Annotated in this window: 98 protein-coding genes and 1 riboswitch (1 of these 99 cut by a window edge); of the genes, 65 read left to right on the forward strand and 33 right to left on the reverse strand. The window is 71.7% G+C overall.

Annotation, left to right across the window (positions count from 1 at the left end; genetic code table 11):
* Positions 1-487 precede the first annotated feature (487 nt).
* The 5 genes from ACWDVB_RS08445 to ACWDVB_RS08465 all read left to right on the forward strand — a co-directional run bounded on the left by ACWDVB_RS08445 (position 488) and on the right by ACWDVB_RS08465 (position 5,274).
* Positions 488-1,924: an NAD(P)H-hydrate dehydratase gene (locus ACWDVB_RS08445; RefSeq protein ID WP_451518096.1), complete on the forward strand. Its 1,437-nt coding sequence runs from the start codon at positions 488-490 to the stop codon at positions 1,922-1,924.
* A 35-nt stretch (positions 1,925-1,959) separates the two neighbouring features.
* Positions 1,960-3,120: an alanine racemase gene (gene alr / locus ACWDVB_RS08450; protein WP_451518097.1), complete on the forward strand. Its 1,161-nt coding sequence runs from the start codon at positions 1,960-1,962 to the stop codon at positions 3,118-3,120.
* Positions 3,121-3,152: 32 nt separating this feature from the next.
* The gene (locus ACWDVB_RS08455) at positions 3,153-4,418 is read left to right on the forward strand and encodes an alpha/beta fold hydrolase (protein ID WP_451518098.1); all 1,266 of its coding nucleotides are present in this window, start codon (positions 3,153-3,155) and stop codon (positions 4,416-4,418) included.
* 10 nt (positions 4,419-4,428) lie between these two features.
* A complete protein-coding gene (gene tsaE, locus ACWDVB_RS08460) occupies positions 4,429-4,941 on the forward strand; it encodes a tRNA (adenosine(37)-N6)-threonylcarbamoyltransferase complex ATPase subunit type 1 TsaE (RefSeq protein WP_451518099.1) in 513 nt (170 codons plus the stop codon).
* Between the two features lie 147 nt (positions 4,942-5,088).
* Positions 5,089-5,274 (forward strand): hypothetical protein, encoded by a 186-nt coding sequence (locus tag ACWDVB_RS08465; protein ID WP_451518100.1) that lies wholly within the window; start codon positions 5,089-5,091, stop codon positions 5,272-5,274.
* A gap of 67 nt (positions 5,275-5,341) precedes the next feature.
* Here the strand turns inward: ACWDVB_RS08465 and ACWDVB_RS08470 are convergent, their stop codons facing one another.
* Positions 5,342-5,893 carry a hypothetical protein gene (locus ACWDVB_RS08470; RefSeq protein WP_451518101.1) on the reverse strand — a complete coding sequence of 184 codons (552 nt, stop codon included), beginning with the start codon at positions 5,891-5,893 and terminating at the stop codon, positions 5,342-5,344.
* Between the two features lie 112 nt (positions 5,894-6,005).
* Between ACWDVB_RS08470 and tsaB the strand changes: the two genes are divergently transcribed.
* Genes tsaB through ACWDVB_RS08490 form a run of 4 tightly spaced genes read left to right on the forward strand, consistent with a single transcriptional unit; the run spans position 6,006 to position 8,563 of the window.
* Positions 6,006-6,662, forward strand: coding sequence for a tRNA (adenosine(37)-N6)-threonylcarbamoyltransferase complex dimerization subunit type 1 TsaB (tsaB, locus tag ACWDVB_RS08475; RefSeq protein ID WP_451518102.1), 657 nt, complete (start codon positions 6,006-6,008; stop codon positions 6,660-6,662).
* 59 nt (positions 6,663-6,721) lie between these two features.
* Complete coding sequence (gene rimI, locus ACWDVB_RS08480) at positions 6,722-7,204, forward strand: ribosomal protein S18-alanine N-acetyltransferase (RefSeq protein WP_451518142.1); 483 nt, start codon at positions 6,722-6,724, stop codon at positions 7,202-7,204.
* The gene (tsaD, locus tag ACWDVB_RS08485) at positions 7,197-8,309 is read left to right on the forward strand and encodes a tRNA (adenosine(37)-N6)-threonylcarbamoyltransferase complex transferase subunit TsaD (protein ID WP_451518103.1); all 1,113 of its coding nucleotides are present in this window, start codon (positions 7,197-7,199) and stop codon (positions 8,307-8,309) included. The genes rimI and tsaD overlap by 8 nt, the downstream gene beginning before the upstream one ends.
* Positions 8,306-8,563: a hypothetical protein gene (locus ACWDVB_RS08490; RefSeq protein ID WP_451518104.1), complete on the forward strand. Its 258-nt coding sequence runs from the start codon at positions 8,306-8,308 to the stop codon at positions 8,561-8,563. Before tsaD ends, ACWDVB_RS08490 begins: the two co-directional genes overlap by 4 nt.
* 3 nt (positions 8,564-8,566) lie before the next feature.
* On the opposite strand, the gene ACWDVB_RS08495 is transcribed toward ACWDVB_RS08490, so the two are convergent.
* A complete protein-coding gene (locus tag ACWDVB_RS08495) occupies positions 8,567-9,154 on the reverse strand; it encodes a class I SAM-dependent methyltransferase (protein WP_451518105.1) in 588 nt (195 codons plus the stop codon).
* A 149-nt stretch (positions 9,155-9,303) separates the two neighbouring features.
* On the opposite strand from ACWDVB_RS08495, the gene ACWDVB_RS08500 reads away from it, so the two are divergent.
* Both ACWDVB_RS08500 and ACWDVB_RS08505 read left to right on the forward strand, forming a co-directional pair.
* Entirely contained in the window at positions 9,304-9,660 is a 357-nt protein-coding gene (locus ACWDVB_RS08500; RefSeq protein ID WP_451518106.1) for a YciI family protein, read from the forward strand.
* A gap of 162 nt (positions 9,661-9,822) precedes the next feature.
* The gene (locus tag ACWDVB_RS08505; RefSeq protein WP_451518143.1) at positions 9,823-11,034 is read left to right on the forward strand and encodes an RNA polymerase sigma factor; all 1,212 of its coding nucleotides are present in this window, start codon (positions 9,823-9,825) and stop codon (positions 11,032-11,034) included.
* A 114-nt stretch (positions 11,035-11,148) separates the two neighbouring features.
* Here the strand turns inward: ACWDVB_RS08505 and ACWDVB_RS08510 are convergent, their stop codons facing one another.
* Positions 11,149-12,402, reverse strand: a complete 1,254-nt coding sequence (locus tag ACWDVB_RS08510; RefSeq protein WP_451518107.1) for a class I SAM-dependent methyltransferase — start codon at positions 12,400-12,402, stop codon at positions 11,149-11,151.
* Positions 12,403-12,484: 82 nt separating this feature from the next.
* Here ACWDVB_RS08510 and ACWDVB_RS08515 point away from each other — a divergent pair, with 82 nt between their 5' ends.
* From ACWDVB_RS08515 to groL, 3 genes are all read left to right on the forward strand, one after another.
* Positions 12,485-13,435 (forward strand): polysaccharide deacetylase family protein, encoded by a 951-nt coding sequence (locus tag ACWDVB_RS08515; RefSeq protein WP_451518108.1) that lies wholly within the window; start codon positions 12,485-12,487, stop codon positions 13,433-13,435.
* 506 nt (positions 13,436-13,941) lie between these two features.
* A complete protein-coding gene (gene groES / locus ACWDVB_RS08520; RefSeq protein ID WP_017239619.1) occupies positions 13,942-14,250 on the forward strand; it encodes a co-chaperone GroES in 309 nt (102 codons plus the stop codon).
* A 113-nt stretch (positions 14,251-14,363) separates the two neighbouring features.
* Positions 14,364-15,992, forward strand: a complete 1,629-nt coding sequence (groL, locus tag ACWDVB_RS08525) for a chaperonin GroEL (RefSeq protein WP_451518109.1) — start codon at positions 14,364-14,366, stop codon at positions 15,990-15,992.
* A gap of 191 nt (positions 15,993-16,183) precedes the next feature.
* Here groL and ACWDVB_RS08530 read toward each other — a convergent pair whose 3' ends face one another.
* Both ACWDVB_RS08530 and ACWDVB_RS08535 read right to left on the reverse strand, forming a co-directional pair.
* Positions 16,184-16,957, reverse strand: coding sequence for an SDR family NAD(P)-dependent oxidoreductase (locus tag ACWDVB_RS08530; RefSeq protein ID WP_451518110.1), 774 nt, complete (start codon positions 16,955-16,957; stop codon positions 16,184-16,186).
* Between the two features lie 92 nt (positions 16,958-17,049).
* A complete protein-coding gene (locus tag ACWDVB_RS08535) occupies positions 17,050-17,727 on the reverse strand; it encodes an MOSC domain-containing protein (RefSeq protein WP_451518111.1) in 678 nt (225 codons plus the stop codon).
* A gap of 82 nt (positions 17,728-17,809) precedes the next feature.
* Here ACWDVB_RS08535 and ACWDVB_RS08540 point away from each other — a divergent pair, with 82 nt between their 5' ends.
* Positions 17,810-18,706: a LysR family transcriptional regulator gene (locus tag ACWDVB_RS08540; RefSeq protein WP_451518112.1), complete on the forward strand. Its 897-nt coding sequence runs from the start codon at positions 17,810-17,812 to the stop codon at positions 18,704-18,706.
* 29 nt (positions 18,707-18,735) lie between these two features.
* Here the strand turns inward: ACWDVB_RS08540 and ACWDVB_RS08545 are convergent, their stop codons facing one another.
* The gene (locus ACWDVB_RS08545) at positions 18,736-19,065 is read right to left on the reverse strand and encodes a WhiB family transcriptional regulator (protein ID WP_451518113.1); all 330 of its coding nucleotides are present in this window, start codon (positions 19,063-19,065) and stop codon (positions 18,736-18,738) included.
* 398 nt (positions 19,066-19,463) lie between these two features.
* On the opposite strand from ACWDVB_RS08545, the gene ACWDVB_RS08550 reads away from it, so the two are divergent.
* From ACWDVB_RS08550 to ACWDVB_RS08565, 4 genes are all read left to right on the forward strand, one after another.
* Positions 19,464-20,075: a response regulator transcription factor gene (locus ACWDVB_RS08550; RefSeq protein ID WP_003948568.1), complete on the forward strand. Its 612-nt coding sequence runs from the start codon at positions 19,464-19,466 to the stop codon at positions 20,073-20,075.
* A gap of 266 nt (positions 20,076-20,341) precedes the next feature.
* Positions 20,342-20,917, forward strand: a complete 576-nt coding sequence (locus tag ACWDVB_RS08555; protein ID WP_451518114.1) for a sigma-70 family RNA polymerase sigma factor — start codon at positions 20,342-20,344, stop codon at positions 20,915-20,917.
* Positions 20,918-21,026: 109 nt separating this feature from the next.
* On the forward strand, positions 21,027-22,544 hold the full coding sequence (gene guaB, locus ACWDVB_RS08560; RefSeq protein WP_451518115.1) for an IMP dehydrogenase: 1,518 nt from the start codon (positions 21,027-21,029) through the stop codon (positions 22,542-22,544).
* Positions 22,545-22,655: 111 nt separating this feature from the next.
* Positions 22,656-23,780 (forward strand): GuaB3 family IMP dehydrogenase-related protein, encoded by a 1,125-nt coding sequence (locus tag ACWDVB_RS08565; protein WP_451518116.1) that lies wholly within the window; start codon positions 22,656-22,658, stop codon positions 23,778-23,780.
* Positions 23,781-23,836: 56 nt separating this feature from the next.
* Here ACWDVB_RS08565 and ACWDVB_RS08570 read toward each other — a convergent pair whose 3' ends face one another.
* Entirely contained in the window at positions 23,837-25,090 is a 1,254-nt protein-coding gene (locus ACWDVB_RS08570; protein ID WP_451518117.1) for a nucleotide sugar dehydrogenase, read from the reverse strand.
* Positions 25,091-25,318: 228 nt separating this feature from the next.
* On the opposite strand from ACWDVB_RS08570, the gene ACWDVB_RS08575 reads away from it, so the two are divergent.
* The 8 genes from ACWDVB_RS08575 (at position 25,319) to ACWDVB_RS08610 (ending at position 41,532) form a co-directional block, all read left to right on the forward strand.
* Positions 25,319-27,028 (forward strand): glycerol-3-phosphate dehydrogenase/oxidase, encoded by a 1,710-nt coding sequence (locus ACWDVB_RS08575; protein WP_451518118.1) that lies wholly within the window; start codon positions 25,319-25,321, stop codon positions 27,026-27,028.
* A gap of 550 nt (positions 27,029-27,578) precedes the next feature.
* Positions 27,579-29,654: a protein kinase domain-containing protein gene (locus ACWDVB_RS08580; protein WP_451518119.1), complete on the forward strand. Its 2,076-nt coding sequence runs from the start codon at positions 27,579-27,581 to the stop codon at positions 29,652-29,654.
* Positions 29,655-29,841: 187 nt separating this feature from the next.
* A complete protein-coding gene (locus ACWDVB_RS08585) occupies positions 29,842-32,541 on the forward strand; it encodes a protein kinase (protein WP_451518120.1) in 2,700 nt (899 codons plus the stop codon).
* 159 nt (positions 32,542-32,700) lie between these two features.
* Positions 32,701-34,344 (forward strand): serine/threonine-protein kinase, encoded by a 1,644-nt coding sequence (locus ACWDVB_RS08590; protein WP_451518144.1) that lies wholly within the window; start codon positions 32,701-32,703, stop codon positions 34,342-34,344.
* A 123-nt stretch (positions 34,345-34,467) separates the two neighbouring features.
* Positions 34,468-36,078, forward strand: coding sequence for a protein kinase domain-containing protein (locus ACWDVB_RS08595; RefSeq protein ID WP_451518121.1), 1,611 nt, complete (start codon positions 34,468-34,470; stop codon positions 36,076-36,078).
* Between the two features lie 159 nt (positions 36,079-36,237).
* Entirely contained in the window at positions 36,238-37,926 is a 1,689-nt protein-coding gene (locus ACWDVB_RS08600) for a serine/threonine-protein kinase (protein ID WP_451518122.1), read from the forward strand.
* A 114-nt stretch (positions 37,927-38,040) separates the two neighbouring features.
* A complete protein-coding gene (locus tag ACWDVB_RS08605; RefSeq protein WP_451518123.1) occupies positions 38,041-39,657 on the forward strand; it encodes a succinic semialdehyde dehydrogenase in 1,617 nt (538 codons plus the stop codon).
* Between the two features lie 42 nt (positions 39,658-39,699).
* A complete protein-coding gene (locus tag ACWDVB_RS08610) occupies positions 39,700-41,532 on the forward strand; it encodes a GMC oxidoreductase (RefSeq protein ID WP_451518124.1) in 1,833 nt (610 codons plus the stop codon).
* An 85-nt stretch (positions 41,533-41,617) separates the two neighbouring features.
* On the opposite strand, the gene ACWDVB_RS08615 is transcribed toward ACWDVB_RS08610, so the two are convergent.
* A complete protein-coding gene (locus ACWDVB_RS08615) occupies positions 41,618-42,685 on the reverse strand; it encodes an LAETG motif-containing sortase-dependent surface protein (protein WP_451518125.1) in 1,068 nt (355 codons plus the stop codon).
* Between the two features lie 244 nt (positions 42,686-42,929).
* On the opposite strand from ACWDVB_RS08615, the gene ACWDVB_RS08620 reads away from it, so the two are divergent.
* From ACWDVB_RS08620 to ACWDVB_RS08630, 3 genes are all read left to right on the forward strand, one after another.
* Complete coding sequence (locus ACWDVB_RS08620; protein WP_451518126.1) at positions 42,930-43,295, forward strand: hypothetical protein; 366 nt, start codon at positions 42,930-42,932, stop codon at positions 43,293-43,295.
* A gap of 160 nt (positions 43,296-43,455) precedes the next feature.
* Entirely contained in the window at positions 43,456-44,340 is an 885-nt protein-coding gene (locus ACWDVB_RS08625) for a hypothetical protein (protein WP_451518127.1), read from the forward strand.
* A 138-nt stretch (positions 44,341-44,478) separates the two neighbouring features.
* On the forward strand, positions 44,479-45,234 hold the full coding sequence (locus ACWDVB_RS08630) for a hypothetical protein (RefSeq protein WP_451518128.1): 756 nt from the start codon (positions 44,479-44,481) through the stop codon (positions 45,232-45,234).
* A 605-nt stretch (positions 45,235-45,839) separates the two neighbouring features.
* Here ACWDVB_RS08630 and ACWDVB_RS08635 read toward each other — a convergent pair.
* Positions 45,840-46,157 carry a chorismate mutase gene (locus ACWDVB_RS08635; protein ID WP_451518129.1) on the reverse strand — a complete coding sequence of 106 codons (318 nt, stop codon included), beginning with the start codon at positions 46,155-46,157 and terminating at the stop codon, positions 45,840-45,842.
* Between the two features lie 427 nt (positions 46,158-46,584).
* Between ACWDVB_RS08635 and guaA the strand changes: the two genes are divergently transcribed.
* Positions 46,585-48,171, forward strand: a complete 1,587-nt coding sequence (guaA, locus tag ACWDVB_RS08640; RefSeq protein WP_451518130.1) for a glutamine-hydrolyzing GMP synthase — start codon at positions 46,585-46,587, stop codon at positions 48,169-48,171.
* Positions 48,172-48,260: 89 nt separating this feature from the next.
* On the opposite strand, the gene ACWDVB_RS08645 is transcribed toward guaA, so the two are convergent.
* Positions 48,261-48,740, reverse strand: a complete 480-nt coding sequence (locus tag ACWDVB_RS08645) for a pyridoxamine 5'-phosphate oxidase family protein (RefSeq protein ID WP_451518131.1) — start codon at positions 48,738-48,740, stop codon at positions 48,261-48,263.
* A gap of 139 nt (positions 48,741-48,879) precedes the next feature.
* On the opposite strand from ACWDVB_RS08645, the gene ACWDVB_RS08650 reads away from it, so the two are divergent.
* The 3 genes from ACWDVB_RS08650 (at position 48,880) to ACWDVB_RS08660 (ending at position 51,828) form a co-directional block, all read left to right on the forward strand.
* A complete protein-coding gene (locus tag ACWDVB_RS08650; protein ID WP_451518132.1) occupies positions 48,880-49,665 on the forward strand; it encodes a class II aldolase/adducin family protein in 786 nt (261 codons plus the stop codon).
* Positions 49,666-49,861: 196 nt separating this feature from the next.
* Positions 49,862-51,127 (forward strand): hypothetical protein, encoded by a 1,266-nt coding sequence (locus tag ACWDVB_RS08655; RefSeq protein WP_451518133.1) that lies wholly within the window; start codon positions 49,862-49,864, stop codon positions 51,125-51,127.
* A 167-nt stretch (positions 51,128-51,294) separates the two neighbouring features.
* On the forward strand, positions 51,295-51,828 hold the full coding sequence (locus ACWDVB_RS08660) for a DoxX family protein (RefSeq protein ID WP_451518134.1): 534 nt from the start codon (positions 51,295-51,297) through the stop codon (positions 51,826-51,828).
* Between the two features lie 53 nt (positions 51,829-51,881).
* Here ACWDVB_RS08660 and ACWDVB_RS08665 read toward each other — a convergent pair whose 3' ends face one another.
* On the reverse strand, positions 51,882-52,121 hold the full coding sequence (locus ACWDVB_RS08665) for a hypothetical protein (protein ID WP_451518135.1): 240 nt from the start codon (positions 52,119-52,121) through the stop codon (positions 51,882-51,884).
* Entirely contained in the window at positions 52,108-53,481 is a 1,374-nt protein-coding gene (locus ACWDVB_RS08670) for a PspC domain-containing protein (RefSeq protein WP_451518136.1), read from the reverse strand. Before ACWDVB_RS08670 ends, ACWDVB_RS08665 begins: the two co-directional genes overlap by 14 nt.
* 182 nt (positions 53,482-53,663) lie before the next feature.
* On the opposite strand from ACWDVB_RS08670, the gene ACWDVB_RS08675 reads away from it, so the two are divergent.
* Together ACWDVB_RS08675 and ACWDVB_RS08680 are read left to right on the forward strand one after the other, a co-directional pair.
* Entirely contained in the window at positions 53,664-54,953 is a 1,290-nt protein-coding gene (locus ACWDVB_RS08675) for a PspC domain-containing protein (protein ID WP_451518137.1), read from the forward strand.
* Positions 54,950-55,678 (forward strand): LuxR C-terminal-related transcriptional regulator, encoded by a 729-nt coding sequence (locus ACWDVB_RS08680; RefSeq protein WP_451518138.1) that lies wholly within the window; start codon positions 54,950-54,952, stop codon positions 55,676-55,678. The genes ACWDVB_RS08675 and ACWDVB_RS08680 overlap by 4 nt, the downstream gene beginning before the upstream one ends.
* 44 nt (positions 55,679-55,722) lie before the next feature.
* Here ACWDVB_RS08680 and ACWDVB_RS08685 read toward each other — a convergent pair whose 3' ends face one another.
* Both ACWDVB_RS08685 and ACWDVB_RS08690 read right to left on the reverse strand, forming a co-directional pair.
* Positions 55,723-56,382 carry a hypothetical protein gene (locus ACWDVB_RS08685; protein WP_451518139.1) on the reverse strand — a complete coding sequence of 220 codons (660 nt, stop codon included), beginning with the start codon at positions 56,380-56,382 and terminating at the stop codon, positions 55,723-55,725.
* A 32-nt stretch (positions 56,383-56,414) separates the two neighbouring features.
* Positions 56,415-57,479: an NlpC/P60 family protein gene (locus tag ACWDVB_RS08690; protein ID WP_451518140.1), complete on the reverse strand. Its 1,065-nt coding sequence runs from the start codon at positions 57,477-57,479 to the stop codon at positions 56,415-56,417.
* Positions 57,480-57,823: 344 nt separating this feature from the next.
* On the opposite strand from ACWDVB_RS08690, the gene ACWDVB_RS08695 reads away from it, so the two are divergent.
* A complete protein-coding gene (locus ACWDVB_RS08695) occupies positions 57,824-58,177 on the forward strand; it encodes a hypothetical protein (RefSeq protein ID WP_451518141.1) in 354 nt (117 codons plus the stop codon).
* An 89-nt stretch (positions 58,178-58,266) separates the two neighbouring features.
* Here ACWDVB_RS08695 and ACWDVB_RS08700 read toward each other — a convergent pair whose 3' ends face one another.
* Positions 58,267-59,529 carry an NlpC/P60 family protein gene (locus ACWDVB_RS08700; RefSeq protein ID WP_451514843.1) on the reverse strand — a complete coding sequence of 421 codons (1,263 nt, stop codon included), beginning with the start codon at positions 59,527-59,529 and terminating at the stop codon, positions 58,267-58,269.
* A gap of 8 nt (positions 59,530-59,537) precedes the next feature.
* A riboswitch (cyclic di-AMP (ydaO/yuaA leader) is annotated at positions 59,538-59,693 on the reverse strand.
* 229 nt (positions 59,694-59,922) lie between these two features.
* On the opposite strand from ACWDVB_RS08700, the gene pcrA reads away from it, so the two are divergent.
* Positions 59,923-62,490: a DNA helicase PcrA gene (gene pcrA, locus ACWDVB_RS08705; protein WP_451514844.1), complete on the forward strand. Its 2,568-nt coding sequence runs from the start codon at positions 59,923-59,925 to the stop codon at positions 62,488-62,490.
* A 22-nt stretch (positions 62,491-62,512) separates the two neighbouring features.
* Here pcrA and ACWDVB_RS08710 read toward each other — a convergent pair whose 3' ends face one another.
* Both ACWDVB_RS08710 and ACWDVB_RS08715 read right to left on the reverse strand, forming a co-directional pair.
* Entirely contained in the window at positions 62,513-63,964 is a 1,452-nt protein-coding gene (locus tag ACWDVB_RS08710; RefSeq protein ID WP_451514845.1) for a M23 family metallopeptidase, read from the reverse strand.
* Positions 63,965-64,180: 216 nt separating this feature from the next.
* Positions 64,181-64,981 carry a lipase family alpha/beta hydrolase gene (locus ACWDVB_RS08715; RefSeq protein WP_451515023.1) on the reverse strand — a complete coding sequence of 267 codons (801 nt, stop codon included), beginning with the start codon at positions 64,979-64,981 and terminating at the stop codon, positions 64,181-64,183.
* Between the two features lie 618 nt (positions 64,982-65,599).
* On the opposite strand from ACWDVB_RS08715, the gene ACWDVB_RS08720 reads away from it, so the two are divergent.
* Positions 65,600-66,016, forward strand: coding sequence for a cobalamin B12-binding domain-containing protein (locus ACWDVB_RS08720; RefSeq protein WP_451514846.1), 417 nt, complete (start codon positions 65,600-65,602; stop codon positions 66,014-66,016).
* A 109-nt stretch (positions 66,017-66,125) separates the two neighbouring features.
* On the opposite strand, the gene ACWDVB_RS08725 is transcribed toward ACWDVB_RS08720, so the two are convergent.
* Both ACWDVB_RS08725 and ACWDVB_RS08730 read right to left on the reverse strand, forming a co-directional pair.
* Entirely contained in the window at positions 66,126-67,769 is a 1,644-nt protein-coding gene (locus tag ACWDVB_RS08725) for a DUF5691 domain-containing protein (protein ID WP_451515024.1), read from the reverse strand.
* An 83-nt stretch (positions 67,770-67,852) separates the two neighbouring features.
* Positions 67,853-69,202 carry an SWIM zinc finger family protein gene (locus ACWDVB_RS08730; RefSeq protein ID WP_451514847.1) on the reverse strand — a complete coding sequence of 450 codons (1,350 nt, stop codon included), beginning with the start codon at positions 69,200-69,202 and terminating at the stop codon, positions 67,853-67,855.
* Between the two features lie 153 nt (positions 69,203-69,355).
* On the opposite strand from ACWDVB_RS08730, the gene ACWDVB_RS08735 reads away from it, so the two are divergent.
* The 5 genes from ACWDVB_RS08735 (at position 69,356) to sucD (ending at position 76,603) form a co-directional block, all read left to right on the forward strand.
* Positions 69,356-70,504 (forward strand): ATP-binding protein, encoded by a 1,149-nt coding sequence (locus ACWDVB_RS08735; protein ID WP_451514848.1) that lies wholly within the window; start codon positions 69,356-69,358, stop codon positions 70,502-70,504.
* Positions 70,501-72,981 (forward strand): DUF5682 family protein, encoded by a 2,481-nt coding sequence (locus ACWDVB_RS08740; RefSeq protein ID WP_451514849.1) that lies wholly within the window; start codon positions 70,501-70,503, stop codon positions 72,979-72,981. Before ACWDVB_RS08735 ends, ACWDVB_RS08740 begins: the two co-directional genes overlap by 4 nt.
* Positions 72,982-72,986: 5 nt before the next feature.
* Positions 72,987-74,138 carry a VWA domain-containing protein gene (locus ACWDVB_RS08745; protein WP_451515025.1) on the forward strand — a complete coding sequence of 384 codons (1,152 nt, stop codon included), beginning with the start codon at positions 72,987-72,989 and terminating at the stop codon, positions 74,136-74,138.
* Positions 74,139-74,518: 380 nt separating this feature from the next.
* The gene (gene sucC, locus ACWDVB_RS08750; protein WP_451514850.1) at positions 74,519-75,697 is read left to right on the forward strand and encodes an ADP-forming succinate--CoA ligase subunit beta; all 1,179 of its coding nucleotides are present in this window, start codon (positions 74,519-74,521) and stop codon (positions 75,695-75,697) included.
* A gap of 21 nt (positions 75,698-75,718) precedes the next feature.
* On the forward strand, positions 75,719-76,603 hold the full coding sequence (gene sucD, locus ACWDVB_RS08755; protein WP_451514851.1) for a succinate--CoA ligase subunit alpha: 885 nt from the start codon (positions 75,719-75,721) through the stop codon (positions 76,601-76,603).
* A 78-nt stretch (positions 76,604-76,681) separates the two neighbouring features.
* On the opposite strand, the gene ACWDVB_RS08760 is transcribed toward sucD, so the two are convergent.
* Complete coding sequence (locus tag ACWDVB_RS08760) at positions 76,682-78,085, reverse strand: helix-turn-helix domain-containing protein (RefSeq protein WP_451514852.1); 1,404 nt, start codon at positions 78,083-78,085, stop codon at positions 76,682-76,684.
* A 151-nt stretch (positions 78,086-78,236) separates the two neighbouring features.
* On the opposite strand from ACWDVB_RS08760, the gene ACWDVB_RS08765 reads away from it, so the two are divergent.
* Positions 78,237-79,991 (forward strand): cell division protein PerM, encoded by a 1,755-nt coding sequence (locus ACWDVB_RS08765; protein ID WP_451514853.1) that lies wholly within the window; start codon positions 78,237-78,239, stop codon positions 79,989-79,991.
* Here ACWDVB_RS08765 and ACWDVB_RS08770 read toward each other — a convergent pair.
* On the reverse strand, positions 79,988-80,788 hold the full coding sequence (locus tag ACWDVB_RS08770; RefSeq protein WP_451514854.1) for a hypothetical protein: 801 nt from the start codon (positions 80,786-80,788) through the stop codon (positions 79,988-79,990). The genes ACWDVB_RS08765 and ACWDVB_RS08770 overlap by 4 nt on opposite strands.
* A gap of 250 nt (positions 80,789-81,038) precedes the next feature.
* On the opposite strand from ACWDVB_RS08770, the gene purN reads away from it, so the two are divergent.
* The gene (gene purN / locus ACWDVB_RS08775; protein ID WP_451514855.1) at positions 81,039-81,677 is read left to right on the forward strand and encodes a phosphoribosylglycinamide formyltransferase; all 639 of its coding nucleotides are present in this window, start codon (positions 81,039-81,041) and stop codon (positions 81,675-81,677) included.
* 71 nt (positions 81,678-81,748) lie between these two features.
* A complete protein-coding gene (gene purH, locus ACWDVB_RS08780; protein ID WP_451514856.1) occupies positions 81,749-83,311 on the forward strand; it encodes a bifunctional phosphoribosylaminoimidazolecarboxamide formyltransferase/IMP cyclohydrolase in 1,563 nt (520 codons plus the stop codon).
* A gap of 104 nt (positions 83,312-83,415) precedes the next feature.
* On the opposite strand, the gene ACWDVB_RS08785 is transcribed toward purH, so the two are convergent.
* Positions 83,416-84,042: a hypothetical protein gene (locus ACWDVB_RS08785; RefSeq protein ID WP_451514857.1), complete on the reverse strand. Its 627-nt coding sequence runs from the start codon at positions 84,040-84,042 to the stop codon at positions 83,416-83,418.
* A 255-nt stretch (positions 84,043-84,297) separates the two neighbouring features.
* On the opposite strand from ACWDVB_RS08785, the gene ACWDVB_RS08790 reads away from it, so the two are divergent.
* Both ACWDVB_RS08790 and ACWDVB_RS08795 read left to right on the forward strand, forming a co-directional pair.
* Complete coding sequence (locus ACWDVB_RS08790; RefSeq protein ID WP_451514858.1) at positions 84,298-85,158, forward strand: bifunctional methylenetetrahydrofolate dehydrogenase/methenyltetrahydrofolate cyclohydrolase; 861 nt, start codon at positions 84,298-84,300, stop codon at positions 85,156-85,158.
* A gap of 20 nt (positions 85,159-85,178) precedes the next feature.
* A complete protein-coding gene (locus ACWDVB_RS08795) occupies positions 85,179-85,727 on the forward strand; it encodes a DUF3017 domain-containing protein (protein WP_451514859.1) in 549 nt (182 codons plus the stop codon).
* Between the two features lie 115 nt (positions 85,728-85,842).
* Here the strand turns inward: ACWDVB_RS08795 and ACWDVB_RS08800 are convergent, their stop codons facing one another.
* Positions 85,843-86,220 (reverse strand): peptidoglycan-binding domain-containing protein, encoded by a 378-nt coding sequence (locus tag ACWDVB_RS08800; RefSeq protein ID WP_451514860.1) that lies wholly within the window; start codon positions 86,218-86,220, stop codon positions 85,843-85,845.
* A gap of 259 nt (positions 86,221-86,479) precedes the next feature.
* On the opposite strand from ACWDVB_RS08800, the gene ACWDVB_RS08805 reads away from it, so the two are divergent.
* Both ACWDVB_RS08805 and ACWDVB_RS08810 read left to right on the forward strand, forming a co-directional pair.
* On the forward strand, positions 86,480-87,646 hold the full coding sequence (locus tag ACWDVB_RS08805; RefSeq protein ID WP_451514861.1) for a sensor histidine kinase: 1,167 nt from the start codon (positions 86,480-86,482) through the stop codon (positions 87,644-87,646).
* 4 nt (positions 87,647-87,650) lie between these two features.
* Positions 87,651-88,352, forward strand: coding sequence for a response regulator (locus ACWDVB_RS08810; protein WP_451514862.1), 702 nt, complete (start codon positions 87,651-87,653; stop codon positions 88,350-88,352).
* Between the two features lie 18 nt (positions 88,353-88,370).
* Here the strand turns inward: ACWDVB_RS08810 and ACWDVB_RS08815 are convergent, their stop codons facing one another.
* The gene (locus tag ACWDVB_RS08815; RefSeq protein ID WP_451514863.1) at positions 88,371-88,700 is read right to left on the reverse strand and encodes a hypothetical protein; all 330 of its coding nucleotides are present in this window, start codon (positions 88,698-88,700) and stop codon (positions 88,371-88,373) included.
* Positions 88,701-89,265: 565 nt separating this feature from the next.
* Here ACWDVB_RS08815 and ACWDVB_RS08820 point away from each other — a divergent pair.
* Together ACWDVB_RS08820 and ACWDVB_RS08825 are read left to right on the forward strand one after the other, a co-directional pair.
* On the forward strand, positions 89,266-90,468 hold the full coding sequence (locus tag ACWDVB_RS08820) for an XRE family transcriptional regulator (RefSeq protein ID WP_451514864.1): 1,203 nt from the start codon (positions 89,266-89,268) through the stop codon (positions 90,466-90,468).
* Between the two features lie 487 nt (positions 90,469-90,955).
* A complete protein-coding gene (locus ACWDVB_RS08825) occupies positions 90,956-91,945 on the forward strand; it encodes a malate dehydrogenase (protein ID WP_451514865.1) in 990 nt (329 codons plus the stop codon).
* Positions 91,946-91,986: 41 nt separating this feature from the next.
* Here ACWDVB_RS08825 and ACWDVB_RS08830 read toward each other — a convergent pair whose 3' ends face one another.
* Complete coding sequence (locus tag ACWDVB_RS08830) at positions 91,987-93,399, reverse strand: MFS transporter (RefSeq protein ID WP_451514866.1); 1,413 nt, start codon at positions 93,397-93,399, stop codon at positions 91,987-91,989.
* A gap of 92 nt (positions 93,400-93,491) precedes the next feature.
* Here ACWDVB_RS08830 and ACWDVB_RS08835 point away from each other — a divergent pair, with 92 nt between their 5' ends.
* Positions 93,492-94,508 carry a LysR family transcriptional regulator gene (locus ACWDVB_RS08835; RefSeq protein ID WP_451514867.1) on the forward strand — a complete coding sequence of 339 codons (1,017 nt, stop codon included), beginning with the start codon at positions 93,492-93,494 and terminating at the stop codon, positions 94,506-94,508.
* Here ACWDVB_RS08835 and ACWDVB_RS08840 read toward each other — a convergent pair.
* The 3 genes from ACWDVB_RS08840 to ACWDVB_RS08850 form a co-directional block, all read right to left on the reverse strand.
* A complete protein-coding gene (locus ACWDVB_RS08840; RefSeq protein ID WP_451514868.1) occupies positions 94,491-94,649 on the reverse strand; it encodes a hypothetical protein in 159 nt (52 codons plus the stop codon). The two genes, ACWDVB_RS08835 and ACWDVB_RS08840, sit on opposite strands and share 18 nt — an antisense overlap.
* A gap of 138 nt (positions 94,650-94,787) precedes the next feature.
* Positions 94,788-95,612 carry a helix-turn-helix domain-containing protein gene (locus tag ACWDVB_RS08845; RefSeq protein ID WP_451514869.1) on the reverse strand — a complete coding sequence of 275 codons (825 nt, stop codon included), beginning with the start codon at positions 95,610-95,612 and terminating at the stop codon, positions 94,788-94,790.
* 287 nt (positions 95,613-95,899) lie between these two features.
* Complete coding sequence (locus ACWDVB_RS08850; protein ID WP_451514870.1) at positions 95,900-96,406, reverse strand: NUDIX domain-containing protein; 507 nt, start codon at positions 96,404-96,406, stop codon at positions 95,900-95,902.
* A gap of 102 nt (positions 96,407-96,508) precedes the next feature.
* Between ACWDVB_RS08850 and ACWDVB_RS08855 the strand changes: the two genes are divergently transcribed.
* From ACWDVB_RS08855 to ACWDVB_RS08885, 7 genes are all read left to right on the forward strand, one after another.
* Positions 96,509-96,754, forward strand: a complete 246-nt coding sequence (locus tag ACWDVB_RS08855) for a helix-turn-helix transcriptional regulator (RefSeq protein WP_451514871.1) — start codon at positions 96,509-96,511, stop codon at positions 96,752-96,754.
* The gene (locus ACWDVB_RS08860) at positions 96,754-97,296 is read left to right on the forward strand and encodes a hypothetical protein (protein ID WP_451514872.1); all 543 of its coding nucleotides are present in this window, start codon (positions 96,754-96,756) and stop codon (positions 97,294-97,296) included. Before ACWDVB_RS08855 ends, ACWDVB_RS08860 begins: the two co-directional genes overlap by 1 nt.
* 87 nt (positions 97,297-97,383) lie before the next feature.
* Positions 97,384-98,913, forward strand: coding sequence for an aldehyde dehydrogenase family protein (locus tag ACWDVB_RS08865; protein WP_451514873.1), 1,530 nt, complete (start codon positions 97,384-97,386; stop codon positions 98,911-98,913).
* A gap of 56 nt (positions 98,914-98,969) precedes the next feature.
* Positions 98,970-100,505, forward strand: a complete 1,536-nt coding sequence (locus ACWDVB_RS08870; protein ID WP_451515026.1) for a GMC family oxidoreductase — start codon at positions 98,970-98,972, stop codon at positions 100,503-100,505.
* Positions 100,502-101,620 carry a quaternary amine ABC transporter ATP-binding protein gene (locus tag ACWDVB_RS08875; protein WP_451514874.1) on the forward strand — a complete coding sequence of 373 codons (1,119 nt, stop codon included), beginning with the start codon at positions 100,502-100,504 and terminating at the stop codon, positions 101,618-101,620. The genes ACWDVB_RS08870 and ACWDVB_RS08875 overlap by 4 nt, the downstream gene beginning before the upstream one ends.
* Positions 101,620-103,596 carry an ABC transporter permease gene (locus ACWDVB_RS08880; protein WP_451514875.1) on the forward strand — a complete coding sequence of 659 codons (1,977 nt, stop codon included), beginning with the start codon at positions 101,620-101,622 and terminating at the stop codon, positions 103,594-103,596. The genes ACWDVB_RS08875 and ACWDVB_RS08880 overlap by 1 nt, the downstream gene beginning before the upstream one ends.
* Before the next feature lies 1 nt (position 103,597).
* Positions 103,598-104,563: a glycine betaine ABC transporter substrate-binding protein gene (locus ACWDVB_RS08885; protein ID WP_451514876.1), complete on the forward strand. Its 966-nt coding sequence runs from the start codon at positions 103,598-103,600 to the stop codon at positions 104,561-104,563.
* 70 nt (positions 104,564-104,633) lie between these two features.
* Here the strand turns inward: ACWDVB_RS08885 and ACWDVB_RS08890 are convergent, their stop codons facing one another.
* From ACWDVB_RS08890 to ACWDVB_RS08900, 3 genes are read right to left on the reverse strand one after another with little or no spacing between them, the layout of a single operon-like run.
* Positions 104,634-105,362, reverse strand: a complete 729-nt coding sequence (locus tag ACWDVB_RS08890; protein WP_451514877.1) for an isocitrate lyase/PEP mutase family protein — start codon at positions 105,360-105,362, stop codon at positions 104,634-104,636.
* The gene (locus ACWDVB_RS08895; RefSeq protein WP_451514878.1) at positions 105,359-105,805 is read right to left on the reverse strand and encodes a carboxymuconolactone decarboxylase family protein; all 447 of its coding nucleotides are present in this window, start codon (positions 105,803-105,805) and stop codon (positions 105,359-105,361) included. Before ACWDVB_RS08895 ends, ACWDVB_RS08890 begins: the two co-directional genes overlap by 4 nt.
* Positions 105,802-106,302, reverse strand: a complete 501-nt coding sequence (locus ACWDVB_RS08900; RefSeq protein WP_451514879.1) for a carboxymuconolactone decarboxylase family protein — start codon at positions 106,300-106,302, stop codon at positions 105,802-105,804. The genes ACWDVB_RS08895 and ACWDVB_RS08900 overlap by 4 nt, the downstream gene beginning before the upstream one ends.
* Before the next feature lie 47 nt (positions 106,303-106,349).
* Between ACWDVB_RS08900 and pdxR the strand changes: the two genes are divergently transcribed.
* Entirely contained in the window at positions 106,350-107,864 is a 1,515-nt protein-coding gene (gene pdxR / locus ACWDVB_RS08905; RefSeq protein ID WP_451514880.1) for a MocR-like pyridoxine biosynthesis transcription factor PdxR, read from the forward strand.
* 425 nt (positions 107,865-108,289) lie between these two features.
* Here the strand turns inward: pdxR and ACWDVB_RS08910 are convergent, their stop codons facing one another.
* Positions 108,290-109,156 (reverse strand): hypothetical protein, encoded by an 867-nt coding sequence (locus tag ACWDVB_RS08910; RefSeq protein ID WP_451515027.1) that lies wholly within the window; start codon positions 109,154-109,156, stop codon positions 108,290-108,292.
* Between the two features lie 141 nt (positions 109,157-109,297).
* Between ACWDVB_RS08910 and ACWDVB_RS08915 the strand changes: the two genes are divergently transcribed.
* Entirely contained in the window at positions 109,298-109,702 is a 405-nt protein-coding gene (locus ACWDVB_RS08915) for a hypothetical protein (RefSeq protein ID WP_451514881.1), read from the forward strand.
* Positions 109,703-109,749: 47 nt separating this feature from the next.
* Positions 109,750-110,937, forward strand: a complete 1,188-nt coding sequence (locus ACWDVB_RS08920; protein ID WP_451514882.1) for a glutathionylspermidine synthase family protein — start codon at positions 109,750-109,752, stop codon at positions 110,935-110,937.
* A 108-nt stretch (positions 110,938-111,045) separates the two neighbouring features.
* Here the strand turns inward: ACWDVB_RS08920 and ACWDVB_RS08925 are convergent, their stop codons facing one another.
* The gene (locus ACWDVB_RS08925; RefSeq protein WP_451514883.1) at positions 111,046-112,050 is read right to left on the reverse strand and encodes an NADP-dependent oxidoreductase; all 1,005 of its coding nucleotides are present in this window, start codon (positions 112,048-112,050) and stop codon (positions 111,046-111,048) included.
* Positions 112,051-112,273: 223 nt separating this feature from the next.
* On the opposite strand from ACWDVB_RS08925, the gene ACWDVB_RS08930 reads away from it, so the two are divergent.
* A protein-coding gene (locus ACWDVB_RS08930; protein WP_451514884.1) for a BTAD domain-containing putative transcriptional regulator crosses the window boundary here: on the forward strand, positions 112,274-113,426 show its beginning. The gene runs 2,552 nt beyond the window's last position; 1,153 of the gene's 3,705 nt are visible here — the first part of the coding sequence; it begins with the start codon at positions 112,274-112,276; its stop codon lies off the right edge, out of view.

The following is a 113,426-nucleotide window of genomic DNA, read 5'->3' on the forward strand; positions in this document are numbered from 1 at the left end:
GGGGTTTTCCCGCTCTCGCCGTTGTGTGATCTCAGGTCCACCTCAGCAGCGCGGGAGTTCCCCGGCTGTCCTGTGTTCCCGTGCCTGTCCTTGCAGGGCGGGGGTTTTCCCGCTCTCGCCGTTGTGTGATCTCAGGTCCACCTCAGCAGCGCGGGAGTTCCCCGGCCGTCTTGTGTTCCTGTGCCTGTCCTTGCAGCACGGGAGCTTCCCACCCCCCGCCCTGTGTTCCCGCGCCCACCCTTGCAGCGCGGGGGTTTCCCACCCCCCCCGCCCTGTGATCCCACGCCCACCTCAACAGCGCGGGGGAGTTCCCCACCCTCCGCCCGTGTCCCTACGCCCACCCCGCAGCGCGGGGCAAACGGGTGGGTGGGTGGGAGGTATCCGCCGCGGAGCGGCGGGACAGGGGCGCCGCCCCCCGGGCGGGGAAGGCGGGGTCGCGGTAGTGCGGGTTCTGCGTTGGGGGTGCGGTGCGGGGGAGACTGGGGGGATGCGGACTGCGTATGGCGTGGAGAGTGTCAGGGGCGCGGAGCGGGAGGCCATGGGGCTGGGGCCCGAGGGAGCGCTGATGCGGAGGGCGGCGGCCGGCCTGGCCGCCGAGTGCGCGCGGCTGCTCGGCAAGGTGTACGGCGCGCGGGTCACGCTGCTGGTGGGCAGCGGGGACAACGGCGGCGACGCCCTGTACGCCGGGGCGAGGCTGGCCCGGCGCGGGGCGGGAGTCAGCGCGGTGCTGCTCGCCCCCGACCGAGCCCACCCCGGCGGGCTCGCCGCGCTGCGGGCCGCCGGGGGCGTGGTCGTGGACGGGGACGAGGCCAGGGCGGAGGGCGTGGTCGCCGGGTCCCGGCTGGTCGTGGACGGAATCGTGGGCATCGGGGGGCGCGGCGGACTCCGCGAGCGCGCCGCTCAGCTTGCCGCCGCCGCGCGGAACGCCCTGGTCGTCGCCGTGGACCTGCCGAGCGGCGTCGACGCGGACACGGGCGAGGTGCGCGGCGAGGCGGTGCGCGCCGATGTGACGGTGACTTTCGGGGCGTACAAGCCGGGGCTGTTGATCGATCCGGGACACGAGTACGCCGGTGTGGTGCGGCTCGTCGACATCGGGATCGGACTGCCCGCGGAGGAGCGGGTTCTGGAGGCCCTTCAGTACGTCGATGTGGCGGGGCTGCTGCCCGAGCCGAGCGTCGAGAGCGACAAGTACCGGCGCGGCGTCGTCGGGATCGTCGCCGGCTCCGCGCGGTACCCGGGCGCCGCCGTGCTCTGCGTGGCGGGCGCGCTGCGTGGCGGCGCGGGCGCGGTCCGGTACGTGGGGCCTGCCGCGGACGCCGTCATCGCGAGGTTCCCCGAGGCCCTGGTGTCGGCGGGGCCGCCGTCGAAGGCGGGGCGGGTGCAGGCCTGGGTCGTGGGGCCCGGGCTCGGGGACGACGAGGAGCGGCTGCGGGATGTGGTCGACGCCGATGTGCCCGTACTGATCGACGCGGACGGCCTGCGGCTCGCGGGGGAGCGGGAGGTGCGGGCGCGGCGCGCGCCGACGTTGCTCACGCCGCATGCCGGGGAGGCCGCCGCCCTTCTCGGTGTCGCCCGCGAGGAGGTGGAGGCGGGCCGGCTCTCCGCCGCGCGGGAGCTGGCGGAGAGGTTCGGCGCGACCGTCCTGCTGAAGGGCTCCACGACGCTGGTCGCCCCGAGGGAGGGCGCCGTACGCGTCAACCCCACCGGAACCCCCTGGCTCGCCACCGCGGGCAGCGGCGACGTGCTCTCCGGCCTTGCGGGCTCCCTGCTCGCGGCGGGCCTCGGCGCGCGGGACGCGGGTTCGGTCGGCGCGTACCTGCACGGCCTCGCCGCGCGCCGCGCCGCGGACGGGGCACCGGTGGCGGCACAGGACGTGGCCGATGCGATTCCGGGTGCGTGGAGGGACGTACGGCGGCCGGACTGATCCGGCCTGTGGCGGCTCTGAGAGACTTGGGCGCGATGAACGAGACAGCCCCTTTCCGTGTCCGCGCCGAGATCGACCTCGGCGCCCTCCGCGCCAACGTGCGCTCGCTGCGCGCCCACGCGCCGGACGCCGCGTTCATGGCCGTGGTGAAGGCCGACGCGTACGGCCACGGGATGGTGCCCTGCGCCAGGGCCGCCGTCCAGGCGGGTGCCGCCTGGATCGGTACCGCGACGCCGGAGGAGGCCCTGGCCCTGCGTGCCGCGGGTCTGCCGGGGCGGATCATGTGCTGGCTGTGGACACCGGGCGGGCCGTGGCGCGAGGGCGTCGAGGCCGGTCTGGACATGTCGGTGAGCGCGCTGTGGGCGCTGCGTGAGGTGACGGCGGCCGCCCGCGAGGCGGGCCGCACCGCGCGCGTCCAGCTCAAGGCCGACACGGGTCTCGGGCGCAACGGCTGCTTGCCGGCCGACTGGCCCGAGCTGGTCGCCGAGTCGCTGCGCGCCGAGGCCGAGGGGCTCGTCGCCGTCACCGGCCTCTGGTCGCACTTCGCGTGCGCCGACGAGCCGGGGCACCCGTCGATCGCCGCCCAGCTCTCCGTCTTCCGCGAGATGGTGGCGTACGCCGAGGAGCAGGGGATACGCCCCGAGGTGCGGCACATCGCCAACTCTCCGGCCACGCTCACGCTCCCGGACGCCCACTTCGATCTCGTACGGCCCGGCATCGCGATGTACGGCGTCTCGCCGAGCCCCGAGGTGGGCACCCCCGAGGAGTTCGGGCTGCGGCCCGTGATGAGGCTCACCGCCTCGCTCGCCCATGTGAAGCACGCTCCGGGGGGTCACGGCGTCAGTTACGGGCATCAGTACGTCACCCCGGGCGACACGACCCTCGGTCTCGTCCCCGCGGGGTACGGCGACGGCATTCCGCGCCACGCCTCCGGTACGGCCCCGGTGCTTGTCGACGGCAAGTGGCGGACGGTCGCGGGCCGCGTGGCGATGGACCAGTTCGTGGTCGACCTAGGCGGGGACGAGCCCGAAGTGGGCGCGGAGGCGGTGCTGTTCGGGGCCGGCGACCGCGGGGAGCCGACCGCCGAGGACTGGGCGCAGGCCGCGGGCACCATCGCGTACGAGATCGTCACCCGCATCGGATCGCGTGTCCCGCGCGTCTATGTGAATGAGCGGCTCGGCATCGGAGAGATGTGAAGAGCGGTCCGACCACTGACTAGGAGCGGCACGTGAGCGAGAGCACCACGGGGGCCGCCGCGGCGGAAGCGGTGACGGAAGCCGTGACAGAGGCGGTGACGGAGGTCGCCGCCGCGGCCGGGAACTGGCGCCGGGCCGGGGTGGCAGGCGCCGCGCTCGGCGTCATCGCCGCCGGTGCGGCCGCGGGGGTCGCCATCGAGCGGCTCACGGTGGGCCGCGGCATGCGCAAGAAGGCCCGCCTCGCGCTCGACGCCGCGGGGCCGTACGGCTCGCTGCGCGGCATGCCGGGCACGGCGTACGCGGACGACGGCACGGAGCTTTCGTACGAAGTCGAAGAGGGCGAAGAGGGTGGAGGGGCCGAGCCGGGCAGTGGGCGGGGTGCGCGCGGGCGGAGGTTCTTCGGGCGCCGTGACCCCGCGCCCGTCACCGTCGTCTTCAGCCACGGCTACTGCCTGAGCCAGGACTCCTGGCACTTCCAGCGGGCCGCCCTGCGCGGTGTGGTCCGCGCCGTCTACTGGGACCAGCGCAGCCACGCCCGCTCCGGGCGCGGCGTCGACCAGGTGGAGCGGGGGGTGCCGGTCTCCATCGACCAGTTGGGGAGCGATCTGAAGGCCGTCATCGACGCGGCCGCGCCCGAGGGGCCGCTCGTCCTCGTCGGGCACTCCATGGGCGGCATGACGACCATGGCCCTGGCCGACCAGTTCCCGGAGCTGATCCGTGAGCGCGTCGTGGGCGTCGCCCTCGTCGGTACGTCGTCGGGGCAGCTCGGTCAGGTGAACTTCGGGCTCCCGGCGGCCGGGGTGAACGCGGTCCGGCGGGTGCTGCCCGGCGTCCTGCGGGCGCTCGGCTCGCAGGCCGAGCTGGTGGAGCGGGGGCGGCGGGCCACCGCCGACCTCTTCGCCGGCGTCATCAAGCGCTACTCGTTCTCGCGCAAGGACGTGGACCCGGCGATCGCGCGGTTCGCCGAGCGGATGATCGAGTCGACGCCGATCGACGTGGTCGCGGAGTTCTACCCGGCGTTCAACGAGCACGACAAGGCGGCGGCGCTCCGGCACTTCACCGAGCTGCCGGTGCTGGTGCTGGCCGGGGCGAAGGACCTGGTCACGCCGAGCGAGCACAGCGAGGCGATCGCCGCCCTGCTGCCGGACGCCGAGCTGGTCCTGGTCCCGGACGCCGGGCACCTGGTCATGCTGGAGCACCCCGAGGTGGTCACGGACCGGCTGGCGGAGCTGCTGGCCAGGGCGGGCGTCGAGCGGGCGGCGGCAGATGCGGCCGATGCGGGGTCGACCAGCGGCTAACGTGGACGGTATGGAAGCACCGCACCACCAGGCCCCCGCCAACGTACTCGGCATCACCGTCAACTCCCCCGAACAGATGGGCGAGTTGGGCCGCCGCCTGGCGAAACTCCTGCACCCCGGCGACCTCGTCATGCTCACCGGCGAGCTGGGCGCCGGCAAGACGACGCTGACCCGCGGCCTCGGCGAGGGCCTCGGCGTGCGCGGCGCCGTCACCTCGCCGACCTTCGTCATCGCCCGCGTCCACCCGCCGCTCGGCGCGGGTCCCGCGCTGGTGCACGTCGACGCGTACCGCCTGGGCGGCGGGCTCGACGAGATGGAGGACCTGGACCTCGACGTCTCGCTGCCCGAATCGGTGATCGTCGTGGAGTGGGGCGACGGCAAGGTCGAGGAGCTCTCGGACGACCGGCTGCACGTCGTCATCGACCGGGCCGTGGGCGACACGACGGACGAGGTGCGCGAGGTGACGCTGACCGGGCTCGGTGAGCGGTGGTCGGGCGCGGATCTGGCGTCGCTGGCGGCCTAGGCCGCGCGGATCCGGTGCGTTCACCCGAAGGTTCCGACAAGTCGTCGGCAAGATGTTGCGTCGCGTACGCCGCGCGTGGTCACATGGGTACCGGTACTGGTTAGGTCTACCTAACCACGTCTGCCCCCGGGAGCCCAGGAGGCATCCATGTCGGCTTCAGAACGTGACGCGAAGGCACCACCGCGGCCGCCGCGCGGCCTGCCGGGATCTCTGGCCGTCGCGGGATTCCCGCCCCCGTCGATGAGCGAACTGCTGGCGTCCTGCGCCGCCGCGACCGCGGTCTCCACGCCGCCGCGCGATCCGGCGCCCGCCGACGGCGCCTCTACGGAGTAAGGCCGTCCGTCCCGCTGACCGGGAACGACGGCTCCAGGCAGGGGACGACGGCTCAGGGAACGGCGACTCAGGGAACGACGACGACCTTCTTGCCGTGCAGCGCGAACTCCCACATCGCGTTGCCGTGCGCCCGCGACTCGCGGATGCCGCCCGTCTTCTTCGACGGGTCCGGCTTCGGCGTCGAGCCGTCGACCGCCGCGCTGAAGCCGATCGTGATCCCGTCGACGCTCGTGAAGCGCACGACGTGCTCGATCGGCACGCCGTCCGTACCGGTGACGGAGCCCGAGCGGGAGCCGACGCGGTAGGTGCCCGGCGCCGGGTCGACCGAGCCCGGCGTCACCTGGAACGTGATCCGCACCTTCCCGGAGGGCTCGACCAGCCAGACGCGGTCGTCGCGCAGGGAGTACACGACCCGTTCGCCCGCGCCGGAGTCCGCGGGCACCGCCGTCGGCCTCGCCTTGTCCTTGGGGGCGCGCGGGGCGGAGGCGGCGGGGGACTTCTCGGGGCGCTTGGAGAGGCTGTCCGGCACGTTGGCCGAGGCCTGATAGGCCAGGAAGCCGACCGCGGCGAGCGCGACGGCGGTGAGCCCGGCCACAAATCCCGAGCTGCTCCTTGACACCTTGCGCCACCCACCTTTTCGTACTGCGTACGGCTACGGAGTGACGGTAGCAGCAGGCACCGCACATCCCGGGGCGGCCGTGCGCCGGGCGCCGGAGCCGTAGGCTGTTCGCGTGCTCTTGCTCGCTCTTGATACCGCAACGCCCGCCGTCACCGTGGCCCTGCACGACGGTTCCGCCGTCGTGGCCCAGGCGAGCCAGGTGGACGCCCGCCGTCACGGGGAACTGCTGCTCCCGGCCGTCGACCGTGTGCTCGCCGACGCCGGCCTGAGACTCGACGCCGTCACCGGCATCGTCGTCGGTGTGGGCCCCGGCCCCTACACAGGGCTGCGCGTCGGCCTGATGACCGCCGACACGTTCGGCCTCGCGCTCGGCGTACCCGTGCACGGCGTGTGCACGCTGGACGGCCTCGCGTACGCCAGTGGGATCGAGGACGGCCCCTTCGTGGTGGCCACCGACGCCCGCCGCAAAGAGGTCTACTGGGCGCGCTACGACAACGTACGTACGAGGGTGAGCGAGCCCGCCGTCGACCGGCCCGCGGACATCGCCGCCGAGGCCGAGGGGCTGCCCGTGGTCGGCGCGGGCGCGCTGCTCTACCCCGACACCTTCCCGGACGCCCGCGCCCCCGAGCACGTCTCGGCGGCGGCGCTCGCCTCCCTGGCCGCCGAGAAGCTCGCCGCGGGCGAGGCGCTCCTTGAGCCCCGGCCGCTCTATCTGCGCCGACCCGACGCGCAGGTGCCGAAGAACTACAAGGTGGTCACCCCCAAGTGACCGAGGCGACCGATGCGACCGATGCCACCGAGGTGACCGAGCCCGCCGTGCTGCGCGAGATGCGCTGGTGGGACATCGACGCGGTGTTCGCCCTGGAGAAGGAGCTCTTCCCGGACGACGCCTGGTCGCGCGGCATGTTCTGGTCCGAGCTGGCCCACGCGCGCGGGCCGCTCGCCACCCGCCGCTACGTGGTGGCCATGGACGGCGACCGCCTCGTCGGGTACGCGGGACTCGCCGCCGCGGGCGACCTCGCCGACGTCCAGACCATCGCCGTCGCCCGCGACCACTGGGGCACCGGGCTCGGCGCCCGGCTCCTCACCGACCTGCTCCAGGCCGCGACCGCCTTCGAGTGCGCCGAGGTCATGCTCGAAGTGCGGGTCGACAACACCCGGGCGCAGAAGCTGTACGAACGCTTCGGCTTCGAGCCCATCGGCTTCCGGCGCGGCTACTACCAGCCGGGCAATGTAGATGCCCTGGTCATGCGCCGCACCGATCCCTCCACCCCCGTATCCGGCGTACAAGGAACCGAGATTCATGGCTGACTCGCGCGACGAACCCCTCGTCCTCGGCATCGAGACCTCCTGCGACGAGACGGGCGTCGGCATCGTCCGCGGCACCACGCTGCTCGCCGACGCCGTCGCCTCCAGCGTCGACGAGCACGCCCGGTTCGGCGGTGTCGTGCCCGAGGTCGCCTCCCGCGCGCACCTCGAAGCGATGGTGCCGACCATCGAACGCGCCCTGAAGGAAGCGGGGGTGAGCGCGAAGGACCTCGACGGCATCGCGGTGACCGCCGGTCCCGGGCTCGCGGGCGCGCTGCTCGTCGGGGTGTCGGCGGCCAAGGCGTACGCGTACGCCCTCGGCAAGCCGCTGTACGGCGTCAACCACCTCGCCTCGCACATCTGTGTGGACCAGCTGGAGCACGGGCCGCTGCCCGAGCCGACCATGGCGCTCCTGGTCTCCGGCGGCCACTCCTCCCTGCTGCTCTCCGCCGACATCACCTCCGACGTACGGCCCCTCGGCTCGACCATCGACGACGCGGCGGGCGAGGCCTTCGACAAGATCGCGCGGGTGCTGAACCTCGGCTTCCCCGGCGGCCCCGTCATCGACCGGTACGCGCGCGAGGGCGACCCGACCGCCATCGCCTTCCCGCGCGGTCTGACCGGGCCCCGCGACCCCGCGTACGACTTCTCCTTCTCCGGGCTCAAGACGTCCGTCGCCCGCTGGATCGAGGCGAAGCGGGCCGCGGGCGAGGAGGTGCCGGTGCGGGACGTGTCGGCGTCCTTCCAGGAGGCGGTCGTCGACGTGCTGACCCGCAAGGCCGTGCGGGCCTGCAAGGACGAGGGCGTGGACCACCTGATGATCGGCGGTGGCGTGGCCGCCAACTCGCGGCTGCGGGCGCTCGCGCAGGAGCGGTGCGAGAAGGCCGGGATCCGGCTTCGCGTGCCGCGCCCGAAGCTGTGCACGGACAACGGCGCGATGGTCGCCGCCCTCGGCGCGGAGATGGTGGCGCGCAACCGTTCGGCGTCCTCCTGGGACCTGTCGGCGGACTCCTCGCTGCCGGTGACGGAACCGCACGTCCCGGGACACGCGCATACGCACACCCACGATCACGTGCACGAGGTCAGCAAGGAGAACCTCTACCCGTGACCGTCGCGCTGATGTGGGAGGCCCGCGCCGTCGAAGGGCGCGGCGAGGAACTGCTCGCGTGGGCGCGGGCGCAGCGGCTGGCCGGTGAGCCGGTCCGGCGGGAGCACTTCCGGGCGCCGCGGGACCGGGTCCTCGTCGTCACCTGGTGGGACGCCGCGTACGACGCCGAGCTGCCGGAACTGCCGGAGCCGACGGCGGAGTTGGTGACACGGGCGGTGCACCGCTGGCGGTTCGAGTCGGTCGACGCGGGCTGACGTTCAGCGGTTCCGGTACGTCAGCAGGTACCGCCAGAAGAGCAGGTGCCGCACGCTGCCGCCGGGCAGGAGGCGGGCCGCCTCCGCGCGGACCTGGGGGAGCGTCATGTCCGGCTGTCGTACGGGCGCCTTGAGCGGCGGCTTCGGTTCGCCGCGCAGCCGCTCGCCCGCGTACACCGCCATCCGTGCCACGGCGTTCACCGGGGACGCCACGGGGTCCCACCACGTCGGCCCGGAGTAGCAGCCGAGGACGAGCAGGGTGCCGCCGGGGGCGAGCGCGGCGCGCAGGCGCGTGACCGTGGCGAACGGCACGTGGTGCAGGCTCGCCAGGCAGGTGATGACGTCGTAGCGGCCCTCGGGCAGCTCCTCCTCGGTCACGTCCGCCTGCCGGTAGCGGGGGCCGCCGCCGGCCTCCTCGGCCGCGGCGATGACCTCGGCGGACGGGTCGATCGCGTCGACCTCGTAGCCGCGCGCCGCGAGACGGCGGGCGAAGCGGCCGGTGCCGCAGCCGACGTCGAGGGCGGTGCGGCCGCCCGGCGGCAGCCGGCGCAGGAGCAGTGGGTGGTAGTGGTCGTTGTGGTCGAAGGGCATGCGGGGAGCCTGGCACAGGGCGCCCCGCGCACGGTCCGGAAAGAAACTTCGAAGAATCTCGGCGGCGATGTCGAAACGGGCGTATCCCGTTCGACGCAGGGGTGAGAGGCGAGGGGAAAGCCCCCGCCACCACCCGATGGGAGACCACCATGCCGCGCTTTCTGACGATGATCCGCATCGACGAGAACAACGCGCCCGAGGGCGGCCCGAGCCCTGAACTCCAGGAGCGCATGGGCGTGCTGCTCGACGAGATCACCAAGGCCGGGGTGATGCTCGACAACGCGGGCCTCGCGCCGACCGCGCAGGGCACCCGCGTGACCTGGGACAAGGGTGAACTCTCCGTCACCGACGGGCCGTTCACCGAGACCAAGGAGGTCATCGGCGGCTACCTGATCACGCAGGCCAAGGACAAGGCCGAGGCGATCGAGTGGACGAGGCGGTTCCTCAAGACCCACGAGGACTACTGGACGGTCACCGCGGAGGTGCGGGAGATCATAGGCGGCTGACCGGGGCCTGTCCGGGGCCTGTCCGGGGCCTGACCGGGGCCCGGCAGTCCTGAGCCGAGTCTTTGCGGAGGCGGCGCCGGGGTGCTCTGATGGGTGGCCGTGAGCCACCGTCCGGAGCACCCCCGCCCCGCCACGCAGGATCCCGTGGAGACCGTCTTCCGCATGGAGGCGCCGCGCATCATCGCCGGCGTCGCGCGGATCGTACGAGACGTCGGCATCGCCGAGGAGCTGGCGCAGGACGCCCTGGTGGCGGCCCTTGAACAGTGGCCCGAGCGGGGGGTCCCCGACAACCCCGGCGCCTGGCTCATGGCCACCGCCAAGCACCGCGCCATCGACCTGGTGCGCCGACGGGAGCGCTACGCGCGCAAGCTGGCCGAGGTCGGCCGCGACCTGGAGAGCGCGCCGCCGCACCTCGACGAGCCCGCCGACCCCGACGCCATCGACGACGACCTGCTCCGCCTCGTCTTCACCGCCTGCCACCCCGTGCTCTCCGCCGAGGCCCGCGTGGCGCTCACCCTGCGCCTGCTCGGCGGCCTGACGACCGCGGAGATCGCCCGCGCGGTGCTCGCCCCGGAGGCGACGGTCTCCCAGCGCGTCGTGCGGGCCAAGCGCACGCTCGCCGCCAAGGCCGTCGCCTTCGAGGTCCCCTACGGCCCCGACCGCGACGCCCGCCTCGGCTCGGTCCTCGAAGTCATCTACCTCATCTTCAACGAGGGGTACGCGGCGACGGCCGGCGACGACTGGCTGCGCCCCGCGCTGTGCGAGGACGCCCTGCGGCTGGCCAGGGTCCTCGCCGGGCTCATGCCCAAGGAGTCCGAGGTGCACGGCCTGGCCGCCCTGCTGGAGCTCCAGGCGTCCCACGCGGCGGCGCGCACCGGCCCGTCCGGCGAGCCGGTGCTCCTCAGGGACCAGAGCCGGGCCCGCTGGAACCAGATGCTGATCCGGCGCGGCTTCACCGCCCTGGCCCGGGCGCGGGCGACGGCGGCCTCGGGGGCTCTCGGGCCGTACGCGCTGCAGGCCGCGATCGCCGCGTGTCACGCCCACGCGCATACGTACGAGGAGACCGACTGGCGGCAGATCGCCGCCCTGTACGGCCTGCTCGCCGCCCGCGCCCCGTCCCCGGTGGTCGAACTGAACCGCGCCGTCGCGGTCTCCATGGCGGAAGGGCCGGGGGCGGGCCTCGCCCTGGTCGACGCGCTCACCGCGGAACCGGCCCTGCGCCGCTATCACTTGCTGCCCAGCGTGCGGGGGGACCTCCTCGAACGGCTCGGGCGGTCCGCGGAGGCGCGGGCGGAGTTCGAGCGGGCGGCGGCGTTCGCTCGCAATGAGCGGGAGCGGCAGTTGTTGCTGGGGCGGGCGAAGGAGTGCGGGTAGGGCTCCGCCCGGGGTTCCTGGCCAGGCGCCGCCCCTGTGGCGTGCCGTCTCGGGGCTCCGCCCCGGACCCCGCTCCTCAAGCGCCGGAGGGGCTGAAACTGACCGGCTGTCCGATCAGCAAACGCCGGAGGGGTTGAAACTCACCGGCTGTCCGATCAGCATCGTCGGCGCCCCCGCCACCCGCGTCAGGAACACCGTCGCCGCGTTCTTGCCCTGTGGCTTCACCTTGCGGCGCAGTTCCTCCGGTTCCACCGCCGAGCCTCGCTTCTTCACCGTCAGGATCCCGACGCCCCGCTCCCGCAGCAGCGCTTTCAGCTTCTTCACGCCGAAGGGGAGCTGGTCGGTGATCTCGTACGCCACCGCGTAGGGCGTCGCCCGCAGCACGTCGGAGGTGACGTACGCGATGGTCTCGTCGATCAGTCCGCCGTCGACCCGGGCCGCGACCTCGGCGACCAGGTGCGCGCGGATGACGGCGCCGTCCGGCTCGTACAGGTACCGCCCCACAGGCCGCACCCGGGGGTCGGGCAGCATCGCGTCGAGCGAGCTCCACAGGGAGACGTTCCGGGGCAGGAGCGTCGCGCGGTGCGAGGCGGGGGAGCCCGTGCCGAACCACAGCACGGCCTCCTTCACGTCGCCGCCGTCCGAGATCCACTCGGCCTCGGCCTCGGCGGGGACCGCCTCGTGCGGGATGCCGGGGGCGATCTTCAGCGCGGCGCGCGGGGCCTTGAGGGCCGCCTCGACCGCCCAGGACAGGGGCGGGGAGTAGGACTCGGGGTCGAAGATGCGGCCGCGCTTGGAGGAGCGCCGCGCCGGGTCCACGAAGACGGCGTCGTACGCCGATGTGTCGACGTCCGTGACATCGGCCTCCCGGACCTCGATCAGGTCGGCGAGGCCGAGCGCCTGGGCGTTGGCGCGGGCGACCGCGCAGGTCAGCGGAGACCGGTCGACGGCGAGCACGGAGATCCCGGCCCGCGCGAGGGCGATCGCGTCGCCGCCGATGCCGCAGCAGAGGTCGGCGAGGGAGCGCACTCCCAGCGCCTTGAAGCGCTCGGCGCGGTGCGTGGCGACGGAGGCGCGGGTGGACTGCTCGACCCCGTTCGGCGTGAAGAACATCCGGGCCGCGTCCTCGGCGCCGAACTTCGCCGCGGCCCGGCGGCGCAGATGCGCCTGGGCGAGGGCGGCCGAGACCAGCGGCGCCGGGTGGTCGCGGCGCAGCCGGGTGGCGGCGGCGAGCTCCTGCGCGGGTTCGACGTCCCGCACCTCGTCGAGCAGGGCCCGGCCCTCGGTGGTGAGCAGGGCGGAGAAGGCGGCGAGGGCGTCGGGGGTGTCCGGGGCGCTGGGCGTGTTCGGGTCGTTCACCTGCCCCATTGTGGGCCAGTCGGTGGATGGTGCGCGGCCGGTGGCGGTGTCGGCCCCTGGGCAGGGGCGTGAGCTGGGAGGATCCGGCGCCATGCAACTAGTACGACAAAACGAGGAATCCACCGTAGGACGGAAGAATCGGACACGTTTCGTGGCGGCGGCGCTGACCGTCACGGCGATCGCCCCGGGCTGCGCATACGAGGGCGTCCCCGGGGGTGGTCCCGGGGGCGGCCCCGACGCCGTGAAGCCGGTCCATGGCCAGCAGCGCCTCCAGGACCCGCCCGCCCGCGCCCTCGACTCCTACGCCCAGCAGCTCGCCGCCGCCCGGGCCGCACGCGTCACGGCCGCCAAGCGCTGGGGCCTCGCCAGGACGCCGCTGGCCGCGCCCGCCCCGCCCGCGACCAAGCCGAAGATCAAGACTCGCAAGGGCTTCCAGGTCAAGGGCCATGCCAAGCTGCCGCCGGTCTTCACGACGATCCCGACCAAGCGGAAGGTCGTCTTCCTGACCATCGACGACGGCGCCGAGAAGGACCCGGCGCTGCTGAGAATGATGAGCGATCTGAAGATCCCGTACACGGCCTTCCTCAGCAACTACCTGGTCAAGGAGGACTACCGCTACTTCAGGAAGATGCGGGACCGCGGTGTCTCCCTGAACAACCACACCCTCAACCACCGCTACATGCCCGGACTCTCGTACGGGCGTCAGCTCCGCGAGATCTGCGGCATGCAGGACGTCATCGAGAAGCGCTACGGCAAGCGGCCCGAACTCTTCCGGCCGCCGTACGGCAACTACAACAAGAACACGCTGCGCGCCGCCAAGGCCTGCGGCATCAAGGCGGTGCCGCTGTGGGCCTCGGAGGCATTCCCCGACCGCATGGAGTGGCGCGAGTGGGACCGCGACCTGCACCCCGGCGACATCATCCTCACCCACTTCCGGGGCCGCGAGGACTGGAAGGGCACCATGCCCGACATGGTCCGCCGCGTCATGAAGACGGTCACGGACAAGGGTTACGCGGTGGCCAGGCTGGAGGACTACCTGTGACCCGGCGGGCGCGAGCGCGCCGCCGCCTCCTCGCGGGGGCACTCCTGTGCGGAGTACTCGCGCCCGCGCTGCTGACGTCTTGCGCGGAATCGGTCGACCCGATCGAACGGCTGGGCCGCAAAGCGGCGGAGAAGCTGCCTCGCAAGGAAGAACCCGCCTGTGGGCAGGTGTTCCGCGTGGCGGACGCGGGGCAACGGGAAACGAGGTGGCCACGCGCTGCCGAGACGTCTCCGAAGGAACCTCTGCCCAGGAAAAGTCGTTGCCCAGGCAAGGCCAGTGCCCCGCCCGCCCCGCCGAGGGGCACCCCAATTCCGTAAAGCCCGACGCAGCCGATTGGCACTCCGCTTGACCGAGTGCTAATCGCCGTCCTAGTCTCGCTTCTGGCACTCCCCGTTGGAGAGTGCCAACAGCGACGGGCAGGTCCGGCACCCGCGACGACGGATCCACCTGGTCGCCACTCCTAAGACTGTTAACCCCGTGAGATCTCCGAAGGGGGAGACCGGAACGTGACGACCACCAGCTCCAAGGTTGCCATCAAGCCGCTCGAGGACCGCATTGTGGTCCAGCCGCTCGACGCCGAGCAGACCACGGCCTCCGGCCTGGTCATTCCGGACACCGCCAAGGAGAAGCCCCAGGAGGGCGTCGTCCTGGCCGTGGGCCCGGGCCGCTTCGAGAACGGCGAGCGCCTGCCGCTCGACGTGAAGACCGGCGACATCGTGCTGTACAGCAAGTACGGCGGCACCGAGGTGAAGTACAACGGCGAGGAGTACCTCGTCCTCTCGGCTCGCGACGTGCTCGCGATCGTCGAGAAGTAACCACTTCACCAGCAGAATTGCTTTGAGCTGCGCCCCTGGTCACCCCGCTGATTGCCGGGCGGCGAGGGGCGTGGTTCGTTCACCCGAGTTTTCGAGAGGGCTGAATCGCTCCCATGGCGAAGATCCTGAAGTTCGACGAGGACGCCCGTCGCGCCCTTGAGCGCGGCGTCAACAAGCTTGCCGACACGGTCAAGGTGACGATCGGCCCCCGCGGCCGCAACGTCGTCATCGACAAGAAGTTCGGCGCCCCCACCATCACCAACGACGGTGTCACCATCGCCCGTGAGGTCGAGGTCGAGGACCCGTACGAGAACCTCGGCGCCCAGCTGGTGAAGGAGGTGGCGACCAAGACCAACGACATCGCTGGTGACGGCACCACCACCGCCACCGTGCTCGCCCAGGCCCTGGTCAAGGAAGGCCTGCGCAACGTAGCCGCCGGCGCCTCCCCGGCCGCCCTGAAGAAGGGCATCGACGCCGCCGTCGCGGCCGTCTCCGAGGAGCTCCTCGCCACCGCCCGTCCGATTGACGACAAGGCCGACATCGCGGCCGTCGCCGGTCTGTCCGCCCAGGACCCGCAGGTCGGCGAGCTCATCGCCGAGGCGATGGACAAGGTCGGCAAGGACGGTGTCATCACCGTCGAGGAGTCCAACACCTTCGGCCTCGAGCTCGACTTCACCGAGGGCATGGCCTTCGACAAGGGCTACCTGTCGCCGTACATGGTCTCCGACCAGGAGCGTATGGAGGCCGTCCTCGACGACCCGTACATCCTGATCCACCAGGGCAAGATCTCCTCCATCCAGGACCTCCTGCCGCTGCTCGAGAAGGTCATCCAGGCCAACTCCTCGAAGCCGCTCCTGATCATCGCCGAGGACGTCGAGGGCGAGGCCCTGTCGACCCTGGTCGTGAACAAGATCCGCGGCACCTTCAACGCCGTCGCGGTGAAGGCCCCCGGCTTCGGCGACCGCCGCAAGGCGATGCTCGGCGACATGGCCACCCTCACCGGTGCGACCGTCATCGCCGAGGAGGTCGGCCTCAAGATCGACCAGGTCGGTCTCGACGTGCTCGGCACCGCCCGCCGCGTCACCATCACCAAGGACGACACCACGATCGTCGACGGCGGCGGCAACAAGGCCGACGTCGAGGGCCGCGTCAACCAGATCAAGGCCGAGATCGACGCCACGGACTCCGACTGGGACCGCGAGAAGCTCCAGGAGCGCCTCGCGAAGCTGGCCGGCGGCGTGTGCGTGATCAAGGTCGGCGCCGCCACCGAGGTGGAGCTGAAGGAGAAGAAGCACCGTCTGGAGGACGCCATCTCCGCGACCCGCGCCGCGGTCGAGGAGGGCATCGTCTCCGGTGGTGGCTCCGCGCTCGTCCACGCCGTGAAGGTCCTGGAGGGCAACCTCGGCAAGACCGGCGACGAGGCCACCGGTGTGGCCGTCGTCCGCCGCGCCGCCGTCGAGCCGCTGCGCTGGATCGCCGAGAACGCCGGCCTGGAGGGTTACGTCATCACCTCCAAGGTCGCCGAGCTCGACAAGAACTTCGGCTTCAACGCCGCGACCGGCGAGTACGGCGACCTGGTCAAGGCCGGCGTCATCGACCCGGTCAAGGTCACGCGCTCCGCGCTGGAGAACGCCGCGTCGATCGCTTCCCTGCTGCTGACGACCGAGACGCTGGTCGTCGAGAAGCCGGCGGACGACGAGGCCGACGCCGGGCACGGCCACGGCCACGGTCACTCGCACTGACCGCTGCGCTCGGCTTGAACGGTGACTGAGGCCCGGCTCTCCTTTCGGGGAGCCGGGCCTCAGTGCTTTCCGGCTTCGCGGCTGCCGGGCCCCGTCAGGGGCGCGGGGAGCTGCGCGACCAGCCGAGAACCGGCCCGCACCCGGCAACGACAGAGCAACCCGGCAGACGCGACCCGCCCCCCGCTCAAGCCTTATTGCGGGCCGTACTTGCGGCCCGTGCGGGACGTGACGCCACCCAGCAGCGCCCTCGGCGTCACCTTCACCATGCCCATCAGCGCCTTGTACCGCGGATCCGGCACCGACACGGTCTTGCCCCGCGCCAAGTCGACCAGCGCCGTCGCGACCAGCTTGTCCGCGTCGAGCCACAGCCAGTTGGGGATGTTCGACGTTCCCATCCCGGCGCGCTCGTGGAACTCCGTACGGACGAAGCCGGGGCAGAGCGCCATCAGCCGCACCCCGCTGCCCGCCAGGTCCTTCGCCGCGCCCTGGGTGAACTGCACGACCCACGCCTTCGACGCGCCGTACGTCCCGCGCGGCACGAACGCGGCCACCGAGGCGACGTTCACCACCCCGCCCCGGCCGCGCTCCCGCATGGACTCCGTCGCCGCCGACGTCAGCCGGAGCACCGCCTCGCAGTGCACCTTGAGCATGGTCAGCTCATCGCGCAGCGAGACCTCCAGGTACCGGCCCTTGTTGCCGAACCCGGCGTTGTTGATCAGCAGGTCGACGGGGTCCCTGCGGTTCGAGAGCCGCTTCTCGACGGCTTCGATGCCGTCGTCCGTCGAGAGGTCCGCCGTGAGCACCTCCGCCTCGATGCCGTGCCGGTCGTGCAGCTCGGTCGCCTGCTCGCGCAGCCGCTTGGTGTCGCGCGCCACGAGGACGAGGTTGTGGCCGCCACCGGCGAGGCGTCGCGCGAAGGCGGCGCCGATGCCGGCGGTTGATCCCGTAATCAGAGCCGTAGTCATGGCCCAAGGCTAGTGAGATCCGGCCACGGCCGTAATCGCGCGTATGCCGCGCCCCTGGGTCACGAGGCTCCCGCGCACGCCACGCCCCCGGGTCACGAGGCTCGCGCGCCGTACTGCGCCACGTACGTGCGCGCCCGCTCGGCCGTCTCGGGATGCAGCGCCTCGCCCGCGGCGAGCAGCCGCGGCAGCAGCTCCTGCTCCGTCGTGATGGCCCGGAACTGGAAGCCGACGGTGACCTCGTGCTCAGGTCGGTGCACGATCTCGATGGCGTCCCCGGCCCGGATCTCACCGGGCTCGATCACCCGCAGATAGGCCCCCGGAGCGCCTTCCCGAGTGAACCGCTTCACCCACCCCTTCTCGCCGAGGTGCCCCTGGAACGTACGGCAGGGGATGCGCCCGCTCGTCACTTCGAGCACCAGATCGGGGCCGATTTGCCAGCGCTCGCCTATCTTCGCGCCGTTCACGTCCAGCCCGGACGTCGTGAGGTTCTCGCCGAAGGAGCCGTCCGCCAGGGACCGTCCGAGCATGCGCTCCCACGCGTCGAGGTCCTCGCGGGCGAAGGCGTACACCGCCTGGTCGTCACCGCCGTGATGGCGCATGTCGCAGACCTCGTCACCGGCGAGCCCGCTGCCGCCGACGCCCTTCGCGCCCGGCGCGGCCACCCGGACCGGCCCCGGCGCCGGGCGCTTGTCGATGGCGGTGCCGCCGGAGGGGGCGTCGGTGTAGTCGACGGCGCGGTAGCGGCCCAGATTCACAGAGAGAAGCTTCATGACCCGGCAGGGTATGCGGGCGCCACTCAAAGGCGCCATACGATATTTCGCACCACGTCCAAGGCTCGCTTATGCTCGAAGGATGATCGAGGCCCGTCATCTCCGTGTCCTGCGCGCCGTGGCCGCCACCGGCTCCTTCTCGGCCGCGGCCCGCGAGCTCGGCTGTACCCAGCCCGCCGTCAGCCAGCAGATGAAGGCCCTCGAATCCTCCACGGGCACGCCGCTGCTGATCCGCACCGGCCGCGAGATGCGCCTGACGCAGGCGGGCGAGGCCCTGGTCCGGCACGCCGCGGGCATCCTCGCCGGGCTCACCGCCGCGGAGGAGGAGGTCGCCGCGATCGCGGGGCTGCGCGCGGGCCGGGTCCGGCTCGTCTCCTTCCCGAGCGGCAGCTCGACTCTGGTCCCCGGCGCCCTCGCGGCGCTGCGCGCGGCCCACCCCGGCACGCGCGTCTCGCTCGTGGAGGCCGAGCCGCCGCGCTCGGTGGAGATGCTGCGGGAGGGCGACTGCGACGTGGCGCTGGCGTTCCGGTACGAGGGGCGGCGCGAGGCCGAGGAGTGGGACGACCTCGTCGTACGCCCGTTGCTCGCGGACCGGCTCGTCGGCCTCGTGCCCGAGGGGCACCGGCTTGCCGGGGCGGACGCGGTCACCATCGGGGAGTTCGCCGACGAGCCGTGGATCGCGGGCTGCCCGCGCTGCCGCAGGCAGTTGGTGGAGGTCTGCGAGGTCGCGGGCTTCGTGCCCCGGATCGACTTCGCCACCGACGACTATCCGGCGGTGATCGGCCTGGTGGGCGCCGGCCTGGGAGTGGCGGTGCTGCCCGAACTGGCGATCGAGTCAGTGCGCCCGAGGGGTGCACGCACAGTGACGGTGGAGCCGGTGGTGCGGCGGGAGATCGTCGCGCTCACGCTGCCGGACCTGGCGCAGGTGCCGGCCGTCGCCGCCACGCTGGACCACCTCGCGCGGGCCGCGGCCCGCTGACGGGCAGACGTTCCTGAAGAAACGTTCCTTCAGTGGTGTGGCGCGGTCCCGCCCGCCGACGCGGACGCCGTGACCAGGCGGTTGCGCGCCCGCCCCATGAGTTCCTCGCGCTCGTCCTCGGTCAGCCCGCCCCACACGCCGTACGGCTCGCGCACCGCGAGCGCGTGAGCGGCGCACTCCGCGCGTACCGGGCACCGCATGCAGACCTCCTTGGCGGAGTTCTCTCGCGCGCTGCGCGCCGCGCCCCGCTCACCCTCCGGATGGAAGAAGAGTGAGCTGTCGACCCCGCGGCAGGCCGCGAGGAGCTGCCAGTCCCACAGGTCCGCGTTCGGTCCGGGAAGGCGGGAGAAGTCTGCCATTACTGGTCCCCTTGAAGCCGTTCTGAGGCGGATACGGTGCCCATGACCGTCATCACGGTACATCTACTGTCTAAGGAGATGAAAATATGACTCATTGCGAATCTAGCCATAGACACCGTGAAATGGGAAGAAAAGCCGCTAAATGGGGCATGGCTTGTGATGAAACGTTGAGGGTGTACCGCGCGCACTGCACTGTGTCCGCGCCCTCACGTAGAGTGCCGAAGATGGCTGACTGCCCCGTAACTCTTTCGGGTGACCGTCGTTGAGAGTGCGAGGCGGTTGAGAGAAAAAGCGCTCGGGCAGGTGTCCGAGAGCGTCAACCGCACAGGTGACGAATATGTACCAGCCTGGAGGCTCAAGGTGACGCGCAGCAGCTGTGAGAGCCGCGGAGGACAGTCATGACATCCGTCCTCGTCTGCGACGACTCCCCGCTTGCCCGAGAGGCGCTCCGCCGAGCGGTCGCGACCGTACCCGGCGTCGAGCGTGTGACGACGGCGGCCAACGGCGAGGAAGTCCTCCGCCGCTGGGGCGCCGACCGCTCGGACCTGATTCTGATGGACGTACGCATGCCCGGTCTGGGCGGCGTGGAGACCGTCCGGCGGCTGCTGTCCGCCGACCCCGGTGCGCGCATCATCATGCTCACCGTCGCCGAGGACCTCGACGGGGTCGCGCTCGCGGTCGCCGCCGGTGCCCGCGGCTATCTGCACAAGGACGCCTCGCGCGCCGAGCTGCGCGCGACGGTCACGCAGGCGCTCGCCGACCCGACGTGGCGGCTCGCCCCGCGCAGACTGCGCTCGGCCGAGATGGGCGCCGCGCCCACGCTCACCGCGCGGGAGATCCAGGTCCTCGAAGGCATGAGCCACGGCCGTTCGAACGCGGAGATCGGGCGCGAGCTCTTCCTCTCCGAGGACACGGTGAAGACGCACGCCAGGCGGCTCTTCAAGAAGCTCGGCGCCTCGGACCGGGCGCACGCGGTGGCGCTCGGATTCCGCTGGGGCCTGGTCCGCTGAGTGTGCCGCAGCGGGGGCACGGCGCTCCCCGCCCGCCGTGCGGTGGGCGGGGCGACGGGCACCCGCCGCACCCCTCCTCGGGAGCGGTTGCCGTCGCTTCGCGGCCGATGCCGCATCCTTGAGGTGTGGAGTTCCTCGGGGACGAGTCGATCGAGCGGGAGGGGAGGGCGCAGGAGATGAGTTCCGGCGCACCTGCTCATAACGCTTCAGTGCACAACTACGGACGCGGTGCGACGAATCAGTCGCCGCCAAGGCACCATGGACCGATGCGTGATGACAGGACGACGGTGATCGGTGCCCTCGTCCTCCGCGCCGTAGAGGGCGACGATCAGGCCACGCACGACCTTCTCGCACACGTGCACCCTCTTGCGCTGCGTTACTGCCGCACCCGGCTGTCCCGGCTGCCGGGTGACGCTCGCCACTTCGTGGAGGATCTGGCGCAGGAGGTCTGCGTCGCCGTCCTGCTCGCCCTGCCGCGCTACAAGGACACGGGCCGCCCCTTCGAGGCGTTCGTCTTCGCGATCGCCGCGCACAAGGTGGCCGATCTGCAGCGCGCGGCGATGCGCCGTCCCGGTTCCACCGCCGTGCCCTCCGACGAGATGCCCGAGCGGCCCGACGACTCGCTGGGCCCGGAGGAGCGCGCGCTGCTCAGCAGCGACGCGGAGTGGGCCAAGAAGCTCCTCGCCAACCTTCCGGAGAACCAGCGCGAGCTGCTCCTGCTCAGGATCGCCGTCGGCCTCACGGCCGAGGAGACCGGGCAGATGCTGGGAATGTCCCCGGGGGCGGTGCGGGTGGCCCAGCACCGGGCGCTGAGCCGCCTGCGGGCGCTCGCCGAACAGTAGACGTACGAACGTACAAAGCTTGCCGATGATCTTGATCGTGGAATGGGACACCCTCCGTTCCCGTTAGCATGGACATCCGCACCGATCAAGGCCATTTGGGGAAGGTGTCATGACTGCAAACGGCGGTTCTTCGACTGGGGTGCCCGAGAAATTCGCGACGCTCGGGCTGACCTACGACGACGTGCTGCTGCTGCCGGGCGCGTCGGACATGGCGCCCGACCAGATCGACACTTCCTCGCTCATCTCGAAGAACGTGCGGGTGAACGTCCCGCTGCTCTCCGCGGCGATGGACAAGGTCACCGAGGCCCGCATGGCGATCGCCATGGCGCGCCAGGGTGGCGTCGGCGTGCTGCACCGCAACCTCTCCATCGCCGACCAGGCCAACCAGGTCGACCTGGTCAAGCGCTCCGAGTCCGGCATGGTCACCGACCCGATCACGGTGCACCCGGACGCGACGCTCGCCGAGGCCGACGCGATCTGTGCGAAGTTCCGCATCAGCGGCGTCCCGGTGACCGACGCGGCGGGCAAGCTGCTCGGCATCGTCACCAACCGCGACATGGCCTTCGAGTCGGACCGCTCGCGCCAGGTGCGCGAGGTCATGACGCCGATGCCGCTGGTCACCGGCAAGGTCGGCATCTCCGGCGTGGACGCCATGGAGCTGCTGCGCCGCCACAAGATCGAGAAGCTTCCGCTGGTCGACGACGCGGGCGTCCTCAAGGGCCTCATCACGGTCAAGGACTTCGTGAAGGCAGAGAAGTACCCGAACGCCGCGAAGGACCAGGAGGGCCGCCTCCTCGTCGGTGCCGCCGTCGGTGTCGCGGGTGACGCCTTCGAGCGCGCCCAGGCCCTGGTCGCGGCGGGCGTCGACTTCATCGTCGTCGACACCGCGCACGGCCACTCCCGCCTGGTCGGCGACATGGTCGCCAAGATCAAGTCGGACGCCCCGGGAGTCGACGTCATCGGCGGCAACATCGCCACGCGCGAGGGCGCCCAGGCGCTCATCGACGCCGGTGTCGACGGCATCAAGGTCGGCGTCGGACCCGGCTCCATCTGTACGACCCGTGTCGTCGCCGGCATCGGCGTGCCGCAGGTGACGGCCATCTACGAAGCGTCGATCGCCGCCAAGGCGGCCGGTGTCCCGGTCATCGGCGACGGCGGCCTGCAGTACTCCGGAGACATCGCCAAGGCGCTCGTCGCCGGCGCGGACACGGTCATGCTGGGCTCGCTCCTCGCAGGCTGCGAGGAGTCCCCGGGTGAGCTGATGTTCATCAACGGCAAGCAGTTCAAGTCGTACCGCGGCATGGGCTCGCTCGGCGCGATGCAGACCCGCGGCGAGCGCAAGTCCTTCTCCAAGGACCGCTACTTCCAGGAGGGCGTAGCCTCCGACGAGAAGCTGGTGCCCGAGGGCATCGAGGGCCAGGTGCCCTACCGCGGTCCGCTCTCGGCCGTCGTCCACCAGCTGGTGGGCGGTCTGCGCCAGTCGATGTTCTACGTGGGCGGGCGCACCGTCCCCGACCTGCAGGCCAACGGCCGTTTCGTCCGCATCACGTCCGCGGGTCTCAAGGAGAGCCACCCGCACGACATCCAGATGACGGTCGAGGCGCCGAACTACAGCCGCAGTAAGTAGTCTTCCGGCTCCACGCACGCGTGGAGGGGCGGCCCCGGCTCACCGGGGCCGCCCCTTCCGTGTGTGTCGGGGATACTGGACAGGCAGACCAAGAGGGAAAGGCCCCACAACGTGACTGAGATCGAGATCGGGCGCGGCAAGCGCGGCCGCCGCGCGTACGCCTTCGACGACATCGCCGTCGTACCGAGCCGGCGCACCCGCGACCCGAAGGAGGTCTCGATCGCGTGGCAGATCGACGCCTACCGCTTTGAGCTGCCGTTCCTGGCCGCTCCCATGGACTCGGTGGTCTCGCCGCAGACCGCCATCCGCATCGGCGAGCTGGGCGGCCTCGGCGTCCTGAACCTCGAGGGCCTCTGGACGCGGTACGAGGACCCGCAGCCGCTGCTCGACGAGATCGCCGAGCTGGACTCGGAGACCGCTACCCGGCGCCTCCAGGAGATCTACGCGGCCCCGATCAAGGCCGACCTGATCGGGCAGCGCATCAAGGAGGTGCGCGACGCGGGCGTCGTCACGGCCGCCGCGCTCTCCCCGCAGCGCACCGCCGAGTTCTCCAAGGCCGTCGTGGACGCCGGTGTGGACATCTTCGTGATCCGCGGCACCACCGTCTCCGCCGAGCACGTCTCCGGCGCCGCCGAGCCGCTCAACCTGAAGCAGTTCATCTACGAGCTGGACGTCCCGGTCATCGTGGGCGGCTGTGCCACCTACACCGCCGCCCTGCACCTGATGCGCACGGGCGCCGCGGGTGTCCTGGTCGGCTTCGGCGGCGGCGCCGCGCACACCACGCGCAATGTCCTGGGCATCCAGGTGCCGATGGCCACCGCGGTCGCCGACGTCGCGGCCGCCCGCCGTGACTACATGGACGAGTCCGGCGGCCGTTACGTGCACGTCATCGCCGACGGCGGCGTGGGCTGGTCCGGCGACCTGTCCAAGGCCATCGCGTGCGGCGCCGACTCCGTGATGGTGGGCTCCCCGCTGGCCCGCGCCACGGACGCGCCCGGCAAGGGCTACCACTGGGGCATGGAGGCCGTCCACGAGGACGTGCCGCGCGGCAAGAAGGTGCACCTGGGCACCGTCGGGACGATCGAGGAGGTCCTCACCGGTCCCTCGCACATCCCGGACGGCTCGATGAACTTCTTCGGAGCGCTGCGCCGCGCCATGGCGACGACGGGCTACAGCGAGCTCAAGGAGTTCCAGCGCGTCGAGGTGACGGTCGCGGACTCGCAGCACAAGCGGTGACGAGCCGTACGTCGTAGAGGGGGCCCCGGTACTTCGTACCGGGGCCCTTTCTCGCGTCACAGGCGGTGGGCCGCGCCCGCCGGGGTCGCACCCCTGGTGTCGAGGAGCAGCTGCGCTTTCACGGCGAGCCCTTGCAGGTCGTACGTGCGGTGGTGCTGGAGCAGGATCGTGAGGTCGGCGTCGGCCGCCGCCTCGTAGAGGGTGTCCGCGCGCGGGACGGGGCGGCCGAGGATGCTCCAGTTGGGGACGTAGGGGTCGTGGTAGCTGACGGCAGCGCCCAGCTCCATCAGGCGGGTCGCCACCTCCTGGGCGGGGGCGCCCTGCTGGTCGGCCAGGTCGGGCTTGTAGGTGACGCCGAGGAGCAGGACGCGGGCGCCGCGGACGGACTTGCCGTGTTCGTTGAGGAGCGTGGCCGAGCGCTGGATGACGTACTGGGGCATGCGGTCGTTCACCTGCTGGGCCAGTTCGACCATGCGCAGGGGGCGGGCGCCGCGGGACGGGTTCGGGATGTCCAGGGGGACGCCGTGGCCGCCGACGCCGGGCCCGGGGCGGAAGGCCTGGAAGCCGAAGGGCTTGGTCTCCGCGCAGCGGATGACGTCCCACAGGTCGATGCCGAGGTCGTGGCAGAGCACCGCCATCTCGTTGACCAGGGCCATGTTCACGTGCCGGTAGTTGGTCTCCAGGAGGTGCACGGTCTCGGCCTCGCGGGGGCCTCGGGCGCGGACGACCTTGTCGGTGAGGCGGCCGTAGAAGGTGGCCGCCGACTCGGTGCAGGCCGGGGTGAGGCCGCCGATGACCTTGGGGGTACCGGCGTAGCCGTGCGAGCGGTTGCCGGGGTCGAGGCGGCCCGGCGAGTAGGCGAGGTGGAAGTCGCGGCCCGCGCGCAGGCCCGAGCCCGATTCGAGGATCGGACGGAGGAATTCCTCGGTGGTGCCCGGGTACGCGGGTGACTCCAGGATCACGGTGGTGTGCGGGCGCAGACGCGCTGCCAGGGCCTGGGCGGCCTCGGCGACCTGGCTCAGGTCGAGCGAGCGGTCGGCTGCGGGCGGCGTGGGGGCGCAGATGACGGCGGTGCGGACCCGGCCGAGTTCGGCCGGGTCGGTGGTCGGCCGGAAGCCCCCCGAGAGCATCCGGCGGACGTCGGCGGCGGTGAGGGTCCCCTCGGCGCCGTCGCCGGGCAGGCGGCCGCCTGCCAGGTCGGTGGCGCGGGCGGGGTCGTAGCCGATGGTGGCGATGCCGCGCGCGACGGCGGCCTGGGCGAGGGGCAGGCCGAGGTGGCCGATACCGATGACGGCGAGATCTGCGGGCATGGCGGTGGGCCGTCCTCCCAATAGCCGGAGCGGGACGAGCGCGCAAGCCCTGTGGACAAGGGGGACCAGCGCAATGTCAGACTAGGAGTAAATATGACCGTTTTGTGGCATTGCACTGCCATGCCGACTCGGAGTGTTGTCCACAGGCTGAGGGCGGGGTCGGCGAGCGCGGACGAAATCTGGGCATGATGTGAGTCCGACCACACCCGATCGATGCGGGAGGCAGCGGTGAGGACAGCGACACTGGGGCCGGCGGAGCGTGCCGAGTCACTTGCGGGAATGGCCGACAGGGAGCTGGACATCCTGGTCGTGGGCGCGGGGGTGGTCGGTGCGGGGACGGCTCTCGACGCGGTCACGCGCGGCCTGTCCACCGGCCTGGTCGAGGCCCGGGACTGGGCGTCGGGCACGTCGAGCCGGTCGAGCAAGCTGATCCACGGCGGGCTCCGCTATCTGGAGATGCTCGACTTCGCGCTCGTGCGAGAGGCGCTGAAGGAGCGCGGCCTGCTCCTCGAACGCCTCGCCCCGCACCTCGTGAAGCCGGTGCCGTTCCTCTACCCCTTGCAGCACAAGGGCTGGGAGAGGTTGTACGCCGGATCGGGCGTCGCGCTCTACGACGCCATGTCGATGTCGCGCGGGCACGGCCGCGGCCTGCCCATGCACCGCCATCTGACGCGCCGCCACGCCCTGCGCGTCGCCCCCTGCCTGAAGAAGGACGCGCTGGTCGGCGCGATGCAGTACTACGACGCGCAGATGGACGACGCCCGCTATGTGGCCACACTGGTGCGCACGGCGTCGGCGTACGGCGCGAAGGTCGCCAACCGCGCCAAGGTCACCGGCTTCCTGCGCGAGGGCGAGCGCGTGGTCGGCGCCCGCGTGCAGGACGTCGAGGGCGGCGGGGAGTACGAGATCCGCGCCAAGCAGGTGGTGAACGCGACCGGTGTGTGGACGGACGACACCCAGGCGATGGTCGGCGAGCGCGGGCAGTTCCACGTCAGGGCGTCCAAGGGCATCCACTTGGTGGTGCCCAAGGACCGGATCAACTCCACGACGGGGCTGATCCTGCGGACCGAGAAGAGCGTCCTCTTCGTCATCCCGTGGGGGCGGCACTGGATCGTGGGCACGACCGACACGGACTGGGATCTCGACAAGGCGCACCCGGCCGCCTCCAGCGCCGACATCGACTACCTCCTTGAGCATGTGAACTCGGTGCTCGCGGTGCCGCTCTCACGGGACGACGTCCAAGGGGTCTACGCCGGCCTCAGGCCGCTGCTCGCCGGCGAGTCGGACGCCACGAGCAAGCTGTCCAGGGAGCACACGGTCGCGCACCCGGCGCCCGGCCTGGTCGTCATCGCGGGCGGCAAGTACACGACGTACCGAGTGATGGCCAAGGATGCCGTCGACGAGGCCGTGCACGCCCTTGACCAGCGGGTCGCCGACTGCGTCACCGAGGACATCCCCCTGGTCGGTGCCGAGGGGTACAAGGCGCTGTGGAACGCCCGAGCGAGGATCGCCGCCCGGACGGGTCTTCATGTCGTACGCGTGGAGCACCTGTTGAACCGGTACGGAGCGCTGGCCGAGGAAGTGCTCGAACTCATCACCGCCGACCCGACGCTGGGCGAGCCACTCCAGGCGGCCGACGACTATCTGCGGGCCGAGATCGTCTACGCCGCTTCGCACGAGGGCGCCCGGCACCTCGACGACGTGCTGACGCGGCGCACGCGCATCTCGATCGAGACGTTCGACCGGGGCACGCGCAGCGCCCGGCAGTGCGCCGAGCTGATGGCGCCGGTCCTCGGCTGGGACAAGGACCAGATCGAGCGGGAGGTGCAGCACTACGAGAAGCGGGTGGAGGCCGAGCGGGAGTCGCAGCGGCAGCCGGACGATCTGACGGCGGACGCGGCGCGGCTGGGGGCGCCGGACATCGTGCCGCTCGGCTAGCTTCCGTGGGCACACGCCCATGCCGTAGTGGCCTTGAGCGGTGCGGGTGTTGAGCATCGCGCGCGGCGTGGGGGAAGTGGACGTTGGGCCTTCGGTGTGGTTTCGGCGTGCTCGTCCGGGCCCGTGGTGGTTTGGGGCCGCGGCGTGGCGGATACCGGCGAGGTCGGGCGTGCGGGCCTTGTTCCGAGGGGCTGTTGTGCCTCGGCGAGGGGTCGCCGGACGAGTGGGACGGGGGTGCTCGGAAGCGGCCCGGCCTGCTCGTGGGGCAGGAGGGCGGCGGCCGGGGCCTTGCCTCGGCCGATGAGCAGCGGAAGAGTGGCGTCCGTGGCCGGCACGGTGGGTTGTGCCGTCCTGCCATCACGTTGTCGAGGGTCGCGACGGCGACAACGGCCGTCAGGGAACGCGGTGTCGGCATGGCGGCGCCTCCTTGTGCGCGGCCCATCATGCGGGACGGTGGACCCTGGGCGTCGGCCGGTCCCCGAGTAAGGGACAATGAAGGCTCTGTCAGGGCGGGTTGCGCGGGTAGCAGCGGTAGCAGCAGAGGGGACGCATGTCGGACGCGGAGCAGACGGGTGAGGCCCGTCGGGACAAGAGCGAACGTCTCCTCGCCGGCCGATACCGGCTGGGAGAGGTGCTCGGCCGCGGCGGCATGGGCACCGTGTGGCGCGCCAAGGACGAGACACTGGGCCGTACGGTCGCGGTGAAGGAGCTGCGGTTCCCGTCGAGCATCGACGAGGAGGAGAAGCGGCGGCTCATCACGCGGACGCTGCGCGAGGCCAAGGCGATCGCGCGGATCCGCAACACCAGCGCGGTGACGGTCTACGACGTGGTCGACGAGGACGACCGGCCGTGGATCGTGATGGAGCTGGTCGAGGGCAAGTCCCTCGCGGAGGCGATCCGCGAGGACGGCGTGCTCACGCCGAGGCGGGCGGCCGAGGTCGGCCTCGCCGTGCTCGACGTGCTGCGGTCCGCGCACCGCGAGGGGATTCTGCACCGCGACGTGAAGCCGTCGAACGTGCTGATCGCCGAGGACGGCCGGGTCGTGCTCACGGACTTCGGTATCGCGCAGGTCGAGGGCGACCCGTCGATCACGTCGACGGGCATGCTCGTCGGCGCGCCCTCGTACATCTCCCCGGAGCGGGCGCGCGGCCACAAGCCGGGCCCCGCGGCCGACATGTGGTCGCTGGGCGGCCTGCTGTACGCGGCCGTGGAAGGCGTGCCTCCGTACGACAAGGGGTCGGCCATCGCGACCCTCACCGCGGTGATGACCGAGGACGTCGAGACGCCGACGAACGCCGGACCGTTGGAGAAGGTCATCTACGGCCTGCTCGCCAAGGACCCCCAGCAGCGGCTCGACGACGTCGGGGCGCGGGCGCTGCTGATGGACGTGATCCACACGCCGGAGCCCAAGGCGGAGCCGGAACCGGTCGAGGCGACCAAGGTCGTGCCGCTGCCTCCGGTTCCTCCGGCGCCGAAGAAGGCGGCCAAGGCGGTCAAGGCCGCCAGGCCGAGCACTCCGGCCAGGTTGCTCAAGAAGACGGGTGCGGCTGCCGGTGCCGCCGGTGCGCCCGCTGCTTCCGGAGCCGTCGCGGGGCGCAAGGGTGAAGAGGCCACCGATCGGCTGAAGGGGGCGCTGCGGTCGGTCCGTAAGGCGGCCACGGGCGCCGGTCCGGGTACGGCGGCGGGCGCGGGGTCGGGTTCCGGCTCCGGGGCCGGTGTCACCTCCGGGAGCAGAACCGTTCCCGGGAGCGGGGCGGCCGTGCCGCCTGCGCCGAGCGCGCCGCCGAGCGCGCCGCCGCGGGTGGCGCCAAGGGTGCCGCGGCGAGTGCCGCCCAAGGCGTCGCTCACCGACGTGGTGCCGCGCCGGACGCTGGTGATCGTGACCGTGGTCGCCGTGCTCGCGGTGCTCGGTACGGTGCTCGCCTTCGCGCTCTCGGGCGGGGATGACGGCGCCTCCGGCAAGGACAGCAAGGGCGGCGACAAGGCCGCGTCCAGCGGGGCGACGGCCGGTGACGGCGACCAGGACAAGGGCGGCAAGGACACCGGCAAGGACGCGGACAAGGGTGCCGGCTCCGCGGACGACAAGGAGCAGGGCCAGGGGCAGGGTCAGGGCCAGGACCCGGGCAAGGACTCCGACTCGGACGAGGGCGAGGGGCACGACCCGAGCCAGGACGACGGCAAGAAGCCGGAGGACGGCGCCGAGTCGACGTACGAGCACGATCAGGGCTTCAAGATCGGGCTGCCGAAGGGGTGGAAGTACCAGACCACGGGCAGCGCGGGCGCCCGCTTCAGTGGGCCGAACGGTCAGAAGCTGCTGATCGGTTGGACGTCCACGCCCAAGGACAACCCGGTGAGCGACTGGAAGAACCAGGAGAACTACATGGTCCGGTCGCAGTACGACCGGATACGGATCGAGAAGGTCGATTTCCGCGGGTGGAACACCGCTGACTGGGAGTTCACCTACGTGGACGGCGGGACCAAGTACCGCTCCGTCGACCGCGGCTTCGTCGTCAACGGCGGGCTCGGCTACGGAATGATGTACACGGCCAAGGCCGACGACTGGAAGAGCGATCAGCGGCGGGACACGTGGCGGACCTTCACGAGGACGTTCCAGCCGAAGTCGTGACTTCGGACGGACGGACGGTCGCGGGTGAGGTGTGCGGGGTCTTGGCCTGAGATTCGGGCGCTGAGATCTCGTATCCCCTCATTGCGGTTCGCCCACGGCACGTATCGTGAGTGCTTGCGGACCGTACGCAGCCGCAACGAGCCACAAGACGAACGGAATTGACCACCGGGCGGACGGGGAAGGCATCGTGGACGACTACGCGGGACGGGTGCTCGCCGACCGCTACCGCCTGCCGTTGCCGCCCTCGGACGAGTACGAACTCGCCGAATCCCGGGCCTTCGATACGTACAGCGGACAGGAAGTCCTGGTCAGGCAGGTCCCTTTACCGGAGATCGTCGAGGCGGAGGTCCTTGAGGACGACGACCTGCCCGAGGGGTTCCAGTCCCGGGCGGGAGCGGGTGGCGCCGGGGTGCGACGGGCCGCGGCGCGGACGACGCGCAGGCCGACGGATCCGGCGGTGCGGCGCGCGATGGAGGCGGCGCAGACCGCCGCGCAGATACCGGACCATCCGCGGCTCGACCAGGTCTTCGACGTGTTCGCGGAGGGCGGCTCCCTCTGGATCGTCAGCGAGCTGGTCGCGGCGCGGCCGCTGGCGGCTCTCCTCGCGGACCGGCCGCTGAGTCCCTACCGGGCGGCGGAGGTCGCGGCGGACGTCCTGGCGGCGCTGCGCGTGCTGCACGCGCATGGCTGGGTGCATCGGAACATCACCGCGCGCACGGTCCTGATCTGCGACGACGGCCGCGTGATGCTGACGGGGCTAGCGGCCGGGGCGGCCGAGGAGGCGCTGTGCGGGTACGACCCCCGGCCCGTGGAGGCGGGGGAGGCGGCCGGTTCGGCGGGATCGGTCGGCAATGTGGCCGCGTACGAGGCCGGGGATGTGCCGCTTGAGCCTGCCCCCGAGCCGTATGAGTCGTACGAGTCGTACGAGTCGTACGGAGAGAGCGATGCGGCCGGGGGGTTCGCGAAGGCTGCCCGGGGCGGGTCCGTCGCGGCCTATCGGGCGGGGGCGGCGCGGGCCGCCGCTCGGGTCGACGAGCAGCCTTCCGGGGTGCCGGGGCCTCGGGGGAGCGAGGGCGGCACGCACGGCGACAGGGAGCCCGGGACGACGGGGCGGATCTCGGACCCGTACGGAGTCGGCGGCACGAAGCCCTGGCATGGGGCGGTACCGCGAGGCGGCGGCGGCGCGGACAGCGGCAGCCGGGGTCCGAACGCGTCCCGCGCTGAGGTCGCCTCCCGCGCTGACTCCGTGCCCCGCGCCCGGAGCGCCCCCCAAGCCGATGTCCAAGCCGCCCCCCAAGCCGATCCCCAAGGGCAGCGCCCCGACGCAGACGCGCACGCTGAGCACCGGGAACACGGGGAGTACCAGGAACACCGGGAGTGGGGCGCCCCCGATGGGGAATCGGGGACCCCACGTGGCCCCGCCACCGCTCTGGCCGCCGAGCGGGCCCGGCACGCGCGCATGGTGGTCGTGGGGGCCGTCACCGAGCGGTGGGCGCCCGAGCAGGCCGGGCCCGTGCACGAGAACTGGCAGCTCGCCGCGCCGATCGGCCCCGCCACCGACCTGTGGGCCCTGGGAGCGCTGCTCTTCCGGGCCGTCCAGGGGCACGCGCCCTACCCCGAGGACAGCACCGCCGAGCTGGTGCAGCTGGTGTGTGCCGAGCCGCCCGCCTTCGCCGAGGAGTGCGGCCCCTTGCGGCCCGTGGTCGAGTCCTTGCTGCGCCAGGACCCCACCGACCGGCTCGACTTCGAGGAGCTGAGCGGCTGGCTGCGCTCCTTGGTGCGGTCCGCGCCGGAGCCGGAGGCAGGGGCGCACGTCGTGCCGCTGCCGCCGTACGACGCCGGACGACTGCCCGTCGTACGCCGTCGCGGCGAGATCGTGCGCAAGCGCCGAGCGGCCGCGCCCGCCACCACGGGCGGCCATGGCCACGGTCGGCACAAGCGGGGGAGGGGCAAGGACGTGCCGAGCACCGGGCCCGCGCGCGTCCCCCGTGAGCCGCATCGTCTCGGCGAGGCCCCGCCACCACGCGAGGCCGCGTCCCTCGGCGGGCCCGCACGGCTGAGCGAGCCCGCATCGCTCCGCGAGGCCGGTTCGAGCCGTGTGCCGCAGGAGCGGGGCCCGGCGCGCCCCCGGTCGCTCGGGCGGCTGCTGCTCCTTGCGATCCTCGTCGGGCTCGTCGCGGCGGTCGCGTACGCCATGTTCTTCATGCCCAAGTCCGATGACGGGGCGTCGGGTGACCGTGCCGGCACCGCGGGCGAGGCGAGCGCGGGGCCCACCCACGAGCAGAACCCCGGCGACGCGAACGACAAGGACGGACCGGAGAACGACAAGTCAGGCAAGGACAAGTCGGGCAAGGGCAAGCCGGGCAGGGACGACAACGGCAGGTCCACCACGGGCCCCAGTTCGCAGGAGCCCCAGACCACCGTGCCCGAGCTGCCGCAAGGCTTCGTCCTGCGCAAGGACGCGGAGGGGTTCCGCGTCGCCGTCGCGAGGGGCTGGGACCGGCAGCCCAAGAACGGGCGGGGCCAGGTCCGTTACACCCACGGCGGCTTCGAACTGCTCGTGGTGCCGGGCCGCGACACCACGGACAGCTACGGCAGAGACCCCATGAAGTACCAGCGCGAGCACGAGCGCGAACTGCAGCCGTTCCGCGACTCGTCCTGGGCGACGTCCAGCGGCATGCGGCGCATCGACGTCGGCGGGCGGGCCATGGCCGAGGGGCAGTTCACCTGGCAGGACGCGCAGGGCCGCGAGGTCTACGTACGCAATCTCGTGATGGTCGTGGGCGGCAAGTACCACGTGGTGCAGGTGCGGGGCCCGGAGGCCGAGCGGGACGAGGTCTCGCGGCTCTACGAGCAGGCGTCGAAGACGTACCAGGCCGTCGGCTAGCGTCACATTGGGGTCTCCATGGCCCCCCTGTGGTTCCCCGTGCGCTCCCCCCTCCCTAACCTGACCCTGTCAAGACCATTGCGGGGGAACGTGAATCAGAGCCAGGGCCTGCTCCTCGCGGGCCGCTACCGACTCGGGGAGTCCATCGGCCGCGGCGGCATGGGACGCGTGTGGCGCGCCCAGGACGAGGTGCTGCACCGTGCCGTCGCAGTCAAGGAACTGACGGCCGCGCAGTTCGTCCAGGAGGCCGACCGCGCGGTCCTCTTCGCGCGTACGCAGACGGAGGCGCGGGCCGCCGCCCGCATCAACCACCCCGCCGTCGTCACCGTCCATGACGTCCTGCAGTACGACGACCGGCCCTGGATCGTGATGGAGCTGGTCGAGGGCTGTTCGCTGGCGGACGCCGTCAAGGAGCGGGGCCGAGTCGAGTCCGTCGAGGCCGCCCGCATCGGCCTGTGGACCCTCAAGGCCCTGCGCGCCGCGCACGCCGCCGGGGTGCTGCACCGTGACGTCAAGCCCGGCAACGTACTCCTGTCGGACGACCGGCGGATTCTGCTCACCGACTTCGGGATCGCGGCGATCGAGGGTGACTCGACGATCACGCGGACCGGGGAAGTCGTCGGGTCCGTCGACTACTTGGCGCCCGAGCGGGTCAGCGGCTCCAACCCCGGCCCGGCCTCCGACCTGTGGGCGCTCGGCGCCACGCTGTACACGGCGGTCGAGGGGTACTCCCCGTTCCGGCGCACGTCGCCGATCGGCACGATGCAGGCCGTGGTCACCGAGGAGCCCGCGCCGCCCGCGCACGCGGGCGCTCTCGCGCCCGTCATCAGCGCCCTCCTGCGCAAGGACCCGGCGGCCAGGCCCACCGCCGAGGAGGCCGAGCTGATGCTCGCCGAGGCCGCGGAGGGGCGGCGGCCGAGCGGGGCGCAGGCGTACGTGCCGACCCAGGCGCACGCCACGGGGCAGCGGACCGCCACCGGTTCCGCCACGGTGGTCGAGGGAATGTCCGGCGCTGGGGCGTCGTCCGGCGTTGGTGTGTCCGGCGGTCCCGGCGCGGGCTCCTCCGCCACGGCCGTCCACGGCTCCGCGTCCGCACCGCCGCCTCAGTCCCGCTCCTCCCGCTCCTCCCGCTCCTCCCGCTCCTCCCGCTCCTCCACGTCCTCCCCCTCCTCCCCGTCGGGGCTGCGGCGCCGCTGGCCCGCTGTCGCCGCCCTCGCCGTCGTGGCCGCGCTGCTCGGTGGCGGTGGCGTCTTCGGCTTCCTGCACTTCACGGGCGGCGAACAGGGCGACAGCGAGAGCCAGGCGCAGGCCCCCGGCGCCGACAGCGGCCCCGGCAGGACCGCGGGCGGCATCCCCGAGGACTGGCGGCGCGTGCACGACCCGGACGGCTTCAGCCTCAGGCTGCCCAAGGGCTGGAAGCGCGAGGTGGACGGCAACCAGGTCGACTACACGCCCGACGGCGGACGCCGCTTCCTGCGCATAGGCGTCGACAAGAACCCGCAGTACGAGACGGCGTACGCGCATCAGCTTTCCCTGGAGAAGACCCTGCGGCCCAAGCTCCCCGGCTATCGGCGGCTGCACCTCAACTCCAACACGTTCCGCGACCAGCAGGGCGCCCTGTGGGAGTTCGGCTGGACGGCGGGGGCGAACGACACCACGGCGGGCCCGCGCCGGGCCATCGAACAGACGTATCTCAGCCGCGACGGCGTCGAGTACTCCATCTACATGTCGGCCCCCGCCGGCAACTGGGCCACCACGCGGGAGCAGTTCGACGCGATGCTCCGGGGGTGGCGGGAGGGCTGAGCGCTCACGTCCGCCCGTGGGACGGCTGGTGCGCCCCCGGTGCGCACGAGGGCGGCGGCCGGAACCCGCCCGCCGCTCGGTGAGAGCCATTCCGTTCGCACACGTGTGGGGCATGATGGCCGCATGGGGAGCCTGGGAGACCACGCAGGTGGGAGCAGCGCCCGTGTGATCGCGGGACGTTACCGCCTGGAGGCGCGGCTCGGCCGGGGCGGTATGGGGGTCGTGTGGCGGGCCACCGACCTGCTTCTCGGGCGCGGGGTCGCCGTCAAGGAGCTGGAGCGGGACGAGACGCTCTCCGACACCGAGGCCACGCAGGCGCGCGAGCGGACCCTGCGCGAGGCGCGGGCGGTGGCGCAGCTGAGGCATCCGCACATCGTCGTCGTCCATGACGTCGTCGTGGAGAACGAACAGCCGTACATCGTCATGGAGCTGATCGAGGGCGGCTCGCTGGCGGGGCGGATCGCGCGGCAGGGGCCGCTCGACGCGGACGCCGTCGCGCGTATGGGCATCGACCTGCTCGGCGCCCTGAGCACCGCCCACGAGGCCGGTATCCTGCACCGTGACCTCAAGCCCGCCAACGTACTCGTGGAGCGGGCCACCGGCCGCGTCGTCCTCACCGACTTCGGGATCGCGCAGGTCACCGGGGCGACGACGCTCACGGAGGTGGGGTCGTTCGTGGGCTCGCCCGAGTACACGGCGCCCGAGCGGATCGCGGGGGAGCGGACCGGGCCGGAGTCCGACCTGTGGTCGCTCGGCGCGCTGCTCGTCACCGCGCTGGCCGGCGAGTCGCCCTTCCGCAGGGATTCCATCGGCGGCGTCCTGCACGCCGTCGTCTACGAGGAGATACGCCCGCCGGACAGCGCGGCGCCGCTCCTCCCGGTCGTCCTCGGCCTCCTGGAGCGTGACCCGGGGTGGCGCCTGGACGCGGCCGGGGCGCAGCGGCTGCTCCAGGCGTACGTCGACACGGGGCGCATGCCCCCGCTGCCGGGAAAACCGGGGAACGGCAGGCCGGGCCCCGGCGCCGCCGAGCCCGCCGGGCCGCGCGGCCGCCACGGCCGGGTCGTGCTGATAGCCGCGGCGCTCGCGGCGGCCGTGGCGGGGGCGGGGGTCTCGGCCACCGCGCTGCTGCTGGGCCGGGACGGGGACGGCGGTACGCCGACGAACTCGGCCACGCCCTCCACCACCGTCACCAGCCCCACGCCGACGGTGACGGTCACTCAGGGCACCCGTACGCCCAAACCGACCAAGCCGTCCACACCCGAACCCAGTACGCCCAAGCCGTCCACGCCCCAACCGCCCGACGGCTACCGCCTGGCCAAGGACCCCGAGGGCTTCACGGTCGCCGTACCCAAGAGCTTCGAACGGACGACCGAAGGGCCCCGCATCTTCTACGTCTCGCCGAGCGGCACCTACCGCATCGGCATCAAGAAGGCGGACCCGGAGCCGGGCGGCCCGCTCGCCGCACAGCGCCGAGCCCACGCCGAGGGGCCGCGGAGCAACCCCGGTTACCGCAACGGCGAGGTCAGCGAGACCACGCGCAACGGCCGGCCCGCCGCCTTATGGGAGTTCACCTGGGACGGCCCGGGCAAGCCGCGGGGCGAGCGGCACACGTACGACCTGTGCTGGGAGGAGGGCGGCAAAATGTACGACCTGTGGGTCTCGGGGCCCGCCGAGGAGGCGGAGGAGACGCGGAAGTACTTCGACACGGCGGTCGACACGTTCGTACGCCGTTGAGCGCGCGCTCCCCCTGGTCCCCCTCGGTGGCGCGGGCTTCCCGTTGGCGTGGGCTCCTCGTTCCCGTACGCCGGTCATGTCCCGCCGCGTGCATCACCCCGGTCACAAGTGGGGGGCCTGGCTGGAAACCGGGGTGCCCCGCAAGGTAGTCATGGGGGCATGAGTAATGACGGGGGCACCTCATACGGCCCGTACGAGCCCACCAGCTACGGCCTGCAACCGCCGCAACAGCCCGGCGTCCCCGGCCGGTCCGGGCCCAACGGCGGGGCGCACCCCGGCAACCCGTACGCGCAACCCGCCCACATCGTCCCGAACCAGCCGTCCGAGGCCGCGGCCGCAGCGGAGCCCGGCGCCGGCCGGCTGATCGCGGGCCGCTACCGGCTGCTGGCCAAGCTCGGCCACGGCGGCATGGGCACGGTGTGGCGCGCCAAGGACGAGACGGTGGACCGCGAGGTCGCCGTGAAGGAGCCGCGCCTCCCCGACCACCTGCCCGAGCGCGAGCGCGCCAACGCCTTCGAGCGGATGCGCCGCGAGGCGCGCGCCGCGGCCCGCCTCGACCACCCCGCCGTGGTCAACGTCCATGACGTGGCGGTCGAGGACGGGCAGCCGTGGATCATCATGGAGCTGGTCCAGGGCCGCTCGCTCGGAGCCGCGCTCCAGGAGGGCACGCTGGGCGCCCGGGAAGCCGCCCGCATCGGCCTCGACGTCCTGAACGCCCTGGACGCCGCGCACCAGGCGGGCATCCTGCACCGTGACGTGAAGCCCGACAACGTCATGCTCGGCAGGCACGACCGGGTCATCCTCACCGACTTCGGCATCGCCCAGATCGAGGGCGAGACCAACCTGACCGACACCGGCGGCTTCGTCGGCTCGCCCGAATTCATCGCACCGGAGCGGGTGTTGGGCCAGCGCCCCGGCCCCGCGTCCGACCTCTGGTCGCTGGGCGTCGTGCTGTACGCCGCGACGGAGGGCGTCTCGCCGTTCCGCCGCAACAACACCCCGGCGACGCTCCAGTCCGTCCTCAACGCCGCGCCCGCCGCGCCGGCCTCCGCCTCCGGCCCGCTCGCCGAGGCCATCAACGGCCTGTTGGCCAAGGACCCGGCGCAGCGCCCGAACGCCGCGCGGGTCCGCGCCCTCCTGGAGGAGGCGGCCAGGCCTCCGCAGCCCGCGCCGACGCAGGTGGTCACGGTCGCGGGCGGTGGCAGCGGCGGTCGCGACGGCAAGGGTGTCTTCCTGAGCCGCAAGGCCCTCGCGGTCATCGCGGGGGTGGTCGCGGCGGCCGTGGTGGCGGGCGTGCTGGTGGCCGTGAACCCCTTCGGAGGTTCGTCGGACACGGAGAGCTGGAAGAGGCACAAGGCGGCAGCGGTCGCCGCCACCGTCTCCGCGCCGGAGCAGTACGTGGAGAGCAAGCCGCAGAACACCGACACGGACAAGAGCTGGATCAGGTACACCGACCCCAGTGGCGCCATCTTCATCACGCTCGACCTCGCCGAGAAGAAGGACACCTCCCAGGACATCGCGGGGACCTCGGCGGCCCAGGCGTACGCCGACATGGAGAAGTTCAAGGAGAGCGGCGAGACGTCGTTCAGCGACATGGGCAGCGAGCCCGCCCCCGACGGGAAGACGAAGGAGACCAAGTACCAGGAGCGGGCCGCCGCCGAGAACACGGTCACGTACACCGACTCGCAGACCGAGCTGCCGCACGAAGCCAGGATCTTCTACTACCGGACCAAGTCCGGGGACATGTACCGGCTGTGGATCGACTACCCGGGCAAGGGCGACTTCACTGAGCGGGGCCGCGAGGTCGCCGGGGCCGCCATCGCCGAGCTGGAACTCGACAAGCTCTGAAAGGCCCTGATCAGCGGCTTTGTAGCCAGCAATCACTGGCGCGGTGTGAGTGGCCCGTGAAGGCGGATTACCGATGGGTACCCAAAACCCTGACGTGGGCCTACGCTCACGAGCATGACGGACTCGCAGGCCACCGCAGCGCCCCTCGGAACGAACCCGACCGCCCCGGCCCCCGAAGGCGCGCGCACCGCCGCCGACGTGGTCACGCCCGAGCTGATAGCCCAGCTCACGCGTGACGTCATAGGTTCCGGGCGCACGGCCAACCACACGCCGCTCACCGGCGAGAAGCTGGCCGACCTGCCCGAGTCCACCCCCGAGGACGTGGTCACCGCCTTCCAGCGGGCCCGCACCGCGCAGATCGCCTGGGCGAGGACCCCGGTGAAGCAGCGTGCCGCCGTGCTGCTCCGCTTCCACGACCTGGTGCTCCAGCGCCAGGCCGAGGTGCTCGACCTGATCCAGCTGGAGACCGGCAAGGCCCGCCTCCACGCGCACGAGGAAATCCAGGCCGTCGCGGTCGCCGCCCGGCACTACGGCCGCAAGGCCCCCTCGTATCTGAGCCCCAAGCGGCACACCGGCGTCGTCCCGACCCTCACCAAGGTCACCGAGAACCGCCAGCCGCGCGGGGTCGTCGGGCAGATCGCCCCGTGGAACTACCCCCTCGAACTCTCCATCGGCGACGCGCTCCCCGCCCTCGTCGCGGGCAACGCGCTCGTGATGAAGCCCGACACGGAGACCTGCCTCACCGCCCTGTGGGCCCGTGACCTGATCATCGAGGCGGGTCTGCCGTCCGAGGTCTTCCAGGTCGTCCTCGGCGAAGGTCCGGTCATCGGCCCCGAGATCGTCAAGCACGCCGACTACGTCTCCTTCACCGGCTCCACGCGCACGGGCCGCGAGGTCGCGCAGGGCGCCGCGGCCCGCCTGGTCGGCGTCTCGCTCGAACTCGGCGGCAAGAACGCCATGCTGGTCCTGCACGACGCCGACGTCGACAAGGCCGCGGCCGGCGCGGTGCGCGCCTGCTTCTCCTCCGCGGGCCAGCTGTGCATCGCCATCGAGCGTCTGTACGTCCATGAGTCGATCGCCGACCGGTTCGTGGAGCGCTTCGCCGAGCGGACGAGGGCGATCCGGCTCGGCACGTCCCTGGCGTACGGCGCCGACATGGGCTCGCTCGTCGGCGAGCGGCAGCTGGAGACCGTGACACGGCACGTCGAGGAGGCCGTCGCCAAGGGCGCCACGCTCGTCGCGGGCGGCGTCGCGCGCCCGGACATCGGCCCCTACTTCTACGAGCCGACCATCCTGGACGGCGTCGAGGCCCCGATGGCCGTCTGCACGGAGGAGACCTTCGGCCCGGTCGTCTCCCTCTACCGCTTCACGGACGAGAACGAGGCGATCGAGCTCGCCAACTCCACGTCGTACGGCTTGAACTCCTCCGTCTGGACGAAGGACGGCAGCCGAGGCCGCAAGGTCGCCGCCCGCCTGCGCACCGGCACCGTCAACGTCAACGAGGGCTACGGGCCCGCCTACGGCAGCGTCCAGTCCCCGATGGGCGGCATGAAGGACTCGGGCCTCGGCCGCCGACACGGCTCCGAGGGCATCCTCAAGTACACCGAGGCGCAGACCGTCGCCCAGCAGCGGCTCATGCCGCTGGCGCCCTCCTTCGGCCTGAACGACGAGCAGTACGCGGCGTTCATGAGCACGAGCCTGAAGGTCATGAAGGCGCTTCGCCTGCGCTAGCCGAAGCCTGACGCCCGCGTCAGTTCCCAACGAGGAGAGTCGATGTCACAGGAGAGCTCTGTCCGGAACCAGAACGCCGAGGACACCGAGGACGCCGAGGACGCGTACGACTATGACGTCATCGTCGTAGGCAGTGGCTTCGGCGGCGCGGTGTCCGCGCTGCGTCTGACGGAGAAGGGGTACCGCGTCGGCGTACTCGAAGCCGGGCGCCGCTTCACGCGCGCGACGCTGCCCAAGAACTCCTGGGACCTGAAGAACTACCTCTGGGCCCCGGCTCTCGGCCTCTTCGGCATCCAGCGCATCCATCTGCTGGGCAATGTGATGGTCCTCGCGGGCGCCGGAGTCGGCGGCGGCTCCCTGAACTACGCCAACACGCTCTACGTACCGCCCGCCCCGTTCTTCGAGGACCCGCAGTGGAAGGACATCACGGACTGGCAGGACGAGCTGAGCCCCTACTACGAGCAGGCCAAGCGCATGCTCGGTGTGCGGCTCAATCCGACGACGACGCCCTCGGACGTCCATCTGAAGGCCACCGCCCAGGCGATGGGGGTCGGGGACAGCTTCCACATGGCGCCCGTCGGCGTCTTCTTCGGCGACGAGAAGGACGCGGACGGTTGTTCAACGTCCCGTCCCGGCGCGGAAGTTCCCGACCCCTACTTCGGCGGCGCGGGCCCGTCCCGCAGGGCCTGCACCGAGTGCGGCGAGTGCATGACCGGCTGCCGGCACGGCGCGAAGAACACCCTCAACGAGAACTACCTGTATCTGGCGGAGAAGGCCGGTGCGGTCATCCACCCGATGACGTCGGTCGTCGCCGTCACCGAGGACTCGCGGGGCGGCTACGCCGTGGCCACGCTGCCCACCGATGACAAGCGCAAGGGCAAGGGACGTACGTTCAAGGCGCACAGAGTCGTCGTCGCCGCCGGCACGTACGGCACCCAGACGCTCCTGCACCGCATGAGGGACAACGGTCTGCTCCCGCGCATCTCCCCGCGCCTCGGCACGCTCACCCGCACCAACTCCGAGGCGCTGGTGGGCGCCCAGACCACCGACCGCCGCTACCGCAAGCGGCACGGCGCGGAGCGGGTCGACTTCACCAAGGGCGTCGCCATCACCTCGTCGATCCACCCGAACGGGAACACGCACATCGAGCCCGTCCGCTACGGCAAGAAGTCCAACGCCATGGGCAGCCTGACCGTGCTCCAGGTCCCGTACAGCGTGAAGGGCGGCAAGGCGCGGATCGCCGGCTGGCTCGGCAGCGTCGCCCGCCACCCCTCGCTCCTGGTCCGTTCGCTCTCCAACCGGCGCTGGTCGGAGCGGACCATCATCGGCCTGGTCATGCAGTCGCTCGACAACTCCCTGACCACGCACCGCAAGGAGAAGGGCCTCGGAAAGGGCCTCCTCACCGCACGGCAGGGCCACGGCGCGCCCAACCCCGACCAGATACCGGAGGCCACGCGTGCGGCGACCCTCCTCGCCCAGGAGATCAACGGCTTCCCGGGCTCGAACATCGGCGAGTTGATGGGCACCCCGCTGACCGCCCACTTCCTCGGCGGCTGCCCCATCGGCGACTCGCCCGACACCGGCGTCATCGACCCCTACCACCGGCTCTACGGCCACCCGGGCATCTCCGTGGTCGACGGGGCCGCGGTCTCCGCGAACCTCGGCGTGAACCCGTCCCTGACGATCACCGCGCAGGCCGAGCGGGCGATGTCGTTCTGGCCCAACAAGGGCGGCGAGGACCCGCGCCCGGCGCAGGGTGGGCGATATGTGCGGATCGCGGCCGTGGCGCCGAAGGCCCCGGCGGTCCCGGCGGACGCCTTCGGCGCGCTGAAGCTGCCGTTCCTGGGGATGCCGGCGGTGCCGCCCAAGAAGTAGTCCAGGGCAGGGGCCGGGACTTGATACACGTAAGGACCTGCGCCCCCCTCCGAGCGCAGGTCCTTCCGCGTGCTTGGGTGCCGCGTTACGCGGCGGAGTCGGCCTTGCGGCGACGTACGACGAAGACCGCGCCCGCACCGACGACCACGGCGGCACCTCCGACGAGGCCGATGGCCGGCAGCGCCGAGCTGGAGCCGGTCTCGGCGAGGCTGTCGGTCGGGAGATCGTCGGCGGTGCCCTGCGGCGCCGGGGCGGCGGTCGGCGTCGCGGTGGGCGTCGCGGTGGGCTTCGCGGTCGCCGTCAGGGTCGGTTTCGGCTTCGGAGTGCCCGGGTGCTCGCCCTGGTTGCCGGGCTTGCCGATCGTCAGCGGGTGCTCCATGAACGAGGTGTGTGTGCAGTCCAGTTCGGAGTCGACGTACTCGCCGACGCCGGTCGCGTAGCCCTTACCGAGCGGGGCCTTGGCACCGATGTTGAGCCGCAGCTTGATGTCGGCCGTCTCCTCGGCGCCGAGGTCGATGACGTCGAAGGCGAGGCCACCGGTCTCGTCGTCGTTGATCGACTCCCAGGTCTCGGTCTCGGGGTCGAGGTACTGGAGGTTGGCGAAGTTGCTCAGCCGGTTCTTGTCGTCGTCGCCCTTGGAGTCGCTGTCCACGGCCGCGATCCATCTGACCTCGCCGAGCGCCTCGTCGGTGGGGTTGGTGGCCGTCAGCTCGAACTGGTGCCAGCCGCTGCCCGGGGTGATCTTGCCGGGCAGGCCGGACAGCTCGATCTCCAGTACGGAGTCGCGGTCCACGCCGCTGTCGTCGACCGCGCAGTCGGCCGGCTTCTTCCCGTCCTCGTCCTCCGCGGACGCCCCGTCAGACCCTTCCGTCTCTTCCGGCTTCGTCGGCTTCGTCGGCTTATCGGCCGAGGGCTTCGGTATGGCGGGTGTCCGGCCCGGCGTGAACTTCGGGTCCGGCGTCGACTTCGGCTTCGGCTTGGACGTCTCGCTGGCCGAGTCGGCGGGCGAGTCGGTGGGCGTGGGGGCCGCGGTCGGTGCGGCCGGCGCCGGGGCGGCGCCCTCGGTCGCGAACGCGGCAGGCGCCGACAGGAGCGCCATCGGGACTATCGCGGCCGTAGCCGCCGCTGCTGCCATGGCACGGCGAAGCTTCATGAAGACCTCATAAAGTCCGGCGCGCCGCCCGGTCGGCAGCGCGGAAAGGGAAGCCCTCCGCGGGGGAGCCGCGGCTGTGGCCGTTGTTACTGCATGCATGACCTGCGACCCCTGCGAATGGTTGCGTTCGCTTTCACGGAATTCTTATGTGGCGTGACTCACACCGCTTGTGCCGCCATGACGGGGTGACATAGAACTGCCCCCGCCCGAGGGGGTGATGGGGACACAGGGGGAGGAGAGAGCGTTGGCCATACCCGATGAGGTGTGGGAGAGATTCGAGAAGGACAGCGAGCGGGACATCCGCTCGTCGGCGCCGAAGGAGCCGTCCGCGCGGGCCCGCATGGTGGCCGAAAGACTGCGGCGCCTCGACGAGGAGGCGGCGCGCCAACAGGCGCGGCGGGACGGGCGGTTGCGCCGCAGGCGCCGCAAGCGCGATGGCGAGCCCGTGCGGTGGCGGCCCGACGACTGGCGCACGGCGCCCACGGGTTCGCGCCGTGACGAACGTTTGGAGCGTCGCCGCCGGGTGTGGAGCGTGGTGATCGTGTTCGGCTGCATGGCCCTGGCGATCGCCGTGCTCAGTCCGTTGCGGTTCTGGATCTGGGGCTGGTGAGCGCGGGGGCCGCCGCGGCCTGCTGCAGTCCGTCGCAGCCCGCCACAGCCCGCCGCGGTGGAACCGTAAGTGATCTTCTGCCGTCGTAGAAGTGGTGCGAGTGGCTCCGTGGCTGCGCACCGCGAGACGCAAGTGAGTGCAACAGGTGGGGGCAGAGATCGTGAAGTCAGCCGTGTCGCGGGCCGTGGTGGCCGTTTCGGTCGTGGCCGCCCTCGGGGCGACCGCGGCCTGTGGCGGAAGCGGTGGGAGTGGCGGAAGCGGTGGGAGCGGCGGCGACGGCAAGAATTCGGCCAAGCCGAGTGCGGGGCCCTCGAAGGGCGGCGGCTCCGGCGTGGCCGCCAGGCTGGAGAAGGCGGCCCTCACCACGGGTGACGTCAAGGGCTACAAGGTCGAGAAGCCGGAGGACCTGGATGCCGCGGGGGCCACGGCGCCCCTCCCCGCCGCTGAGAGGACGTCGCCCGCCGAGTGCGTCCCGCTCGCCGCTCTGCTCGGAACCGGCACCGGCGCTGGCACCGGCACCGGCACCGGCACCGGCGCTGGCACCGGCACCGGCGCTGGCACCGGCACCGACGCTGGCGCCTCGTCAAAGCCGAAGGCCCGCGTCAGCCGATTCCTGACCGGCTCCGGCGACAAGAACCTCACGATGACCGGCGTCGACCTGTCCGCCTACGCCGAGGCCGACGCCGAGCGCGTCATGGCTGACCTGCGCGCTGCGTCGAAGTCGAAGAAGTGCGCCACCTTCCGCGTCGACGACCGGCGCTACCTCGGCGTCAGCTCGCTGCCCGCGCCGGACAAGGGCGACGAGGCGATCTCGTACAAACTGGCCCACCGCAAGGGCGGGTACGTGACGCGGGAGCAGATCACGGTCGTACGCGAGGGCGGCACGCTCATGGTCTTCGACGCGTCGAACATGTACGACCCCAAGGGCGTCCAGGACGACCGGGAGGCCGAGCGGGACGGCATGGGAAGCATGGGAACGCCCAAGGCGGACGACGACCCGAAGGTGGCGCCCGCGATCGTCGACGCACAACTCGGCAAGTTCTAATTCACAGACGCCCCGTACAACCTTTTCGGCGGTTTCCGATCGTTACGTAAATCGCTGGCAAAGTTGGCGAGTTTGCCGCTTTCATTTCGCCTCGGCGCGGGCCTGTCGCCCGCACCGTGCGAACTGAAGGTAGGAAACGTGAAGTCATCTGTGTCTCGGGCCGTCGTGGCCGCGTCCGTCACGGTCGCGCTGGGCCTGACCGCAGCGTGCGGCAGCGACGACGACGGCAAGAAGCCGTCGGAACCGGCCAAGTCCACGCAGGGTGCCGGGGACTCGAAGGACCCGAAGGACCCGAAGGGATCCAAGGACTCGAAGCCCACCGACGACAAGTCGAGCGCGCTGTCCTCCACCGACCTGGAGAAGGCGGTGCTCGCCAAGGGCGACCTCAAGGGCTACAAGATCGAGAAGCTGTCCGCCGCGGACATGCCCGCGCAGACCGTGCCCGCCGACCCGGCCGAGTGCCAGCCGCTCGCGAACATGTTCATGTTCGCCACCGACCCGGCCTCGAAGACCCGTACCGGCCGCACGATGACCGGCCCCGACGAGCTGGACGCCACGGTCATCACACTCGCGCTGCTCGCCCACGAGCAGGCCGACGCGGAGAAGGTCATGGACGGCCTCCGCACGGCCACGGAGAAGTGCGAGGCGTATGAGCACGCCGGCTCCAAGTACCGCGACGTCGCGGCCCTGACCGCCCCGAAGGTGGGTGACGAGGCCGTCTCGTACAAGGTCGTGGGCCTCATCGAGGGCCAGAAGACGCCGATGAGCTTCACGGTCGTGCGCAGCGGTTCGACGCTCGCGGCCTTCTACTCGATCAATCTGCTCCAGCCGAAGAAGTTCGGCGTGCCGGCCAAGGTCGTCGACGCGCAGGTCACCAAGCTCGAAAAGCTCTAGGTCCAGAGGCCAGAAGGCCAAAAAGGGCCAGAAGGGCCAGAAGGGCCAGAAGGCCGGAGCGAAGGGCCCCGCGGGACGGATCCGCGGGGCCCTTGGCCGTCGGCACCGACGTCAGGGCAGCGTTGGTGCCTGGGGCGACGCCCGGGGGAGTGCGCCGCTTGGTTCGGGGCGCCGGTGGCCGACCCGGCGCACGGGGGGCGCTCACGTGGTATCGACCAATGGCAGTGCGGTGGCGGACAGGGGACCGGGGGTCCGCCCTCCTAGGCATCGTGCTCGATGGGTTGTCGGGGGCGCAACCGTTTCGACCACATCTATACGGGAAAGCGGCGGGGGACCGGGACGGAGGCGACCGGGACGGAGGCCGGCCGGCCCCGGGCGTCCCCGGAGCCGACCGTTCTCTTGGGTGACCGGGCTGCTGTCCCCTGCCGTCCGGTCACATCGCTGAAGCGAGGTCCCACGGCGTACGACACGTTCCGTACGCCTCATCGCTCCAACGGAGCCACGCGTGGTTCTAACGGGCCCGCCCCTGGCTGGCACGGACATCGGGACCAACGAAGCCCGCCCGGAACCGGTCACGCGCCGTACGGGTGAGAAGCGGTCCGAACTCAGATCCGGCCCCGGCACAGCTCCAGGAGCGTCATCGCGAGCGTCGTACCGGGCTTGCCGAGCGCGTCCCTGTAGTGGCCGAGGACCTCCATCTCGCGGGAGAGATTCACGCGGCGCCCGCCCGACGTGATGCGCGCTTCCTGGATCACGGCCGAGACGGCCATCCGTTCCTGGACGAGACCGATGATGCGGTCGTCGAGCGTGTCGATCCGCTCGCGGGCGTTCTCGATCACGCCGGCGGCCTCGGAAGTGCGAGCGCCGGTCTTCTCGGTGGTGGTGACCGTGGTGGCGGTGGCGGTGGCGGTGGTGGCGGTCATGAGGGGCTCCTTGATCTCTGCCCCGAACGACACGGCCCGGAAATGACAGAACGCCCCGGGCCTTGTCGGCCCGGGGCGCCTGGGAAGTCGCTTGTCAGTGGATCAAGCAGCTCGACCATGGCAGCCGGCGGGCCGGTTGCCATAGGTAAAGAGGAAGCTGAGGTGCTTGGTCACGGGGCCAGTATGCCCCCACGCGCGCGTGCCGGGTCAATCACGTCCGGCGGACGGCCCGGATGCTGAGACGCCCGTCCGGTCCGCACCCCTCGGCGCAAGTCCGTCGGCGCAAGTCCGTCGGCGCGGGTCCGCGGCGCGGGTCCGTCGGATGTGACGAGGGAGGCACCGCCGGGCCCGGTAGAATCGACAAAACAGACCCCCTGCACACGCACTGAGCCTCTCGCTCAACGCTCAACGCCGGAAGGCCGCCGCCGTGCCATCAGCGCCCCACGCTGCCGCCGCTCCCGACACCGTTCTGGTCGTCGACTTCGGAGCGCAGTACGCCCAGCTCATCGCCCGTCGCGTCCGTGAGGCCCGGGTCTACAGCGAGATCGTGCCGAGCACGATGCCCGTCTCCGAGATGCTCGCCAAGAAGCCCGCCGCGATAATCCTTTCCGGCGGCCCCTCGTCGGTGTACGCGGAGCAGGCCCCCACCGTCGACCGCGAGCTCTTCGAGGCCGGCGTCCCCGTCTTCGGCATGTGCTACGGCTTCCAGCTGATGGCGACGACCCTCGGCGGCACGGTCGACAACACCGGCGCGCGTGAGTACGGACGTACGCCGCTGGCCGTCTCCAAGGTCGGCTCCACCCTCTTCGAGGGCACCCCCGCCGAGCAGTCCGTGTGGATGTCGCACGGCGACGCGTGCAGCGCGGCGCCCGAGGGCTTCACGGTCACCGCGTCCACGGACGTCGTGCCGGTCGCCGCCTTCGAGGACGACGAGAAGAAGCTGTACGGCGTGCAGTACCACCCCGAGGTGATGCACTCCACGCACGGCCAGCAGGTCCTGGAGCACTTCCTCTACCGCGGCGCCGGCCTCAAGCCGGACTGGACGACCGGCAACGTCATCGACGAGCAGGTCGCCGCGATCCGCGAGCAGGTCGGCACCAAGCGCGCCATCTGCGGTCTCTCCGGCGGCGTGGACTCCGCCGTCGCCGCCGCCCTCGTCCAGAAGGCCATCGGCTCGCAGCTGACCTGCGTCTACGTCGACCACGGCCTGATGCGCAAGGACGAGACGGAGCAGGTCGAGAAGGACTTCGTCGCCGCGACCGGCGTGCAGCTGAAGGTCGTCGACGCCCAGGAGCGGTTCCTGGCCGCGCTCGCCGGGGTCTCCGACCCCGAGGAGAAGCGGAAGATCATCGGCCGCGAGTTCATCCGGGTCTTCGAGCAGGCCCAGGCGGAGATCGTGGCCGAGGCCCCCGGCGACCAGCCGGTCGAGTTCCTCGTCCAGGGCACGCTCTACCCCGACGTGGTCGAGTCCGGCGGCGGCGCCGGCACGGCCAACATCAAGTCCCACCACAATGTGGGCGGCCTCCCCGAGGACCTCGAGTTCAAGCTCATCGAGCCGCTGCGCAAGCTGTTCAAGGACGAGGTCCGGATGGTCGGCGCCGAGCTCGGCCTGCCGGACGAGATCGTCCAGCGCCAGCCGTTCCCGGGCCCCGGCCTGGGCATCCGCATCGTCGGCGAGGTCACCAAGGACCGCCTCGACCTGCTGCGCGAGGCCGACGCCATCGCCCGCGAGGAGCTGACGGCGGCCGGTCTCGACCGGGACATCTGGCAGTGCCCGGTCGTGCTGCTCGCGGACGTCCGCAGCGTCGGCGTCCAGGGTGACGGCCGCACCTACGGCCACCCGATCGTGCTGCGCCCCGTCTCGTCCGAGGACGCCATGACGGCCGACTGGACCCGCATGCCGTACGACGTCCTCGCGAAGATCTCGACGCGCATCACGAACGAGGTCGCCGACGTGAACCGCGTGGTGCTCGACGTGACGTCGAAGCCGCCGGGGACCATCGAGTGGGAGTGACCTCCCGCGAGCCCTGACGGCGCCGTCGGCCTCCTGCGAGGTGGGCGGCGCCGTCGCATGCGCGGGCGGCCCGGGGCGCGGCGGCCCGGTCACGTCCGCCTGGTGGTGCGCACCGCCGCGCCCGGCTTCCACACCTGCACCGCCAGGTACTTCTCGTCCTCGATGGACGTGCGGACCACTTCCGTCAGCTCGGTGCGGAAGAGATGGAACGCGTCCGGATCCGGCGGATTCACCATGTCGGCATAGCGCGCGACGGCCTGCGGGTCCCGCACCTCGATCGCGCGACCCGCGATGCGGACGTCGCCGCCCGCCATCTCCGTGCCGGATCCCGGGTTCGCCTGCAGCGCGAAGCGCGGATCGCGGCGCAGGTCCAGCGCCTTGAGAGACCCCGGCATCATGCCGAACCACAACTCCCCGTGCAGAAAACGGACTTCGAGCCCGGTCGTGCGCGGCGACCCGTCCTTGCGGAGCGTGGCGAGGACATGGTGGGTGAACGCCCTGAAACGGTCCTCTACGGTGTGTGCGAGAGCGGGTTCCGCGGTGGTGAAGGCTGCCCAGTTCGACGTCATGCGCCGAGCATCGCGCCGATACCCGACATCTCTTGTCGTATATCGATTCCCCTCTGCGCTCTCTCTTCACCGGACGCCTCTGTCCTCCTGTGCGAACCGCCGGTAACTTCCGCTCCGTACAGCCGAGGATGGAGGACACATGCAGGCGCCCACACCGATACCCGTCGAGCGGTTGCAGTTCGCGATGCCGCCCGTGCACGACTCGCTGGAGGACGAACGGCGGTATCGGAAGGAACGGCTCGCCGCGGCGCTGCGCATCTTCGGACGGCTCGGGTACGAGGACGGAGTCTCCGGACACATCACCGCGCGGGACCCCGAGCACACGGACTGTTTCTGGGTGAACCCGTTCGGGGTGCCCTTCAAGCACGTCACCGTCGGCGAACTCGTCCTGGCCAACACCGACGGGCAGGTGGTCGAGGGGCGCCATCACGTCAACCAGGCCGCCTTCACCGTGCACGCCCAGGCGCATCTGGCGCGGCCCGATGTCGTCGCCGTCGCGCACTGCCATTCGCTGTACGGCCGCGCGCTCTCCACGCTCGGCGAACTCCTCGACCCGATCACCCAGGAGGCCTGCGCCTTCTACGAGAGCCACGCGCTGTACGACGGCTACACGGGCGTCGTCGTGGACACCGAGGAGGGCCGCAGGATCGCGACCGCGCTCGGCGGCCACAAGGCGGTGATCCTGCGCAACCACGGCCTGCTCACCGTCGGGGACTCCGTCGACTCCGCCGCCTGGTGGTTCCTCTCCATGGAACGGTCCTGCCAGGTCCAGCTGAGCGCGCGGGCCGCGGGCCGCCCGGTGCTGATCGGCCACAAGCAGGCGGTGCGGACCCGCGAGCAGCTCGGCAGCGACCTGGTCGCGTGGATCAACTACCAACCCCTGTGGCAGGACATCAGCCGCAGCGAACCGGACCTGCTGACCTGATGCACCGGTCGGCGCCCGTGACCTGCCCGTCGGCGCGCACCGTGACCTGCCCGTCAACGCGCGCGTGGCCCGTTCACCCCCGCTGACCTCACCCCTGGGATTCGTTCGCCCTCCAGTACGGCACAATTCCCCTTCTGCGCAAGGAAGTTCACGGCAAGCCCCAAGGGCTTCGAGGGTAGGGAAGGCGGCGTACGCGGTGGCGGTGCAGGAGGCGAGACAGGACGCGCACGGAGGCGGCTGCACATGCGGCGGCTGCCCGCACGGGGCGCGCGAGGGGCACCGGCTTGCCGTGGCCGCGTTCCTCACCCAGCGCGACGAACTGGCGGCCGGGCAGGGCCTGCCCGCGGCCGTCGCGCACTCGGCGGGCGCGTCGCGGCAGTGGGTGTCGGACGAGCTGACACAGTCCGCGCGGGCCGTCGCCGAGCGCGGCAGGGCCGAGGGAGAGGTCTGGCTGCGGCGCCTGTGGACGCGCACGCTCGGCGTCGTCTGGGGCTCCTTCGGCATCCTCCTCCTGGTCCAGGCGTTCACCGCGATCGGCGCCGGCTGGACGGCGGCGCGCACGGCGGGGCTCCTCGCCGGCCTGGTGGTGGGCGGGCTGCTGACCGGCGCGGCATACGTCCATCGGGAGCGCGGTGGCGTCCTCGCGCCGGTGATCGGCGAGGACAACCGGCTCTCCACCTCGCGTGTCGTGGCCGCCTGCTGGGTACTTCTCGTGGTCTTCGCGGTGCTCGTCCTCGCGGGCCAGCTGGCCGCGGCCTCGGGGCACGGACGGCGGGACGAGCTGATCGCCGGGCTCGAACTCGGGCGTGCCGCCGGGGTGGTCTCGGTCCTCGCCGTGGCGTGCGGGGTCGCCGTCCTGGTGCGCAGGGTCGTCGGTCTGCGCGTCCTCGGGCAGCGGCTGCAGAAGGTGCGCGCGGACCGGCCGCGGGCCGCCGATCCGCTCACCGACGACTCGGGCCGGGGCAGCTTCGCCGACGCCCAGTACATCCTGGTCACCGCCGTCGCCGTGGTCTTCGCCGCCGTACGCCTCGCGCGGCGGCCCGAGCAGCTGCCCGATCTTCCGTGGGGGCTCGCCGTGCTGGTCCTGGTGTCGGCCGCGACGTATCTCGCGGGGAAGTACTCCGAAGGCGGCCGCCCGGTGATCCTCTCCGTCGTCCGCGCGCGGGAGGCCGGTGACCTGGACGCACCGATCCGCACGGGCGACGACATCGAGATCCGTGGCGCGGGGTTCGTCCCACCCGGCGCGGGCGACGCGGACCGGCTCGCCCGCATGGTCGTCCGCATCGGAGCCGTGCACGTCCACGTACCGCTCGTGCCCGTGCCGGGCGGCTTCAGCAATCCGGCCGACGCGACGCTGACCGTGCCCGTCCCGGTCGACGTCGAACCGGGCCGCGTCGAGGTCCAGGTGATCACCGCCGCCGGCCTGGAGACGAACCGCGTCACGATCGACGTCACGGACTGAACCAACGGGCACAGCCATCGGCTGACCCACCTCGGCTGACGCATAAGAGCCTCCCCCTGGGGCTTCCCGGTAGATGTCGTGAATTTCCGCCGCACGCCGGTGAGCAGCGGCCTCTTCTCGTACGTATGGTCAGAAGACGGGGTCGATGGGAGAGGCGGCGACGAGCCATGGCTCACGGCATGCGGACGGACAGGCACACCGGCTACGCCCGACGTGACGACTGGCGGGAGTCCGCCACCCGTTACGCCCTGCTCCCCCTGCGGATCTTCCTCGGCGTCACCTTCATCTACGCCGGTCTGGACAAGCTCACGGACAGCTCCTTCATGCGGGCGGACGGAGCGGGATCGATCGGCGAGCGGATGGAGGGCGTCCGTGACATCTCCGCGATCCCCGCCTTGGTCGACCTGTCCCTCAAGAGCCCCGTCGGCTTCGGCTACGCCATCGCCATCGGTGAACTGGTCGTCGGCATCGGCACACTGATCGGCCTGTTCGCCCGGGTCGCCGCGCTCGGCGGTGCGCTGATCTCGCTCAGCCTCTGGCTGACCGTCAGCTGGTACAACGACCCCTACTACTACGGCAACGACCTCGCGTACCTGATGGCGTGGCTACCGCTGGTGCTCGCCGGGGCCTCCGTCCTCTCCGTCGACGCCATGCTCGCCGCCCGCCGAAGGCAACCATGGAGCTCCTCCGCCAAGCCCTAGGACTCCTCGGGAAGGTCAGCGCCGTACAGGCCCTCGCCGCTCGTCCCTTGTCCCTAGCCGCGCGGCTCCTCGGAGCCTTGTGAGTGGCCGTCCGGGCGGGCGGCGCCGCGCGGTCGTATCCCGTGGAAGGCCGCCGCCACGCCCGCGAGCAGCAGGCCCGCCATCATGAGCGGGAGCGCGACGAACCACGGCGCGTCCCAGGCGCCACCCGCGTCGCCCACGTACACGACGGCGACCGTCAGCAGGGAGAGGCCCGCCACCAGCTTGCCGGGTTGGAGTTCATGACGTAGCACGGGTCACCTTCGCTTGTCCGACGCCCACTTCGAGCCGCAAATCGATCGTGCCGCCGTCCGTGCTGCCCGAGGGCGGCTTCAGCGTCACCTTCTCCTCGCGGCCCGGAGCGATGTCCAGGTCCTTGTCCTTGTCGTCCGGCAACACGATGTCGCCGACGCCCACTTCCGCGTTCAGCCGCACGGTGGCGTCCTTCGGCACGATCACCCTGAGGTCGCCCACGCCGGCCTCGGCGCTGGTCTCCAGCGTCCGGCCCTTGGCGACGTCGACCTTGCTCAGGTCGAGCGTGCCCGTGCCGAGACCCACCTCGTACTGGGGGCGGACGTCCGCCGTCGACGCCGGTATCCAGTCGGTGCGGACATAGTGCGTGGTGAGGTTCTTCGGCAGGGCCGCCGAGGCCGCGAGGAGCCCGGCCGTGAGCACCGCGAGCACGATCGAACCCGCTCCTGTGCGTCCCAGGAAGGCGCTGACCGCGATACCGAGGCCGAACACGGCGACCGCGCACGCCAGACCCGTCTGCAACGTCGTGCCGAGCGGATGGTCCTCCCACGTCAAGCCGGTACCGAGGCCTCCCGCGAGCAAGGCGAGCAGGAAGACCCAGCCGCCGATCCAGCGCGGACCGCGCGGCTTGGGCGGCGGTGCCGGGGCGGCCGGGGCCTTGGCGCGGGGCGCGCCCTGGTGGTGGCCCGTCGGCTGATAGGCGATGTTGTCGAGGGCTTCGGGACCCCAGAAGTAGCCGGAGATCCCGTCGTACGTGCCGTCCTTGACTATGGGGTCACGCCACCAGGAAGGGCCCCCGGCGACAGGTGGTGCCTTCGCCTCGGGCGGGGCGTCCGCCGCGGCGTGCGCGGTGACCGGGTCGGGGTCGAGGGTCCCGCGCTGCTGCGACCAGTACCCCGCGCCCGCGAGGAGAAGGGTGAGGACAGCGGCGAAGGTGAGCGCCCCGCCGTTGTTCAACAGAGTGAGGAAGACACCGCAGCCGACGAGCGCGAAGAGCACGGCCGTCAGCGCCGGGCCGTCGACCCGGCCGGAGAGGAGCCTGCGCGCCTCGTTCTCCTCCTCGTCCTCATACGGCACGAAGAGCCAGGCGAAGCCGTAGAAGACCAGGCCGAGGCCGCTGGTGATCGAGAGGACCGCGAGGCCGATGCGGAATATCACCGGGTCCATGTCGCAGTGCCGCCCGAGCCCCGCGCACACACCGCCGAGCTTTCTGTGCCGGCGGTCGCGGCGGAACTTCCGCTCCTCCGCGGGCAGGCCCGGCTCGTGACTGCCCGCGGGAGCGCCCGGCGCGCCATACGCATCGCGCAGAGCATCGTGGATGGCGGCCTCGGTCTCCGTCTCGGCGGGCTGCTGATCTGTCATGTGTCCATGGTGACGGCCGGGAGCCCGCCGCGGCAGTCGGGAAGACCCTGGCCCAACCCTGATATCACCCCTGAGACTCCTCGGCCCACACCCTGACAGGGGCGGGGCAGGGGCCGAGATCAGGGAAGTCTCGGGGATCGACCCTGATGCCCGCGTCCGCGCCCGCGTGTGAATATCGAGGCATGCCGGAAGCCGCTGCCCCACCCATCGACGACGTACGACCGCTGCGCAAGCTCTACCGCAGCGGCGACGGGCGCTGGCTCGGCGGCGTCGCACGCGGTCTCGCGGGACATCTCGGACTGCCCGTGGTCTGGGTCCGGCTCATCTTCGTCGGCCTGTTCACGGCGGACGGCCTCGGCGCTCTGCTGTACGCGGCGTTCTGGTTCTTCGTCCCGCTGGGCATCGGCGGCGTCGACGCCGGGCGGCCGCCCGCGGCCGCCACGACCGAGACATCGCAGGACGGCCGCCGAAGACTCGTGGCGCGCAAGCCGGACAAGGGCCAGATCGTCGCGCTCCTCGCCATGGTCGTCGTCTCCATGGTCTTCGTAGGCAATGTGGACCTGGACGGCTCGACCAAGGCGTATGTCGTCCCCACCCTGCTCGTCGCCGCTGGTGTCGCCCTGGTCTGGCGGCAGGCCGACAATGCCCGCCGGGCCCGCTGGATGGCCGTCGGCCGCCGTCGGCGCACCTTGACGCTCGCCCGGTCAGCGGCCGGAGTGCTCCTGGTCGGCGCCGGGGGCACCGGCATCTTCGTGCTGCAGGGCTCCGCCGCGCACCTCGGTGCCGTGCTACAGGCCGCCTTGGCCGTGCTCGTCGGTATCGCGCTCCTCGCCGGCCCCTATCTCGTCCGTATGACGCAGGACCTCTCCGAGGAGCGGCTGATGCGCATCCGCGCCCAGGAGAGAGCCGAGGTCGCCGCCCATGTGCACGACTCCGTGCTGCACACCCTGACCCTGATCCAGCGCAACGCGGAGAGCGCGAGCGAGGTGCGGCGCCTCGCCCGCGCCCAGGAGCGCGATCTGCGGGCCTGGCTCTACAAACCCGAGGGCACCGGCAAGGACGAGGACGAGGAGCCCGACACCCTCGCCGAGGCGGTCCGTCACAGCGCGGCGGAGATCGAGGACAAGCACGGCGTCCCGATCGAGGTCGTCGTGGTCGGCGACTGCCCGCTCGACGAACGGCTGACCGCACAGATGCAGGCCGCGAGGGAAGCCATGGTGAACGCCGCCAAGTACGGTGGCGAGGGCGGTGCGGTGCAGGTCTTCGCCGAAGTCGAGGGAGAGACGGTGTTCGTCTCCGTCCGGGACCGCGGCCCCGGCTTCGATCTGGACTCCGTGCCCGACGACCGCATGGGCGTACGAGAATCGATCATCGGCCGCATGCAGCGCAACGGCGGCACGGCGCGGCTGCGCGCGGTGCCGGGCGGCGGCACGGAAGTCGAGCTGGAAATGGAGAGGACGGCGACGACATGAGCGACGCGACCGAGGCGGGCGAACCCGCGGAGCCGACTGGGGCGGACGAGGGCGGTGCGGGCGGGCGTCGGGTGCGAGTCGTCCTGGTCGACGACCACCGAATGTTCCGCACCGGAGTGCAGGCGGAGATCGGCCGGACCGACGTCACCGGCGTCGAGGTGGTCGGTGAGGCCGCCGACGTCGACCAGGCGGTCACGGTCATCACGGCCGCGCGCCCCGAGGTCGTCCTCCTGGACGTGCACCTCCCCGGTGGCGGCGGCGTGGAGGTGCTGCGCCGCTGCTCGCCGTTGATGGGCGACGCGGAGAACCCGGTGCGTTTCCTGGCGCTGTCGGTGTCAGACGCCGCCGAGGACGTCATCGGTGTCATCCGGGGCGGAGCCCGCGGCTACGTCACCAAGACGATCACCGGGACCGACTTGGTGGACTCCATCTTCCGTGTGCAGGACGGCGACGCGGTGTTCTCGCCGCGCCTTGCGGGCTTCGTCCTGGATGCCTTCGCCTCCACCGACGCACCCCCGGTCGACGAGGACCTGGACCGCCTCACGCAGCGCGAGAGGGAGGTCCTGCGGCTCATCGCGCGCGGGTACGCGTACAAGGAGATCGCCAAGCAGCTCTTCATCTCCGTGAAGACGGTCGAGTCACATGTCTCGGCGGTCCTGAGGAAGCTGCAGCTCTCGAATCGCCATGAGCTGACGCGGTGGGCGACGGCGCGACGGCTGGTCTGAGGGGGCGGGACGGGCGACTGCTCCCTGGGCGGCCCCGGCCCAGCTCAGGGCTTTGTGGACATGGCCTCGTGGCGGATGCCGCCGGGCGTCGGTGCGGGGCGCAGCTTCCGCAGTGCCCAGCGGTAATGGCTGACGGCCTTCGTGGCGCCCATGAGGCCCGTCAGCCACACGATGAGGCCCGCGCCCATGCCGAGGGCGACGTCGGCGTAGGTGTCACGGCCCGGTTCGGCGTACGCGGCCGCCGAGAAGGACGCCCAGAGGCCGAGCGCGCACACGGCGAGGGAGGACAGGAGCCACAGGAGGCTGAGGCCGGGGGAGCGCAGCCCGGCGTCGGACGCCGGGTGGCTGTCCAATGCGAGCCAGCTGTCGGCGAGTTCGCGTATCCGCCGGTCGCGGCGGACGCTGAGGACGACGCCGACCACCGCGGGGCCCAGCGCCGCGAGGCCGAGGATCGCGAGGACCGGGCCGAGGATGAGCCCCGTGGCGTCCTTGTCCTCGATGAGCTGGAGCGGCTGGACCAGCAGCACCCAGCCGATGACGGCGCCGGAACCGCACAGCCACAGGAAGAGGAGTCGGTGGACTCCGAGGTGTCGCCTCTGGAGTTCGTGGAGGGCCAGGCCGCGGTCGGTGAGCATCGTCTGCCGGTCCGGCCAGGTGCGCAGATGCATGGGAGGAGGAGGCGGCGGCAACGTACGGCTGGGCATGGGCCCGACAGTACTGGGGGCGGCGGGGCGGTTCACACCACCCGAGTCGCGCCCGCGAACGGCATCTGGTCGATCGGCGCGAGCCGCACCGGGGCGCTCGGGTTGGGGGCGTGGATCATCTGGCCGTTGCCCACATAGATGCCGACGTGACTGATGCCCGGGTAGAAGAACACCAGGTCACCGGGGTGCAGTGCGGAGCGTGGGACCCGCTCGCCCGCGGTGATCTGGGCGTAGGTGGTGCGCGGCAGCGAGACGCCCGCGGAGCGGTACGCGGCCTGCGTCAGCCCCGAGCAGTCGAAGGCGCTCGGGCCCGTCGCGCCCCACACGTAGGGGCTGCCGAGCGCTTTGTAGGCGTAGGAAACGGCGGCCGCGGCGCGGGCGTTCGGAGCCTTGGCCGGGGCGCCGGACAGAGGGGCGCCGGGCAGAGGGGCGCGGGTGTCCGAGCGGGTGGTCCGGTCGGCGTCGTCGCCCGCGAACTCCGCGCGTTGTCCGTCGGTGAGCCGGGACAGCAGCCGCTTGGCCTCGGCCAGTTTTCCGGTGGCGGTCTTCTTGTGCTTCCTCAGCTCCGCCTGGCGCGAGCGCAGGTCGGACAGGCGGTCATCGGCCTCCGTGCGCAGCTGGTCGATCTCCTGGAGCTTCTTGTGTACGCCGCTGATGGCCGCGGCCTGGCGGCTGCCGGCCCGGTCGGCGAGCGAGGCGCGGTCCAGGAACTGCTCGGGGTCCGAGGAGAGCGCGAGCTGCACGGAGGGGTCGATGCCGCCCGCGCGGTACTGCGCGGCGGCGTACGCACCGAGGCCCCGTCGGATGGAATTGAGCTTCTCCGTCTTGCGGGCCGCCTCGTCGCGCAGCCCGCCGAGTGATGTCTTGGCCTTCTCGGCCTTCTCCTTCGCGCCGTTGTACTTCTCGGTGGCGATCTCCGCCTCGCGGTAGAGCGAGTCGACCTTGGACTTCACCTCGGCGGGGCTGAGTCGGGGGTCCGCGTGCCCCGAGCCGTCGAAGGCGGTCACCGAGGCGGCTCCGGCGAGGGCGAGAGTGGCGGCGGTGCGGGCCGTGTGGCCGCTGAGCGAGCGCTGCCTGGGCTTGCGGTGCGCTGCCACGAAGGGGCTCCTTAGCTGTCCGGCGACGGCCCGCACAGGGGGAGTGGGCCGCCGCCGGCTTCCTCGGCGGTGGTGTCCGACTGCCGCCCTGGGCGGGACGGCGGTGGGGAGCCGGGCACCTGGTGAAGGACGCTAAACCTGGCCGTCACGGCTTGGTGACGGCTTGTGCGCAACCGACGGAAGTGGTTGGACTGGTGACCGGTCGTGTCCGTCCTGATCGCGAGGTGATGCCCTCTTCGCGAATGGCTGTGACCAATGTGGCGCTTGCGCCCCGCCTGCCCATCGAGAGGTGATACGAGCCCGCCTGCGGGGAGCGGTAAGGGCCCCGGCTAGGCTCCGGCCTCATGGACGTACTCATCCATCTCTTCGTCGCTCTGCACATCATCGGCATCGCCTCCCTCCTGGGCGGCTTCCTGACCCAGATGAAGCAGATGGGCCAGGGCACCGCCCGCTTCAGCCCCGCGATGCTGCACGGCGCGCTGACCATGCTCGTCACCGGTGTGGCCCTGGTGGGCCTCAACCAGGCGGACGACAACGCGGTCAACAACCTCAAGATCGGCATCAAGATGGCCGTGCTGATCGTGATCCTCGCGCTGGTCTACGTGAAGCGGGACGAGGAGAAGGTCGACAAGGGCATGTTCGGCGCGGTGGGCCTGCTGACCACGGCGAACATCTTCATCGCCGTGCTGTGGACCTGATCCCGCGAACGAGCCTCTACGCGCGCGTGGCCCGCACTCCCGAGAGAGTGCGGGCCACGCGCGCGTAAGAGGGTGCTTTTCGTGGCTGGCTACGCCGGGCGCACCACGCTGTGGATCGGCATGTAGTAGATCGACTCGACGCGGACGTTCGCGCCCGGTTTCGGGGCGTGGATCATCTTGCCGTCGCCGATGTAGATCCCTACGTGGCTGATGTCGTCGTAGAAGAACACCAGGTCACCGGGTTGGGCATCGGCGGTCTTCACGGTCGTGCCGACCTTCACCTGGTCCCATGTGGTGCGCGGCAGGGTGATCCCGGCGGCCTTCCACGCGTCCTGGGTGAGCCCGGAGCAGTCGTAGGAGTCGGGTCCTGTGGCGCCCCAGACGTACGGCTTGCCGATCTGGGCCTCCGCGAAGTCGATCACCTTCGCGGCCTTGGTGGCGTAATCGCCGTCGGTGCTCCCGGAGCCGGAGCCGGAGCCGGAGCCAGAGCCGGAGCCGGAGCCGGAGCCAGAACCTGAGTCGGCGCCCGAGCCTTGGCCCTCGTCCTGCCCCTGCCCCTGCCCCTGGTCCTGCTCCTGCCCCTGCCCCTGCCCTTGATCCTGCTCCTTCTGCGCCGCCTCTTCCGCCTTGCGCTTGCGCTCCGCCTCGGCGGCCTCCTTGCGGGCCAGCTCCTCGGCCTTGCGCTTGGCCTCCCGCTCCTTCTTCCGCTCGATCACGGCGAGGCGTGCCTTCTCCTCGGCGGTCAGCTCCGAAAGCAGCTCGCGCGCCTCGCCCAGCTTCGTCTGGACGGTCCGTTTGCTCGTCCTGAGGTCGTCCCGGGAGTCGCTCAGCGTCTTGAGGCTCTTCGCCGCCTTCGTACGCTGCTTCGTCGCCGACGCCTGCTCCGCCTGGTAGTCGTCGACGGCCTTCTTCTGCCGCGAGGTCAGCCGGTCCGCCAGGTGGTTCTGGTCGAAGTAGCCCTGCGGGTCGTCGGCCAGCATCATCGTGGCCGTCTGGGAGGCGGCGCCGGTGCGGTACTGCGCGGCGGCGAAGGAGCCGAGCTCCTGGCGCGCCTCGTTCAGCTTGTCCGCGCGCTTGGCCACGTCGTCGAGCAGGCGGTCGGCCTTCTTGCGCTGCTTCTCGGTCTTCTCCTTGGCCGAGTTGTACCTCTGGGTGGCCACGCCCGCCTGGTGGTAGAGGTCGTCGACCTTCTTCCGCACTTCTTCGAGGCTGGGCTTCGTCGGCGCGGAGGGGGCTGCCTGCGCGCTCTGCGACAGGAGCGCCACGGAGGTCAGGGCCGCCGTCGTGATGCCGACGGCGGGGGCGGTGCGAATTCCGGCTGTCCGGGTCCGCGGCTTGCGGTGCGACGCCAAGGGAGGCGACTCCTTCCGTAGACCGCCTACCGGGTTAGCTGTCGGGTTCGGGCGGGTGGTCCGGAAGGTTGCCCTACGGTCCCGTACTGCGTACGGGACCGATTCACCCCAAGTTTTCGGTGGGTCCCCGGCTCCGAACGCGTCGGACTCGGCGGAGGCCACCCGCTCCCGGCGAGGTTCGCCGGCGGGGGACGAGCAGCCCGCGCTGCACGCTAGCCAACTTGTGTGACGCATGTGAAGGTTGATGTTCGATATGCCCGATACATTTCCGTGACTTCACGAGGCTCGAGGCGTCGGCCGACAGCGGTGTGGCGGAGTGTGACCGGGCACCCAGCAGAAGGTGGCCGGAACCCCGAGCGGGTTGTCAGTGGGGCCGCCTAGACTCGGGAGGCGATGAGCAGCCTCTTTGATGACAGCTTCCTGGCGGACCTGCGGCCTTCCCGGGCCGCGGACGAAGAACCCCCGCCGCCGCCCGAGGACAGCGCTCCGGAACCGGTTCCGGACGACTTGTTCAGCGGGAAGTTCGACGTGCCCATGACCCGGGACTCGCACTACCGCGACGGTGCCCCGCGCCCGGTCATCGACTCGGCGACCCTCCTTGAGGGGCTGAACGAGAACCAGCGCGCGGCCGTCGTGCACGCGGGCTCGCCGCTGCTCATCGTCGCCGGCGCCGGTTCCGGCAAGACCCGCGTCCTGACCCACCGCATCGCGTACCTCCTGGCCGAGCGCGGTGTGCACCCCGGCCAGATCCTCGCGATCACCTTCACGAACAAGGCCGCGGGCGAGATGAAGGAGCGCGTCGAGCACCTCGTCGGCCCCCGGGCCAACGCGATGTGGGTGTCGACCTTCCACAGCGCCTGCGTCCGCATCCTGCGCCGCGAGTACAAGAAGCTGGGCTTCACGTCCTCCTTCTCGATCTACGACGCCGCGGACTCCAAGCGTCTGATGGCCCTGGTCTGCCGCGACCTGGACCTCGACCCGAAGAAGTTCCCGCCGAAGTCCTTCAGCGCCAAGATCTCGAACCTGAAGAACGAGCTGATCGACGAGGAGGACTTCGCGGTCCAGGCCGCCGACGGCTTCGAGAAGACCCTCGCCCAGGCCTACGCCATGTACCAGTCGCGTCTGCGCGAGGCGAACGCGATGGACTTCGACGACCTGATCATGACGACGGTCCATCTCCTGCGCGCCTTCCCGGACGTCGCCGAGCACTACCGCCGCCGCTTCCGCCACGTCATGGTCGACGAGTACCAGGACACGAACCACGCGCAGTACGCCCTCGTGCGCGAGCTGGTCGGCCCCTCCGGAGGCGAGGGCCGTAACCCCGCCGACCCCGCCGAGCCCGCCGAGCTGTGCGTGGTGGGTGACGCGGACCAGTCGATCTACGCCTTCCGCGGCGCCACCATCCGCAACATCCTCCAGTTCGAGGAGGACTACACCGACGCGACGACGATCCTCCTGGAGCAGAACTACCGCTCCACGCAGACGATCTTGACGGCGGCGAACGCGGTCATCGAGCGCAACGAAAGCCGCCGCCCGAAGAACCTGTGGACCAACCAGGGCGCCGGTGCCCGCATCACCGGTTACGTCGCCGACACCGAGCACGACGAGGCGCAGTTCGTCGCCGACGAGATCGACCGGCTCACGGACGCGGGCGACGCGAAGGCCGGCGACGTCGCGATCTTCTACCGTACGAACGCGCAGTCCCGTGTCTTCGAAGAGATCTTCATCCGCGTCGGCCTGCCCTACAAGGTCGTCGGCGGCGTGCGCTTCTACGAGCGCAAGGAGGTCCGCGATGTGCTGGCCTACCTGCGCGTTCTCGCCAACCCCGAGGACGCGGTCCCGCTGCGGCGCATCCTCAACGTGCCCAAGAGGGGCATCGGCGACCGCGCCGAGGCGATGATCGACGCGCTCTCCCAGCGCGAGAAGATCTCCTTCCCGCAGGCGCTGCGCCGCGTCGACGAGGCGTACGGAATGGCGGCCCGCTCCACCAACGCCGTCAAGCGCTTCAACACGCTCATGGAGGAGCTGCGGACCATCGTCGAGTCCGGCGCGGGCCCGGCCGTCATCCTGGAGGCCGTGCTCGAACGGACCGGCTATCTGGCCGAGTTGCAGGCGTCCACCGACCCGCAGGACGAGACCCGCATCGAGAACCTTCAGGAACTCGCCGCCGTGGCGCTTGAGTTCGAGCAGGAAAACGCCCAGGCGCAAGACGCCCGAGCGGAAGGCGCCCAGACGGAGGGTGACCAGGCGGAAGGCGATCAGGCGGAAGGCGGTCAGGCGGAAGGCGACGAGGGGGCCGCTCCCGGCGGCACGCTCTCCGGCTTCCTGGAGCGCGTCGCGCTCGTCGCCGACTCCGACCAGATTCCAGATGAGGAGGACGACGGCTCCGGAGTCATCACCCTCATGACGCTGCACACCGCCAAGGGCCTCGAATTCCCGGTGGTGTTCCTGACCGGCATGGAGGACGGCGTCTTCCCGCACATGCGCTCCCTCGGGCAGGTCAAGGAGCTGGAGGAGGAGCGCCGCCTCGCCTACGTGGGCATCACACGCGCGCGTGAGCGGCTCTATCTGACGCGCTCCTCGATGCGCAGCGCCTGGGGTCAGCCCTCGTACAACCCGCCGTCGCGCTTCCTCGAAGAGATTCCGGATGCCCATCTGGACTGGAAGCGGAAGGGTTCCGTCGGCGCCCTCGCGTCATCCGGTCCCGCCGGGGGCATCGCCTCGTCGCTGTCCTCCTCGCGCTCGCGCGCGGGCGGCGCCCAGGGCTTCGCGACCCGCCGCGCCTCGGAGAAGCCGGTGGTCTCGCTGGCGGTCGGGGACCGGGTCACGCACGACCAGTTCGGCCTCGGGACCGTGGTCGGGGTCAAGGGAACGGGCGCCAACACCGAGGCGACGGTGGACTTCGGCGAGCCCAAGCCGAAGCGGCTGCTGCTGCGGTACGCGCCGGTGGAGAAGTTGTAACGCGCGGGGCGGCGGCCGGGGGTTACGTCGGGTCGAGGCCGTGGCTGCGCAGCCACGGCAGCGGGTCGATCGCCGAGCCGCCGCTGGGGCGCACCTCGAAGTGCAGGTGTGGTCCCGTGGAGTTGCCGGAGTTCCCGGAGAAGGCGATGGCCTCGCCCGCCTTCACGGGGCCGTTGGAGATCTTGTGTGTGGAGAGGTGGCAGTACCACGTCTCCGTGCCGTCCTTGGCGGTCACGATCGCCATGTTGCCGTAGGCGCTGTTCCACTTCGTGGACACGGTGCCGTCGGTCGCGGCGAGCACCTCCGTGCCGTATGACACGGGGAAGTCGATCCCGGAGTGCGCCGACATCCAGTTGACGCCGGCCTGGCCGTAGTACGCGCTCAGGCCGTGCTGCTTCACCGGCAGGGCGAACTTGGGACGGAGCCGCTCCTTGCGCGCTGCCTCCGCGGCGGCCTTCTTCTCGGCGGCCACCTTCTCGGCCTTCAAATCGATGCGCTCCTGCGTGCGGCTCGCGCGGTCCGCGAAGTCGCCCGCGTCCGCGGAGAGGTTGGCCAGCTGGGTGTCCAGCTTGTTGTTGGCGGTGGAAGGTTTCACGGACGTGGTGTCCGGGGCCGAGGCCGTCGTCTCCTTCTCGCCGTCCCCGCCGAAGCTGGTCACGGAGGCTGCGGCCACCCCGGCGACGCCCATCACACAGGCCGAGGGCACGGCGACGGTGAGCAGGGCGGAGCGCTTGGCGGGGGTGCGGCGACGGGTTCTGGAGCGGCCCCCGCCGGATCCGCCGCTCCTGCCGCGAGAGGCGCGGGGCGTGAAGGCCGAGGCGTCTGAGGAGTCTGCGCTGTCCGAGGCGTCCGAGGTCGGCGGTTCGGGTGCCGCGATGTCGTACGGCTCCGTGATCTCGTACGGCTCATCGATCTCGTACGGGGTCTCGGCGGGGACCTCGTACTGCTGCTCGGTGACGGCGGAGTTCCACGCCGTGGCGTCGTACGCGCCCGTGTCGAAGGTCTGCGTCTCCCACTGGCCGGTCTCGGGCGACTGGTTCCAAGCGGAGGCGTCCCACTGGCCCGTGCTGTCGGGGCCGGGCTGGGACGGGATGTCGGCGAGGTGCTGATAGGCGCCGGACGGCCAGACGGAGCTGGTGCCGTGGCTGCCCGTGTCGTACGGGGCGGCCTGGTGCTGCGTGGCGTACGCGTCGTAGTCGAGCGTCTGCTGCTGGGTTTCCGTGGCGGTCGCCCACTGGCCCGTGCCGTAGTCGGGGCCGGGCATGTTGCCGAAGAGCGGGTCGGTGGCGAACGTACCGGTGTCGAAGCTTCCGGTGGCGATGGCTCCGGTGTCGAATGTGCCGGTGGAGTAGGTGTCATAGCCGTAGCCGCCGCGCTCGGCGCCTTGTTGGTCGTACGTCGCGTAGTGCGCGTAGTCGGCGCCGGGTGCCGAGGACTGGGGAGTCGAGCTCCCCGACGGGTGACGGTCGTTCACCAACTTCTCTTTCGCCTCGGCAGCAGGGGCAGAGCAGTGCGGCGACTGTACCCGGCGGTATACGGGCGGGACAATCTTCGGCAGGTTTCATGGTTTCAGGAAAAGGGCATTCGGCCGTGTTTCGGCGGACTGCGGGCACAGCTTTGGCCCTGCGTTCGAGTTTCGTTCGAATGCAGGGTTCCGTTTTTGGGTCCGAGGCTCGATGAGCCGTCGTCGTCAGGCGACCGTGAGTCCGCCCGCCGCACCCTTGGCGTCGGTCCCTGGATGGGCCAGATCGAGCGCCTGGCGGATGCCGCTCGCGACCGCCGGATGCACCGGCAGCGCGAGATGGCCGATTCCGGTTACCCGGACGTTCTGCGCGATCAGGTCGGGGTGATCGAGGCAGGCCGTTTCCAGCGGGATCATGATCTGGTCCAGATCGCTCCAGAAACTCACGAACTGCGTGCGGCAGTGCGGCGCCGGTTCCTTCAGCTCCGCGATCACGTCGGAGCCCGGGCGCATCTGCCGCACGATCGGGTGCGCGTCCGCGAGCGGTGCGACACGGGTGCCGGCGTGCGGTGTGCCGAGCGTGACCAGCGTGCGTACGCGTACGTCGCCGCCGAGGCGCTGGGCGTAATAGCGGGCGATCAGGCCGCCGAGGCTGTGTCCGACGATGTCCACCCGGCGGTGGCCCGTGCGCTCGCAGAGCTCTTCCACGTGGCGGCCGAGCAGCTCGGCGGCGGTGCGGATGTCGCAGGTCAGCGGCGAGTAGTTGAGCGACTCGACGCGGCGTCCGCCGTGCTGGGACAGGGCGCGGCGGAGCAGGACGAAGACGGAGCGGTTGTCTATGAAGCCGTGCAGGAGGAGAACCGGAGGCCTGCTGTCCGGCGGGAGGCGCGGGGCGTCGGGGGGTGGCTGTACGGCGGCCGCCCTGCGTTCCTGGGTGATGCCAGAGGGGTAGAGGAGGAGGTGGCCCGCGAGGATCGCCGCTTCCAGGGCGGTCGCTTTCAGGAGGGCCACGGAGAGGCGGCCCGCCATCTTGGCGGGGAGCGTGGGGAGCGCGGGCAGACTGGGGAGCGCGTGCAGTGCAGGCAACGCGGCCAGCGCGTTCAGCGCCGGTAGTCCAGGCAGTCTCAGCAGCCCGGACAGCCCGGACAGCCCGGACAGCCCAGGCAGTTCTGGCAGCCGAAAGTTGCTGGGGCGAAAGGGGCGGGCCCCTGTGACGTGCATCGTCGACCTCCCGACCGGCGCACGGGAGGACGGCTCCGTCCCCCGTGTGCCCTAGGGGGAGCCGTGAGTAAGGAGTCGGCTGTGCGATGGCGCGCTGTGCCGCCGTGGTGTGGCGGTTCCGTGCCCCCCGTTGCGTCGCCGATGCGGCCGTACCACCATGCCGTGCGGCTGACGGCGTGGTGGTACGGCGATCTCGATGCGGCTCCCCTCGCGCCTGGTCCGGATGCGGAGCGTGAACCCCTGGGTAGTGGCCGGCGCGCAGCGAACGTGTCCCAACGTGTGATTTCCCCCTCCCTCTCCACCGCGAAACTGCGGCTTGCGGGATGCTGGAGATAACGTTCGTTCACTTCCCCGGCCGGTGCGGTGCGGGGTATCTGTGCTTGGACAGATGGATGTCGGTACGGATATCGGTACATGGAGGCAGTGATGGGTGTGGCAGCCGGGCCGATCCGCGTGGTGGTCGCCAAGCCGGGGCTCGACGGGCACGATCGTGGGGCCAAGGTGATCGCGCGGGCGTTGCGTGACGCCGGTATGGAGGTCATCTACACCGGGCTGCACCAGACGCCCGAGCAGGTGGTGGACACCGCGATCCAGGAGGACGCCGACGCGATCGGTCTCTCCATCCTGTCCGGGGCGCACAACACGTTGTTCGCGCGGGTGATCGAGCTCCTGAAGGAGCGGGACGCCCAGGACATCCTGGTGTTCGGCGGCGGCATCATTCCGGAGGCGGACATCGCGCCGCTGAAGGAGAAGGGCGTCGCGGAGATCTTCACGCCGGGGGCCACCACGACTTCTATCGTGGAGTGGGTACGGGCCAACGTGCAGCAGCCTGCCGGAGCCTGATCCGGCGGGGCGCCTTGGGGCGCCTCGGGTCGGCGTTCTGGTGGTCTTGGGCCGGCGTTCTGCCGGCCTTGGCGTCGGTCGCGCCCCCGGAACGTCGTGGGCGCGGCCCTCACGTCTCACTTGCGGCTGCCGGGCGGTGGTGGGTCTGCCCCTCGGGGGCCGTGGGCGGGAGTTCGTCGCGTATGGCCGCGCGCAGGCGCAGGGTGGTGACCAGGCGCTGGAACGCCTCCGACCAGTAGCTGCCTGCCCCGGGTGACGCGTCCTCCGGCTCGTCGGGGATCGCGGTGAGCGCCTCCAGGCGGACCGTCTCCGCGGGGTCGAGGCAGCGCTCCGCCAGGCCCATGACTCCACTGAAGCTCCAGGGATAACTGCCCGCGTCCCGCGCGATGTTCAGGGCGTCGACGACCGCGCGGCCCAAGGCCTCGGCCCAGGGGACCGCGCACACGCCGAGCAGCTGGAACGCCTCGGACAGGCCGTGCGAGGCGATGAAACCGGCGACCCACTCCGCCCGCTCCGGCGCGGGCAGCGAGGCGAGCAGCTTGGCGCGTTCGGCGAGCGATACGGCTCCGGGGCCCGCGGCGTCCGGGGACGCGGGCGTGCCGAGCAGGGCCCTGGACCAGGTCGCGTCCCGCTGTCGTACGGCCGCACGGCACCACGCGGCGTGCAGCTCGCCGCGCCAGTCGTCGGCCACCGGGAGCGCCACTATCTCGGCCGGGGTGCGGTTGCCGAGCCGGGTCTGCCAGGTGTCCAGCGGGGCCGCCTCGACCAGTTGGCCGAGCCACCAGGAGCGTGCGCCGCGGCCGGTGGGGGGTTTGGGGGCGACGCCGTCCCGTTCCATGCCCGCGTCGCACTCGTGCGGGGCCTCGACCGTGAGGGTCGGTGTGCTCGCCACGTGGTCCACGGCCACGCAGGAGGCCGCCCGGGCCGCCATCCGCCCGGCCAGCGCCGAGTCGGGGAGCGCGGAGAGCAGCTCCGCCGCGGTGGAGCGCACGTTGCGGCTGCGGTCGGTGAGGGCCTGTTCCAGGAACGGCTCGTCCACGGCGGACAGACCGGTGCGGAGCGAGTCGAGGAACATCAGACGGTCCTCCGCCCGTTCCGTCGTCCACGTCGTGGCGAGCAGTTCGCGGGCGGCATGGGCGTCCCGCGCGCGGAGCGTGGTGAGGAGTGCGACGCGCTCGGCGAAGAGGCCCTCTTCCCACAGTTGTCGGACCTTGGGTGTGTCATCGGTGGGAGGCAGCGCGACGCCGCCTCCCGGGGTGGCACGGAGTGCGAACTTCCAGTCCGGGTTGAGGCGGGCCAGCCACAGGGCTCTGGGGCCCGCGAAGGTGAGCGCCTGGGGGCGCAGATCCGTGCGGCCGCGTGCCGCGTTGAGGAGAGCGGGCAGCAGTTCGGGCGGCGCGCCGTACCCCCGGGCGTTGGCCAGGGCCAGCCATTGCGGGAGGAGTTCCATCAGGTCCGGTGTCGCGCCCCGTCTGCCACCGCTGCCGGTGCCGGGCTGGTCGGTGAGCAGCGTGGCGAGCCTGCGCCGGGCCGCGGGAGGCAGCGGTGTCCTGGAGTCCCGCGCGGCGGGCTCGGGCGGGGCGGCGGCCGGTGCCGGACGCAGTCCCGCCCTGCGGCGGACCGTCTGCACCGCCGCCTCGTCCAGGAGGGCGATCGGTGCCTCCTTGCCGGGGGCGTGGAGGGCGGCCGGCAGTGCGCGGCGGTCGGTGCCGAGCAGGGCGGTCGTGACCAGCTCTTCCCAAGGGGCGTGCACGGGAGCGGCCTTCGCCGGTAGCGGTGCGGCAGGCAACTGTTCCTCCTGATGCTCGTTCGTCGGCTCCACATGGCGTTCGTTCGTCAGCACAGCGGCACCGTCTCTCCACCGCTCTGGGGCCAGGCCGCCAAGGGGGTGAAGCCCTGGTGGCCGCACTCGCCGAACACCGTCAGCGGTGCGCCTCCGGACAGGGCGATCAGCCGCCAGAGACCCGCCCCGGACGCGGCGTACGGTGCGATAGGGAGCGCCGAACCGGCCCCCGCGTCGGCCAGTTGCCACGAGCTGTCGGCCGGGGTCGGTATGACGTCGGAGAGCGTCACCGGCCAGGACTCCAGCCAGGGGTCGTCGCGCAGCGCCTCGCCGTACCGGGCGGCGGCTTCCTCCGTACGTACGCCCGGCGGACGCTGTGTGGTGGGTGCCGGGGCCGTGAACTGTTCGCCCAGGTCCGCCCGCAGCCGGCGCGCGCCCGGATAGCCGGTCAGCTCCGCGTCGAGCGCCAGGCCCACCGGCAGGGCGAGGGACGGAGCGCGGCCCGCCGCCCCGTAGGAGAGGAGCAGGGCCGTGCGGTCGGATTCCGTGCCGTACAGCCATATGCGGCGCGTGGTCAGTTTGCTGTCCGCGGTGTCGTACTGCGCGAGGACCAGCCAGCGGTCCCGCACCGGCGGGTCATCGGGCTGGGCGGGCAGGCCGACGCGGGAGCGCACCGTGGCGGCCAGCTCGGGCGGCAGCTGGTCGCGGTGGAGCCAGCCCTGGTCGAGGAGGTGCAGCAGGGCGCACTCCTCCAGCAGACGCACCGGCCAGCCGGGCCCCGAGGACGGTATGGCCCCCAACTCCCGCACGCGCGCGGCAAGCCCGGGCGCCTGCGCGTCGACCATGCGGGCCGCCGTCTCCTCCCACAGGCCGTACCCCGTCTGTTCGGCGGAGGCCGTGCCGGAGCGCAGCAGGTCGGACAGGCGCTGTTCCAGCTCCGTCGCTCCCGCCGTGATCCGCTCGGCCCGCTTCTGCGCCCTCTTGCGCGCCGCCTCAGGGTCGGCCGACGCGGCGGGCGACGCCGGCGAACTCCGCTTGTCCTCCGCTCTTTTGCGGCGGGAACCCAGCCAGTCCTCCGCCCATGCCGGCGGCTCCCCGTCCGGCACGGTGCCGTCTCCGCCCGCCCAGATCAGCAGCAGCCCGAGCGCGTGTTTGCACGGGAACTTGCGGCTCGGACAACTGCACTTGTACGCCGGTCCCGCCGCGTCCGCGATGTCCACGACCGTCCGATACGGCTTGCTGCCACTGCCCTTGCACAGCCCCCACACCGTCCCCTCGCCAGAACTGCCCGCCTCCGACCATGGGCCGGCGACACCAAGTTTGCTTCCCGCCTTGCGTGACGGGGCATCAGGCGCCAGTGCCAGCACCTGATCCGCCGTCCAGCGCACCCCCTGCTGAGTCATGTCTCGAAGGTAGGTCCCGCCACTGACAATCGGCCCCGGCGTGCATATCCGTGCAGGTCAGAGTCGTGCGGGGGGCGATTGTCAGTGGCGTGGTGCACGGTGGAGACACATCCGGGCCAGACGTGCCCGGACGAGCTGGAGGGGGATCGCTCCATGACCGTTTCCGTCGACTCGACGACGTCCGCGACCGCGAATCCGTCCGCGTCCGCGCCCGCGGATCCGTCCGGGGCACTGCGGCCCCACGCCGAGCAAGCCTTCGCCGCCGAGCTGGCCGCGCTCGCCGCGCAGGACGACCGGCCGAGGCCGCAGCGGTGGAAGCTCTCGCCGTGGGCCGTGGCGACGTATCTGCTCGGCGGTACGCTCCCCGACGGCACCGTGATCACGCCGAAGTACGTGGGGCCGCGCCGCATCGTGGAGGTCGCCGTCACCACGCTCGCCACCGACCGCGCCCTGCTGCTGCTCGGTGTGCCCGGCACCGCCAAGACCTGGGTCTCGGAGCATCTCGCCGCCGCGGTCAGCGGGGACTCGACGCTGCTCGTGCAGGGCACGGCGGGCACGCCGGAGGAGGCGATCCGGTACGGGTGGAACTACGCCCGGCTCCTCGCGCACGGCCCGAGCCGCGACGCGCTCGTACCCAGCCCCGTCATGCGGGCGATGGCCGAGGGGATGACGGCCCGGGTCGAGGAGCTGACCCGCATCCCGGCCGACGTGCAGGACACGCTGATCACGATCCTGTCGGAGAAGACCCTGCCCATCCCGGAGCTCGGCCAGGAGGTGCAGGCTGTGCGCGGCTTCAACCTCATCGCCACCGCCAACGACCGCGACCGCGGGGTCAACGACCTGTCGAGCGCGCTGCGCCGCCGCTTCAACACCGTCGTCCTGCCCCTGCCCGAGAGCGCCGACGCCGAGGTCGACATCGTCTCGCGCCGCGTCGACCAGATGGGCCGCTCCCTCGACCTGCCCGCCGGACCCGAAGGCATCGATGAGATACGCCGTGTCGTCACCGTCTTCCGCGAACTGCGCGGCGGCGTCACGGCCGACGGGCGTACGAAGGTGAAGTCGCCCAGCGGCACGCTTTCGACGGCCGAGGCGATCTCCGTCGTCACGAACGGGCTCGCCCTGGCGGCCCACTTCGGAGACGGGGTCCTGCGCCCCGGGGACGTCGCGGCCGGAATCCTCGGCGCCGTCGTGCGCGACCCGGCGGCGGACCGCGTGATCTGGCAGGAGTACCTGGAGACGGTCGTGCGTGAGCGTGACGGCTGGAAGGACTTCTACCGCGCGTGCCGTGAGGTGAGCGCATGACGGGGGCGGAGACTCGGACCGCGGTGGGGACTCAGGCGAGTACCTCGGCGAGGGCCGGGGGGACGCTGCTGCTCGGGGTGCGGCATCACGGGCCCGGGTCGGCCCGTGCGGTGCGGGCCGCGCTCGACGAGGGGCGGCCCGGGGTCGTCCTCGTCGAGGGCCCGCCCGAGGCCGACTCCTTGGTGGGGCTCGCCGCCGATGAGGCGATGCGGCCGCCGGTCGCGCTGCTCGCGCACGTGGTGGACGAGCCGGGCCGCTCCGCGTTCTGGCCGCTCGCCGAGTTCTCTCCGGAGTGGGTGGCCCTCCGGTGGGCCGTCGGGCGTGGCGTGCCGGTGCGCTTCATCGACCTTCCGGCGGCGCATTCGCTGGCGCGGGCCGAGGAGCAGGCCGAGGACCAGGCCGAGGAGCAGGCCGAGGACGGGGGCGAGGGGGCCCCGGAGGATGCCGAAGGGGACCCCGAGGATGCGGAGGCCCTGCGGGTCGACCCGCTCGCCGTGCTCGCCGAGACCGCCGGATACGACGATCCCGAGCGCTGGTGGGAGGACGTCGTGGAGCACCGGGCGGTGGGCGGCGACGCGTTCGCGCCGTTCGAGGCGCTGAGTGACGCCATGGGGGCGCTGCGCGAGGCCTATGGGGACGGCGGGCACGGCCGCGACCTGGTGCGCGAGGCCCATATGCGGCTTCGGATCCGGGCCGCGCAGAAGGAGTTCGGGCCGGACCGGGTGGCCGTGGTGTGCGGGGCCTGGCATGTGCCCGCGCTGCGGCGCAGGGTCACCGTGGCCGCCGACCGGGCGTTGCTCAAGGGGCTCCCCAAGGTGAAGGCGGAGATGACGTGGGTTCCCTGGACGCACCGCCGGCTCTCCCGGGCCAGTGGATATGGAGCCGGGATCGCGTCCCCCGGCTGGTACAGCCATCTGTTCAGCGCCCCCGACCGGCCCGTCGAGCGCTGGATGACGAAGGTGGCGGGGCTGTTGCGGGAGGAGGACAGGCTCGTCTCCTCCGCGCATGTCATCGAGGCGGTCCGGCTCGCCGACACGCTCGCCGCGATGCGGGGACGGCCGTTGGCGGGGCTCACCGAGACGACCGACGCCGTGCGGGCGGTGATGTGCGAGGGCTCGGACGTGCCGCTCGCCCTCGTGCACGACAGGCTCGTGGTCGGGGACGTACTGGGGGAGGTTCCCGAGGCGGCGCCCGCGGTGCCGTTGCAGCGCGACCTCACGCGGCTCCAGCGCAAGCTGCGGCTGAAGCCGGAGGCCTTGGAGCGGGAGGTGGAGCTCGACCTCCGCAAGGAGACGGACGCGGCGCGCAGTACGTTGCTGCACCGCCTGCGGCTGCTCGGCATCGGCTGGGGCGAGCCGGCGTGGTCCCGGGGGAGCACGGGGACGTTCCGGGAGACCTGGCGGCTGCGGTGGGAGCCGGAGCTTTCGGTGCGGGTCGCCGAGGCGGGGGTGTGGGGGACCACGGTGCTCGGCGCGGCCACGGCCAAGGCGTCCGCCGACGCGGTCGGGGCGACGGCTCTCGGTGACGTCACCGCGCTCGCCGAGCGGTGTCTGCTGGCGGAGCTGCCGGAGGCGTTGCCCGTGGTGATGCGGGTGCTGGCGGATAGGGCGGCGCTGGACGCGGACGTCGGGCATCTCGCGCAGGCCCTGCCCGCGCTGGTGCGGTCGCTTCGGTACGGGGACGTGCGGGGGACGGACACGGGGGCTCTCGGTGAGGTCGCCCACGGGCTCGCGGAGCGGGTCTTCGTGGGGCTGCCGGGTGCTTGCGCCGGGCTGGACGCGGAGGCGGCCCTGGAGATGCGGGGTCACGTCGACGCGGTGCACCAGGCGGTGGGGCTGCTGGGGGAGTTCCGGGCGGCTCCCGCGAAGGGCGCGCCGACGCCGCCATCGCCGTCGCCCGGCAGCGCGGGCACGGCGGGATCGGCTTCGGCCTCCCAGGGGATCCGGGCCCGCTGGTCCTCCGTACTGCGCGTGCTCGCGCAGCGGGAAGCCGTGGTGGGGGTCGTGCGCGGCAGGTGTGTGCGGCTGCTGCTCGACGGCGGCGACCTGGCGGACGAGGAAGCCGCCCGGCTCATGGGCCTGGCGCTGTCCCGGGGGAGCGAGCCCGCCGAAGGGGCCGCGTGGATCGAGGGGTTCGTCGGGGGCGGCTCCGGCGGCGGAATGCTGCTCGTGCACGACGAGCGGCTGCTCGGCCTGGTGGACGACTGGCTGAGCGGGGTGTCGGACGACGCCTTCATCGACGTACTGCCGCTGCTGCGGCGCACGTTCTCCGCGTACGAGCCGGGCGTGCGGCGGACGCTGGGCGAGTTGGTGCGGCGCGGGACGGCGGGCGTCGGCGCAGCGGTGGGCGGGAGCGGACCGCCCGGTTTCGCCGAGGAGATCGACGCGGCCCGGGCGGATGCCGTGGTGCCGGTCGTGCGACTGCTGCTGGGCGCCGCGCGGACACACGGCAACGATCTTTCGGGGGTGTTGAGGTGACCGGGATGGGCGAGGAGCGGTTGCGGCGGTGGAGGTTTGTGTTGGGGGCGGAAGGGGCCGACGGGACGGGCGGGACGGGGTGTGTGCTTGCCGGGGAGGACGCGGCTATGGATGGGGCGCTCACCGCGTTGTATGGAGCGAGGGGTGAGAAGGGTGGCCGGGGGCGGGACCGTTCGGCGGGGCTCGGGGGGTCCGCGCCGTCCGTGGCGCGCTGGCTCGGGGACATCCGGACGTACTTCCCCTCATCCGTCGTCCAGGTCATGCAGCGCGACGCCATCGACCGGCTGGGGCTCTCCACGCTGCTCCTTGAGCCCGAGATGCTGGAGGCCGTCGAAGCCGACGTACACCTCGTGGGCACGCTGCTCTCCCTCAACAAGGCGATGCCGGAGACGACGAAGGAGACCGCGCGTGCTGTCGTGCGCAAGGTCGTCGAGGACCTGGAGAAGCGGCTCGCGACGCGGACCCGTTCCACGCTCACCGGAGCACTCGACCGCAGCGCGCGCGTCAGCAGGCCCCGCCACCACGACATCGACTGGAACCGCACGATCGCGGTCAACCTCAAGAACTACCTGCCGGAGTACCGGACGATCGTCCCCGAGCGGCTCATCGGGTACGGGCGGGCCTCGCAGTCCGTGAAGAAGGAGGTCATCCTCTGCATCGACCAGTCGGGCTCGATGGCGGCGTCCGTCGTCTACGCCTCGGTGTTCGGCGCCGTGCTCGGCTCCATGCGCTCGCTCACCACACGGCTCGTCGTCTTCGACACCAACGTCGTCGACCTGACCGAGCAGCTCGACGACCCGGTGGACGTGCTCTTCGGCACGCAGCTGGGCGGCGGGACCGACATCAACCGCGCCCTCGCGTACTGCCAGTCGCAGATCACCCGGCCCGCCGACACCGTCGTCGTCCTCATCAGCGACCTCTACGAAGGCGGCATACGTGACGAGATGCTGAAGCGGGTCGCGGCGATGAAGGCGTCCGGAGTGCAGTTCGTGACGCTGCTCGCGCTCTCCGACGAGGGGACGCCCGCGTACGACCGCGAGCACGCGGCGGCGCTCGCCGCGCTGGACGCGCCGGCCTTCGCCTGCACGCCGGACCTCTTCCCGGAGGTGATGGCCGCGGCGATCGAGAAGCGCCCGCTTCCGATACCTGACGTCTGATGCGCGATGCGTGCTGCCTGAGATGCGAGGCGTGAGATGCGAGGCGTGAGGTGCGAGGCGTGAGGTGCGCTGCCTGATCGCGGGAGCAAGGGGAGCAAACGGGCCGTGTCCGAAGCGGTGGAGGGGGTCCGTTTGCCGTGGTGACCGTCACGCCGATGGCTGGTTCTGTGACCGTCATCACCGCATAAATGTGATCTGCGATTTAGGGACCCAGGTCCCACGGCGATAACCTGCGAGACGGACATGCCGCGTACCGGACTCCGTCCTACGCCTCCCTTGTGACAGCGCAGTCACGTTGCCCTCCGCGGCACGCCCACGCAGACAGCTGACCACAAAGCAGCGAGATCGCAGCGAGATCACGGATTAAGGGACGGACGCGCGTGGACCTGTTCGAGTACCAGGCGAGGGACCTCTTCGCCAAGCACGGTGTACCGGTGCTGGCCGGTGAAGTCATCGACACGCCTGAGGCGGCGCGCGAGGCCACCGAGCGACTGGGCGGCAAGTCGGTCGTCAAGGCGCAGGTGAAGGTCGGTGGCCGCGGCAAGGCCGGCGGCGTGAAGCTGGCGGCGACCCCGGACGAGGCCGTCGCTCGCGCGACGGACATCCTCGGCATGGACATCAAGGGCCACACGGTCCACAAGGTGATGATCGCCGAGCTGTCTCCGGAGATCGAGGCGGAGTACTACGTCTCGTACCTCCTCGACCGCACCAACCGCACCTTCCTCGCCATGGCGTCGGTGCAGGGCGGCATGGACATCGAGGAGGTCGCGGAGAAGACCCCCGAGGCCCTCGCGAAGGTCCCGGTCGACTCCAACACCGGCGTCACCATCGAGAAGGCCCGCGAGATCGTGGCCCAGGCGAAGTTCCCGGCCGAGGTGGCCGAGGGTGTCGCCGAGGCCATGGTGACCCTGTGGGAGACCTTCGTCGCCGAGGACGCGCTCCTCGTCGAGGTCAACCCGCTGGTGAAGACCAAGGACGGTCGCATCCTGGCCCTGGACGGCAAGGTCTCGCTCGACGAGAACGCCGACTTCCGCCAGGCCGACCACGAGGCTCTTGAGGACAAGGACGCAGCCAACCCGCTCGAGGCTGCCGCCAAGGCCAAGAACCTCAACTACGTGAAGCTCGACGGCGAGGTCGGCATCATCGGTAACGGTGCCGGTCTGGTCATGTCGACCCTGGACGTCGTCGCGTACGCCGGTGAGGCGCACGGCGGTGTGAAGCCCGCCAACTTCCTCGACATCGGTGGCGGCGCCTCCGCCGAGGTCATGGCGAACGGCCTGGAGATCATCCTCGGCGACTCGGACGTCAAGTCCGTCTTCGTCAACGTCTTCGGCGGCATCACCGCCTGCGACGAGGTCGCCAACGGCATCGTTCAGGCCCTGGAGCTGCTTGCCTCCAAGGGCGAGAAGGTCGAGAAGCCGCTGGTCGTGCGCCTCGACGGCAACAACGCGGAGCTGGGTCGCAAGATCCTGTCCGACGCCAACCACCCGCTCGTACAGCGTGTGGACACCATGGACGGCGCGGCCGACAAGGCCGCCGAGCTCGCGGCCGCGAAGTAAGGGACGAGGGACAGAACAGCCATGGCTATCTTCCTCAACAAGGACAGCAAGGTCATCGTCCAGGGCATGACCGGTGCCACGGGCATGAAGCACACCAAGCTCATGCTGGGTGACGGCACGAACATCGTCGGCGGCGTGAACCCGCGCAAGGCCGGCCAGTCCGTCGACTTCGACGGCACGGAGGTGCCGGTCTTCGGCACGGTCAAGGAGGCCATGGAGAAGACGGGCGCGAACGTCTCCGTCCTCTTCGTGCCGCCGGCCTTCTCCAAGGCCGCCGTCGTCGAGGCGATCGACGCCGAGATCCCCCTCGCCGTCGTGATCACCGAGGGCATCGCCGTCCACGACTCCGCCGCCTTCTGGGCGTACGCGAAGTCGAAGGGCAACAAGACCCGCATCATCGGCCCGAACTGCCCCGGTCTCATCACCCCGGGCCAGTCCAACGCCGGCATCATCCCGGGCGACATCACGAAGCCGGGCCGTATCGGCCTGGTCTCGAAGTCCGGCACGCTGACGTACCAGATGATGTACGAGCTGCGCGACATCGGCTTCTCCTCGGCCGTCGGCATCGGTGGCGACCCGGTCATCGGTACGACGCACATCGACGCCCTGGAGGCGTTCGAGGCCGACCCCGACACCGACCTGATCGTGATGATCGGTGAGATCGGCGGCGACGCCGAGGAGCGTGCGGCGGACTACATCAAGGCCAACGTGACGAAGCCGGTCGTCGGTTACGTCGCGGGCTTCACGGCGCCCGAGGGCAAGACGATGGGCCACGCGGGCGCCATCGTCTCCGGCTCCTCCGGCACCGCCGCCGCGAAGAAGGAGGCCCTTGAGGCCGCCGGCGTCAAGGTCGGCAAGACGCCGACCGAGACGGCGAAGCTGGCGAGGGCCATCCTGGCGGGCTAGATCTGGCCTCCGGCCTTGGTCGTTCGAAAGTGGGCCCGCATCTCGTCGATCGAGGTGCGGGCCCCTTTTCGACGGCGGCTACTTCGGCAGGGGGATCAGGCGGTGGGGGCCGTTCGGTACTTCCCCGCGGAGTTTCGCGCGGAGCTCTTCGTCCTCGTACGAGAGGGGGCCCGGGCCCATGTGGGGCGGTACGTCGCTGATGGCCCTGCCCGGGGCCAGCGGGGGCTCGTAGTGGGTGGGGGCCGTCCTCAGGGTGAGGGCCGTGGCCCCGACGATCAAGGTCGTGAAGGCGATGGCCGCGCGGGTCCAGACGCGGGCGCGGTGCTCACTGATGACCCGCACCCGTTCGGGTTTCGGCGGCTGGAGTTTCTCGGCGCCGCCCAGTTCGCCTAGGCGCCGGTGCAGGACCGGGGGCTCCGCCAAGTGGGGCAGGCGCTCGGCGATCGTCTCGCGCGCGTGCAGCAGGCGGTTCGCGGTGGCGGGCGTGCTCGCCTCCGTCTCGGCCGCGGTCTCGGGCAGGTCGAGGCCGACGCCGTCGTAGAGCAGCAGGGCGCGGCGCCGGGCGGGCGACAGGCTCAGGAGTACGTCGAGGAAGGCGCGGTCGGCCGGTTCGGCGGGCGGGGCGTCCCGGCGGCGCAGGCCTGGGCGGAGGCCGGGGCGGAGGCGGTGCCAGGGGGACAGCGCGTACTCGTGCGCGACGGCGCGGACCCAGCCCGCCGGATCGCGGTCCACCGCCACCTCGGGCCAGCGCTGCCACGCCTGCTGGAAGGCGCGCTCGACGGCTTCCTGGGCGAGGTGCCGGCGTCCGGTGAGCAGATAGGTCTGGCGGACCAGGAACGGCCCGGTGTGGGCACAGAGAGCGTCAAACGCCTCGGCGGGAGACGACAGCTGCCGCCGCCGTACGGCCGGGGCGGGGGCACGCGGCGCGGGAGCGGGCTGCGGGTGTGCGGGCTTCCGGTGGACGGGTTGCGGGCGGGCGTGGCTGCTCGCTGCGGCCGGGGCGGGCGCGGGCGGCACGGGGGCGGGTGCCGGGTGGGCGGGATGCGGGTGGGCGTGGCTGCTTACTGGGGTTGGGGCGGGTGGGACCGCCGTGGGGGTCTGCGGCTTTGCCGCGCGCTTGACCGGGGGTTCGGGTCTCGTCGTCGATCTGGTGCTCTCGGTGGACTGTGGTGAGCCGTTCCGCCGTGCGGGATGCCTGTGCGGAGTGGGCCCGGGACCGGGATCGGGGCTGGGGCCGGGATCGGGGCCGGGGCCTGATTCGGGCGGGGTCTGTTCCTGCTCCTCGGCGATCGCGTTCAGGAGTTTCGCGTACGCGTCATGGGAACGGCCCTTGGGATGTGTGCGGCCTTTTTCCCAGGAGCGGACCGTTTCGCGCGTGACGCCCAGCTGCGCGGCGACGTCGGCCTGGCTCAGCGACTTCGCCTCGCGCAGCCTGCGGCGTTCCTTGGGGGAAGGCAGAGACGTGGCAGGGCTCTGGGGCATGTCGGACTCTCCGCAGCGTGGGCCGACGTGCGGCGGACGGCCGGGCGCAGCCGGTCCCCCGTACGAAAAAGTACATAAACGTATATTGAGCGACACATCCGATATTCGCCTGTTACGAGAAGAAGGCGCGTGTCGTTGGGAACATGGCCGGGTGACTCAGACGACCGATCACAGTGCCCCGCCACCGCCCGTCAAGCCGTTGCGTGAACGCGTCCGTGAACGTGCCCGCGAGTACGCCCACGAGTACGCCGGGGAGCAGGCCCGTGAGCATGCCCGTGAGTACGTACGTGAGTTCGCCCGTGGGTACAGCCGTGAGCGCTCCCCCGGACTGGCCACCTGTGTGGCGGACGGAGCCGTGGCCGCGGGCCTGGGTCTTGGCTCGCTCGCGGTCCTGGTCATCATGCTCTGGATCGGCTCGCCGTACCCGGACGGCGGTCCAGACGGGGCGCTGCACGTCGCGTCGGGCCTGTGGCTGCTCGCGCACGGCACGGAACTGCTCAGACCTGGCACGCCCTCGGGGACGTCCGCGCCGGTCGGTGTCGTGCCGCTGCTCCTCGTCGCGCTGCCGGGCTGGCTCCTGCACCGGGCGGCGCGGGACGCGGCGGCTCCCGAGGTGCGGGGGCATCCGGCCCGGACGGCCTTTCAGGGAGTGGTGACCGGCTATCTGCTGGTCGGCGTCGCCGCGGTGCTGTACGCGTCGGGCGGCCACCTGCGGCCCGACGTGATCAGCGCGGTGCTTCATCTGCCGGTGTTCGCGGCGGGCGTGGCGGCGCTCGGCGTCTGGACGGCGCGCGGCTGTCCGCGCGGACCGCTCCCCGAGTCCCTGCGGCCGGCGCTCGCCGTGCTTCCCCAGAGGCTGCGGGCTCGCTGCGTACGAGAATCCGTACGAGGTCTCTACGTACGCGGCGGAGGGCTGGCCCTCGTACGGGTCGGGGCGGCGGGGGCGATGGCCCTGGCCGTCGGCGGGGCGCTGCTGGTCGCGGTGTCGCTCGCGCTGCACGCGGGGTCGGTGGGGGAGTCGTTCGGGGAGGTCTCGGACGTGTGGTCGGGGCGGATGGCGGTACTGCTGCTGCTCCTCGCGCTGATGCCCAACGCGGCGGTGTGGGGCGCGGCGTACGGCCTCGGGCCCGGCTTCGTACTCGGCACGGGAACCGTCGTGGCGCCCCTCGCCGCGGACGCGGGGCCGCCGCTTCCGCCGTTCCCGCTCTTCGCGGCGGTGCCTTCGGCCGGGCCCGGGTCGCCGCTCACCTGGGCGGCCGGGGTGGTGCCGGTGGCGGCGGGGTTCGCGGTGGCGTGGTACACGGTCCAACTGGCGGCGCCCGCCTTCGGGGAACGGGAGGAAACCTGGTCCGCGGGGCGGACGGCCGCGGCCGCGGCGGTGGCGGCGACGCTGTGCGGGGCGACCACGGCGGCGCTCGCGGCAGTGGCGGGCGGCCGACTGGGCGTGGCGGTCCTCTCCGACCTGGGCCCGGTCTGGTGGCGGACCGGCGCGGCGGCGCTGGCCTGGACCATGCTGATCGGGGTCCCGGCGGCGCTGGTCCTGCGGGCCCGGCGGTTGCGGGCGCCTTCGAATGCCGCGGCCGGCCCATCTGACGCGGGGGACGGCACCGCGCGCCGGGCGTGGGTCTCGCGGTTCGCGCTGCCGTCCCCGCGACGGTCACTGCCGCCACGGCCCCGGCTGCCGCGCGTCAAGCGGCCGGGCCTGGGGCTACCAGGCGCCAGGCTCCCGTGGTGGTCCCGGGCAACCGCGGACACCGCGGCCCACACCCACACCGCGGCCCACACCCACACCGCCGCCCACACTCACACCCACACCCACACCGCGCCCCCGGCTCCGACCCCGCCCTCGTTCCCGGCCATGCCGCCGACCGAGGCCAGGCAGCGGCCGCCGGAGTCCTCCTCCTAGTCCTGCTCCCCCAGGAGCGGGCGCAGCTGCTTCGGCAGCAGGTCCTCGCAGGACTGCTTGGACGTGCTGGTCAGCGCGTCGTCCACGCACGTGTAGTAGTCGCGGTACACCAGCTGCGCCGTGAACGTCCCCGCCACCATGAGCAGCGCCAACGCCCCCGTCACCAGGCCGCTGATCGCGGCCGTCGTCTGCGGCCTCGTGGTGCTGGAAGGGGCCGGCGGGGCGGGCTGCGACGCGCCGCCCGCCGCGGTGGCGGAGGGCGCCGGAGCCGTCGGGTCCGGCGTACGCGGCTTGGCTCGCAGCGACTGGATGGCCCAGTTCAGCGCGAGCGCGCCGAGCAGCAGCGCGACGTACCGCCAGCCGAACAGCGCGAAGAAGAAGGCCCACATGCCCGAGAGCAGGGCGTAGCGCGCGCGGCGCTGGGCGGGGTCCTTCGGGTCCCAGCGCGGGCCGCCGCCGCCCGGCCCGGAGGGCCCTTCCTGGCCGGAGCCGGGGCCGCCGCCCTGCTGGCCGGGGCGCTCGCCGAAGCCGCCCGGGGAGCGCCCCGGCTGGCGGTCGCTCCACTGGCTGCCCCAAGGAGAGGAGCCCTGGCTGTCGCCCGAGCCGTCGGGCGAGGAGCCGTCAGGGCGCTCCGAGGGGCGGCGCGGCTGCCACGGTCGGTCCGGCGTCCCCTCCGGTGGCGGCGCGAAGGGGTTGTCGTCGTCCTTGCCCGTTCCCTGGGAGCCCGTGCCCCGGGACTCCGGTCCCTGGGAGTCGGAGTCCTGCGGTGGAGACGAAGGGCGGCTACGGTCCGGCATCAGGTGTGCGTCTTCCCCTTGGTAGAGCCGTGGCGGAGCCGGTGTGCGGCTCGGCGACCCGGCGTTCGTCGGTATTCGGCGCCTTTCCCACAGACGCTACCTTCCGCCCGCGCCCCCGTCCCGTGAGGGGCGGTTCCGGGTGCCGGTATCGTTGCTGACGGTCGGCCGCTTTGGAGAGTTCCCCGTATCGCGGGGCTCGAAGCCTTCGTACGACCATACAAAGACGCACCTTCCGAGAAAGGGCCCCGCTGTGGCCGAGAGCGCTGTGGTCGCGCGCCCCAAGCGACTCGTCGTGCTGGTCTCCGGGTCGGGCACGAACCTTCAGGCCCTGATCGACACCATCCACGCCGAGGGAGCAGAGGCCTACGGCGCCGAGATCGTCGCCGTCGGCGCCGACCGTGACGGCATCGCGGGCCTGGAGCGCGCCGAGCGCGCCGGGATCCCGACCTTCGTCTGCCGGGTGAGGGATCACGCGACCCGCGACGAGTGGGACGCGGTGCTCACCGCGGCGACGGCCTCGTACGGACCGGACCTGGTGGTCTCCGCCGGGTTCATGAAGATCGTGGGGAAGGAGTTCCTCGCGCGCTTCGGCGGGCGGTTCGTGAACACGCACCCCGCGCTGCTGCCCAGTTTTCCGGGGGCCCACGCCGTGCGGGACGCCCTCGCGTACGGCGTGAAGGTCACCGGTTGCACCGTCCACTTCGTCGACGACGGCGTCGACACCGGCCCGATCATCGCCCAGGGCGTCGAAGAGGTCCGGGACGGGGACGACGAGAGCGCTCTGCATGAGCGCATCAAGGAAGCCGAGCGCATGCTGCTCGTCACTGTCGTGGGGCGTCTGGCCCGGCACGGCTACCGCATTGAGGGACGAAAGGTTCTTATCCCGTGACCGCCGAAGCTACGAACGCCGAAGCTACGACCGCTGAAGCTACGAACGCCGAATCCAGGAACGCCGAAGCCATGAACGCGACCGCCGCGCAGCGCCCCATCAAGCGCGCGCTCGTCAGCGTCTACGACAAGACCGGCCTGGAAGAGCTCGCGCGCGGGCTGCACGAGGCGGGCGTCGAGCTCGTCTCCACCGGCTCGACCGCCGCGCGGATCGCCGCCGCCGGGGTGCCCGTCACCAAGGTCGAGGAGCTGACCGGCTTCCCCGAGTGCCTGGACGGCCGGGTCAAGACCCTGCACCCGAAGGTCCACGCGGGCATCCTCGCCGACCTGCGCCTGGAGGACCACCGCAACCAGCTCGCCGAGCTGGGCGTCGAGCCCTTCCAGCTCGTGGTCGTGAACCTCTACCCCTTCAAGGAGACCGTCGCCTCGGGCGCGACGCCCGACGAGTGCGTCGAGCAGATCGACATCGGCGGCCCCTCGATGGTCCGCGCCGCCGCCAAGAACCACCCGTCGGTCGCGGTCGTCACCGACCCGAAGCGGTACGCGGACGTCCTCTCGGCCGTCAAGGCGGGCGGCTTCGACCTGGCGGCGCGCAAGCGGCTCGCGGCAGAAGCGTTCCAGCACACCGCCGCGTACGACGTCGCCGTGGCGGGATGGTTCGCCGAGGGGTACGCGGCCGCGGACGAGTCGGGCCACCCGGACTTCCTGGGTGCCACGTACGCGCGTAAGAACGTGCTCCGCTACGGCGAGAACCCGCACCAGGGCGCCGCTCTCTACGTCGACGGCACGGGCGGTCTCGCCGAGGCCGAGCAGCTGCACGGCAAGGAGATGTCGTACAACAACTACACGGACACGGACGCCGCGCGCCGTGCCGCGTACGACCACGACGAGCCCTGCGTCGCGATCATCAAGCACGCCAACCCGTGCGGCATCGCGATCGGCGCGAACGTCGCCGAGGCGCACCGCAAGGCACACGCCTGCGACCCGCTCTCCGCGTTCGGCGGCGTCATCGCCGTGAACCGTCCGGTGTCGAAGGAGATGGCGGAGCAGGTCGCCGACATCTTCACCGAGGTCATCGTCGCGCCGGAGTACGAGGACGGCGCCCTTGAGGTCCTCACCAAGAAGAAGAACATCCGCGTCCTGCGCGCCCACCGGGCGCCGGTCGGCGCCGTCGAGGTCAAGCAGATCGACGGCGGTGCGCTGCTCCAGGTCACCGACCGCCTCCAGGCCGAGGGCGACAACCCCGCCAACTGGACGCTCGCCACGGGCGACGCGTTGAACGCGGGCGAGCTGGCGGAGCTGGCGTTCGCCTGGAAGGCGTCCCGCGCGGTCAAGTCCAACGCGATCCTGCTCGCCAAGGACGGTGCCTCGGTCGGCGTCGGCATGGGCCAGGTCAACCGCGTCGACTCCGCGAAGCTCGCCGTCGAGCGGGCGGGCGAGGAGCGGGCGCGCGGCTCGTACGCCGCCTCCGACGCGTTCTTCCCCTTCCCCGACGGTCTGGAGATCCTGACCGCCGCGGGCGTCAAGGCCGTGGTCCAGCCCGGCGGTTCGGTCCGCGACGAGCTCGTCGTCGAGGCCGCGAAGAAGGCGGGCGTGACGATGTACTTCACGGGGACGCGGCACTTCTTCCACTGAGCCGCTGAGCCGCCGAGCCGCTCGTGACGCGCATATGACGGTGGCCTCGTCCTTCCGCCGGGAAGGACGAGGCCACCGTCATACCCCGTACGGGGCCAAGCCGCTCAGTAGCGCGGGCGGTTGAACCACGCCGTGCCGCTGGGGACGACCGGGGCCATCGTGATGACGACGGCGAAGACGACCCAGATGAGCGGGCCGATGATCGCGCTGGCGAGGCCCGAGTCGAGGCCGACGAAGAGGGCGATGAGGCCGACGATCGCGCCGAGCGCGCCGTAGATCACGGTGGTGATCCGCACGCCCTGCCCGCCGCGGCTGAACTTCACGCCGAGCGTGATCGACAGCGTCGCGAACCCGGCCGCGATGAGGGCACCGACCACGGCGATCCCGGTCAGGGCGTCACCGCCGTCGCTCACACCGCCGAGGCCGAAGTCGTCGGCGCTGTCGGAGACATCGTTGGCGATGGCGGCGACGTACAGGTAGATGACGGCGAAGAGTATCTGCACCGCCGAGATCAGGAAGAGGAAGACGCGCGCCGTGACCAGGAGCCCCGGCATCGACTGCGGCATCATGTTGCCGCCCGGGTAGCCGGGGTAGGCCGGCTGCTGCGGGTAGCCGTAGCCCTGCTGCGGCGGGACGCCGGGCGGGGCCTGCTGGGGGTAGCCGTATCCGGGAGCGGCCGGAGGCTGCTGGGGCGGCTGCCCGTAGGGGTTGTTCGGGTCGCCGTAACTCATGGCGGTCTTCCTCCGTCGGGTAGTGCGGGGACGACGCGGCACATCACGGAGGAAGGTTCTACAGATGCGGTCCGTCCCCCCGACACTGCCCGCGGCACTGTGCCGCATATCGTTCTTTAACCGTGGCTTATTTGTCCAGCCGCATTCCGTGTGTGTTGTGCAAGTGCAACCTCGCTGATCAGCGGGTGGACCGCCGTGCGGCCCGGGGAGCGCCCTGATTGGTACCGGACGGGCCTCATCCGGGAAGATGGGGTCATGACCGCCCAGATTCTCGATGGCAAGGCCACCGCAGCCGCGATCAAGTCCGAACTGACCGCCCGCGTGGCGGCCCTGAAGGAGAAGGGCGTCACGCCCGGACTCGGTACCGTCCTGGTCGGCGACGACCCGGGCAGCCAGAAGTACGTCGCCGGCAAGCACCGCGACTGCGCGCAGGTCGGCATCGCCTCCATCCAGCGTGAACTCCCCGCCACCGCCTCCCAGGAGGAGATCGAGGCGGTCGTCCGCGAGCTCAACGACGACCCCGCCTGCACCGGCTACATCGTCCAGCTCCCGCTGCCCAAGGGCATCGACGAGAACCGCGTCCTGGAGCTGATGGACCCGGACAAGGACGCCGACGGACTGCACCCCATGAACCTCGGCCGCCTCGTCCTGAACGAGCCGGCGCCGCTGCCCTGCACCCCGTACGGCATCATCCGGCTGCTGCGCCAGCACGACGTGGAGATCAAGGGCGCGGAGGTCGTGGTCGTCGGACGCGGCGTGACCATCGGCCGGCCCATGCCGCTCCTTCTCACCCGCAAGTCCGAGAACGCGACGGTCACGCAGTGCCACACCGGCACCCGTGACCTCGCCGCGCACCTGAAGCGGGCCGACATCATCGTGGCCGCCGCGGGTGTCCCGCACCTCATCAAGCCCGAGGACGTGAAGCCGGGCGCGGCCGTCCTGGACGTCGGTGTCTCGCGCGACGAGAGCGGCAAGATCGTCGGCGATGTCCACCCGGGTGTCGCCGAGGTCGCCGGCTGGATCTCCCCGAACCCGGGCGGCGTCGGCCCGATGACCCGCGCCCAGCTCCTGGTGAACGTCGTCGAGGCCGCCGAGCGAAGCGCCGCCGCGAGCTGACCCGGGAGAGGGGCGAGCTCATGAACGCAGAACCTGGGCCGGAGGCCCGGCCCGTTCCGAAGGTGTCGGATGCCTCGGGGGCGCCCGAGGCCTTGGGGCCGTCGGTGTCCGCCGAGACCCCGGAGACCGTGCAGGCCAAGGGCGTGGTCAGCGCGCCCGGCCCGGACGGGAAGCCGCGGAAGGTCTCGCGCCGCTTCCCGCTCTTCACCCGGGACACGGCGCGCCCCGAGGGCGGCGGCCGCGCGGCCGCCAGTGACGCCCCCGCTCCCGCCCGGCAGTGGCCGCTGCTCAGCGTCACCGGCGTGGTCGGACTCGGGCTGCTGCTCACCGCGCTCGACGTGTTCCGCGTCGGCACGATGCTGGTCGGCCTCGCGCTCGTCGGCGGCGCCGTGCTGCGGTGGGCGCTGCCGGACGTGGGGATGCTGGCGGTGCGCTCGCGGTTCACGGACATGGTGACGTACGGAGTGCTGGGCGTCGCCATCGTGCTGCTCGCGATGATGGCGCAGCCGAGCCCGTGGCTGGAGATCCCGTTCCTGGACGACACGCTGCACTTCACGATCGACAGCTAGACACCAGGCGCCCGCGCCCGCGCCTGACGTACGCGTGACGGTGGCCCGTCCTCCCCCCGGGGGACGGGCCACCGTCGTTCTCACCGGCTTCAGGTGTGGACTGGCCAGGTGCGGACTACCACCACACGCCCGCGCGAAGCTTGGCCCAGGTGTTCTTGCCGACCTGACCATCGACGCTGATCCCGGCCTTCTTCTGGACGGTCTTCACCGCGTTGTACGTCTTGGTGCCGAACTTCCCGTCCACGCCGAGGATGGTCGGGTAGCTCGTGTTCCTGTTGATCAGGCACTGGACTTCCTTGATCCGCTTCACCGCGGCGCTGCCCGTCTGACCGGCCTTGGTCAGCGCGGTCCCGTTGTAGTACCCGCAGGAGTAGGCGGCGCCGACGTCCTGCGGGGCGGGGGCGGGCGCGGCGGTGGCCGCCGGGGCGATGGCCAGACCCGAGCCGAGGGCCGCGGTCGCGACGGCCAGAGCGAGGCGCTTGCGAATGATCATGACTTCCCTTCCGTGGCCGCGGGCCGGGTCCCCCCGTTGGGTCCCCCGACGGCCCGCGGTCCGAAGTAGCTCCGGTGGGTGGCCGGTGCCGTGGTGCGGTGGTGCTGAGCAAGAAGTTACGGATCCGCCGGGCGGGCGTCGTCCCGCAGCGGGTTGACGTTCGGGCGCACCTCACGTCGTAGCCGCCCGGTTCCTGCAACTTCCGCGGTACCGCGCATGGTTGACGTTCCGGCGCCCGCACGAGGGTTACGCTGCGGCGATGCGGATCCGCCCCCTCGTCGTCGACGCGCTCATCGCGGTCGCCCTGATCACGGTGGCCGTACTGCTCGGCCAGGAATCCGTGCGACAGGGCTGGCCCGAACTCGACGCCACCGGATACGCGCTGCTCGCCCTGGCCAATCTCCCCGCGGTGCTGCGCGGCAAGGCGCCGCTCGCCGTACTCCTCTTCGTGCACGCGGTGTGGATCGTGTACGTCACGGTCGGCTACTGGCCCGTCCTCAACACCTTCGCGCCCATGCTTGCCGTCTACACGGTCGCGTCGCTGCGGCCCACCCGCGTCTCCCTGCCCTGCGCGGCCTTGATGAGCGCGGTGTGGATCTACGCCGGTCTGCTGGCGGACGGCTCGGGGATGGCGGCCGTCGTCGCGCAGGCCATCGGGTTCCCGCTGGTGCTGTGGCGCTTCGGGTACGTCGCACGCCGGACGGCCGAACTGGCCCGGCAGCTGAAGCGGGAGCAGGACGAACGCGCCAGGCGCGAGGTCGCCGAGGAGCGGGGCCGCATCGCCCGCGAGCTGCACGACGTGGTCGCCCACCACATGTCGGTGATATCCGTGCAGGCGGGCCTCGCCACGTTCGTCTTCGGCTCGGACCCCGCCACGGCGCGCGCCGCGCTCGGCACCATCTCCGGCACCAGCGGCGAGGCGCTCGAAGAGCTGCGCCGCATGCTGCGGCTGCTGCGCGCGGAGGACGGCGAGGACGGCGACGGCGGCGCGCCGGAGGCGCCCATGCCGGGGCTGGCCCGGCTGTCGGAGATGGTCGAGCGGGTCCGCGCGGGCGGGGTGCGCGTCGAGTTGCGCGTCACGGGAACCGCCCGACCGCTCGCCCCCGGCATCGAACTGTGCGCGTACCGAGTGGTGCAGGAGGCGCTGACCAACGTACTGAAGCACGCCCACGGGTCCTGTGCGGACGTCGAACTGGCCTACCGCGAACGGCACATCGAGGTTTCGGTCATCAATGACGGGCAGGGGGTGATTCAGGACAGAGTACGAACCGGCAGCGGGCATGGCTTGATTGGAATGCGGGAGCGGGCCAAGCTCTACGGCGGGACGATCAGCATCGGCCCGCTGAGCGAGGGGGGATTCGCCGTGCGTCTCACCCTGCCGACCTCGGCGCAGGCCGTGGCGCGGGGGAACGACGGGGCGGAATGACCGGATGACCGGCTCCATCAAGGTACTTGTCGTCGACGACCAGTTCCTCATCCGTGCGGGACTGGTCGGACTGCTGCGCGCCGCGACCGGCATCGAGGTCGTCGGCGAGGCGGGCGACGGGGACGAGGCCGTCGAACTCGCCGCCCGCACCTGCCCCGACGTCATCCTCATGGACATCCGGATGCCGGGCATGAACGGCATCACGGCCACCACGAAGATCCTCGCCCAGGCCGTCGAACCGGTCCCGCGCGTCCTGGTGCTCACCACCTTCGACCTCGATGAGTACGTGTACGGGGCGCTGCGCGCGGGCGCCTCCGGGTTCCTGCTGAAGGACTCCGGGCCGGAACGGCTGCTGGCCGCGGTGGCGGCGGTCGGCGGCGGTGACGCCCTCTTCGCGCCCAGCGTGACGCGGCGCCTCGTCGAGGCGTTCGCGCGGCAGACGACGGGACACGGCGGCGACGACTGCCGGCCGCCGCCGGACCTGGGCGCGTTGACCCAGCGCGAGGTCGAGGTCCTGAAGCTGATCGCGCGGGGCCTCACCAACGCGGACATCGCCGAGCGGCTCTACATCAGCGAGGCCACCGTCAAGACGCACCTCAACCGCACGATGAGCAAACTCGACCTGGACAGTCGGGCCCAGGCGGTGGTGGTGGCGTATGAGACGGGGCTCGTCACGCCGGGTGTGGGGCCGGGGGCGGGGGCCTGACCCCCTCTTGGCTGTGGCTCAGCAGGTGACGACCTTGCCGTAGGAGCCGCGGCCCCAGTTCCACTCCCACTGCTCGCGGTGCTGGTAGGTGAGGCACGGCGAGTCGTTGCCCCAGTCGATGACGACCTTCAGGTGCATGGCGTGGCCGCAGAGGTTGGTCACCTTCACGTACTTCTTGTGCTTGATGACGTCCCGCTTGACGCAGGCCGGGGCGGTGCCGTGGACCGCGGCTGCCGAGGCCTTGTGGGGCTGGTGGGCCTTGGGGGTCGCCGCCGCGGTGGGGGAGGTCACGAGGGTGGCGCCCAGGAGGGCGGAGACGGCGAGGAGGGTGCCGGAGAGGTGCTTCATGTCTGCGTTCCCTTGGTGAGGTGCGTGCTGCTGCCGTTGCCTCACCGACCTTGCCGGGCCTTTCGGGCTTGCGGCATGAATACGGCTGAAGTGCACCCTTTCGGGGAAAAGAGACGACGCCCGTCCTCTCCCCCGTGGGAGGACGGGCGCCGCCGTTCGGGGTGGTGTGTTTCCTGATGGAATCTCCCGATGTAAGCGGTGCGTTCCGCTTGAGATCCAGAGTCATGCACGCGCCAATCGCGTTCAAGGGATGCCGGGTCCCTGTGGCACGGAGGTGACCATTCCGCAACGGTGTTCGCGGCCTGCAACGAGCCTGATCCGATGTCTGTGACGGACCGCGCGCGGCGGTGGGACACTGTTCCGCGGGCCGGCGGGCCGGCGGGGTGCGACGGTGCACGCCGGTGGCCCGTAACGCGCCCGTGCGCCCCCGCTCCGGGAACTGACATCCTGGCTCTACGCATCCCTCTGGGTAGTGCCGGAAGGCGACCGCAGGCACCACGCGAGGGGCGGAACTGGAACGTACGGGGGCAGGACAGGCACGTACGGGGGGAACAGAGGGGGACTAATGCCTCGTTGGAAGGCGCTACCGGATGAGCTCGACCCGCAGGTCAGGGAGTTCGCCAACCAGCTGCGCAGGCTCGTCGACCGCAGTGGGCTGAGCATCGCGGCGGTCTCGGACCGCACCGGCTACAGCAAGACGTCGTGGGAGCGCTATCTGAACGGGCGGCTGCTCGCGCCGAAGGGGGCGATCGTCGCGCTGGCCGAGGTGACGGGCACACAGCCGGTGCATCTCATCACCATGTGGGAGCTGGCGGAGCGGGCCTGGAGCCGGTCCGAGATGCGGCACGACATGACGATGCAGGCGATACGGATCTCGCAGGCGCGGGCGGCGTTGGGTGAGCTGGGGGAGCCGGGCGCGGGCCCGGCCGCGTCCTCCGCCTCGTCCGCCGCTGGGGCCGCGTCTGCGTCCGCGCCCCCGGCTTCCGCTCCACCCCCTTCCGCGTCCTCCCCCTCCTCCCCCTCCTCCCCCTCCTCGTCCCCGTGGGAGTTGTCCAAGGCCGCCAAGCCGGGGCGGCGGAACGGCTCCGGGGGTGCCGGGAGTCTGACGGGTGTGGCCGGGCCGGCGGGTGTCTCGCCCACGGTGCCGCCGCAGACCCCGTCCTCGTACGGTGACGCGTCCGTGTCGGCCTTCGGCGCGGTCGGCGGGGGTGCGGCCGGGGCGCCGCCGGTCGCCGGGCCGCTGCGCGGCGGGGACTCGCCCGACAGGCAGCGGAGGCGGCGGAAGCTGACGATGTTCCTCGCGGGGGTGGTCGGGGCGCTCGTCGTCATCGCGGCCGCGGTCTTCCTCACCGATCTGGGCGGCGACAAGGCCAAGGACGAGACGAAGCCGTCCGTGGCGCCGACCACGAGCGACGCGAAGCTCCCGGCCGGGGTGGAGTGCAGGGGCGCGGACTGCGCGGGCAAGGACCCCGAGAACATGGGCTGCGGCGGTGAGCTGGCGACGACGACGTCGCGGGCCACGGTCGGCAACACGCTGATCGAGGTGCGGTACAGCAAGACGTGCGGGGCCGCGTGGGCGCGGATCACCCAGGCGACGCCGGGGGACAAGGTCACGATCACGGGTTCCGGCGGGGGCGGCTCGGCCAAGCAGACGGGCACGGTGAACGAGGACTTCGACGCGTATACGCCGATGGTGGCGGTCAAGGCGGGGGCCACGGCCAAGGCGTGCGCGGCGTTGGCCTCGGGGGAAGCGGGCTGTACGCGGTAGTGCGCGGCGCCGCCTCGGGCGTGCCGTGTGCGGGCGCCCGCTCGCTGCCGGGCCACTCCGTTCCACTTCTACTGCGCTCCGCCCGGCTTCCGCTGTGCTCCGCTCGGCGCGACGCGGGAGAAAAAGAGGGAGAGGAGTGCATGGGTCGGAGACGAGAGGGCAGGCGCACCGTACCCCCACGGGAGTGGTCACACCCCCACGGCGGTCGCCACGCTCCCTCCCCCGAGGTGGCGACCGCCTCCCCGGGCCACGAGACCTGTTCGGGCTCGGCGGCGCGATCTGTGGGCCGGGCCACACCGACCCGGCGGTCGGGCCCGCCCGGGGCGCGATAGCCTGGCGGCGGATCTCTCTTGATGCCAAGAGATCGATCATCGAGAGGCGATCGAGGACTCGGCGCGGCGTCGGCGGGGATCCAGGAAAAAGGGGATCCAGTACACCAGTACGAGGGACAGGGAACCCCACCGCCAGCTGTCTTACGGAGATCGCCATGACCCGCACTCCCGTGAATGTCACCGTCACCGGCGCGGCCGGCCAGATCGGCTACGCGCTGCTCTTCCGCATCGCCTCCGGCCACCTGCTCGGCGCTGACGTGCCGGTCAACCTGCGCCTTCTTGAGATCACGCCGGCGCTGAAGGCCGCCGAGGGCACCGCCATGGAGCTCGACGACTGCGCCTTCCCGCTGCTCAACGGCATCGAGATCAGCGATGACCCCAACGTCGCCTTCGACGGCGCCAACGTCGCCCTCCTCGTCGGCGCCCGCCCCCGCACCAAGGGCATGGAGCGCGGTGACCTCCTGGAGGCCAACGGCGGCATCTTCAAGCCGCAGGGCAAGGCCATCAACGACCACGCCGCCGACGACATCAAGGTGCTGGTGGTGGGCAACCCCGCCAACACCAACGCGCTCATCGCGCAGGCCGCCGCCCCGGACGTACCGGCGGAGCGCTTCACCGCGATGACCCGTCTGGACCACAACCGCGCCCTGTCGCAGCTCGCGAAGAAGACCGGCTCGTCGGTCTCCGACATCAAGCGCCTCACCATCTGGGGCAACCACTCGGCCACCCAGTACCCGGACATCTTCCACGCGGAGATCGCCGGCAAGAACGCCGCCGAGGTTGTCAACGACCAGGCATGGCTCGCCGACGACTTCATCCCGACCGTCGCCAAGCGCGGCGCCGCGATCATCGAGGCCCGTGGCGCGTCCTCCGCCGCGTCCGCCGCCAACGCCGCCATCGACCACGTCCACACCTGGGTCAACGGCACGGCCGACGGCGACTGGGCCTCCATGGGCATCCCGTCGGACGGTTCGTACGGCGTTCCGGAGGGGCTCATCTCCTCCTTCCCCGTCACCGCCAAGGACGGCAAGTACGAGATCGTCCAGGGCCTGGAGATCAACGAGTTCTCGCGTACGCGCATCGACGCGTCCGTCAAGGAGCTCACCGAGGAGCGCGAGGCCGTGCGCGGTCTCGGCCTCATCTGACCCACGACGCCCCTTGGGGACCTTCCGCCCCCGGCGGCCGCTCACCGCGGCTGCCGGGGGCGGCGTCGTGTCTTTCCGTACCCCCAGGTCACGATCGCCGCAGCGGCCACCACCACCAGCGCCACGACGCGCAGCGCCGTCGCCATGCCGTCGGTGAAGCCCGTCGACGCGTGCGAGGCGAGCGTCGTTCCGGTGACGGCCACGCCGAGCGCGGCGCCCACCTCGCGAGCCGAGGTGCTGAGCCCGGAGCCGAGCCCCGCCTGGCGCGCGGGGAGCGAGCCGACGACGCTGAGCGTCAGCACGGGCATGCACAGCCCGGTGCCCGCCGAGATGACCAGCAGCCAACAGGCGTACAGCGCGTAGGGGGTCGACGCTCCAGCGGTGGACGTGCCGAGCAGGCCGAGGCCGATCAGGAGCAGTCCGCCGCCCGCCACGGGCCGGGGCCGTCCGGACCAGCGCGCCGCGAGTCTGGGGACCAGTGCCATGCCGACCGTGAGCGGGATGATGGCGAGGCCCGCGCGGGCGGCGCCGTACCCCTTCACGTACTGCAGGTACTGCGAGTTGACGTAGAAGAGCGAGAAGAGCCCGAAGAAGCTCGCGGCCGTGCCGAGTGTCGCGGCGCGCAGCCGCCGGGAGGCGAAGACACGCGGGTCGAAGAGCGGGGCGCGTGAGCGCAGGGCATGGACGGCGAACAGGGTGATCAGGGCGGCGCCCACCGCGAAGGCGCCCAGGATGCGGGCGGACGTCCAGCCGTACAGCGGGCTCTCGATGATGCCGAAGAGCAGGGCGAACAGGCCGCCGGTCAGCAGGAGCGTGCCGATGGGGTCCAGGGCGGGGGCCTCGACCGCCTTGTCGGTACGAGGAGTCGCGCGGGCCACGGCGAGGGCGAGCAGTGCGGCGAGCGGCACCATGACCCAGAACAGCGCGCGCCAGGACAGGTACTGGCCGATCACTCCGCCGCCGAGGTTGCCCGCGAGCCCGCCGAGGCCGGCGGCGAGCGTCCAGGACGCGAGGGCGCGCGGGCGGTGCGCGGGCGGCGCGACGCGCATCAGGATCGACATGGTCGCGGGCATGATCAGCGCGGCGCCCGCGCCGGAGACGCCGCGCCCGGCGATCAGCACCGCCGGGGAGGCGGCGAGCGCGCTGACGGCGGCCCCGGCGGCGAAGAGCCCGAGTCCGCAGAGCAGCGCGCCCTTGCGGCCGTACCGGTCGCCGAGCGCGCCGGCCGGGATGAGGAGCCCCGCGAAGACGATGACGTACGCGTCGACCGTCCACAGCAGTTCGCTGGACGACGGGTGCAGGGAGGACGAAGTGAGCTGTGGGACGAGGAGGTTGATGGCGGCGACCATGCCCTGCGCGACGATGACGCAGGCGCAGAGGGTGAGCAGGGTCGACCGTTTCAGCGCGGGCTCTGTGACGGGCGGCCGGGTCGGTGTGCGGGCAGGCGAGAGCAAGGCTCCTCCTGGGGAGCGTCGGGGCGTGGGAAGTGCTGCCACCGTAGGCTCGGCACCGACTTGCTTTCCAGTGCAACTTACGCAAGGGATGAATGCGTATGACGCAATCCAGCGGTTCCGGCAGTTCTGGCAGTTCTGGCAGTCCTGGCAGTTCTGGCGGTTCCAGGTGTTCCAGGGGTTCCAGCGGGGCGGGCCTCGACCTCAATCTGCTGCTTGCCCTCGATGTCCTGCTCGACGAGCAGAGCGTGTCCGGCGCCGCGCGGCGCCTGCACCTCTCGGAGCCCGCGATGAGCCGTACGCTCGGCCGCATCCGCAAGGCACTGGGCGACCCCGTCCTCGTACGGGCCGGGCGGCAGATGGTGCCGACGCCGCACGCACTGGCCGTTCACGCGGAGGTCAGCGCCGTGGTGGAGCGGGCCCGCGCGCTCTTCGCCGGGCCCGGCGCCGTCGACCTGCGCACGGTCTCCCGCACCCTGACGATCCTCGGCAACGACGCGCTCGCCGCCGCCTACGGCCCCGCGCTCTTCGCCCGCGCCGCCGAGGAGGCCCCGGGCGTACGGCTCCGCTTCCTCGGCGAGAGCCACGTGGACGCGCCTCTGCTGCGGCAGGGCACCGCCGACCTGGAACTCGGCGTCATCGACGCGACCGAGCCCGAGGTGCGCGTGGAGCACCTCCGGGACGACCGGATGCTCGGTGTCGTACGCCGTGGACACCCGCTGCTGAAGGGCGAGTTGACGGCGCGTCGGTTCGCGGCGGCCGACCACGTCACCGTGTCGCGGCGCGGCCGTCTCTCCGGGCCGCTGGACGCCGCGCTCGCCGAACTCGGCTTGCGGCGGCGGGTGGTGGGCAGCGTGGGGACGTTCGCGTCGTCCGTCTTCATCCTGCCGCGCACGGACCTGGTGGGCCTGGTGACGTCGTGGTCCCGCTCCCTGACGGACACGTTGGGCCTCGTCACCTTCGAGATCCCCCTCGACCTGCCGCCGCTGCCGCTGGGCATGGCCTGGCATCCTCGGCACGACGCGGATCCGGCGCATGCGTGGCTGCGGGGGTGTGCGCGGGAGCTTCTGCTGCGGGCGTCCGCGACGGCCGGTTCATTCGGCGCGGAGTGAGGCGGTGAGCCAGTCCGCCGTGCGGGCGCCGTTCACCACGCCCGGGATGACGCTGTCACCGCCGTCGACCACGAGCAGCGGGCTGGCGATGCGGGCGGCGCTGCTCCCGGCGGGCTTGTCCCTGCCCGCGACGCCGGGCATCCGCGTCATCCTCCTGGCGGGCCCAACGCCCCGCACAGAACTCGCCGCGCTGTGCCAGCCGTTGGCCAACACGCACCGCTGGCTGGGGCGCGACCCGGCCCGGGACTGGCTCCCGTCCTGAGCCCGCCTCAGCCCACCTCAGCCCGCGAGTGACCGCACGTCGGGCACAGCCGCGGCGACGGCGACGGCGACGTCCGGGACCCGGCAGTCACGGCACCGCCCGGGCTCCGGGGCGCGGAACGGCCGGTCGCAGCCCTCGCACTCCTGGAGCGGGATGACATCGGACGCCGCCTCGGGACGGGGCAGCGACGGCGGCAGCCACTGCGCGAGGCGGTGGGCGAGGAGCCCGGCCGGGCGGTGAATGGGAAGGCCGGGAAGGTTCGCGCAGAGCGTGCGGGCGATCTGGACGGGCGGAACATCCCGCTCCAGCCAGGCGTCGACGGCCGGAACGAGGGCGGCGACATCGCGTACGGAGAGGGTCAGACGCGGATCGTGGCGGCGCAGCCCGGCGAGGAGATCGGCGGCGGGCCCGGTGGGCGGAGGCGGTGTGACCGTGGTGCGCGGCGGCTTGACCAGGCAGACGCGCGGGGCCTGGGGGGCCACCGTCGTCTGGGTGCCGGGGCACTCGACGTACGTCGTACGCGTGACGATCCGCTGCCCGCTGGTGCGTTCCTTGACGCGTCGCAGATAGCCCGCGGCTTCAAGTTCCCGTAGGGCTGCGGCGATGCGGTACTCGCTCTCCGGGAAGTGCGCGGCCAGGACCTTGATGCCGACGCGTGCCCCGTCGGGCAGGGACTGGATGTAGACGGCGAGGCCGATCGCGGTCGCGGAGAGCCCGCGGTGCTGGGCGAGGTGATTGCCGACGACGGTGAAGTGGGTGGCGTGGCGGTGGCGGATGTGGGTGACACCGCCGCCGGTCGCGGTGCTGCCGGGGGCAGGCGCGTTAGACTTAAGGGAACTCATGGGGAAGCTGCTATTCCTCGTGACTAGGCCCTCGGATCGGGATTGCAGTCCCGCCGGGGGCCGTTTCTGTTTGTGGTTGTCGGCGCGAACGTAGCGCGCCCGCCGCGACATGCGCCACTCCGTCACTCGTACTGATGACAAGGGGAGTTGGCGGGGAGCGGGAGGGGATGGTTGGCAGTTCCTTGGCCGGATTCTTCAGGGGCGTCGAGCCCCACCGTGTCGCGGCGCACCGGGTCGCGGGATGCGTGATCCGGTAGGAGCTGGGCCTTGTGGGTGGGGCGAGGGAGTCACCAGTCGGCCGCACCATCACGCAAGTACAGCGGGCGCTTCTGCTCAAGGGCCCGTATCGCCGCGTCCAGCCGGTGCCGCATTCGCTCCCTGACCAGTTCACGCGCCCTCTCCAGTGGCACGAACGCCGCTTCGGACAGCTCTTGGTCGTGAGGGCGCAACTCCCCGACGTCGTCGAGAGTGCCGCCATCGAAGATGAAGGCGATCTGGTCGTCCCATGGCCCGTGCGGGGCGACCCAGTCCACCACCAGAAGCCCGAGAAGGTCGACCTCCCCTCCCAGTTCCTCCCGCAGTTCGCGCCGGACCGCGTCCTCAGGCGACTCGTTCGCCTCGGCCATGCCTCCCGGCAGATCCCAGCCCGGCTTGTAGGTGGGCTTCACGAGCAGCACACGACCGGCGGGGCCCCGAAGGAGCACATCTGCCGCCACGCGCTTCCGGGCCTGCTTGGCGTTGCCCTCCGCGAGATACGCGTTCCAGGCGTCGGCGTCGGCCGGTGTGGGCCTCATGCAGCGGTGCCTTCCCTGCGCGAGCAAGGTCGTCTGGGTCGAGCTCCACACCAAAGCCGACGACTGTTGCCGACGTACTCACGAATGTATTACTTCTTATACATGAGCGAGCAAGTGCACAACAGGCTGGCGATGGTGCGCGCCGAGCGGAAGGTGTCGCGTCAGAGCCTGGCCGAGGCGGTGGGGGTTCACTACCAGACCATCGGCTACATCGAGCGGGGCCAGTACAACCCGAGCCTCGACCTCGCGTTGAAGATCGCGAAGTTCTTCGAGCTGCCGGTCGAGGCCGTGTTCTCGCTTGAGCCGTTTCGCCCGCTCACCGATCAGGTTTACGGGAGGAACCAGTGATGACGAGCAGTGACCAGCGCCCTATGACGAGTTACGACCGGCGGATGTACCGACTGATGAACCGCCGTGAGGCGGCGCCCTTCCACGCCACCGCCGCGCGCAGGCGTGGGTGGGTCGTCGCACATATCGCCCTGACCGCCGTGAGCGTCGCCGCCTGGCTGGCGGCCGTCGTGGGCGATCAGCGCTGGGCCACGATCACCATGCTCGGCCTGCTGCTGCCGTGGTGCTTCGCGACCGGGGTGATCAACAGTTCTACGCGTGGGCTGCTCGAACTGCGGGTCCGCGCACTTGATGAGCGGCAGCGCGCGGAGAGGAGTCGGGTCGCTGCCCTCGCCCAGCGCGTGATGCTGTGGATGCTGCTGACGGCGACCGTCGGTGCGGGCGCCGCCGCTCTCGCGGGTCTGGAGGTCGAGGGGGTCCTCTTTCCCGTTCTGTTCACCGTCTTCGTCGTGCACTGGCTGATGCCTCTCTGGGTCGCCGGTCTCACCGCGCGTGACGAGATGGACCTCGACGACGACCTCGTAGAGGCGGCCGCACAGTGACACAGCGCACTTTCGGCCATCGAACACGCATGCTTTCGCCTCCGTAGGGCAGGTGCTCCCGGCTGCCGTGAGTGACAGGCGGGGCATATGACAGGAACGGAAGGCAAACGGGACGTGTCCGCACAACACACCATCCATGTGGGCGGAGAGTGGCTGAGCGCCGCCTCCGGCGCCACCCGCGAGATCCTCGACCCGGCCGATGCCAAGCCGTTCGCGCTGATCGCCGAGGGCGGGACCGAGGACGCCGACGCGGCCATCGCCGCCGCGCGCAGGGCCTTCGACGACGGGCCGTGGCCCGCCACGCCCGTCGCCGAGCGTGCCGCCCTGCTCCGCAGGGTCGCCGACCTGCTCATACGCGACCGTGAAGAGATAGGGCTGCTCGAAAGCCGCGACGCGGGCAAGACCCTGGAAGAGGGTCGCGTCGACGTGGACTGTGTCGCCGACGCCTTCCGTTACTTCGCCGACCTCGTGATCGGCGAGGGCGCCGGGCGCGTCGTCGACGCGGGCAGCGACGACATCCACAGCGTCGTCGTGCACGAGCCCATCGGCGTCTGCTCGATGATCACGCCCTGGAACTACCCGCTCCTCCAGGCCAGCTGGAAGGTCGCGCCCGCGCTCGCCGCCGGCAACACCTTCGTCATCAAGCCGAGCGAGATCACGCCGCTGACGACCGTCGCGCTGATCGAGCTGCTCGTCGAGGCGGGGCTCCCCGCCGGTGTCGCGAACATCGTGACCGGGCCCGGCCACACCGTCGGCGCCCGCCTCGCCGACCACCCCGACGTCGACCTGGTCTCCTTCACCGGCGGCCTCCTCTCCGGCACCAAGGTCGCCCAGGCCGCCGCCCTCGGCGTGAAGAAGGTCGCCCTGGAGCTCGGCGGGAAGAACCCCAACGTCGTCTTCGCCGACGCCTGCACCACAGAGGAAGGCTTCGACACCGCCGTCGACCAGGCGCTCAACGCCGCCTTCATCCACAGCGGGCAGGTCTGCTCCGCCGGTGGCCGCCTCATCATCGAGGAGTCCGTCCGCGAGCGCTTCGTGGCCGAACTCGCCCACCGCGCCCAGAAGATCAAGCTCGGGCGCGGCACCGAGGACGGTGTCGAGTGCGGCCCGCTCGTCTCGCGGCAGCAGCGCGAGAAGACCGAGATGTACGTCGCCTCCGCCCTGGAGGAGGGCGCGGTGCTGCGGTCGGGCGGCAAGCGGCCCGAGCCGAGCGACGTCCGGCCCGCCGAGGGCTACTTCTACGAGCCGACCGTGCTCGACCAGTGCCACCGCGAGATGAAGGTCGTACGGGAAGAGGTCTTCGGGCCCGTCCTGACCGTCGAGACCTTCCGTACCGAGGACGAGGCCGTCGCGCTCGCCAACGACACCGAGTACGGCCTCGCGGGCGCCGTGTGGACCAGCGACGCGGGGCGCGGTCGCCGCATGGCCCGCAAGATGCGCCACGGCACCATCTGGATCAACGACTTCCACCCCTACCTGCCGCAGGCGGAGTGGGGCGGCTTCGGCAAGAGCGGCGTCGGGCGCGAGCTCGGTCCCGCGGGACTCGCCGAGTACCGCGAGGCCAAGCACATCTACCAGAACCTGGCGCCGCGTCCGGTCCGCTGGTTCGCGGGCTGAGCCCCGGTACGTACGACCGCTCATTACGCGCAGAACGTTGGAGTAACCGCATGTCCCTGACCGAGTTCGACTACGTCATCGTCGGCGGCGGCACCGCCGGATCGGTGATCGCCTCCCGCCTCACCGAGAACCCGGACGTCACCGTCGCCGTCATCGAGGGCGGCCCCAGCGACATCGACCGCGAGGACGTCCTCACGCTGCGCAAGTGGCTCGGTCTGCTCGGCGGCGAGCTGGACTACGAGTACACGACCACCGAGCAGCCGCGCGGCAACTCCCACATCCTGCACAGCCGTGCCAAGGTGCTCGGCGGCTGCTCCTCGCACAACACCCTGATCTCCTTCAGGCCGCTGCCGTCAGACTGGGACGAGTGGGAGGCGGCGGGCGCGGCCGGCTGGGGCGCCAAGGCCATGGACCCCTACTTCGGCAAGCTGCGCAACAACATCGTGCGCGTCGCCAAGAAGGACCAGAACCAGATCGCCACCGACTGGGTCGAGGCGACGAAGACCGCGCTCGGCGTCCCGGAGGTCGTCGGCTTCAACGACAAGCCCTTCGACGAGGGCGTCGGCTTCTTCGACCTCGCGTACCACCCGGAGAACAACAAGCGCTCCTCCGCGTCCGTCGCCTACCTCCACCCCCACATGGAGGCCGGTGACCGCCCCAACCTCCACCTGTTCCTGGAGACCTGGGCCACCAAGCTGGAGCTGGACGGCAAGACGGCGCGCGGCGTCCACGTGCGGCCGAAGGACGGCGTCGAGCGGCTGCTCACCGCCCGCCGTGAGGTGCTGGTCTGCGCCGGTGCCGTCGACACGCCGCGGCTGCTCATGCACTCGGGCATCGGGCCGAAGAAGGACCTCGAAGCGCTCGGCATCCCGGTCGTCCACGACCTGCCGGGCGTCGGCGAGAACCTCATCGACCACCCCGAGTCGGTCATCGTCTGGGAGACCAACGGGCCGATCCCCGGCAACTCCGCGATGGACTCGGACGCCGGTCTGTTCGTGAAGCGGGACCCGGACCACAAGGGCCCGGACCTGATGTTCCACTTCTACCAGATCCCGTTCACGGACAACCCGGAGCGGCTCGGCTACGAACGTCCGGAGCACGGCGTCTCGATGACGCCGAACATCCCCAAGTCCCGTGCGCGCGGCCGCCTCTATCTGACGTCGCCCGACCCGGAGGTCAAGCCCGCGCTCGACTTCAAGTACTTCGAGTACGACGAGAACGGCGTCGACTACGACGGTCAGACCCTCGTCGACGGCATCAAGCTGGCGCGCAAGGTCGCGCAGGCCGAGCCGTTCAAGAAGTGGCTCAAGCGCGAGGTCTTCCCCGGGCCCGAGGTCACCGACGACGCCGAGATCAGCGAGCTGGTCCGCAAGGCCGCGCACACCGTCTACCACCCGGCCGGCACCTGCCGAATGGGTGCTTCCACTGATGAACTCGCCGTGGTCGACCCGGAGTTGAAGATCCGGGGCGTGGCAGGAATCCGTATCGCGGACGCATCCGTCTTCCCGACGATGCCCGCCGTGAACCCGATGATCGGAGTGCTCATGGTCGGGGAGAAATGTGCCGAGATGCTGGCTGGTGACGGCCGATGAGCGAAGCCACCGTGACGAAGGACGCCGAGGCCGGAGTCGGTGCTTCCGGCGACGGGCCCGTCTTCGCCGTCAAGAACCTCTGGAAGGTCTTCGGGCCCCGGGCCGAGCGCATACCGGACGACACCTCGCTGCACGGCCTGAGCCCCGCCGAACTGCGTGAGCGGACCGGCTGCACGGCCGCGGTGCGGGATGTGTCCTTCGAGGTCAAGAAGGGTGAGGTCTTCGTCGTCATGGGCCTGTCGGGCTCCGGCAAGTCCACCCTCGTACGCTGTCTGACCCGGCTCATCGAGCCGACCTCCGGCGCCATCGCCATCGACGGCGAGGACGTCCTCGCCATGGACAGGTCCCGCCTGCGCGAACTGCGCCGCCACCGCGCCTCCATGGTCTTCCAGCACTTCGGCCTCCTGCCGCACCGCTCGGTCATCGACAACGTCGCGTACGGCCTCGAAGTGCAGGGCGTCGGCAAGGCCGAGCGCCGCGCCAAGGCCCTCGAAGTCGTCGAGAAGGTCGGCCTGGAGGGCCTTGAGCAGCGCAAGCCCGGCCAGCTCTCCGGCGGCCAGCAGCAGCGCGTGGGCCTGGCCCGCGCCCTCGCCGTCGACCCCGAGGTCCTGCTGTTCGACGAGCCGTTCAGCGCCCTCGACCCGCTGATCCGCCGCGACATGCAGGAGGAAGTCGTCCGCCTGCACCGTGAAGAGGGCCGCACGATGGTCTTCATCACCCACGACCTCAGCGAAGCCCTCAAGCTCGGCGACCGCATCGCCCTGATGCGCGACGGCCGCGTCGTCCAGTGCGGCACGCCCGAGGAGATCGTCGGCTCCCCGGCCGACGAGTACGTCCGCGACTTCGTACGCGATGTGGCGCGCGCCGACGTGATGAGCGTACGCAGCGCCATGCGCCCCGCCGCCGACGACGAGGAGAGCCGCGGCGCGGCCCTCGCGCCCGACGCCAAGGTCTCCGAGGCCATCGAGGCCGTCGCCCGCACCGGCGTCCCGGTGCGCGTGATGGACGGCAAGCGGTGCCTCGGCGTGGTGGACCACGCGGGGCTGCTCGCCGTGGTCGCGGGCACCGCGGCCCCCGCGCCAACCGCCCCCGACAAGGGCGAGGTGGTCGCCTGATGACCACCGCCACCGCGTCCGGTCCCGTACGAGATACGGGAATCGGCGCGCTCCTGCGTCACCGTGCCGTCGGCAAGCTCCTGCTGCTCGCCGTCGCCGCCGCCGTCCTCGTGCCGATTCTCAACGCCAAGTGGGCCTCCGGCGCCTGGCCGGACGCCCTCACCGTCGACCTGACCGAGCCGCTGGGCAGGACCACCGACTGGATCATCGACAACCGCGACAGCCACCCGCTGTTCACCTACTTCTTCGGGCACATCAGCAACGCCATCGTGCTCTCCGTACGCGGCGTCTACCTGGTGCTGCTCGCCGCCGGATGGGCCGGGGTCACCGCCGCCGCCGGGCTCGTCGCCTGGCGCGTGGCGGGCGTCAAGCTCGCCGTCACGGCGTCGGCCGCGTTCGCCGTGTGCGGGCTGCTCGGCATGTGGGTGCCGACCATGCAGACGCTCGCCCTGATGATCGTCGCGGTCCTCGCCTCCGTCGTGGTCGGCCTGCTGCTCGGCCTCGCGGGCGGGCTCAACGACCGGGCCTTCCGCGTCCTGCGGCCGGTCCTCGACACCATGCAGGTCCTTCCCGCGTACGCGTATCTGCTGCCGTTCGCCCTCGTCTTCGGCATGGGCGTCCCGGCGGCCGTCCTCGCGACGGTCGTGTACTCGGCCCCGCCCATGGCCCGGCTCACCGCGCTCGGCCTGCGCGGCGCCGACGCCGGCGTGATGGAGGCGGTGGCCTCGCTCGGCGCGACCGGACGCCAGCGCCTGCTCTCCGCGCGGCTGCCCCTCGCCCTCAAGGAACTCCTACTCGGCGTCAACCAGACGATCATGATGGCGCTGTCCATGGCCGTCATCGCCTCGGTGATCGGCGCGGGCGGCCTCGGCGACCGCGTCTACCAGGCGCTCTCCACCGTCGACGTAGGCCAGGCGCTCGCCGCCGGCATCCCGATCGTGCTGCTCGCCGTCGTCCTGGACCGGGTGACCGGCGCCGCGGGCGAGAAGGTGGGCGCGCACGCCGAGGACACGTCGCCGCTCCGCGGCTGGCGCGGCTGGTCCGTCGCCGCCGCCGTGACCGTCGTCGCCGCGCTCGCCGCCCGCTTCGCGGACCGCGTGGACTGGCCGACCGGCTGGGTCGTGAACATCGCCCCGTCGGTCAACACCGCCAAGGACTGGATGGTCGACCACCTCTACACCGGCGTGCCCGTCGTCGGCGGCACCGCCGACTGGGCCGCGAACTTCACCGCGTGGGTCCTCAACCCGGTCAGAGAAGGCATGCAGGGCCTGCCCTGGTGGTCGGTGCTGCTGATCGTCGCCGCGCTCGCCTGGCTGATCGGCACCTGGCAGACCGCGCTGACCGCCGTCGCCGCGATGGGCGCGATCGGCGTACTCGGCGTGTGGGACAAGTCCCTCGACACGCTCTCGCAGGTCCTCGCCGGTGTCGCCGTGACCCTGGTCCTCGGCTTCGCGATCGGCATCGCGGCGTCCCGCAGCACGCGGTTCGAACGCCTGCTCCGCCCGGTGCTCGACGTGTTCCAGACGATGCCGCAGTTCGTGTACCTGATCCCGGTCGTCGCCCTCTTCGGCATCGGCCGCGCCCCCGCGGTCGCCGCGGCCGTCGTCTACGCGCTGCCCGCCGTCATCCGCATCACCACGCAGGGCCTGCGCCAGGTCGACGCCGCCGCGATGGAGTCCTCGCGCTCGCTCGGCGCCACCGGCCGGCAGCAGCTGCGCCAGGTCCAGCTGCCGCTGGCCCGCCCCGCACTCCTGCTCGCCCTCAACCAGGGCGTCGTCCTGGTCCTCGCCGTCGTCGTCATCGGCGGCCTGGTCGGCGGTGGCGCGCTCGGCTACGACGTGGTGTTCGGCATCGCGCAGGGCGATCTGGCGACGGGCCTGGTGGCCGGTGCCGCGATCGTCTGCCTCGGCCTGATGCTCGACCGCGTCACGCAGCCGACGGAACGCCGGGTACGCCGCGCGAAGAAGGGAGCGTGACATGCGAGTTCGTACGCGTGTGATGAGCGCTGTCACGGCGGCCGGCGCGCTCCTCGCGCTCTCCGGCTGCGGTGCCGCCGACATGACCAAGCAGGCGTCGCCGTACGCGAACGCCGCCGGGGCCAAGACGGTGACCCTCTCGGTCCAGTCCTGGGTCGGCGCGCAGGCGGACGTCGCCGTCGCCGAGTACCTGCTGAAGAACGAGCTGGGCTACCGCGTCGACAAGGTCCAGATCGACGAGGTGCCCGCCTGGGACGCCCTCAGCCAGGGCCGCGTCGACGCGATCATGGAGGACTGGGGCCACCCCGACCAGGAACAGCGGTACGTCAAGGACAAGAAGACGATCGTCCCCGGCGGCGACATCGGCGTCACGGGTCACATCGGCTGGTACGTCCCGACGTACTTCGCCAAGAAGCACCCGGACGTCACCGACTGGAAGAACCTCAACAAGTACGCCGACCAGTTCCGCACCTCCGAGAGCGGCGACAAGGGCCAGCTCATGGACGGCTCCCCGTCGTACGTGACGAACGACAAGGCCCTCGTGCAGAACCTGGACCTGGACTACGCGGTCGTCTTCGCGGGATCCGAGGCGGCGCAGATCACCCAGATCGAGCAGTTCGCCAAGCAGAAGAAGCCGTTCCTCACCTACTGGTACAAGCCCCAGTGGCTGTTCGAGAAGGTGCCGATGACGGAGGTGAAGCTGCCCGAGTACAAGGAGGGCTGCGACGCCGACCCGGCCACGATCAAGTGTGCCTATCCGCATACGCCGCTCCAGAAGTACTTCAACGCGGACTTCGCCAAGAACGGGGGCGAGGCCGCGGAGTTCCTGAAGAACTTCAAGTGGTCGGAGGAGGACCAGAACGAGGTCTCCCTGATGATCGCGGACAAGAAGATGTCGCCGGAGGACGCGGCGGAGGCGTGGGTCGCCGACCATGAGGCGAAGTGGCGGGGCTGGCTTCCCAAGTAGGCCGTTCCCGTTGTGGGCACAACGCCACGGTGCCGGGCGCCTTTGGAATGAGGGCCCGGCACCGCCGGTTTCAGGTCAGCTCGTCGGCAATGGCCCGCAGGGCCGACATGCTCCGGTGCAGCAGACCGGGCCCGAATGTCACCCGCGTCGCTCCCAACGCCCCCAGTTCCCGAGGTGAGGGCCCGCCCGCCAGGGCGAGGACGTTCAGCGGCCCCTCGATCCCCGCCCGCAGCGCGGGAACCGCCTCGGGCGGCGCCAGGATCGGGTAGACGCAGTCCGCGCCCGCCGCCACATACAGGCGGGCCCGCTCGATCGCGGCGGACGGCTCCGGGACGCCCCTGACGAACGTATCCACGCGCGCGTTGACGAAGAGCCGGCTCCCCGCCGCGGCCCGCACCTCCGCGAGGAAGTCGGCCTGCTCGGCGGGGTCCCTGAGCGTGCCAGGATCGCCCTTGGCGCCGAAGGAGTCCTCCAGGTTGCAGCCGACCGCGCCGGTCTCCAGGAGCCGGTCCACCAGCTCCGCCGGGGCGAGGCCGTATCCGCTCTCGATGTCCGCGGTGACGGGCACGGAGACGGACCTCGCGATGCGCGCGATCGCCGCGAACATCTCCTCGGACGGCACCTGCCCGTCCTCGTACCCGAGGGACAGCGCGATCCCCGCGCTCGGCGTGGCCAGCGCGGGGCTGCCCGCCTCCTCGAACGTCCGGGCGCTGGCCGCGTCCCAGGGGCCCGGCAGGATCAGCGGGTCACCGGGCGCGCGGTCGTGGTGCAGGGCGCGCAGGGTGTCGACGGCGCTCATGACGCGTGTCCTCCGGGCTCGATGCGGCGGCTCACCATCAGCCGGTTCCAGCTGTTGATGACGGTGATCAGACCGATGAGATGGGCGAGTTCGGGCTCGTCGAAGTGCTTGCTCGCGCGCTCGTAAGTGGCGTCCGGCACGAATCCCTCGGTGAGGACGGTGACCGCCTCGGTCAGGGCGAGGGCCGCGCGCTCACGCTCGCTGAAGAGCGCCCCGGCCTCCTCCCAGGCGTTGAGGAGGGCGATGCGCTTCGGGGTCTCGCCGTTCTTGAGGGCGAGCTCCACATGCATGTCGAGGCAGAACGCGCACGCGTTGATCTGCGAGGCCCGCATCATCACCAGCTCGGCGAGGACCGGGTCGCCGAGACCCCGCTTGGCGGCGGCGCTCAACGCGACCATCGCGGAGCCGACACCCTTGTCCAAGTACGTGGTACGAGCGGTCACTTGACGTCGCCCGCCTTGTAGTGGCCCGGCACCTGGCGCGTCGAGACGCCGAAGCGGTTCCACGCGTTGATGACGGTGATCGCGGCGATGAGCTGGGTCAGCTCCACCTCGTCGAAGTGCGCGGCGGCCCTCTCGTACACCTCGTCCGGCACGAAACCGTCGGTCAGGACGGTGACCGCCTCCGTCAGCTCGATCGCGGCAACCTCCTTGGCGGTGTAGAAGTGCCGCGACTCGTCCCACGCGCTGAGCTGGATGATCCGCTCGACGCTCTCGCCCGCCGCGAGCGCGTCCTTGGTGTGCATGTCCAGACAGAGGGCACAGCGGTTGATCTGCGAGGCGCGGATCTTGACCAGCTCGTAGATCACCGGGTCGAGACCCTTACGGGCCGCCGCGTCGAGCTTGATCATGGCCTTGAAGACCTCGGGGGCGTGCGTGGCCCAGGCGAGGCGGGGGCTGTGCTCGTGGACGTACGCCTTGGCGTTCTCGTTCGTCGTCATGCCTTCGACCCTATGGGCCGGGTAGCCCACCGGTATGGTCCATTTCCATGGGAGAATCCTGGGCCACTCTGGGCGTCGACCTGCACGTGGAGACGGGCGGCGACGCGTCGCGCGACGGCCTGCGCGACGGCGACCGCGACGGCCTGCGCGACGGCGACCGCGACGGCCTGCGCGACGGCGACCGCGACGGCCTGCGCGACGGCGACCGCGGCGGTGTCCGCAACGGCGTACGCAAGGGCCTGACAGACGCCCTGCGCGCGGCGGTGCGCGGTGGCCGGCTCGCCCCCGGCACCCGGCTGCCCTCGTCCCGCTCGCTCGCCGTCGACCTCGGCATCGCGCGGAACACCGTCGCCGACGCGTACGCCGACCTCGTCGCCGAGGGCTGGCTCACCGCCCGCCAGGGCTCGGGCACGCGCGTGGCGGAGCGCCTCATCACGCCGCCGGCGCGGCCCGCGCCGACCCGCAGGCCCGTCGGCGCACCGACGTACGACCTCAGTCCCGGCACCCCCGACCTGGCCTCCTTTCCGCGCGCGGAGTGGCTCAAGGCGGCCCGGCGCGCGCTGTCGGCGGCGCCCAACACCGCACTCGGGTACGACGACCCACGCGGCCGCGTCGAACTGCGGGAGGCCCTCGCCGGCTACCTCGCGCGGGCGCGCGGCGTGCACGCGGACCCCGACCGCGTCGTCATCACCGCCGGGTTCGTGCACGGCCTTTCGATCCTGGGCCGCGTGCTGCGGCAGCGCGGGCTGCGGGAGGTGACCGTGGAGTCGTACGGCCTGGACATCCACTGGAACCTGCTGCACCGCGCGGGTCTGCGGACGGCACCGCTCGACTTCGACGACCTGGGCACCTGTACCGCGGGGCTGGACGCGGGCGCCTCGAAGGCGGTGCTGCTCACGCCCGCGCACCAGTTCCCGATGGGCGTACCGCTGCACCCCGACCGGCGCGCGGCGGCCGTCGACTGGGCGCGGCGCGAGGGCGGCCTGATCCTGGAGGACGACTACGACGGCGAGTTCCGCTACGACCGCCAGCCCGTCGGCGCGCTCCAGGGCCTCGACCCCGAGCGCGTGGTCTACCTCGGCACGGCCAGCAAGTCCCTCGCCCCCGGTCTGCGCCTGGGCTGGATGGTGCTGCCGTCGGGGCTGCGCGACGAAGTCCTCGGCGAGAAGGACGCCGCCGGGTGGTCCTGCGGCACGCTGGACCAGCTGACGCTCGCGGAGTTCATCACCTCCGGTGCGTACGACCGTCATGTGCGCGGCGCCCGCCTGCGGTACCGGCGCCGCCGCGACCACCTCGTGGCGGCCCTCGCCGAACGGTCCCCCGAGACCCGCGCCACGGGTATCGCGGCCGGCCTCCACGCGGTACTCGAACTCCCCCCGGGCACGGAGCGGTCCATCATCCAGGCCGCCAACTGGGAACGTCTCGCCGTCCAGGGGCTCGCCCGCTTCCGTCATCCTCTCGCGGAGGTGCGGCGGCGGGACGCGCTGGTGGTGGGGTACGGGACGCCGGCGGAGCACGCGTGGGCGGGGGCGCTGGAGGCGTTGTGCCGGGTGCTGCCGTGAGGGGTCCGTTTCCACGGCCTGGAGTGGAGCGCCCCGATAGGGGCGCGGGGAACGACGCGATCAGCCACGATGCGTCCGCAGGGGACGGGTGGCCGGGGTGTGCCTGCACGGCTGTAGGAGGGCGAGGGCCCCGAGAGGGGCGCGGGGAACGGCGCGATCAGCCACGATGCGCCCGCAGGGGCTGGTGGCCAGGGCCTGCAGGGCGGTGAGCGTCCGGATAGGGGCGCGGGGAACGGCGCGATCAGCCACGGCGTGCCCGCAGGGGCTGGTGGCCAGGGCCTGCAGGGCGGTGAGCGTCCGGATAGGGGCGCGGGGAACGGCGCGATCAGCCACGATGCGCCCGCAGGGGCTGGTGGCCGGGGACTGCGGGGCCGGGGCCAGTGGGCGGGGCGCGCCGGGCCTGATGGGGGTGCGGTGCCCCGAATCTAGGGGGCACCGCTCCGTACAGCCTCCGGCGCCGCCGCAACCTCCGCCACCGACGGCGCCTCCCCGAACCGCGCCAGCGCCAGCGCCCCGGCGACCGCCACCGCGAAGCCCAGAACAGCCAGCCACCCCAGCCCTTCCCGGGTCAGGTCACCCAGCCACAAGACACCCACCAACGCGGGCCCGATCGTCTCCCCGATCACCATCCCGGCGGTGGCGGCCGTCACCGACCCCCGCTGCAACGCCGACGTCAGCAGCAGAAACGCCGCTCCTCCGCCCACCAGCAGCGCGTACGTCGCCGGATTGGCCAGCAGCGCCCCGGGCGTGACCGAGTCGACGAGCCGTACCGCCACCTCGACCACCCCGAACCCGCACCCCGCGCCGAGGCCCAGCGCCGGCGCCCGCATGCGGTCGGGCAGCCGCCCGGCCACCGCCCCGAGCACCAGCACGGCCACCGCGATGCCGAGCATCACGTACCGCAGCGTCGCGGTCCCGCCATGATCCCCCTCGTCCCCGGACGCGGACCCCAGCATCGCGAGCCCCGCGCAGACCACGCCCACCGCGCCCCACTCGACGCCGCTGAGCCGCACCTGCAGAAGCCGGGCGGCGACCACCGCGGTGACGGCGAGGCTAGCGGCGAGCGCCGCCCCCACGGCGTAGATGGGGAGGGAGCGCAACGCCACGATCTGGAGCAGGAAGCCGAGCCCGTCCAGCACCAGCCCGGCGAGGTAACGCCACTGGCGCAGGGCGCGCAGCAGCAGCGCCGGGTCGACGCCGGACCCGGTGCCCGGCGCGGTGGCGCGCGCGGCGACCGCCTGCAGAACCGAGGCCGTGCCGAAGCAGACCGCTGAGCCGAGAGCGCAAATCATCCCAAGAGACACGAAGTGACTGTAGAGGAAGGCGAGTCAAGGGAGACCCAAGGGAGATCCAGGGGAGGCGGTTGGCAGCGACCATGCCGGTGTACCTACGCTGATCGCCGATCACGTACGCACACGGGGAGCGCTAGTTACATGGCACAGCAGAACACGCAACGACGACGGCTGCGGTCCAGCACGGTCGTCCTCGGCGGCATGGGCGTCCTCGCGGCGGCCCTGACCTCCTGCGGCTCGGAACCGGACCGCCGCTGCGTGGACCGCGACAGCTACGACGGCTTCCTGGGATACAAGATCGTCAGCGACAAGAACTGCAAGGCGGCGACCGCCGGAACCTCCTCCACGGGCAAGGCCCGCAAGACGGGCGCCGGTTCCTACGGCACCGGCAAGACGTCCGGCCGAACCGACCCCGCCTGGTACTACGACGCCGAGGTCGACGGCCGCTACGCCGACTACGGCACGTTCAGCCGCAGTGAGGCCGTGGACCGCGACGGCTTCGGCTGCTCGGGCGGCGGCAGTGGCAGTGGCAGCGGCGGCGGCTGAGCGGACCCGAACCAGACACGGACCCGGACCCGGACGCGTACGACGACATGGAACGCCGCACCATCACCCCCCGCCCCGACTGGCAGCGGACCGTCGAGGACCAGGGGCTCATCTACCCCCTCACGCGCCACCCCGACGACACCCTGCGCCCCTACTGGGACGAGAGCGCGTACTACGTCTTCTCCCTCCCCGAGATCGAGGCGCTGGAGGAGGTCGTCGAGGAACTGCACGCGATGTGCCTGGCCGCCGCCGCGCACATCGTCGAACACGACCGCCTCGCCGACCTCGGCATCACCGACCCGCGCCTGGCGGACGCCGTCACGGAGGCCTGGCACCGCCGCGCCGAACTTCCCTCCCTGTACGGCCGTTTCGACCTGCGCTACGACGGCACGGGCCCGGCCAAGATGCTGGAGTACAACGCCGACACCCCCACCTCCCTCGTCGAGGCTGCGAGCCCGCAGTGGTTCTGGATGGAGGAGCGCTTCCCCGGCGCCGACCAGTGGAACTCCCTCCACGAACGCCTCGTCGACGCCTGGAAGAATCAGGCCGCCCTGCTGCCGCCCGGCGGCCCGCTCTACTTCGCGCACTCCGCCGCCGACGAACTCGGCGAGGACCTGATGACGGTCGCGTACCTGCGCGAGACGGCCGAACAGGCGGGCCTCACCACGGACTCCATCTCCATGGAGGACATCGGCTGGGACCGCCTCTCGCGCCGCTTCGTCGACAAGAAGCTCCGCTTCATGCGGTCCTGCTTCAAGCTCTACCCGTGGGAGTGGCTGACCACGGACCGCTTCGCGCCGCACGTCCTGGAGACCCTCGACAACGGCGGCGGCACCGGCTCCACCCTGTGGATCGAGCCCGCCTGGAAGATGCTCCTCTCCAACAAGGCGCTCCTGGCGGTCCTCTGGGAGCTGTACCCGGGCCACCCGAACCTGCTCCCCGCCTACCTGGACGGCCCGCGCGAACTGGCCCGGGAACGCGGATACGTGACCAAGCCCCTCCTCGGCCGCGAGGGCGCCGGCGTCACGATCCACGAGCCGGGCGTTGCGCACCCGGTCGTGCGGGAAGATGCCTGCTGCTACCAGGAGCTTGCACCGCTGCCCGACTTCGACGGCAACCGCGTCGTCCTCGGAGCGTGGGTCGTCCAGGACGAGGCGGCGGGTCTCGGGATCAGGGAGTCGGCGGGGCTGATCACGGACGAGTACGCGCGGTTTCTTCCGCATGTGATCCTCTGAGGCCCCGGCAGCGACCGGCCGACTGCCGCCCGGCCGCTGCCGTACTAGCCCCGTACTAGGCCTCGTACTAGCCCCGTACTAGTCCGTACTAGTCCGTACTAGTCCGTACTAGATCCGTACGAGCATCTTGCCGGTGTTGGCGCCGCGCAGCACTCCGAGGAAGGCCTCCGGGGCCCGGTCGATGCCGTCGACGACGGTCTGTTCGGTGCGCAGCGTGCCGTCGGCGAGCAGCGGTGCCGCCCGGCCGATCCACTCCGGGAACAGGTCGAAGTGGCTGGTGACAAGCATGCCGCGCAGCGTCGCCTCCTGCTTGGCGGCCTGGAAGAGGTTGTCGGGGCCGGGCGCGGGCGCGGTGGCGTTGTACGTGCTGATGGCGCCGACCAGCGCGATGCGGCCGCCGGGCCGGATGGCGCCGATCGCGGCCTGCAGATGGTCACCGCCGACCGAGTCGAGATAGACGTCCACGCCGTCGGGCGCCGCCTGCGCGAGCTGCTCGGGCAGGCCGCCCGCGCGGTAGTCGATGGCGGCGTCGTACCCGAAGGAGTCGAGCAGCTTCTTCGTCTTCGCCGGGCCACCGGCCGAGCCGATCACCCGGGAGGCACCGAGTTCGCGGGCGATCTGCCCCGCCACGCTGCCGACCGCCCCGGCCGCGGCGGACACGAAGACGACGTCGCCCTCGCGCACCGGTGCGGTGCGGGTCAGCGCGGCGTACGCCGTCAGTCCCGTCGTGCCGAGCGGGCCGAGGTAGGCGGCGGCCGGGGCGAGCGAGGTGTCGACGACCGTCGCGGCGGCGGCGTCAAGGACGGCGTACTCCCGCCATCCGAGGAAGTGCGACACGGTCGCGCCGACGGGGACCTCGGGGGCGTTGGACGCGACGACCTCGCCGACCGCACTGCCGTCGAGCGGGGCGCCCAGCTGGAACGGCGGCATGTAGGACGGCGCGTCATCCATGCGGCCCCGCATGTACGGATCCACGGACATCCAGGTATTGCGGACCAGGATCTGCCCCTCGCCCGGCTCGTCGGTGACCTGGGTGGTCGCCAGCTCGAAGTCCGCGGGGGCGGGCTCGCCGACGGGGCGGGCGGCGAGACGGATTTCGCGGGAGGCGGGCATGGTGACTCCTGGGGGCTGGGCCCGGCTCGGCGGCTTGCGCCTCGGGCCGGTGGACTTCGTGACCGCGGGGTCGCTGTCACGGGAACCACCGTGCCGGGAGGTGCGCACGGAACGCTGACGGTCCACGCACGGCGGCTCTTCAGGGGCGCACGGCGTGGGCGGACCGCAGGCAGGAGGGCGTACCGCCACGTCATACGGCGTGGCCCCCGATTAACGTAACCGCATGCGATTCGAGGTGCTTGGCCCGCTGATGGTGCGCGCGCAGGACGGGACGGCTGTGCCCGCCCCGGAGCCGAAGGTGCGCGCGCTGCTCGCCGCGCTCCTCGTACGGGCAGGCCGCCCGGTCCCGGTGGACACCCTGGTCGACGACCTCTGGGGCGACAGGGTGGTCCCGTCGTCCCCCGCCAACTCCCTCCAGACGAAGGTCTCCCAGCTGCGCCGCGCGCTGGAGGCGGCGGAACCGGGCGGCCGCGCACTCGTGGCGTACGGCCCCGCCGGATACGAGCTGCGGGTCCCGCCCGAAGACGTGGACGCCGCCCGTTTCGCTGCGCTGACCTCACGCGCGTACGAGTCGGACGCGGACGACGTCCGTACGAGAGTGTCGCTCCTGACCGACGCGTTGGCGCTGTGGCGGGGGCCCGCGTACGCCGACTTCCGCGACGCCGCGTTCGCGCGCGAGGCGGTCTCGCGGCTGGAGGAACAGCGCCTCACGGCCCAGGAGACGCTGGCCGAGCTCCGCCTCGACCTGGGCGAACATGGTTCGCTGGCGGACGAGTTGGCGTCCTTGGTCGCGCGCGAGCCACTGCGTGAGCGGCTGCGCGCCGCCCATCTGCGCGCCCTGTACCGGTCCGGCCGCCCGGCCGAGGCCCTGGACTCCTACCACGACCTGCGCCTGCGCCTCGCCGACGAACTCGGCATCGACCCCGGCCCCGAACTCGCCGCCCTGCACGAGGCGATGCTGCGCCAGGACCCGAGCCTCGCGGCGCCGACCACGGCACACGCCGCTCCCCCCGCCGTCACGGCGGAACGCCCCCTGACGAACCTGCCCGCCCCGGCCACGGACCTCGTCGGCCGCGAACCGGCGGTCGCCCGCGTACGCGACCTGATCCGAACCGCCCGCCTGGTCACGCTCACGGGCCCCGGCGGCGTCGGCAAAACCCGCCTCGCCCTGGAATCGGCGACCGGCCTGACGGCAGACTTCCCCGACGGCATCTGGCTGGCGGAGTTCGCGGGAACGCGCGGCGAGGTGGTGTCCACGGTGGCGGCGGCACTGGGCATCCGTGATGACGGGGTGGTGTTGGGCGTCCCGGGCGTCCGCGACGATGCGGCGGCGGGGGCGGAGTCGGCGCGGGCGGCGGTGCCGGGCGGGCGCGATG

Source organism: Streptomyces sp. NPDC003379 (genome assembly GCF_053589195.1).

Bases quoted from the DNA above. Each gene is read 5' to 3' on its own strand.
- ACWDVB_RS08445 (WP_451518096.1), top strand. From the start codon at position 488: ATGCGGACTGCGTATGGCGTGGAGAGTGTCAGGGGCGCGGAGCGGGAG.
- alr (WP_451518097.1), top strand. From the start codon at position 1,960: ATGAACGAGACAGCCCCTTTCCGTGTCCGCGCCGAGATCGACCTCGGC.
- tsaE (WP_451518099.1), top strand. From the start codon at position 4,429: ATGGAAGCACCGCACCACCAGGCCCCCGCCAACGTACTCGGCATCACC.
- ACWDVB_RS08465 (WP_451518100.1), top strand. From the start codon at position 5,089: ATGTCGGCTTCAGAACGTGACGCGAAGGCACCACCGCGGCCGCCGCGC.
- rimI (WP_451518142.1), top strand. From the start codon at position 6,722: ATGCGCTGGTGGGACATCGACGCGGTGTTCGCCCTGGAGAAGGAGCTC.
- tsaD (WP_451518103.1), top strand. From the start codon at position 7,197: ATGGCTGACTCGCGCGACGAACCCCTCGTCCTCGGCATCGAGACCTCC.
- ACWDVB_RS08495 (WP_451518105.1), bottom strand. From the start codon at position 9,154: ATGCCCTTCGACCACAACGACCACTACCACCCACTGCTCCTGCGCCGG.
- ACWDVB_RS08500 (WP_451518106.1), top strand. From the start codon at position 9,304: ATGCCGCGCTTTCTGACGATGATCCGCATCGACGAGAACAACGCGCCC.
- ACWDVB_RS08505 (WP_451518143.1), top strand. From the start codon at position 9,823: ATGGAGGCGCCGCGCATCATCGCCGGCGTCGCGCGGATCGTACGAGAC.
- ACWDVB_RS08510 (WP_451518107.1), bottom strand. From the start codon at position 12,402: ATGGGGCAGGTGAACGACCCGAACACGCCCAGCGCCCCGGACACCCCC.
- ACWDVB_RS08515 (WP_451518108.1), top strand. From the start codon at position 12,485: ATGCAACTAGTACGACAAAACGAGGAATCCACCGTAGGACGGAAGAAT.
- groL (WP_451518109.1), top strand. From the start codon at position 14,364: ATGGCGAAGATCCTGAAGTTCGACGAGGACGCCCGTCGCGCCCTTGAG.
- ACWDVB_RS08530 (WP_451518110.1), bottom strand. From the start codon at position 16,957: ATGACTACGGCTCTGATTACGGGATCAACCGCCGGCATCGGCGCCGCC.
- ACWDVB_RS08535 (WP_451518111.1), bottom strand. From the start codon at position 17,727: ATGAAGCTTCTCTCTGTGAATCTGGGCCGCTACCGCGCCGTCGACTAC.
- ACWDVB_RS08540 (WP_451518112.1), top strand. From the start codon at position 17,810: ATGATCGAGGCCCGTCATCTCCGTGTCCTGCGCGCCGTGGCCGCCACC.
- ACWDVB_RS08545 (WP_451518113.1), bottom strand. From the start codon at position 19,065: ATGGCAGACTTCTCCCGCCTTCCCGGACCGAACGCGGACCTGTGGGAC.
- ACWDVB_RS08550 (WP_003948568.1), top strand. From the start codon at position 19,464: ATGACATCCGTCCTCGTCTGCGACGACTCCCCGCTTGCCCGAGAGGCG.
- ACWDVB_RS08555 (WP_451518114.1), top strand. From the start codon at position 20,342: ATGCGTGATGACAGGACGACGGTGATCGGTGCCCTCGTCCTCCGCGCC.
- guaB (WP_451518115.1), top strand. From the start codon at position 21,027: ATGACTGCAAACGGCGGTTCTTCGACTGGGGTGCCCGAGAAATTCGCG.
- ACWDVB_RS08570 (WP_451518117.1), bottom strand. From the start codon at position 25,090: ATGCCCGCAGATCTCGCCGTCATCGGTATCGGCCACCTCGGCCTGCCC.
- ACWDVB_RS08580 (WP_451518119.1), top strand. From the start codon at position 27,579: ATGTCGGACGCGGAGCAGACGGGTGAGGCCCGTCGGGACAAGAGCGAA.
- ACWDVB_RS08590 (WP_451518144.1), top strand. From the start codon at position 32,701: ATGGGACGCGTGTGGCGCGCCCAGGACGAGGTGCTGCACCGTGCCGTC.
- ACWDVB_RS08595 (WP_451518121.1), top strand. From the start codon at position 34,468: ATGGGGAGCCTGGGAGACCACGCAGGTGGGAGCAGCGCCCGTGTGATC.
- ACWDVB_RS08600 (WP_451518122.1), top strand. From the start codon at position 36,238: ATGAGTAATGACGGGGGCACCTCATACGGCCCGTACGAGCCCACCAGC.
- ACWDVB_RS08605 (WP_451518123.1), top strand. From the start codon at position 38,041: ATGACGGACTCGCAGGCCACCGCAGCGCCCCTCGGAACGAACCCGACC.
- ACWDVB_RS08610 (WP_451518124.1), top strand. From the start codon at position 39,700: ATGTCACAGGAGAGCTCTGTCCGGAACCAGAACGCCGAGGACACCGAG.
- ACWDVB_RS08615 (WP_451518125.1), bottom strand. From the start codon at position 42,685: ATGAAGCTTCGCCGTGCCATGGCAGCAGCGGCGGCTACGGCCGCGATA.
- ACWDVB_RS08635 (WP_451518129.1), bottom strand. From the start codon at position 46,157: ATGACCGCCACCACCGCCACCGCCACCGCCACCACGGTCACCACCACC.
- ACWDVB_RS08645 (WP_451518131.1), bottom strand. From the start codon at position 48,740: ATGACGTCGAACTGGGCAGCCTTCACCACCGCGGAACCCGCTCTCGCA.
- ACWDVB_RS08650 (WP_451518132.1), top strand. From the start codon at position 48,880: ATGCAGGCGCCCACACCGATACCCGTCGAGCGGTTGCAGTTCGCGATG.
- ACWDVB_RS08660 (WP_451518134.1), top strand. From the start codon at position 51,295: ATGGCTCACGGCATGCGGACGGACAGGCACACCGGCTACGCCCGACGT.
- ACWDVB_RS08670 (WP_451518136.1), bottom strand. From the start codon at position 53,481: ATGACAGATCAGCAGCCCGCCGAGACGGAGACCGAGGCCGCCATCCAC.
- ACWDVB_RS08675 (WP_451518137.1), top strand. From the start codon at position 53,664: ATGCCGGAAGCCGCTGCCCCACCCATCGACGACGTACGACCGCTGCGC.
- ACWDVB_RS08680 (WP_451518138.1), top strand. From the start codon at position 54,950: ATGAGCGACGCGACCGAGGCGGGCGAACCCGCGGAGCCGACTGGGGCG.
- ACWDVB_RS08685 (WP_451518139.1), bottom strand. From the start codon at position 56,382: ATGCCCAGCCGTACGTTGCCGCCGCCTCCTCCTCCCATGCATCTGCGC.
- ACWDVB_RS08695 (WP_451518141.1), top strand. From the start codon at position 57,824: ATGGACGTACTCATCCATCTCTTCGTCGCTCTGCACATCATCGGCATC.
- pcrA (WP_451514844.1), top strand. From the start codon at position 59,923: ATGAGCAGCCTCTTTGATGACAGCTTCCTGGCGGACCTGCGGCCTTCC.
- ACWDVB_RS08715 (WP_451515023.1), bottom strand. From the start codon at position 64,981: ATGGCGGGCCGCCTCTCCGTGGCCCTCCTGAAAGCGACCGCCCTGGAA.
- ACWDVB_RS08720 (WP_451514846.1), top strand. From the start codon at position 65,600: ATGGGTGTGGCAGCCGGGCCGATCCGCGTGGTGGTCGCCAAGCCGGGG.
- ACWDVB_RS08730 (WP_451514847.1), bottom strand. From the start codon at position 69,202: ATGACTCAGCAGGGGGTGCGCTGGACGGCGGATCAGGTGCTGGCACTG.
- ACWDVB_RS08735 (WP_451514848.1), top strand. From the start codon at position 69,356: ATGACCGTTTCCGTCGACTCGACGACGTCCGCGACCGCGAATCCGTCC.
- ACWDVB_RS08740 (WP_451514849.1), top strand. From the start codon at position 70,501: ATGACGGGGGCGGAGACTCGGACCGCGGTGGGGACTCAGGCGAGTACC.
- ACWDVB_RS08745 (WP_451515025.1), top strand. From the start codon at position 72,987: ATGGGCGAGGAGCGGTTGCGGCGGTGGAGGTTTGTGTTGGGGGCGGAA.
- sucD (WP_451514851.1), top strand. From the start codon at position 75,719: ATGGCTATCTTCCTCAACAAGGACAGCAAGGTCATCGTCCAGGGCATG.
- ACWDVB_RS08760 (WP_451514852.1), bottom strand. From the start codon at position 78,085: ATGCCCCAGAGCCCTGCCACGTCTCTGCCTTCCCCCAAGGAACGCCGC.
- ACWDVB_RS08770 (WP_451514854.1), bottom strand. From the start codon at position 80,788: ATGCCGGACCGTAGCCGCCCTTCGTCTCCACCGCAGGACTCCGACTCC.
- purH (WP_451514856.1), top strand. From the start codon at position 81,749: ATGAACGCGACCGCCGCGCAGCGCCCCATCAAGCGCGCGCTCGTCAGC.
- ACWDVB_RS08785 (WP_451514857.1), bottom strand. From the start codon at position 84,042: ATGAGTTACGGCGACCCGAACAACCCCTACGGGCAGCCGCCCCAGCAG.
- ACWDVB_RS08790 (WP_451514858.1), top strand. From the start codon at position 84,298: ATGACCGCCCAGATTCTCGATGGCAAGGCCACCGCAGCCGCGATCAAG.
- ACWDVB_RS08795 (WP_451514859.1), top strand. From the start codon at position 85,179: ATGAACGCAGAACCTGGGCCGGAGGCCCGGCCCGTTCCGAAGGTGTCG.
- ACWDVB_RS08800 (WP_451514860.1), bottom strand. From the start codon at position 86,220: ATGATCATTCGCAAGCGCCTCGCTCTGGCCGTCGCGACCGCGGCCCTC.
- ACWDVB_RS08805 (WP_451514861.1), top strand. From the start codon at position 86,480: ATGCGGATCCGCCCCCTCGTCGTCGACGCGCTCATCGCGGTCGCCCTG.
- ACWDVB_RS08810 (WP_451514862.1), top strand. From the start codon at position 87,651: ATGACCGGCTCCATCAAGGTACTTGTCGTCGACGACCAGTTCCTCATC.
- ACWDVB_RS08815 (WP_451514863.1), bottom strand. From the start codon at position 88,700: ATGAAGCACCTCTCCGGCACCCTCCTCGCCGTCTCCGCCCTCCTGGGC.
- ACWDVB_RS08820 (WP_451514864.1), top strand. From the start codon at position 89,266: ATGCCTCGTTGGAAGGCGCTACCGGATGAGCTCGACCCGCAGGTCAGG.
- ACWDVB_RS08825 (WP_451514865.1), top strand. From the start codon at position 90,956: ATGACCCGCACTCCCGTGAATGTCACCGTCACCGGCGCGGCCGGCCAG.
- ACWDVB_RS08835 (WP_451514867.1), top strand. From the start codon at position 93,492: ATGCGTATGACGCAATCCAGCGGTTCCGGCAGTTCTGGCAGTTCTGGC.
- ACWDVB_RS08840 (WP_451514868.1), bottom strand. From the start codon at position 94,649: ATGCCCGGCGTCGCGGGCAGGGACAAGCCCGCCGGGAGCAGCGCCGCC.
- ACWDVB_RS08845 (WP_451514869.1), bottom strand. From the start codon at position 95,612: ATGAGTTCCCTTAAGTCTAACGCGCCTGCCCCCGGCAGCACCGCGACC.
- ACWDVB_RS08850 (WP_451514870.1), bottom strand. From the start codon at position 96,406: ATGAGGCCCACACCGGCCGACGCCGACGCCTGGAACGCGTATCTCGCG.
- ACWDVB_RS08855 (WP_451514871.1), top strand. From the start codon at position 96,509: ATGAGCGAGCAAGTGCACAACAGGCTGGCGATGGTGCGCGCCGAGCGG.
- ACWDVB_RS08860 (WP_451514872.1), top strand. From the start codon at position 96,754: ATGACGAGCAGTGACCAGCGCCCTATGACGAGTTACGACCGGCGGATG.
- ACWDVB_RS08865 (WP_451514873.1), top strand. From the start codon at position 97,384: ATGACAGGAACGGAAGGCAAACGGGACGTGTCCGCACAACACACCATC.
- ACWDVB_RS08875 (WP_451514874.1), top strand. From the start codon at position 100,502: ATGAGCGAAGCCACCGTGACGAAGGACGCCGAGGCCGGAGTCGGTGCT.
- ACWDVB_RS08880 (WP_451514875.1), top strand. From the start codon at position 101,620: ATGACCACCGCCACCGCGTCCGGTCCCGTACGAGATACGGGAATCGGC.
- ACWDVB_RS08885 (WP_451514876.1), top strand. From the start codon at position 103,598: ATGCGAGTTCGTACGCGTGTGATGAGCGCTGTCACGGCGGCCGGCGCG.
- ACWDVB_RS08890 (WP_451514877.1), bottom strand. From the start codon at position 105,362: ATGAGCGCCGTCGACACCCTGCGCGCCCTGCACCACGACCGCGCGCCC.
- ACWDVB_RS08900 (WP_451514879.1), bottom strand. From the start codon at position 106,302: ATGACGACGAACGAGAACGCCAAGGCGTACGTCCACGAGCACAGCCCC.
- pdxR (WP_451514880.1), top strand. From the start codon at position 106,350: ATGGGAGAATCCTGGGCCACTCTGGGCGTCGACCTGCACGTGGAGACG.
- ACWDVB_RS08910 (WP_451515027.1), bottom strand. From the start codon at position 109,156: ATGATTTGCGCTCTCGGCTCAGCGGTCTGCTTCGGCACGGCCTCGGTT.
- ACWDVB_RS08915 (WP_451514881.1), top strand. From the start codon at position 109,298: ATGGCACAGCAGAACACGCAACGACGACGGCTGCGGTCCAGCACGGTC.
- ACWDVB_RS08920 (WP_451514882.1), top strand. From the start codon at position 109,750: ATGGAACGCCGCACCATCACCCCCCGCCCCGACTGGCAGCGGACCGTC.
- ACWDVB_RS08925 (WP_451514883.1), bottom strand. From the start codon at position 112,050: ATGCCCGCCTCCCGCGAAATCCGTCTCGCCGCCCGCCCCGTCGGCGAG.